This window comes from Pedobacter mendelii (assembly GCF_014635725.1).
Lineage (GTDB): Bacteria > Bacteroidota > Bacteroidia > Sphingobacteriales > Sphingobacteriaceae > Pedobacter > Pedobacter mendelii.
The window spans coordinates 1-115,343 of record NZ_BMDJ01000005.1; the positions used below are offsets into that span (position 1 = coordinate 1).

Consider the following 115,343-nt stretch of genomic DNA (forward strand, 5'->3'; position numbering starts at 1 on the left):
TCAAGGGGGTCAATTTGGATTGGCGCAAAGGGGTCTTTTTCCTTTGGCGAACCTTATCAAATTAACTCGGCTAAGGGGAACTTTTTAGATTGGCGAAGAGGGGTCAATTTGAAGCGGTTTATCCAATCTCTTTTAAATACTCGTTCATCTTTTGGTTGCTTGGGACGGGGAGGAGTAGCCCCTTGTTTAGACAGATTTTGTTAGTCGCGTATCTGTCGATGATCTTGGTGGCTGTTGTCAATAACGGAACCGATGACCTTGTTTTCGTTTTCTGCCTGTTGGTGAATAGCCAGCGATCGCCATCAATTCCCTTTCTGATATTCTCCTGTTTAAGTTTAAATACATCCACATAAGCCAGACCAGTAAAACAGCAGAATATAAATACATCCCTAACCTGTTTTAATCTTTCCGATAAGAATTCTTTGCCTATAATTTGAGTCAATTCCTCTTTGTTTAAATAAAAACGATCAACATTTTTTGTTTTGCCTTTGTAAGTGGTAAATGGCGATTTGTCAATCCATTCATTTTCCATACAGATGCGAAGGATTTTCCCAAGGTTTTTGATGTTCTTTACTACATAATTGTTTGCACAGTTCTTCTCAGACCTAAGATAATGGTCAAATCCGTTCAGAAAAGCTTGATCGATAGTCCTGATGTCCATATCGGTCACATTATATTTTAGATGAATAAAAACTTTGAGATGTGTTTCCAACACTTTATAACGGTTCAAAGTACCACGAACATAATCTTTGCCGACAAGCTGTTCCATTTTAACATTGTGATCTGCTACAGCCTCAAGAAGCGTATGAGAATTTGATAACGTTCCAAGATAACTTGATTTGATCAGTTCTGCGGTAATCGGCATCCCGAGATCGAAAATGGACTGGTGCGCAAAATACGCCGCATTCTGTAGCTAGTCTAAATGCGTATTCAGCATCTTGACTCCTTCTTTGGAGCCGATAGCCCTGCCACCCTTGGCATTCCATCGTTTGGGATCGCATTCCCGATTGGTGGCGATTTCTGCACGTTTTCCCTCTACGGTAATGCGCATATAGATCGGCACATTACCACTTACATAGTTCTTTTGTCTTTTCAGGTAGAAAAGTAGGCTAAAATTGGTTTTCATAATCTCTCGATTTTAGTTAAACAAATGTAGCTTTGCTTCTAAAAACATACAAGATGTACAGTTTATAACAACCTGTACATTAATTGATTATGTACGATTCGGTGAGTCAATTTTAACCTTTTTGCCTTACTCACCGAATCACTCACCAAAGTTTTGTGAATTCATGCGAATTTTGGCACTTCCCCAAAAGCAAAAACCCTGCTAATCGTGCGATTGCAGGGTTTTATACGTTTTGATAGTCTTTGGTGTGATCCCGCTGGGATTGGCTCAGCCCCGCAAAACCCCGAACTCGGCCTTAAGCCTTTTTCAAATCGAACCCAGGCCAATGCTTCTGTTCGAATCTCAGCGTGCTAAAACAAAAAAGCCTTTCATTTCCGAAAGGCTTTATGTGATCCCGCTGGGATTCGAACCCAGGACCACTACATTAAAAGTGTAATGCTCTACCAGCTGAGCTACGGAATCAACTTTTATTTAAAACGGTGTCGTTTTCTTTAAAGTGGTGCAAATATAGGGTTCTATTGCATTTAGTGCAAATAAATATTTAATTATTGTGTTACTTTATTGATTTATAGGTGAATAATTAATATGCTTCGCTTTTTTAAAGTATTTTGATAATTTTAAAAACTATATATTGTCTTCCATATGCCTAAATTGAATCTGTTTTTGCTGGTTTGTATTTTTACTAATACTGCGTTATATGCCCAGAAATCATCGGTAATTGTAAAATTTAATAAACCTGCATCATCTTTCGAAGAATCATTGCCTTTAGGAAATGGTCGTTTAGGTGCGTTAGTTTACGGAAATACTGCAAAAGAAAGAATTGCTTTAAATGAAATTACATTGTGGTCTGGTGGACCACAAGATGCAAATAAGGATAGTGCATATCTTTATTTAAAACCAATTCAAAATCTACTTTTAGAAGGGAAAAATAAGGAGGCGCAGGCACTTCTACAGAAAAACTTTGTTTCAAAAGATGATGGCTCTCATTATGGTAATGCCGCAAATGCAATGTATGGATGCTATCAAACTGTTGGTGATTTATTTATTCAGTGGAAAGATACATCAGGTATAATATCTAACTATAATCGTGTTCTTAACATAGAAAAGGCAGTTTCTGAAGTTCGCTTCGCTAGAAAAGGTGTAAGCTATTATGAAAAAGTTTATACCGATTTTAAGAATGATGTAACGCATTTAAAATTTTCAGCTAGTAAAAAGGGAGAACTTAACTTTAGGATATCTTTGTGGAGAAAGGAAAACGCTACTTTTTCTGTTGATGGAAACTATCTTATAATGAATGGTCAGCTATTAGCTGGAAATGCCAAAGCCATGAAGTTTGTAACCATGGTTAGGTCAAAACTGAAAGATGGCTCAATGAGAATTGAGGGGAATCAATTGATTGTAGAAAATGCTTCAGAATGTGATTTAATTTTAAATACAGAAACGAATTATAATCCTGCTACTGCCGGTTTGAGTTCTTCTGATATAATATCAATCTGCAAAACTAAAATTGATAAAGCTTTTATAGAAAGTGAATCGGATGCATTTGCCCATCATATTAATAAATACCAATCGTTTTTTAACCGTTGCAGATTAAACTTTGCAGAAAGTAATTCAGATGAAAATTTAACCACCAATGAACGATTAGAAAGATATCAAAGTGGTAAAAGCGATCCGGCTATACCTGCTTTATATTTTAATTTTGGTCGCTACTTATTAATATCATCTTCAAGGCCGGGTTCAATACCGGCTAATTTGCAAGGGCTTTGGGCAACCGAATATCAAACTCCCTGGAATGGCGATTACCATTTAAATATCAATTTGCAAATGAATTATTGGCCGGCAGAAGCCACTAATTTATCGGCATTGGCGCAACCTTTATTTCAATTTACAAAAAATTTAATTCCAAATGGTGAGAAAACTGCTCGTGCATATTATAAAGCAGATGGTTGGGTTGCACACGTTATCAGTAATCCATGGTTGTATACCTCGCCTGGTGAAGGTGCAGAATGGGGCTCGACTTTAACAGGCGGCGCATGGTTGGCTACGCATATTTGGGAGCATTACCTTTACACAAAAGACATTAATTTCCTTAGGCAGCATTATGCTGTAGTAAAGGGTTCGGCTTTATTTTTAAAATCAGTATTGATAAAAGAGCCAAAACATAATTGGCTAGTTGTTTCACCATCTAATTCTCCCGAAAATACCTATATAACAAATGATGGATTTAAAGGACAAACGGCAATGGGCCCAACTATGGATATGCAAATCTGCCGTTCTATATTTAATGCTACTGTCGAATCATCAAAAATTCTAAAAATTGATGAGGATTTTAGAAATGAGTTAACTGCTTTAATTCCTAAGTTGGCGCCAAATCAAATTGGTGCTAAAGGCGATATTAACGAATGGCTTGAAGATTGGGCAGATGCAGAGCCAAAACATCGCCATGTTTCGCATCTGTTTGGTTTATACCCTTACGATGAAATTACCCCTTGGGATACAAAAGAACTAGCCAAGGCTGCTGAAGTAACCTTAAATCAACGTGGTGATGAAAGTACAGGGTGGAGTAAAGCATGGAAAATTAATTTTTGGGCGAGGCTAGGTAATGGTAATCATGCATTTTTATTGCTTAAAGATTTATTAAAACCCGTTCGTTCTTCTGCGTTAAATATGAAAGGTGGTGGCGGTACTTATCCAAACTTATTTTGTGCACACCCACCATTTCAAATTGATGGTAATTTTGGCGGTACCGCCGGAATTGCAGAGATGCTTCTTCAAAGCCATGGTAAAGATAATGTTATTCGCTTTCTACCTGCCTTGCCAGATGATAAAGACTGGCAGAACGGAACTTTAAATGGGATAATTGCAAGAGGAGGTTTTGAAATTGATATGGAATGGCGAAATGGATTAATTCAAAAAGCTATCATTAAAAATAAAATAAACGATGCAGTTTGTTCTATTTATCTTCAAAAGGGATTAAAAATTTTAGATAATAAAAACAAAATATTGGTGTCTGGGTTAAAATCAGACAGAATTATAAGTTTCAAAGCGCTTTTAAATCAAGAATATACAATTAATAGATAATTTTATTTTCATTATTGTTATTTATCTACTTATGCTATTAATATTTGGTGATATTTAAATTATTAATTGGCTATGTGTTTAAAAAAAAATTAAAAAATAAAATTACACAAACGTTTGATGCTTAAAAACATAAATTATTTGTTTAGTTTGGTCTTTTAAATCAAACAAACCGTTATTTATGTCGAATGCTATAACCTCAGGTCAATCGAGGGTGCCTAAGCCACTCGTTATTATTTGTGCTCTATTTTTTATTTTTGGATTTGTAACCTGGGCGAATGGAACGCTAATTCCATTTTTTAAATTATCTTTTGGACTATCAGACATTCAGGCTTTTTTGGTAACATTTGCTTCTTACATGGCTTACTTTTTTCTGGCATTACCATCCTCCTGGATTTTAAAGAAAATAGGATTTAAAAATGGAATTATTTTAGGCTTAATTGTATTAGGAATTGGCTCACTATTGTTTATACCTGCAGCACAAACCAGAACTTTTGGTTTATTTTTAACTGGTATTTTTGTTCAAGGTGCTGCACTAGCTTTGCTTCAAACCGCTTCAAACCCGTACTTAACCATTATTGGTCCGATAGAAAGTGCGGCGAAACGAATTAGTATAGCTGGAATTTGCAATAAGTTCGCAGGTATTATTGTGCCATTTATTATGGGTACTTTATTTCTTAAAAATGCATCTGATATAGAGAAAAAAATTGAAGTTGCAACAGGAAGGGCAAAAGAGCAACTTTTGAATGATGTTTTAGGTCGCGTAAATATGCCCTACATCGTCCTTGCAATAGTTTTTTGTTTGTTTGCATTAGTAATAAAGTTTACCAACTTGCCTGAGGTTAATGTTGAAGAAGATGTTGTAGATGAGGATAATGGGGCGATTGTTAAGCATAAGAGTATTTTTCAATTTCCACATCTATTCCTTGGAGCATTCTGTATTTTTGTTTATGTAGCGGCAGAAGTAATGGCTGGAGATATTATTGGTGTTTATGGTAAGGCTTTAGGAATAAGTGCAGATATCAGTAAATATTTTACCTCATTAACCTTAGGTAGTATGTTGGTAGGCTATATTATTGGAATTATTGCAATACCGAAATATATTTCACAACAGTTTGCGTTAAGAATCTGTGCCATTCTGGGGTTGATTTTTACCATCATAGCTTATTTAACATCGGGTTATACCTCTGTAATTTTTATTGCATTATTAGGCTTGGCCAACTCCCTAATGTGGCCTGCAATTTTTCCTTTGGGTATTAGCCATTTGGGTAAGTTTACAAAAACAGGTTCTGCAATAATGATTATGGGAATTGCTGGTGGAGCGGTTTGGCCACTACTTTATGCTTTTGTTAAAGATCATCTACACCTCGATTTTCAATTATCCTATTTTATAACGGTTATGCCATGCTATCTTTTCATTCTATATTTTGCTGTAAGAGGACACAAAGTAGGTTTGAATTTAAAATAGGAGTAAGCCTCTTTTTGAACATTGGGTTTTCTAATACAGTTAATTTTCTTTTATTTTGGCAAATAACAGGATAAGCAACAATGCATATCCATCTTAAATTTATTTATGAATAAAGCTATTTTTCTTGATCGTGATGGAGTTTTAAATCACGAAATACATGATTACATCTGCCAGGTTGAAGATTTTAAAATATTAGATTATCAAATTCCGGTATTAAAAAAGCTTTATGATGAAGATTATTTGTTAATCGTTATTACAAATCAAGGAGGAATAGCGCTTAAAAGATATACAGAGCAAGAATTAGCGATAATGCACCAGATGCTAAGAAATGCGTTCGTAGCTAAAGGAGCAGATATTGCAGGTTTTTATTATTGTCCTCATCATCCAACCGTTGGTGGCGAATGTAAATGTCGTAAGCCTAAATCTGGTATGTTGCTAGATGCAATTGATATGTATGATATTGACCCTTCTTTATCTATAATGATCGGGGATAAACCTCGTGACGTAGAAGCAGCGAATGGAGCAGGGGTAAGGGGTATTTTAATCGAGCCTGATGAGCAGATTAATTATGATAAAATTAAAGAAGCCTTAGCCATTTAATAACAGATTAATTTTTGTTTTACTGCTTCATTTTGAGTAAGTTAGATTATCGTTTAAACCTAATCTAAATCTCTTATGAATCAGAAAAGAACAATTTTTTATTTATTGCTTTTAACGGTAACGGTAATTTCATGTAATCAGCCTGAAAAATCAGCGAGAACACCAAAACAATACTCCAGCGAAGAACTAAGAAATAACGTTGCCATTCAAGCTGCCGGAATAAGCACTAACGACTCAATTATTTTAGTAAGCAATAATGTTTCGGGAATTTTTAATGTTCAGGAAATAAATGTTAATGACACTTCAGCAAAGGTATTAACTAATTCTACTAAAGAATCCAATTTTGCTATCGATTACCTTCCGGATGGAAATCATTTTCTTTATACTTCGGATAAAGGTGGTGATGAGAACAGCCATCTTTTTGTAGCTTCCAAAACAGATACAATTGTTAAAGATATTACGCCATGGGCTGGAAGCAGTAATTCTTTTTTCGGTTGGACCGACGATAAAAAAGGCATTTACATTTTAAGCAACAATCGTGATAAGAAGTTTTTTGATTTATGGAAAATTAGTATTTCCGATTGGAAGCCAACACTTATTTATCAAAATAATACAGGAGATGAACCAGGAGCAATAAGTAAAGATGAGCGGTATATTGCCCTAACCAAACCAATTACAACTGATAAAAATGAACTCTATCTCTTAGATTTGGTAAGTAAGAAAAAGCTTCCAATCAGTAATGTTTCAGAAGCAACTTGGTCAGCACAAGGCTTTGAAAGGGATAATTCCTCCTTTTATTATTTAACTAACGATTCCAGTGATTATACTTATTTAGTTAAATATGATATGGCGAAGAATAGCAGAACCCGGCTGTATGAAACTAAATGGAATATTGATGGCTTTTATCTAAGTAAAAGTGGCAAATACCATACTTTGTTTATAAATGAAGATGGTAAAAATAAAGTTTTGCTCTTCGAACATGCAACAAACAAACTAATCGATTTTCCTAAAATAAAGGATGGCGATATATTAGGTTTAGTCTATTCTGATAGTGAAAAGAATATTTTATTAACTGTTGGTAGTAGTACCAGTCCATCAAACTTATATTTATACAATACGGAAAGTAAAAATTTAAAGCAGCTTACAAAAACACTTAACAGCACAATTGATGAAAAAGATTTAGTAAAAGCTGAAGTTATTCGTTTCAAATCTTTTGACGGGAAAGAAATTCCGGCAATTTACTATAAACCATTGCAAGCAGATAAAGAACATAAAGTACCTGCTTTAGTTTATGCACATGGTGGGCCTGGTGGACAAAGTAGGCTAGGCTTTAGTAACTCCATTCAGTTTCTGGTCAATCACGGCTATGCAGTAATAATGGTAAATAATCGTGGCAGTAGTGGTTATGGAAAAGCATTTTATAAGTTAGATAATAAAGATCATGGTAATGGCGATTTAAAAGATTTTATCTGGGGTAAAAAATGGTTGGCTGAACAAGATTATGTTGATAGTAACTCTATTGGAATCATCGGTGGAAGTTATGGTGGAAATATCGTTCTAAACGCATTAACCCTTCATCCTGATGAATTTAAAGTTGGCGTAGACATGTTCGGTGTTGCAAACTGGCTGCGCACCCTTAAAAGTATTCCGCCATACTGGGAGGCTTTTAGAAAGGCACTTTACGATGAATTAGGCGACCCAAACACTATTGATAGTGTTCGCTTGAAAACAATTTCACCTGTATATAATTATCAAAAAATTAAAAAACCCTTAATTGTTTTTCAAGGTGTTAATGATGTTCGTGTATTAAAAGCAGAAAGTGATGAAATAGTTGCAGGCGTAAAGAAAAATGGCGTTCCGGTAGAATATGTTTTATTTCCTGATGAGGGACATGGATTTGTTAAAAAGGAAAATTTGATAGCAACAGACAATAAAACCCTGGCATTTCTTCAGAAATATTTAAATCCAAAAAAATAAATAAAGCTGAATTTAAAACTAAAAAATCCCGAATCAAACGATTCGGGATTTTCTTATAAAGGTTTTTTAACCTATTTACCTGCTGCCTTAGCGTGATCAGCTAAAAATGTAGCTAAACCGCTATCAGTTAGTGGGTGTTTCAATAAGCCAATAATTGCTGCTAAAGGAGCAGTTATTACATCAGCACCCAATTTAGCACAGTTTACAATGTGTAATGGTCCACGGATAGAAGCTGCTAAAATTTGAGTTTCATAACCGTAGTTATCAAAAATTGTTCTAATATCTTCAATTAATACTAAACCATCACTTGAAATATCATCCAAACGACCTAAAAATGGAGAAACATAAGTTGCACCTGCCTTCGCAGCTAATAAAGCCTGACCTGCCGAGAAAATCAAGGTACAGTTTGTTTTAATTCCTTTTGATGAAAAATATTTAATGGCTTTAACACCATCTTTAATCATTGGGACTTTTACAACAATTTTAGGGTTTAATGCCGCTAAAGCTTCACCTTCTTTAATTATTTCATTAAATGTTGTTGCAATAACTTCTGCACTCACGTTGTTGTCAACGATATCGCAAATTGCTTTATAATGGTTAATTACATTTTGCTCTCCGGTAATACCTTCTTTTGCCATTAGGCTTGGATTGGTGGTTACGCCGTCTAAAATGCCTAAATCTTGTGCTTCCTTGATTTGTTCGAGGTTAGCTGTGTCAATAAAAAATTTCATGTTTATAAATTCTTAAATGAGTATTCGAGTTTTATTTTTTTTAAAACCCTGAAGAATTTAATTCCCCCTTCAGGGGATTAGGGAAAAGTAAAAAAAGGGCAAGCACCTTCTATCGCACCGCTACAACCTTCTACCCTTGCTTCGTTCCCGTCCTGGGGGAGTTCAAAGGGAGCTGGTCGTAAAAGACTTGCCCGGCACAAAGGTAGAAAAAGAAGTTGCTTTGCAAAATGCATTTTTCTATTTTTTTTATCATTAAAGCTATAAGGCTGATTAGTAATTTAATAAATTTAGCATTGTGTATATTTTTTTTAATTATATCTGCTATCTTATTAATTGTGCCAATCATTATTATTGAATTTAGTATTCTTTATTTAAGGATTTAATTAAATCGATTTATCTAAATTATAAGTTCAAAAACCTTAATTATTCCATATAATCTATATTATTAATTTTGTAATCTAATATAACTTTGTTTGATGATATTTTAAATTAACCCTTAAAAATTACTTAATAACTAAAATTTTTCTAAAAATTATAACAAGTCTGTAATCTAAAGGTCGTTTTTCGTATCTTAGTGTTTCCTATACACTAACAACTAACGAGCAAAGAATGGAACCAAACAGTGGATTGTACGATGCGCAATTTGAACACGATGCCTGCGGTATTGGGTTCGTTGCACATGTGAAAGGGCGAAAATCGCATCAAATCATCTCTGATGCACTTACTATTTTAGAAAATTTGGATCATAGGGGCGCATGTGGAGCAGAGCCAAATACAGGAGACGGCGCCGGAATTATGATTCAAATTCCCCATGAATTTTTTTACGATGAATGTTTAAAAGCAGGCTTTAGCCTTCCTGCTACTGATAATTATGGTGTTGGTATGCTTTTTTTACCAAAGGATATCAGATCGAGAGAGGAGTGTCGTGAGCTGATTTACCGTGCTGCAGAAAAACTTGGATTAGAAATTTTAGGTTTCAGAAAAGTTGATACTGATACGAATGATATTGGCAATATGGCTCTTTCTGTAGAGCCTGAAATTGAGCAAGTATTTATTGCCCGCCCTTATGCTATAGCACCAGGCGCTGATTTTGAGCGTAAACTTTATATTTTTAAGAATTATTTAATAAAGCTGATCGTTAACACTGTTCATGGAGGTAAAGACTTTTATATTGTTTCACTTTCAGCGCAAACCATTATTTATAAAGGACAGTTAACATCGCTTCAGGTTCGCACTTATTTTACTGATTTGAGCGATAAGCGGATGGTTTCTGCTTTAGGTTTAGTACACTCACGTTTTGCAACCAATACTTTTCCTTCCTGGAGATTAGCTCAGCCTTTCCGTTTCATTGCACACAATGGAGAAATTAATACACTTCAGGGAAATTTAAATTGGTTCAGGGCAGGTGTTAAATCTTTCGCTTCGGCTTATTTTACGCCAGAAGAGTTGGATATGTTGTTGCCAGTTATTGATGAAACTAATTCGGATTCAGGATGTTTAGATAATGTTATTGAACTATTACTTCATGCGGGTAGAACATTACCTCATGTTTTAATGATGTTGGTTCCAGAAGCTTGGGATGGTAATGAAGATATGGATCCCGTTAAAAAAGCTTTTTACGAATTCCATGCTACATTGATGGAACCCTGGGATGGACCTGCAGCAATTGCCTTTACAGATGGAAAATTAATTGGTGCAACTTTAGACCGTAACGGGCTTCGCCCTTCGCGTTATGCAATTACTTCTGATGATCGTGTAATTATGGCTTCTGAAGCAGGTGCCTTAGCAATTGATCAAAGTACAATTATTGAAAAAGGCCGCTTAACGCCCGGTAAAATGTTCGTTGTGGATATGGAGCAAGGCAGAATAATAAGCGATGAGGAAATTAAGCAACAGGTTTGTAGCAAAAGCCCTTATGCAGACTGGATAAATCAATACCAAATCCGCTTGGAAGAGCTGCCAGAACCACGTGTAATGTTTACCGGGCTTTCAGTAGAATCTGTTTTTAAATATCAACAGGTGTTTGGTTACAGCAGAGAAGATATTGAACTTTTACTTAAACCAATGGCTATCGAGGCTAAAGAACCAATCGGTTCGATGGGTACTGATACACCTTTAGCTATTTTATCTAAACGCCCCCAACATTTATCAAATTACTTTAAGCAGTTATTTGCTCAGGTTACCAACCCACCAATTGATCCGATTCGGGAGAAAGTAGTTATGAGTTTAGCTAGTTTTATGGGTAGCAATGGCAATTTATTGGAAGAAAATCCTTTGCAATCGCATTGTGTTGCTATAAAACATCCAATTTTAACCAATCAGGAGTTAGAGAAATTAAGAAGTATTGATACTGGTGTTTTTCAAGCCAAAACTTTACAAACATATTTCAGGGCCGATGGAAAGCCCGGAGCAATGGCAAAAGCTTTAGATCGTCTTTGCCGGTACGCAGTTGATGCTGTTGAAGATGGTTTTCAGGTTATTGTATTAACGGATAGGGCAATCGATTCTGAACATGCTGCAATGCCTTCTTTATTAGCTGTTTCAGCAGTACATCATCACTTAATCCGTAAAGGCTATCGTGGTGCTGTTGGTATTGTTGTTGAGGGTGGAGATGTTTGGGAAGTTCATCATTTCGCTACATTATTAGGCTTTGGTGTTACAGCAATTAATCCATACCTAGCTTTAGAAACTATAAATGGTTTTAAAAAAGAATCAGGTTTATCTACTGAAGAATTAACCAAAAACTATATCTACGCAGTAAATAGCGGTTTGTTAAAAATCTTTTCAAAAATGGGCATTTCAACCCTGCAATCTTATCAGGGTGCGCAAATTTTCGAAATTTTAGGTTTAAATAAGCAAGTTGTAAACACTTACTTCACAGGTGCGGTTTCACGCATTGGCGGATTAGGATTAGATGAAATTGCTTACGAAACGCTAATAAAACATCGTCGTAGTTTTGGGCCGATTACTCAAATTGAAAACCTATTGCCAGCAGGTGGAACTTATAAATTCCGTCGCAGGGGTGAAGCGCATTTATTCAATCCGCAAACCATTCACTTGTTGCAAAATGCAACACGTAAAAATGATTACAATATTTTTAAACAATATTCGAAACTGGTAAATGAGCAAACGCAGCAAGCTTATACCATTCGTGGATTGTTTGAATTTAATTATAGCCGTCCATCTGTGCCTTTAAATGAGGTAGAATCTACTAAAGCGATTTTAAAAAGATTTGCAACAGGTGCAATGTCGTTCGGTTCAATTTCTCATGAAGCTCATTCAACTTTAGCCATAGCAATGAATCGTATTGGTGGAAAAAGTAATACTGGAGAAGGAGGAGAAGATGAAATGCGTTATGAAAAATTGCCTAACGGTGATAGTATGCGTTCGGCAATTAAACAAGTTGCTTCAGCTCGTTTTGGTGTTACAAGTTATTATTTAACCAATGCTGATGAGTTGCAGATTAAAATGGCTCAAGGCGCAAAACCTGGAGAAGGCGGTCAATTACCAGGACATAAGGTAGACGATTGGATTGCAAAAGTTCGTCATTCTACTCCAGGAGTTGGTTTAATTTCTCCTCCACCTCACCATGATATTTACTCAATCGAAGATTTAGCACAGCTGATTTTTGATTTGAAAAATGCAAATCGGGCAGCCAGAATTAACGTTAAATTGGTTTCTAAAGCAGGGGTAGGAACTATTGCTGCTGGTGTAGCAAAAGCACATGCTGATGTTATTTTAGTTTCTGGATTTGATGGTGGAACTGGTGCATCGCCACTAACCTCTATCCAACATGCTGGTTTACCCTGGGAGTTAGGATTGGCTGAAGCTCATCAAACTTTAGTTAAAAATAAACTTCGTAACCGTATTGTTTTACAAACAGATGGTCAGTTAAAAACAGGTAGAGATATCGCGATTGCAGCTTTGCTTGGTGCTGAAGAATTTGGTGTTGCCACTGCAGCATTAGTTACCGCTGGTTGTATTATGATGCGTAAATGTCATCTAAATACTTGTCCTGTTGGTGTAGCAACTCAAGATCCTGAATTGAGAAAATTATTTACCGGAGATGCAGATCATGTAGTTAATTTGTTTCATTTCCTAGCGGAAGAATTACGTGAAATTATGGCTGAACTTGGCTTCAGAACTATTCATGAAATGGTAGGACAAGCAGATATTTTAAAAGTAAGAGAAATACCTGCTGAAGACTGGAAATTAAAACATCTTGATTTATCTGCAATTTTGTATAAGGCTGAAGATAACGGGCTGCCATATTTTAATACCGAAAGTCAAGACCATGGTTTAGAGCATGTATTAGATCATAAACTTATTGCAGCAGCACAACCTGCTATTTTAAATAATGAGCCTGTGTTTGCAAGTTTCGAAATTAAAAACACTGATAGAGCTTTGGGAACCATGTTATCTAACGAAATTTCTAAAGTACATTTAGGTGCTGGTTTACCGCCGGATACCATCAACTTTAAGTTTGTAGGTTCTGCCGGACAAAGTTTTGGTGCCTTCAATACAAGAGGTGTTACTTTATCGCTAGAAGGTGAAGCTAATGACTATGTGGGTAAGGGTTTATCGGGCGCTAGGTTAGCAATCTATCCTTTCTCAAATTCTACATTTATCCCTGAACAGAATATTATCATTGGCAATGTGGCACTTTATGGTGCAACTTCAGGAGAGTTATTTGCTCGTGGAAAAGCAGGTGAGCGATTTGCAGTTCGCAATTCTGGCGCTACTGCCGTTGTTGAAGGTGTGGGAGACCATGGTTGCGAATACATGACCGGTGGAGAAGTATTAATTTTGGGTGATACCGGAAGTAATTTTGCGGCCGGCATGAGTGGTGGTATTGCATGGATTTATGATGCAAACAACACTTTTGCCCGTAAATGCAATAAAGAAATGGTTGATTTGGATCCGCTTCAAGCTGAAGATGAAGAACGAATTGTAGCATTATTAAAAACACATATCCGTTTGACTGATAGTAAAGTAGCAGAGTTTATATTAAGTGATTGGAAAACTCAATTAAATCATTTTATAAAAGTATTCCCTAAAGAATACAAAGCAGTTTTAAGCAAAAAAGCATCACAAGTAAAAACACATTAGGCCATGGGAAAAGTAACAGGATTTCAAGAATACGATAGAGTTGCGCCCACCAGAGAGGAGGCTGCAACACGCGTAAAACATTATGGGGAATTTTTAAATGAATTACCTGCTCAAGAATTAAACAAACAGGCAGCACGTTGTATGGATTGTGGGGTTCCATTTTGCCAATCGGGTTGCCCTTTGGGTAACGTTATTCCAGAATTTAACGAAGCAGTTTATCAGGCTAAGTGGGAAATGGCCGCCAATATTTTACTAAGCACAAATAATTTCCCCGAATTTACAGGTAGAATTTGTCCTGCTCCTTGCGAGTCTGCATGTGTATTAGGCATAAATCGACCACCTGTTTCTATCGAGGAAATTGAAAAGCATATCATTGAAATCGCTTTCGAAAAAGGTTATATAAAAGCAAAAGCGCCATTAATTAGAACGGGTAAAAAAGTAGCTGTTATTGGTTCAGGTCCGGCAGGATTAGCAGCAGCAGCTCAATTAAATAAGGTTGGGCATGAAGTTACCATTTTCGAACGTGATGATGCACCTGGTGGTTTATTAAGGTATGGTATTCCTGATTTTAAACTTCAAAAAAACATAATCGATCGCCGTATCGATTTAATGAAGGAAGAAGGTATCATATTTAAGTGTAATGCTAATGTTGGCGATAACGTAGAGATAAGTACCTTACTAAGGGATTTTAATGCAATTGTTTTGGCGGGCGGTTCTACAATACCAAGAGATTTATCAATTCCCGGACGCGAAGCAAAAGGCGTTCACTTTGCAATGGATTTTCTTAAACAGCAAAATAAACGTGTTGCCGATAGAAAATTTGAGGTAGAAGATATTTTTGCAACGAATAAAAATGTAATCGTAATTGGTGGTGGGGATACAGGTTCTGATTGTATTGGAACATCTAATCGTCATGGTGCTAAATCTGTAACTCAATTTGAGATTATGCCAATGCCTCCTAAAACTCGTAATGAAAACATGCCTTGGCCAAATTACCCAATGTTGCTTAAAAACACTTCATCGCATGAAGAAGGTGCTCAAAGGGCATGGTCAGTAAATACTAAAAACTTTATTGCGGATGATAATGGCAATTTGAAAGCTTTAAAAGTTGTAGATGTAGAATGGGAAATTGATACAAACGGAAGACCATTAAAATTTAATGAAGTTGCCGGAACAGAAAGAGATTTACCATGCGAGCTGGTTTTATTGGCAATGGGTTTCTTACATCCACAAAAGGAAGGTTTAATTGAAAAGTTAGGCGTTGAGTTAGATAACAGAGGAAATGTTAAAGCTCCTGAACATACATACCAAACTAATATTGCGAAAATTTTTGCAGCTGGTGATGTACGCAGAGGACAATCATTAGTGGTTTGGGCAATATCAGAAGGTAGAGAAGCTGCCCGTAAAGTGGATGAATACTTAATGGGTACAACCAAACTTGCATCAAGAGATGCGATTGCTTATGCCTAATGTATTTTAGTTCTAATAATTTAAATCGGTCGCAGCTTAAAAGTTGCGACCTTTTTTATTTAAAAAAAGCTATTTGCTTAGTTCTTCCATAAACTAAATAAACTAAACATTTTTAATTATGAAATTCGGATTTAAACCATTGCGTTTAATTTTTGTTAAGTTGATATTATAATTTAGGATTAAATAATGCGAAAACTTTTACAAAAATTACTTGGTTCATGGGTTATTAGTATTTCGAATAAATTTAGTTCAAGGCCGGATAGTAAGAGGGTTTACGATTCGCTTACCAAACTTTATCAAAATATAATAACAAAACCAGGCAAAAGAGGAGAGATATTTGAAGTTAAGCCTGATGATAAATTTATTATCTTTTCTGATCAGCATAAAGGAGCTAGAGATTTTTCAGATGATTTTGCCCTAGCAGAAAAAAACTATTTGCAGGCATTAGCTTACTACAATAACGAAAATTATAAATATATAAATTTAGGAGACAGCGAAGAGCTTTGGGAAAACCTAATGGAATCGGTTATTAAGCACAATAAAAAAACCTTTGATGCTGAAAAATTATTCATTAATAGAAATGCTTTTACAAAAATATTTGGCAATCATGATTTATACTGGGATAACGACCCATTATCTCAATTTAATTTGAAAAGAATTTATGATAAGGTTATTCGTATTTACGAAGGCGCAATTCTTCGTTTCTATTTTAACAATAAACCATTTGATGTATTTCTAACCCACGGCCATCAGGGCGATTTGCAGAGTGACGGTAACTGGTTTAGCAAATGGTTTGTAAGTACAATTTGGGCACCTTTACAGGCTTATTTAAAAATTAACCCAAATACACCTGCATATGATAATCAACTAAAAACTGTACATAATTCGTTAATGTACAGTTGGGTATCTGAACAAAAGAACATGGCTTTAATTACTGGGCACACTCATCAACCTGTTTTTGCATCGCTAACGCATTTGGAAAGATTATATGTTAAAATTGAAAAAGCCGAAAAAGAAAATAATTTAACCGATGTCAATTCTTTAACAGCAGAATTAAATAAACTTGTGTCAAAAGGAGAGAAAGCTCCAGAATTTAAAAATTACAAATCGGCTTATTTTAACAGTGGTTGTTGTTGTTTTAACGACGGTGATATTACTGGTATTGAAATTGAAAGCGGATTAATTAGGTTAATAAAATGGTCAAGGCAAAAAAGTAAAATTCCTCAAAGATTTGTTTTAGAAGAGATGAAACTAGAACATTTGATAACAACTGAAGTTGCTTAGATTAATTTTAAAATTTATTTTCACAAAATGTATTGGTAAGTCTGCTAATGCCAAGGTTTTTTTACATGTTTTATTTTAATTGTAATAAAAATTTAGTAAATAGTTTCTGCTCTAAAACAATAATATTTAAACAATTAACTGCTAAATTTAGTTAATATTACTTTCTGATATTGTTAATATTAACAGTTGTAAAAATTACCAAAACAATTAAATAATGAGATTATACATAGAACGTAAACATGTAAAAGTATATCCTGATACTAAGCGTGTTATAGCCCGTTTCTTTTTTAACGGAGATGAAAGAGCTTTAGAGGTAATAAGAAAAGTACTTCAATTTTCTGATGATAGAGTATTCGCTTTAATCTCACCCATTTTACAAGAATATTCAAAGAGACATAGAAACATTACAAAAATTCTAAATAGACACTGTAAAAAATTAAAAAAGCAATTTACTGCTTTAGGAGTCGATTTTGATGAACTGGATCCTTACTTGAGGTTATTGATTGGTGCTTACTTTACACACGAATATTCTATAGAATCTGCTGCGTTTTTTAATCCGAGTATTATAGAAGATCCAGATCAAAGTGATTTAGTTGAAGGTGAAAAACGTGTAATAATTAGTTTTAGAGCAGTTGGAGAAGGGCATATTTCTTCTATTGTTTTTAGAAGAGCACTTATTGATTCAAAAAATAATATTCAGGTTTTACCAGTTGGAAATTATGTAGATGAGGCTGAAGTTGTAAAAAACGCTATTTACGTAAAAAAGATGTTTTTAAAGAAAGCTGCTTATGCGCAAATAAATGCATCTGTTTTAGAAGAAATGGAAGCAAAACTTGATGATAAGTTTGAATATACTAGCTTGAGTAACATAATTAAAGATTCTAAAACCCTACACAAAGAAAATCCACAGAGACAGGTTGAATACGATAAGGTACTTTGGCTGTCTGATACTTATCATACCATTAGCTTTTCTAAAGATACTGATATTTCAGACCGTGTTATTTTTCCTATTTCTGAATTTGAGCGTAAAGGTATCGAAGATGCAAGGTTTGTTAAATTTATAAAAGATGATGGTAAAGTTGTGTATTATGCAACTTATACAGCTTTTGATGGCTCTTTAATTATCCCTAAACTTGTACAAACTGAAGATTTTTATGAATTCAAAGTAATTCCGCTTTATGGTGATGGTGCACAGAATAAAAATCTTGCTTTATTTCCACGAAAAATAAAAGGAAAATACGTAATGATGAGTCGTATTGATGGTTGGAATAATTACCTGATGTATTCTGATAAAATTAATGTTTGGGAAAACCCAATTATGCTAAAGCAGCCCCGATTTGATTGGGATCTGGTACAAATAGGTAATTGCGGTTCGCCCATAGAAACCGATAAAGGTTGGTTGGTTATTACACACGGTGTTGGGCCAATGAGGAGATATTGTATTGGCGTTAGTTTATTAGATTTAGAAAATCCTGGTAAGGAAATTGGCCATTTAAAAGAGCCTTTAATTATACCTAATAATGATGAACGGGAAGGTTATGTACCCAATGTTGTATACTCTTGTGGTTCAATTATAAGTAATGGAGAACTAATCATTCCTTACGGATTATCTGATTACAGTTCATCTTTTGCAACAGTAAATTTAGAATTGTTATTGAATAGATTATTAGAAAATAACGAAGGTTAAAAAATCTTCGTTATAAAAAGAGGATGTTGTCTCATAAATCAATTTATCTTTGCACCTTGTTATATTTAGCTTGTCTAAACGCCCTAAAAGGCAGTTTTGCAAATCCTTCGGCAGGTTCAGGATGACATTTCATATTTATGAGACAGCATCCTTTTTGTAATACATATTAAAACTAAACGCACTTATCTATCTCAACCAAAGGAGAAGATAATGTTTGGAATTCTATTTCGGCTGCTTTTAAAACTGTTAAATGCGAAATGAAATAGGCCAGTGTACTTTCGGCACCCTGATTTCTGTTTACGCTATTAAACTGTAAACCATCTGCACAGCCATGAGTTTCAAAATCATATAAGGGAATATGTAAACTATTTCTGCCCAAAAACCATTCGTAACTTATTTGCATCAAATTTAAATACTTATCATCTTTCGTAATTTCGAATGTTTTGGAATATAATAATACCATCGCCATTGTCTCTAATGCTTGCTGATCGTAAATTGGATTTTTGCCATGTTTTTTCATCCAACCTTCATTTCCAACAGGATTTAGATAACCATTTTCGAAAGAAAAACCATTTAAAAATTCAATACTCTCCATCGCTATCGTATATGATTCTGCATTGCCTGTAGCCTCGTGATGACTAAGTAGTGCTAAAGGTAAAATTGCATTATCATAAGTTAAAATATCTTCATACCAATGCCAGTTTTCATCTTTATTTTTATGGTAAGAATCAATTAGTGTTTTTGATAAATTATTAATTTCTTTTACCAAAAGTTCATCACCAGGGTGGGCACACAGATAATATGAAATACCGATAATGGTGTCTGCAATAGCACGCAAATATTTCAAATTTTTAAAGTGTTTAACCGAGTTTGAAAATAATTCTCTTCCAAATTCACGATATGAATTGTTTGGTGCTATACAAACTAAATAACCTAAAGACCATATTGTACGACCAAAAGAATCTTCGGAACCAATTTCATCCAAGTAGTTTCTATTAAAGCTTAAGAAATTTCTAAAGTTGCCATCATCAGTTTGCATGTATTGGATAAAACTTAAATAAATAGGCATTAATTGTAATGCCTTTTGATTTTTATCCTGATCATAAGCTAAAAGCGAAAGTATAAGCGCTCTGGCATTATCATCAATACAATAACCTTCCTTTAAATTTGGGATACCAAATTTAGCATGTTGAATAATTCCTGTATCGTCAGTTAAAAGTGCTACGTGATTTAAGTTAAGCGCAGGCATATTATCAACATCAATTATTGGTGGCATGTTTCTTTTTGGCTTTTCACCATTAATAAGTGCTTCATTAAGCACTTTAAGATAGATATTTCCAATAGCAGGCCATCTTAACTTTAAGCCGTATTTGTAAGCATTACTTCTAAGCTCTGCATATTTCTTTTTATCACTTAAAAGTTCGTTTACAATTGAAGCTAATTGTATGTCGTTTTTAAAATCAAATAATCTACCTCTGTTATCAGCAAGTAATTCCTGTGCGTGCCAATATGGTGTTGAAACAACCGCTGCACCTGCGCCAACTGCGTAAGATAATGTTCCACTAGTAATTTGCGCTTCATTAAGATATGGTGTTATGTACAAATAACATGCAGTTAAATATTGGTGTAATTCTTCTTCTGAAACAAACTTATTTACGAATGCTATATTTTTTTCTACACCAAGTTCTTTTGCTAGTGACTTTAAGCTGTCGCGATATTCTTCGCCGTTATGCTTAACTACGCCAGGATGCGTATTGCCTAGTATCACATATAAAACATCCGGATGCTTAGAAACTATTGCAGGTAATGCTTTAATCATTGTTTCAAGACCCTTATTTCTACTTATAAGTCCGAATGTGAAAAGCACTTTTCTTCCTTTAAATAAATCGCTTAACGAAATTTCATTATTGAGAATAGGCTCTAAATCGGGTACTCCATGTTCGATTAATTTTATTTGTGATGATGGGATTTGATAAATACTATTTAAAAATAAAACTGCTTTTTTACTCATTACCACTATTTTAGAAGATTTGAAGGCAATCTCCTTTATGATGGTTTGTTGCATAAAGCTTGGATCTTTTAAAACCGTATGCAGAATTGTAACAAAAGGCTTTTTTAGTCTGTTAAGTAATGAAAGCAAAAAAACGCCACTATTGCCCCCATAAATTCCAAATTCATGCTCAATAATGCAGGTATCTATATCACTATTATTTATAAAATTTGCAGCTTCAATATAATCTTGCTGATTTTGTTGTCGAATTACAAATTTGACTTCTTTGGGATAATTGTGCTCTTCTAAATTATCTGATTCATTTAAAGCTACAATGAAACTTTTCCTTGCATTATAGGATGGATTTAAGCCTAAAGCATTAACTAAATTTTGATTAAATGTAGCTAAACCACATTCGCGTGGTGGGTAAGTAGAAATATAGGCGATTTTCATATGTATTTCGAAGGATTAGATACTTAAATAACATACAATTACCTAAATAGTTTGTAATTCCTTCAATTTACGCATTTTAAAAGGTAAAACAATATTATTTAAAGACTTGTTAATAAGTAAGTTTAATATAATATAATAATTATGCGATCAATATGGAAAGGTTCAATAGGTTTTGGTTTGGTAAACATCCCTATCAAATTATTTTCAGGTGTTCAAAACAGCAATTTGGATTTAGATATGCTTGATGAACGCGATCATGCAAAAATTAAATTTTTAAGGGTTAACGAAAACAGTCATAAGGAAGTACCTTATGAGAAAATTGTGCGTGGCTACTTTTTAAAAGATAAATACATCATTTTAGATAAGCATGATTTTGAAGAAGCTGCTCCAGAAAAAACTAAAATAATTGAACTTGAAAACTTTGTTGATATTAAGGATATTAATCCTGTTTTCTATGAAACATCTTATTATACAGAACCCGAAAAGCAGGGTAGAAAAGCATATGCCTTATTGCTAAAAGCTTTAGATAAATCGGGCAAAGCAGGCGTAGCCAGATTTGTGTTGAGAAATTCCGAAAATCTTTGCGTTATTCATCCTATGGATGGTGTAATTGTGGTAACTAAGATAAGATTTCAGCAGGAGATAAGAAGCCTATCCGAAATTACAAAAGTTGAAGATATTAATATAACAAAAAAGGAAATGGATGTTGGTTTGGCACTAATTAAGCAGTATAGTTCAAAGTTTGATTTGAGTGCTTTTAAAGATGAATATAGCAATGAACTGTTAAAAATAATTAAAGCCAAGTCAAAGGGTAAAAGAGCAACCGTTAAGAAAATGAAGCCTCAAAAGGCAACAAGCGATGATTTATACGACCAATTAATGCAAAGTTTAGGCTCAAAAAAAGGTGCTTAATTGGCTATTAATTTTAATGACTTAGTTACAATTTAATAATGAAGGGGAAATGCTTTGATATTTCCCCTTTTTTAATTTATTAATTTTCGTAATTATTTAAATGCTGCTTTTAACTGCTCTGATGCGTATGCTTGAGCAGCTTTGGCTTCAGGCACTATAATAGCCATTCCAAAAAATTCATGTGTTACACCTTCATAGTTTCTGCTACTTACTTTTACACCTGCATCAGAAAGCTTATTTGCAAGTATTACACCATCATTATGAAGTGGATCTATTTCAGCCGTAATTATAGTTGTTGGTGGTAAGCCTTTTAAATTTGCATCAACTAAAGATATTTTTGGATTTTGCGCTTCAATCATAGTGGTTAAATATTTTTCTGTAAACCAACTCATCATCGCTTTATTTAATGGTTTTGCATCAGCATACATTTTGTAAGATTCTGTATCCATATTTGCCTGAACTATTGGATAAACTAAAACCTGGTGAACTGGAACCATAATATTTTTATCTCTTGCCATAATAGAAACGTTTGCGGCTAAATTTCCACCAGCACTTTCCCCAACTACAGCAATTTTAGCTGGGTCTGCTTTTAAGCTTACTGCATTTTTAATTGCCCATTCGTAAGCTGCAAAAGCATCGTTATGAGCTGTAGGGAATTTGTTTTCAGGAGCTAAACGATAAGCAACTGAAACTATAACCGCACCAACTTGCTCTGCCAAGCCTTGAGCAGAAGCATTGTAAATATCAAGATTAGCGATGACAAATCCGCCGCCATGGTAATAAACAATTAATGGATATGAACCATTTCCCGATTTTGGAGTATAAATTCGTATATGGATTTTTCCTCCTGTTACGTCAATATCTTTACCCATAGTATCAACCTTTGATGCTGGAATAGTAATTTTATTCTCTTTAACTAAATCCATCACTGCATCAGTTGGGGTATGGTTTTTACGGGCATCTGCTGCACTTAACGTTTCAAGTGGCTTATCTCCGTAGCTTATTAATTTTTCTATAACTGCTTGCATCTCAGGCTTAATGGTTTTACCCCATTCTGGTGCAGGACCTGCAGGCTTTATCGAAGTTGTTGCAGAAGAGTCTATTGTTAAAGAATCCGAATTTGCTGACGACTTCGTATTGCTATTACATGCAGAGATGCTTATCGCTAACATGCATAATGCTGCAGAGAATTTTAATAAATTCGTTTTCATTGATTAATTTTTTAGGTGAACAATGGTACTATAACATTATCAATTAGATAGTGTTTTTAAACGTTCACAACTTTTTAGAAGTTACTTAATTTTCAAGCATCTTTTTCTAAATTCACATTAAAAAAATGGTTACAGAAATAATGGGGTTACCAGATAATATTTTTGATGTTAGGGCAGCAATATTTACAATAAATTGGCCGATTAGGTATTAATAAAAGGGTCGTCAATTGCATTTGGGTTTTTATTGTAGTTTTTTGGCCTATGGTTAATAAAACTTATCAGCAAATGGTTATAGAATGGCATGGATAGAAAAAATGTTAATCCACTATCAGGCACATTTCAAAATTTTGCAAATAGAGTATTAATTTTATTGCTTAAGCCATTTGCTGTTGGCGATGACATAATTGTCTCAAGGGTAGAAAAGAACAACAAGTTAATTTAATGATTTTTTTAATAAAGCGTAAATTTTGTCCATCAATTCATCGATATTAAATGGTTTAGCCATAAAATCATCAGCAGAAACATCATCTAGCATATAATTAGACGAATTATATCTTGCAGAAATCATTAACACAGGGATATGCTTTGTCGTGCTTTTTTCTTTAATTTCTTTAAGCAGGATACGGCCATCTATATCAGGCAGCATAATATCCATTATAATAACATCGGGTTGGAATTCTTGAACGTGATTAATAAAATCAGCACCTTTGTTTAATCCGGCTACGTCGAAAGCTTCGCTTTCCAAAATTAAAGTAATAACATCTAAAATTGCGTGGTTATCTTCAATAACCAAAATTTTTTTTATTGCCAACTGGATGAATTTAAAATTTTAAACAAATATATAATAAAAAATAAATCAGAATAAGGAATTAAATAAATTAGAACTTTTCTAAAAAGCTTTTAAAATCTGATATTTTTGCAATACTTAATTTACTTATGAATAAATTTTCCGTTGACCTAACAAATTGCGATAAAGAGCCAATACATATTCCCGGGAAAATACAATCTCATGGGCTTTTAATTGCTGTTAATAAGTCAGATTTAAATATTTCTTATATCAGCGATAATGCATCTTTATTTTTAAAAGCGCCTGCTAAAAATTTCTTAGAGAAGCCATTGACGTCATTAAATAGTTTTATTAAACAGCAAGAAGCTGAATTTAAAATTGAAGACCTTTTAAAACTAGGTGTAATTAAGAAAACATTTGATTCAATTACACCTTATCCGCTAGTGATAAATGAAAATCCATTTTACTTAATTATCTCACCATCAGAAAATGATTGGTTGCTCGAATTTGAACCTGTTACCTTACAATACGACATTCAAAGTTTAATAGGTAGGTCTGCTTCATCTATTCTTAAAGGTAAAAGTGTTTCCGATTTACTTAAAGGAGCAGTTGTAGAAGTAAAAAAACTTATCGGTTACGATAGGATTATGATTTACAAATTTTTGGATGATGGGCATGGGGAAGTTGTCGCTGAGGAAAAAGAATCTGATTTAGCATCTTTTTTTGGCTTACATTATCCCGCATCAGATATTCCAAAGCAAGCAAGAGAATTGTATAAATTAAATTTAACCCGGCTAATTGCTGACGTTAATACAGTAGACTCTCCAATTATAACTTTTAAAGAATACGCTCCATTAGATTTAACAAATGGAAGTTTGAGAGCTGTTTCCCCAATACATATACAGTATTTAAAAAACATGGGGGTCTATTCAAGTTTTAGTATTTCATTAATCGTGAATAATGAATTGTGGGGACTTATTGCCTGTCATAACTATAGTTCAAAATTTATTGATTATAAAGCTCGCGAGGGTTCTAAATTGATAGGTCAAATTCTTTCATCTGCGTTAGAATATCGCCAAGAAGAAGAAGATTCGGAAGTTGTTGAGCAATTTAAAGATACGGCCACAATAATAACTACTCATTTAAATCGTGATAAATATTTAGTTGAAGCACTAACCGGTCATAAGCGGACACTTTTAGATGTTACAAAAGGTACAGGGGTTGCTATAATTTTTGAGAATGTTTTAAAAACCATCGGTAATGTTCCTGTTGAGACAGATATTTTGGAACTTGTAGCGTGGCTTAAGATAAATAGTGATGAATCTATATACTACACACATAGATTATCAGAAATATTTCTTCCGGCTAAAAAGTACAAAAGCATAGCTTCGGGTATATTAGCTTGCTCTATAAGTAAGGATCCTGATGAAATTATTATATGGTTTAAGCCAGAACAACTTACAACCGTAAACTGGGCCGGAAATGCTGATAAATCTGTAATTTTTGATCAAGGATCGGCCAGTCTTTCTCCAAGAAAATCGTTCGAAATTTGGGCACAGATTATAAGTAATACTTCCGAAAAATGGTTTCCTGAAGAAATCACTTCTGTACTGCGCATTCGTGAAATTATCGTAACTTTTATAAATAAAAAAGCAAATGAGATTAGGCTGCTAAATGAAAAATTGCAAGCAGCATACGAAGAACTAGATACATTTAGTTATACAATTTCTCATGATTTAAAAACGCCACTTACATCTATTAAAACCTATGCCGAATTACTGCTTAAAAATAAAAGTATTGATGGCAATGGAAATAAGATGTTGGAAAGAATTATATCTAGTGCTAATAAAATGAATTTTCTGATTAGGGAGATTTTAAATTTGGCTAGAGTTGGTCGTTCTGAATTAACTTTTGAAACAGTTAATATGTCATCCTTATTAAAGGATATAAATGCAGAAATTTGGACGGCTTTTAAAGCAGACAATATCGAACTGATTTTAGGTCAGTTATTAAGCTTAAAAGGAGATAAAACTATGATTGCTCAAGTTTTTACTAACCTAATAAGTAATGCTGTTAAATATTCTTCTATGGAAGATAAACCCAAAATAGAGATTTCTTCGTATACCAACGGGGAAGAAACAATTTATGCTGTAAGTGATAATGGTATAGGAATTGATAATCGGTATTATGACAGAGTTTTTGAGCTATTTAAGCGCATGGATAATGTTAAAGACATTGATGGGACAGGAGTAGGTTTAGCAATTGTAAAACGAATTGTTGAAAGACATAATGGAAGGGTTTGGTTTGAAAGCAAATTGAATGCAGGTTCTATTTTTTACGTAGCTTTTAAAAACAGATAAAATGAAAACACCGGATATATTCTATGTTGAAGATGATGTAGATTATGCATTTTTTATGCAAACTGCCGTACAAGAGTTAAAGGATACTATTAACTTAACAATTGTTGAGGACGGAACTGAAGCTTTACATAGTTTGCAGAATTTTGCCGAAAGTAAAACTAAGCCAAAACTTATATTGTTAGATTTAAACCTTCCCGGTTTATCTGGTTTAGATTTATTAAAAATTATAAGAGATATTCCTTACTTGAAATCAGTTCCAGTAATTTTGTTTTCTACATCAGATGATCCTGAAGATGTACAGGCATCAATAGAGTTTGGGGCAAATGCTTATCTCACAAAACCAGATGGTTATGATAATCTTGTAAAATGCTTACATTCTGTACATGATTTTTGGTTTAACCAGCATTTAAGGTTAAACTAATTTTATATAATATAAAAGATTCGGGTCATTAAATCCGAATTTTTTGTTTTAATATCATTTCTAATTTTAAAATACCATAATAATGATTGCCAATATATTAAGAGCCGAAACTGCTGAAAGCCATAAAGAACTCGAGGCCCTAATGTTTGTTAATGAGATTATGAACAAATCTTTAAGCATTGAGAATTATAAAAAACTGCTATCCATCAATTATATAATGCACCAAAGGCTTGAGCATAAATTAGCTAATATGTTAGATGACGATATTGCAGAAAAATTAGAGTTGAAATCAAGATTTAAACTTTCAGCTTTAGATAAAGATTTGGCATATTGGAAAATCGACCCCTTAACTTTACCAGAATTAGATTTTAAACTATTTGTGCCAGAAAAAAGTAATGCAGCAGTTCTTGGTGCTTTATATGTGCTGGAAGGAGCCACATTGGGTGGAAACGTGATAAAAAAGCATATTCTTGCAAATCCTAATTTTAAAAATAACGATGATGGCTTAAACTATTATGGTGTTTATGCCGAAGAAATCATTTCTAAATGGAAAAGTTTTGTTCAAATCTTAAATCAGCAGGTTACAGAAGCTGATTTTGGTAATTGCGTTAGAAGTGCGAATTTGACTTTTGGTAACCTGATAAAATTGTCTAAACAGTTAAACTCATAACCCGTTATTTCATCTTTAAACTTTAAATAATACTTCTAAAAGACTTCCAGAGGCATGTTCATGCATTTAAAATGTGCAAAACTTCTTTCAAATAAATATTTGCTTTCTGTTGTTAATTCAGTGTAAATATGTATTATTGAAAAAATAAATTTTTTAAACCTTAAAAACATCAATTAGCGATGGAAAAATTCTCAAAAGTTAAAGCTGCTGTTGCTGCGATTGAAGCAGATGTAGAAAAATTTTATAATGCTGGCAATGCAGCTGCTGGTACTCGTGTGCGTAAAGCAATGCAAGATCTTAAAGTTTTAGCACAAGAAATCCGTGCAGAAGTAACTGACAAGAAAAACTCTGGCAAATAATATTTCGCGAGTAAGAACGAAAAGGTCCCGATTTTAATTGGGACCTTTTTGCGTTTAAGAATGTTCAATTATAGTTATACAATATTAATTGATATAATTACCTAAGCGAAACCAGATACAAAAGACAAGGCCCACCATCGCGGTAGGCCATTATCCAACTAACAAAACATAACTTTAAGAAGAATTGATTATGCTCCTTTTTTAATCAATTTATACTCAATAACTGGTTTACCACGTGTACCAGAATCACCAGCACCCATTGAAATAAATTTTAACTTATAATAATTTCCTGCACCATCTTTAATTACGTAAAAGGAATCCGTTTTAACTCCCGTTGCCGGAGATGTGCTTCTCCATGATGATCCAATAGCATCTCTGTTTGTTTTAAAAGTTACAGCACTTATATTTGCCTCTTTAAAATCAGCATAGCTTACTGTACTTGTTGCAACTACTCCTGCAGTTACACCATTTAATGAATTCAAGAAGACTAAATCTGAAAAATTGTAGGGAACTATTACACCATTAAATGTTGTTTGGTAAACAGAGTAGGTCCAGGTTATATCCCAATTTGAATTTTCTGGTTCCGCACTAACAATTGCTCCGTTGGTTAATGAAACAAATTTAAAGTTAAAGTTTCCATCTTTTGGAACATCTACGGTGGTGAAGTTAGTTGTTTCTTTTATTTTACCATATTGTAAAGTGTAACCACCAGAGGTATTTCTCGTTACTTTTAGTTTAATCCATGATTTTGCTGAAATACTGCCACCCGTGCCACGATTTAAAATAATAATTTTATTATCTGCTGCTGTTGCTGATACAGTTGGAATTACTGTATTTGATAAATTGCCACTTATTGCATCAAAATATGCAAAATCTGTATTAGCTGGAGAAGCCTGGCTAACGGCTAATGTTAAGCCTAAAGTATCGGCTTCGCCAACGGTGGCCAAGCTTGCGTTTGTTGTGGTAATAACTTTTGCACCTGCAGCTGTTGTGTTGTTTAAAATAACTCTGAAGTCAGAACCACCGTAAAAACCCAAATCCCAAGATGCTCTTGCTACTGATGTCTGTTTATCAGTACTAAAATCTACAAAAACACTGTTCCCTGCTGCGCTTCCTGCCTCAGCAGCAATTAAACCATTTAATGTTAATGTGCTTCCATCAGAAGGTGGTGCAACTACGATAGGTTCTTCATTGTCTTTTTTACAAGAAGTAAAAGTAATCGCTAGCAAAGCGATTGCAATAATTGAGTTAAATTTATTCATGTTTCAATTTTTAATGTTTATTATATTTCTGATTTAATTTTTGTTCCAGTTAAAGATTAATCCCAGTATATAAGACCTACCATAGCTGTTCGGCACCGAAGTACCATCAGTGCTATGTGCGCCTCCGCTTGCAGTAGATGTATTGGATAATTGTGTTACGTTTAAAAGATTTTTTATACCAGCATTTATGGTCAAATACTTATATATATTTTTGTTCAGCATTAAGTCTGCTAGGTTAAATCCACCAATTTTGACTAGTGTTGCTGTTTGAAAACCATTTAAAACAATTAGTTGGTAGCTTGGTCTGCTACCTGAGTATTTATAGAATAAGCTTATACTGCCATTTATTTTAGGGAAATTGTAAGTCAGGTTTGAAGAAACTTCTGCACTCCAAACAAACTCTGGAATTTCGAAAGATGCATTGGATTCCAATAATTCATTGTATCGGCCTATGTATGAGAAACCAACATTAGCCTGAAAATTTTTATAGAGTAATGTATTATCTAAAGTACCACCTGTTGTTTTAAACTTAGAAATATTTATTAATGTAGTAACTGTTGGATTTGTTGCATCAATACCGTAATCAATTCTATTTTTAAACAAATTATAAAACCCTGCCAATGTGGAGCGGAATTGAAAATCGTTTATCTGAACACCAGACCATCCAAATGAACCATTAAAGCTATTAGATTCTTCGGCTTTAAGATTTGGATTTCCCATTATCGAATGGCTCGCATCAAAAAAATCATAATATAATTCGCGTAGGGCAGGCGCACGGAAACCTCTCGCATAAGCTAATCTAAAATCAAGGGTTTTTGTTAAAGTAAATTTTGTATTTAATGATGGAATTACTGGGGGAGCATCATAAATAGAGTTTTTTATAAACCTAAATCCTGGTCGGATATTTATACCTTCTGTTGGTTTAAATTCACCTGAAATGAAAAATGCATAATCATTTATTGCGGGTGAACCATTAATTCTTGCACCACTTGCAGCATCACGATTAAATTCTAAACCTGGTTGCAAAGTAAGTAGGTCGTTTATTTTATATATTGCTGTAGCTCGGAAAATTGAAAAATTAAATTTAGCTACATCTTGTTCACCTGCGGCTGCAGTAAGTTCTTCACTTCCATTAGTAAAATCATGAATAACAGATTTGGTTGCTCTTTCGAGATTTGTAAACCCTGCAATAGCTGTAAGCTGAAGGTTTTGAAATAACTGCCATTCTGATTGTAATTGTTGGGTGTAACGATTTGTTGTATAAGTTTGAAATTTTGCTTTATAGTTATTAGGGTTCATACCACCACGGCTGTCTATCGTTTCATTCAAGCCATCTAACCGATACCAGATATTAAAATTCTCATTTCTATAACCAATTTTTGTATTTCCTAACCACTGCTCTTTAGGTTTCCAACGATTACTATCCGCATCAACTTCAGCACTTGTAGCTGTTTTTGAAGCTAAATTCCAACCACCAAATTCATTATGTGTAAATCCTGCTAATGCACTCCAGCCTTTATTTTGCCAGCTACCGCTTATGTTTTGGTTATGACTGCCACTTCCGCTGAAAGCATTGTATTCATTGCTTACAGTTTCCTCTTGTAATCTTACAGATATATTTAATAATGATTTTCCGCTGTTTTTCGTGATGATATTTATAACCCCAGCTAATGCATCTGTTCCGTAAACGACAGACATTGGGCCTTCTACAATTTCTATTCTATCAACTGTATTAATATCTATTTGATTTAAACTCTCTCTTGTATCCGATCTATCAACCATCGGAATACCATCTAACAGGATCTTGATATTTCTGCCCGTCATCCCCATTAATTGGACATCTGATGTTCCTAAAGTTAAATCATTGCTAAAGCGGAACCCCAGCTCGGTATTGAGTACTTGTTGAACGTTCGTTGCCGCCCTTAATTTTATCCTTTCGGCACTTATTGTTCTAATATTGTAAACGGAGTTTTTTAAAGTTTGAGGTCCAAACTGACCTGTAATTACAACCTCTTTTAAAACTTTAGCTGTATCGCTTTTTAATTGCTGGCTAAAAGCACAAAATCCATATAATAATAAAGCAAATAATAAATATATTTTCATTTATTTAGACTAATTATAAATAATTATGCAAATTTGTGCATAATCAAGCTAGGCAGATAACGTCAAACGGATAATATATAACGCCAAACGGATTATTAAGAAAGATTCTAAATAAAATAAATTTTGTTAAAATTCGATTCTGAAAAATTTCAACGCCATAAAATGAAAATTAAAATATCCGATTATTTAGAAGGAAAAGTGATCTTTTCGAAACGTTATCCTCTAAATTTTAAAACAAGAGCAGATTTTGATGAACACGAACAAGAAATTGAAAATAAGGGTTACAAAATTTTTTTAAAAGAGAGATGGTTTGAGGGCATACACATTAGTCATATTAAAATTAATACTAAAAAGCCAGAACAGATTCTTATACATTATTCCAGTATTACTGTTTCGTTTCTATATTGTTTAGAAGGCACTATTAACTGCGAAAATAGTTCAAAAATAGAAAGTATTGTTTTAAACAAAAATCAGCAAATTATTAAATTAAATGATTTTAAAAACCTAGTGATCAGTTTTAATAGTAAGATAGAATATATTCATATCCAATTAACGCAAGAACACTATAAAAAGCTTACAGGAGGAAATTTTGGTAATGATTTATCAGCCTTTGAATCTTCTGAAACTGATTCTGAAATAACCTTAATTTTGAATTCACTAATAACTCAAAAAAATCATAAACGAACAGCGAAAATTTCAATACAAGCTAAAGTCTACGCTTTATTAACTTTCTACATTAATAAAGTAAATTATAAACCTTTGCTTTCATTGAAGAAAGATGATATTGATAAAATATTATTTGCAAAAAAGCTTGTCGAAGATAATATTCAAATGCCTTATTCATTAATAAATCTATCTAGAAAAGCAGGAATAAACGATTACAAACTTAAAAAAGGTTTTAAAGAAATAACTGGTAACACAGTTTTTGGATATCTTTATAAAATAAGGATGGAGAAGGCACATTACTATCTATCAAGAGATAAGAAAACAGTAAATGAAGTTGCATTTTTAGTTGGTTATAAAAATGCGCAGCATTTTACTGCTGCATTTAAAAAAATATATAATATTTTGCCTCGTAGCTTAAATAAATAAGTTCGTCTATGTGTAGGCTTGATATTTAATCGACCATTTTGTTGTTAATTATCAAATCGGATTCTATCAAAGTATTGTAAAAGGCCTGGTTTTCTACATTTGGATTATTAATTAAATCTAAAAGAATATTGGCAGCCTTTTGGCCTTGAAGATATGGATACTGTTCTACCGACGCAATTGGTGAATAATCTAAATAATTCATTAAAGGAAGGTTGGCGTAACTTACAACATCAATTTCATCAGCAATTTTGAGTTTCTTTAAATATCTGATTAAAAATAAAGCAATATAATCGTTAAAAGCTACAATAGCAGTTGGTTTTCTCTTATGATTTATGAGTTGGTTTGCAGCATCGATTGATCCTTGTTCCGTTAAATTACAGTTTACAACCAAAGATGGATCAAATTTTAAGCGATTAAAATTGATGGCTTGCATATAACCTTCTTTTCTTTCACCACTTGCAAATAGCGTTGTGGGTCCATTTATCATGCCTATAGTTCTATGGCCTTTCTTTAGCAGAAAATTAACAGCTTTAATTGTTGCATTTTCAAGAGAACAAGCAACATAATGAACATTTTTAAATGGAGGAATTCTATCGAAAAATACAACAGGTATATTAAAAGCTTTTAGCTTTTCGAAATGATCGAAATTAGAAGTATCCTTACTGATTGATACTATTAATCCATCTACACGCTGATTTTTCATTTTATCAACCAACCTAACTTCTTTCTCAATATCATCATGAGATTGAGCGAAAATTACAGTGTAGTTTTTTTTCAACGCTTCATCCTCAATCGCTGAAATAGCAATAGAAAAAAAATGTTCAGATAATTTAGGAAGGATAACACCAATTGTGTAAGTTTTACCTTTTTGAAAAAGAATAGCAGCGTTATTTGGCTCGTAATTTAAAGATTTTGCAAGTTGCTTAATTTTTTCACGCGTAACTGCACCAATACTTGGGTGATCATGTAAACCCCTGGATACGCTTGAAGGCGAAAGGTTCAATATTTTGGCTATTTCCTTAATGGTTGTTGGCTTAGATTGCATTTAAGTTACTAAACTATATAAAATATGTTTGTGTTGTAATAATACAAAATTAATAAGACGTTAGCGTGGTTTTTTTTACCTCATTTCTTTTTATTCAGAACTTAAACATATAATGCATTCATATGAGGTAAATAAAAACTTAAAAAACTTTATTTGTATATCAAGTGTAATTAATAATCTATAATGGGTAATGAAACCATAATTTCTGTATTTACAGAAGAATAACAGACGGACAGAATGCTAATTTTTGTATTCAACGATGATGATTGATAAAATTTAGATTTATTAATCAAGTAATTTAATTAGTCAAATATTATTCGATTACATTAGATCAGTTCTTCCTATTTAAAATGAATTTCCTTGTTAAAAAATTTATCCTAATTAGTCAATTTAAAATTAATGATAGCTGTTTATACTTTAATCGTCCTAATTCTGATTTTCTTAATCGTAACTAATCTACCTGTATTTGGTCGATTACCAAAAGGAGAAAGGCTTAATTCAATCCATCATTTAAAAAATTATCGTAATGGAGCATTACAAAATATTTCTGTAACACCTATGCAGCCAGAAGGTGTAAGTTTATTTACAATTATTAAAAAATACTTTTTTGGCAAGCACCCTAATAAAATCCCTAAGAAGGCGTTAAACTTCATTAAAACTGATTTAAACAAAGCACCCGAAAGTAATTCGCCAGAAATTGTTTGGTTTGGGCATTCTTCTTATCTAATTACAATAAATAATAAAAGAATTTTAGTAGATCCGGTTTTTAGTGAAACACCATCCCCGTTTTCCTTTATTGGTAGCAAGGCATTTCCTGGTACTAATTTTGTAAAAGCTGAAGCTTTTTTAAATATAGATGTTTTGGTTGTAACTCATGATCATTATGATCATTTAGATTATAAAAGTATTCTAAAAATTGCGCCTCAAGTCAAAAATATTGTTACATCGATAGGAGTGGGTTCACATTTAGAAAGATGGGGTATCGATACTCATAAAATTAACGAACTATGCTGGGAACAATCAATTTCATTATCTGATGATTTAGAATTTACGGCTGTATGCGCCCGTCACTTTACCGGAAGAAAGTTTAAACGCAATCAAACACTTTGGTCGGCATTTGTTTTAAAAACACCAAATTACAAACTATTTTTAGGAGGCGATTCAGGTTATGATGTTCATTTTAAAAAAATAGGTGACGATTATGGACCTTTTGATATTGCGTTTTTGGAATGTGGTCAATATAACGAGCTTTGGCCGTTTATTCACATGTTCCCCGAGCAAACTGTACAAGCAGCAATTGAATTAAATGCAAAAATTTTAATGCCTGTGCATTGGGGTAAATTTAGTTTATCCATGCACCCATGGAATGAACCGGCAGAACGAGTAACCTTAGCAGCTGAAAAACAAAATTTAAAAATCATTATACCAAAACTTGGAGAAAGAGTGGTTTTAAACAAAGATTTTCCCTCAGAAAAATGGTGGCTAGATTAATAAAAAATAAACAAAAGTTAATCATAAATGTTAGTTAGTATTAAAAACACATATATGAAAACTGACCTTGTAGAAATTTTCCAAACCATAAGAGCAAGCTTACAACCTTATGCAGCAAGAGGTTATACTGTTAGTGAAAATTCTGAAACAAACTATGTTTTGGTAAGTGAAAAAAATGTAATAGAAAACGATGGTAAAACCACTGAACGTTTTTTCGTAGGAATTTTTATAAATGCTGAAGTTGTTGATATTCAATTGAATACAAGTGAATTTGATTCGGCACAAGATTTAGTCGAATTCGGAAATGTTAAGGAAGGTTTTTCCATTTCTGAGCTTGATGAAGATAAATTAAAAGAAGTTGAAATATTTATCGAAATTATATACACAAATTTTAAAGAAAGAGGCTGGGTATAGAATTTATTCTCCTTAAAAAGTTAAATTTGCCTTCAATAATCTAAATATTCAACAACCAGTTTATTGAACAATTCTAGTGTAAATTCTTTAATGATAACCTGTAAGTGGCGAAGTGAATTTTTATCTGCCTTACAGAATAATAGCATTATATACCATTCAATTGAGGGTAATCTTTTATCATTTCCTAAGCATAATTTTATAATTCATTTGGTAAATACCAAAAATAATTTTCTGCCCGAAGATTTAATTCATATCCAAGACCAGCATTCTATTAATAATATTAAACTGATTCATTTATGGGAAGATGTGTGGACATCGAAACCTGAACAAGTTTTATTTAGGTTAATGTCACTTTTAGGGCATAACAAAAGGATTCATGGTAGAAAAACAGAAGTTCGAAAAATTAATAAGCCTGAAGCAGATGAATTTTTAAATGCAAATCATCTTCAGGGTGCAGTCAGCAGTCGCTATAAGTTTGGGCTTTTCTATTTAAATGAACTTTTAGCAGTTGCAACTTTCTCTTCACTTCGTAAAATGAATCACACAGAAAATTATAAATCTTTAGAATTAATAAGGTTTGCAACTAAAGGAGGATATTCGATTACGGGCGGATTAAGCAAACTAATTAAGCACATAGAAAGGCTTGTAATGCCTAACGATATAATGACATATGCAGATAGAGATTGGTCTGCTGGCGAAAGTTATTTTAAAATTGACTTTAAAAACATTAGTATTTTACCTCCACAATATTTCAATTTAGATACCAATTTAAAGAGAAAACTACAAAAAGATAATATTGAATTCACATGTTCGAATGTATTTAATACAGGTAGCATTAAATTCATTTTAAGATTTTAGTATGTCGGAAAATACATTAATCATCATTTTGGGTGCAACAGCTTCTGGTAAAACAAAACTTGCTGTGCAGGTTGCAATAGAACTTAATGGCGAAATTATAAGTGCAGATAGCCGGCAGGTTTTTAAAAAGATGAATATTGGCACAGGAAAAGACTTGGCTGAATATTCAATTGGCGATAAAAGTATTCCACATCACCTTATTGATATACTGGAGCCAGGACAGCGATATAATGTTGATGCATTTAAAAATGATTTTTACAATGCATATCAATCTGTAATGGATAGAATTAAGCAACCAATACTATGCGGAGGAACAGGAATGTATATTCACAGTATTTTACAAAATCAACTGTATACAAATGTTCCTGTCGATGTTGATTTGCGTTTATTATTAGATAATTTTTCTAAAGAGGAACTGATAGATAAATTGTCTTTTTATCCTATTGAAAACACTAGTCATGCTGATAATTCATCAAAAAAGAGATTAATTCGGGCCATTGAGATAGCAGAATACCTTGAATATAATAAAATTGAAGAGGTTGAAAGACCTGAGATTAAACCTTTAATTTTTGGTTTGAAGAATGAAGTTGAGCAAACAAGGTTTAATATAATTAAAAGATTAGAATTAAGGTTAAATAATGGTTTGATTGAAGAAGTTAGAGATTTATTAGCGGCCGGAGTAAGTAGAGAAATGCTTATTCTCTATGGTTTAGAATATAAGTTTATCGTCAATTACTTAACTGGAGAATTGAGTTATAATGAACTAAAATTAAAATTAGGAATTGCTATATGTCAATTTGCGAAGCGTCAAAATACTTTTTTCAGAAAAATGGAGAAAGATGGGGTTTTGATAAATTGGCTTGATGCTTCATCGCCAATTAATCAATTAAAACAACAGGTTTTAGAAAAATGTTCTTTTTAATGAAAAATATTTTTGTGAATTAACAATGACTTAACTGTATACTGAAAATACTCAAAAAAGCTCTTTTTGGCACAGGGTTTGTAATCATCGAGTTAATATAGTTTAACTCAAAAATAATATAATTAAAAATGAAAACAATTACTAAAATCGTGGCTACTTCAGCAGCTGTAGTAGCATTATTTTTCTCTACAAATGTAAATGCACAATCTTCACAAAAATTAGGAATAGGATTAAACGTTGGTATCCCGACAACTGAAGGTTATAGCTTCGCAATAGGCGGTGATTTACGTTATCAATTTGACATTGATAAACAATTATCAATCCCAGTAACAGCTGGCTACACAAATTTTAAAGTTAAAGATTTTGATGCTAGTTTTGGTGTTATTCCGGTAAAAGCGGGTGTTAAATATTTCTTTAATGATTCAGGTGCAGGTGCTTATGGATTAGCAGAATTAGGTGCAGGTTTCGGTACAAATAAAGGTTCTGGAACTTCATTCGTTTATTCTCCTGCAATCGGTTATTCTTGGAGTAATGGTTTAGATTTAGCAGCTAAATACGAAGGTTATTCTAATAATGGAAGTATAGGTTATGCTGGTATCCGTTTGGCTTACGGTTTTAGCTTATAATAACAAGCAAAATATCATTTTAAAGAAAGCCCCCGAATTCGGGGGCTTTCTTTATTTTCAGAAATTTCAAAAAAAATAATATTTAAAAAATCTGTTTTACTAATATGATCGTATGTATAGCTAAACCCTTAATTAATAACTTAAAAATATCTTAAAATGAAAACAGTTACTAAACTTTTTGCAACGACATTAACAGCCCTTGCAATTTTAACCACATCTAATTTAAAGGCTCAAACAATGGGCACTACTGAACCGATGACTACAGGAAGCGGCATGGCTTTCAAGGTTGGCGTAGGTGTTCAAGGTGGACTTTTTCCTGATAAATCTGAAATGGATTACGGATATGGCGCAGATTTAAAATTACAATACGACTTAACTAAAGAGGTTGCTGTTTTTGCATCTGGAGGTTACACAAAACTTAAATGGAAAAGTAGCCCACTTAATTTCGAATTCATTCCTTTAATGGGTGGCGTAAAAGCTTTTGTTTTCGACAGAATGTATTTAACAGGTGGTGCTGGTACTGGTCTAGCTTTGAAAGAAGGTGCTGAAATGAACTTTATTTACACTGGTGGTTTAGGCTACGAGTGGACAAACGGTTTAGAAATTGGTGCAAAATATGAAGGTTATGTAAATAACAGTGCTTCTGATTTGTATTTTATGAAGACCGGACAATTTGCTTTGAGATTAGGATATAATTTCAAATTATAATTAAAACATCATTTAATAGGAGCCTCCGAAATTTTCGGGGGCTTTTTTTATTTAATTAATATTTAAATTGCTAATTTGAGCCGAAAACCAAGTACTATGAAAAGGATATTAGGCGTAACGATATTAGCTTCTTTAATGGCCTGCAATCAGTCAGAGAAAAAATCAACAGATTTAAAAGATACCGATGCAGTTTCTGTTGCAACAAAAACAAATAAAGTTGTAATTAAAGATGCTAAAAAGGAACAGATTTTTCTTCAATATGAAAACCTTAAAAATGCTTTGGTAAAATCTGATTCATCCGATGCTCAAAAAGCAGCTAAAGAATTACAAACTAGTCTTGCTAATTTTGAAGGTTGCGAAACCACTGCAAGCATCGCCAAAAATATAGCAAATACTAATGATTTAGTAGCGCAAAGAAAAGATTTTACCGCTTTAAGTATGGACTTGATTGCTTTCGTTAAAGCTGATGAGCTAGAGCAGGGAACTATTTATGTTCAGCATTGCCCAATGGCAAATAAAGGTGATGGTGGAGATTGGCTATCTACAGAAAAGGAAATTAGAAATCCTTACTATGGTAAAGAGATGCTGGAATGTGGTAGAGTTACCGAAGAGATTAAAGCAAAATAATCATAAAGCATAATTTTGTTAATCATGATTGTTACGTCATACTGACTAATATTTCATATTAAATTAACAGATTTGCTATGCATGTATATTAATTTTATATAATTTAGAAAGCTATAAACACAACACAATAATATGTCAGATATTGCAGAAATTAAAGTTGATGGTAATACAATTGAATTACCGGTAATTACAGGAACAGAAAACGAAAAGGCGATTGATATTTCAAAATTGAGAGATTTAACCGGTTTTGTTACTTTAGATACAGGTTTCAAAAATACTGGTTCTACAAAAAGTAAAATCACATTTTTGGATGGCGAAAAAGGTATTTTGAAATACAGAGGCTATTCGATTGAGGAACTTGCCGAAAAATCAAGCTTTTTAGAGGTTTCCTATCTTATAGTTTATGGTAATCTTCCAACGCAAGAACAGTTAGATGGCTTCCAGGCAGAAATTAGCAAACACACATTGATTCATGAGGATATGAAAAAATTCTTTGATGGTTATCCATCAAGGTCACATCCAATGGGGCAACTAGGTTCGTTAATATTCTCATTATCTACATTTTATCCTGAATGTTTAAAGCCAAATCAGACTGCAGAAGAGCAAGATTTAACCATTATTAAATTATTGGCTAAGCTACCAACAATAGTCTCCTTCATTTACAAAAAATCTTTAGGTCATCCGCTTATTTATCCGAAAAATAAATACGATTATGTTACCAATTTTCTTTGGATGACCTTCGGTCAGCGTACCGAGGATTATGACGTAAATCCGATAGTAGTTAGTGCAATGAATAAACTGCTTATTCTGCATGCAGATCATGAACAAAACTGTTCTGCATCTACGGTTCGTATCGTTGGCTCTTCAGACTGTAATTTATATGCATCTATTGCAGCTGGTATTGCAGCACTATGGGGTCCGCTACATGGCGGGGCTAATCAAGCTGTAATTGATATGCTTGAGTTAATTAAAGAAGATGGGGGCGATACTGAAAAATGGATAAACAAGGCAAAAGATAAAAATGATTCATTCCGCATGATGGGATTTGGTCATAGAGTTTACAAAAACTTTGATCCTCGCGCTAAAATCATTAAGAAAGCATGTGATGATATTTTAGAAAACCTGGGTATTGATGATCCGATTTTAGAAATTGCAAAGAAATTAGAAGAAGCAGCATTAACTGACCAATACTTTATCGATAGAAAATTATATCCAAACGTAGATTTTTATTCGGGTATTATTTATCGTGCTTTAGGCTTCCCTTCAGAAATGTTTACCGTTTTGTTTGCATTAGGTCGTTTACCAGGATGGATTGCACAATGGAAAGAAATGCATGAAAATAAGGAACCAATCGGTCGTCCCCGTCAGATTTACGTTGGTGAAACCGACAGAGACTTTGTTGCAATAAAAGATAGAAAGTAACATAACCCAACATATAAAAAAATCCCAGGCTTTTTAAAAACCTGGGATTTTTTTATGTTAAAATTTATATACTTTAGGTTGCTACGTAATATATAATGTTTAACATTACCGTTTCAGTAATTGCAAGAGCAATACCGTAGAGTATAAAAATAAATACCATCTTCCAAATTGTAGCTCCGCGTTTTCTTTGATAGAATACTTTTAAAGCATTATAAAAATACCAAACAATCCAGATAATCACGCCGAGTTCGATAATGTTTGCAAGTAAAGAATGTTCGCCGAAAATGTATTTTTTTAAAGGCTCTGTAAATATTGAAACAATAAAATATGCAGTCATTCCATGTATCGTGAAAATTAAATGGTTTAAATAGTAAATGTGATTTCTACGGAAATTCCACATAATAAATAAAGCCAGAAGCGGCATCATTAAAAAGTATTGTTTCGGCCGGTTGTGTTCTAATGTTTCTTTTATTACCTCCGATTTTTCGCCAATTGATATCGAACGTTTTGTCGCCATCCGTTCAAACCAATTATCCTGTTTTAGTAAGGGTAATTGTTTTTGTCGGGAAAGGTATGCGCTATACGTGCTGTCATTTCTATCATTATGAATGCTAGAAAGTTTAGATATTATTTTTTTTAGTGAATCAGATTTATTTGTAGTACCCTGGGTTTTTAATTTAGATAGGACGACAGCCTGCTCCTTAAAATTCAGTTCTTTAAAGTTTTCTACATCAACTTCTTCCTTAAATCCGGCTTTAACCTTATCTAAAACCTCGGCACTTTTGCCATTAACTATTCCAGCATCGGCTAATTCTTTACTTACACTATCAATGGCAGTAACTTTTTCTGTAGCAGTTTTACTCGATTTATATTCTTTATTTTTTTTAGAATGTTCTGGCGAGTATGCTACCAAAAAATATACAATCGATACAAATATATACATACTCACCGGGTTGATGTACCTGGCTCTTTTTCCTGCCAAATAATCTAAGGTTACTTGTCCGGGTTTGATTAATAGGGGAGTTAGCGTTTGAAAAAATTTATTATCAAAATGAAAATAATGAGCAATGCTATGGCTTATAAAGCCCCAGAAACTTTCTTTTAGTTCTAAATTTGGTTGTCCACAATTGCTGCAATAATGCGCTTCTACATGCGAACCACAGTTTAAGCAATTGTGTTCTTTTCTGTATTTACCGGTGGACATAAGGGATTAAGAGGTTATAAATGATTAATGGCTTCTACTTCTGCTCGGGTATGTTTGTGTTTAAATATTATAACAAAAACTATTGCAATTATGAGAACGTAAATTGTGAAAGACAGCCAGATGTTGTGCCAGTCTTTGACATCCAATGCCCTACTTAAATCTCCGTTTTGCAATACACTAATGCCTTTATTTTTCAAAAATTGAAGTAAATGCTTATTATCAGCTTCGCTGTTAACATATTTAGATAGTGAATCAATACTGTTGTAGTAAGTTGTGAAATATTTATTAATCATCCAGCCCGAAATGAGACTTCCAAATACGGCACCAAAGCCATTAGTCATCATCATAAACAAACCCTGAGCTGATGAACGCGTTTTAGCCGTTGTTGAAGTTTCTACAAATAATGAACCTGAGATATTGAAGAAATCGAAAGCCATGCCATATACAATACATGATGTTATTATCATCCATAAATTTGCAGATGGGTCGCCGAATGAAAATAAAGCAAAGCGAAGTACCCAGGCAAACATTGCGATGGCAATAACCCATTTAATTCCAAATCGTTTTAAAAAGAATGGAATAGCTAGGATAAATAGCGTTTCTGATATTTGAGAGATAGAAAGAATTATGGTAGAATATCGGATTACAAATGAATCTGCAAAAACTGGGAATAACTTAAATTCATCTAAAAAAACATCGCCGTAAGCGTTTGTTAGCTGAAGTGCAGCGCCTAAAAACATAGAGAAAATGAAAAACAAAGCCATTTTATAATCAGCAAAAAGCTTAAAAGACTCTAATCCCAGCTTTTGTACAAATGTTTTTTTCTCGCTTATTAAATTTTGCGGTTTACATGCAGGAAGTGTGAAAGAATATATTCCTAATAATAAAGCACTTACACCAGCAATATAAAATTGACTTGCACTTGCTTTATTGCCTGTTAAGTTCGTAATCCACATTGCAACAATAAAGCCCACAGTTCCCCAAACACGTATTGGTGGAAAATTTTTAACCACATCAAAATTACCGTTTTTTAAAGTGGTATAACTAATGGAATTGCTCAATGCAATTGTTGGCATATAAAAGCACATGGCTATCAGCATTACCCAAAAGAAACTATGAGGACTTTCTACTTGAGGTAAATAGAACATTGTGGCTGCGTAAAGAATATGTAGGATTGCGTAAAGCTTCTCTGCGTTTATCCATTTATCGGCTATTATGCCTGTTATTGTTGGCATAAATAGTGATGCAATACCCATTGTAGAAAAAATTATCCCAAAATCTGCACCGTCCCATTGCTTGGTTCCAAACCAGTAATTTGCAATCGTAATTAACCATGCGGCCCATACAAAAAATTGCATGAAACTCATTATAGTTAAGCGAAACTTAACATTCATATATTAATTGTTTGTTTGATTTGAAAGTAAAAGATGAATATAGAACTATTTTGAAACATAATTCAAAAATGAACCCAAATTATTTTAAACAATTTGGGTTATGTAAACTTTTAGTTTTATATATAAACTTTTTGAATTGAAATCTTACTTGAAATAAATTTTATTAAAATTATTGTTAAGTTTTCTTAAGATTTACCTCTTTTATTAAGTTCATCTCGAAGTCTTGCTGCTTTTTCATAAGCTTCTTCTGCAATTGCTTCCTGTAGTTTTTGTTTTAGCTCTTCTAAATTTAAATCTCCATAACCTTGTTTACTAGTAGAAGTTGGAATGGTATCTGCTTCTGGCTCTTTTGCAATGCTATCCATATTCTCAAGAAATAAGAAATCGTTTCCTTCAATTACAATTCCTGCTGATGCTAAAATGAATTCGTAAGTGTAAATCATAGCATTGAACCTTACTGCTAAAGCTATAGCATCAGATGTTCTTGCATCTATTTCATGTGTGTTTTTGCCATCGCTGCAAATCAATTTTGCATAGAAAACACCATCAACTAAGTTGTAGATAATTATTTCCTGAATATTAATATGGAAAGTTTCAGCCATTGATTTAAACAGGTCATGGGTTAACGGCCTGCTTGGTGTCATTTTTTCAATTTCTATTGCTATTGCCTGGGCTTCAAATGCACCAATGATAATCGGCAAACGTCTGCGACCGTTAACTTCGCCTAAAACCAAAGCATAAGCGCCTGATTGAGTTTGGCTATAAGATAAGCCTACGATATCTAATTTTACTTTCTTCATACTTTCAGATGTCATGTTGAGCTTGTCGAAACATTTAATTTAATCCTTCGACAGGCTCGGGATGACAAAATTACGCTTTATGTGCTTTTAGTGCTTCAATTAATTTTGGAATTACTTCGAATGCATCACCAACTATACCATAATCTGCCACTTTAAAAAATGGTGCTTCAGGATCTTTATTAATTACGACGATAACTTTCGAAGAACTAACACCAGCCAAATGCTGAATTGCTCCAGATATACCGATCGCAATATATAAGTTTGGGCTAATTGAGATTCCTGTTTGACCAACGTGTTCTGAGTGTGGTCTCCAGTCGGCATCGCTTACCGGTTTTGAGCATGCTGTAGCTGCACCTAATAAATTCGCTAGTTCTTCAATCATTCCCCAATTTTCAGGGCCTTTTAATCCACGACCAGCCGATACAACTAATTCTGCATCAGGTAATGAAATTTTATCTGTTGCACGAACAATATCTTTTATAACTGTACCCAAGTCGGATTGTTTAATATCTGCAGCGAAATTTTCAATAACTACATCAGTATGGTTTTCCTTTACACCAAAAGCATTTGGATTTAAAGCAATTATTTTATTGGCAGATGTTAGTTCTGTAATAGCAAATGCTTTACCTGAAAATGCAGTTTTCTTTACTTCAAACTTACTGCCATCAATTTTTGGTAATCCTACCGCACCATCTGCTAAACCAGCTTTGAGTTTTACAGCAATACGAGGTGCTAGGCCTTTGCCCGAAAACGAGTTTGAAAGCACAACTATATCTGCAGATTCTTTTTCGGCAGCAGAAGCAATAACACTAGCATAAGCCTGGTTAACGAAAGTTTTTAATTGATCGACACTTACATTTAAAATTTTAGATGCTCCGTATTTACCCAATTCTTTTAATTCTTCCTCGGCAACATTACCAATAGAAATTGCTGTTAAGTTTGTTGATTGCTGATCGGCAATAGCTTTGGCATAAGAAACAGCTTCGAAAACCGATTTCTTAAATTTACCTTCAGCTTGTTCTACATATACTAATACTGACATATATTTATTTCTAGATCCTAAAATGGATTTGTGTAATTATTTAGTTATTTGATTATAAGAGTTATTATTAAATCACTTTAGCTTCACTGTGTAATAAGCCAATTAATTGCTCCGTTTGATCAGCAGGTATCAATTTAACAGCACCGCGAGGCGCAGGAGTTTCAAATTTAATTACCTTGGTTACCTCTTCAATAGAAACAGCCTCTATTATATTCAGTGGTTTTGTTCTTGCAGACATAATTCCACGCATATTAGGGATTTTTGGTTCAGCGACACCCTCTGCACAACTTGCAATAAATTTACCTGTTACCGTTAAAACCTCTTTACCACCTTCAATTTCTCTTTCAACAGTTGATGATGTCCCGTCAGTTTCTAATTTTTTAATGATTGAAACAGATGGAATATCTAAAAATTCTCCAACCATTGCAGCAACCTGATTACCATTATAATCGATAGATTCACGCCCTGTTAAAATAATATCAAAATCTTTATCTTTTGCATACGCTGCAATTTGCTTAGCAACAAAATAAGCATCTCTTGGTAAAGCATTCACTCTTACAGCATCATCAGCACCAATTGCTAATGCTTTTCTAATTGTCGGGTCGTTGCTCGCTTCGCCAACATTAATAACAGTAACAGTTCCTTTTCCGCCTTCAGTTAACTCAATTGCTCTTGATAAAGCAATTTCATCGTAAGGATTAACAATATATTGTACTCCTGCAGTATTGAATTCTGTATTATCGTTGGTAAAGGTTATTTTTGTTGTCGTGTCTGGCACGTTGCTGATACAAACTAATATTTTCATATGTATTTTATTGGTTTTTAATTTTACGAAGGTATTATGAGTGATTTTACAACAGCATTTTTCTCATAATCGCTTCATGTTATTGTGTTTATATATAAGGTCTTTCTGCAAATTTAATTAAAAAAGCAAGGAAATAAAATGTCATCTACCCGTTTAAGCAAGTTATTAGAATTTTTTGAAAGTGATCCGAATGATCCTTTTATACTATATGCCTTAGCCACAGAGTATAACGCTCAAAATGATAAGGAAAAAGCCTATAATTTTTACCTTCAGTTAACTGATAAACATCCTGATTATGTTGGCACTTACTATCATTTAGGAAAGTTGTATGAAAAAGATGGTCAAAAAGAAAAAGCAATTGAAATTTACGAGAAAGGAATGGTTGTAACAAGAAACAAGAGAGATATGCATGCTTTTTCTGAATTACAGGGTGCTTATAATTCTGTAGCTGGTTTGGATTATGAAGATGATTAACGCAAACCTCTAAAATGGCTTCCAACTTATTACTTATCGTTAGCAATCAAGTATAAACAATTAAATAGTTTAAAATAGCAGATTAAACTATTTAGCAGTTAAAATTAATCAGTATAGTATAAATGCAGACAAAACCTCTAATTGTAAGAAAGCAATGGCTTTTTATTCGTAATGTAATCTTCTTTACTTTTACTTCTTTTGGTGGGGCTCAAGCACATTTAGCTTTACTTTTAAAATATTTTGTTCATAATACTAAGTTTATTTCAGAAGAAGAGCTTTTGGAGCTTAATGCGTTAGCGCAGGTTTTACCTGGACCTGCATCCACACAAACCCTGGTTGGTATAGCATGGAAGGTTGGGAAACTAAAACTTGCAATTATAACATTTCTAATCTGGATTTTACCAACTGCATGCATTATGACTTTCGCAGCGATTAGTTATGCAATGCTTGATCAAAAGCAAAAATTTATAGAAATTTTAGAATATATTAAGCCAATTGCTTTAGGAATAGTTGCTTATGGAGCATTTAAACTTGGTAAAAAGGTTTTGAATTCTCAAATTTCTATTTTTCTTGCGGTGGCATCCGTTGTTGCAACTTTTGTTTTAAGAAACGCCTATGTATTTCCAATTGCTATTTTAGTAGGCGGGATGATTTCTTCAGCAATTGAAACACCAGATGAAGAAACACACTTACGAGTTAAACTTTTCTCTAATGTCAATCCAAAGAAATTGATTTACTTTTTGGGTGCATTGCTCTTATTTGCTCTTATTGGAGCTATTATTAACAGAACTTCACCTTTTAGTTTGCCAATTCGTTTGTTAGAAAACTTCTATCGTAACGGTATTTTGGTTTTTGGAGGAGGCCAGGTTTTGGTGCCATTAATGTTTACCGAATTTGTAGAAATGAAGCATTATTTAAATGCTTCCGGATTTTTATCAGGCTTTGCGTTGCAGCAAGCATTACCTGGTCCAACTTTCTCTTTTACAAGCTATTTAGGTGCATTAAGTATGAGAAACTTTGGATATGGTATTTGGGGACAAGTGCTGGGCGGATTTATTGGTGTAATTGGTGTTAATCTACCAGGGCTTATCTTAGTGCTTTTTATTGTTCCTTTCTGGGATGATTTGAAAAAAATATCAAGAATTCGTCACAGTTTATCAGGGATTAATGCAGTAAGTGTTGGATTTATTATTGCTGCATTTATCTTATTACTAGTTCCAATGGGATTTAATTGGCTATTTCTTGGTATTATGATGTTAACTTTTCTTTTATTAAACTATACTAAGGTTAGTCCGCCGATTGTTGTTTTAGCAGGAATTTTGATTGGATACTTATTTTAAATATTCGGTGAAAAATATAATTGAAAGATTAATAATAATTGATATTTAATTCCATCTCAAATTAACAAAATTACATGCTAAATATTAAAAAGGCGGATCATCGTCATTGTAATCATCCATTTTCGATGGACGAATAATTACGTTACTCTGTTTTTCAAAATCCTTTGAAGGATACATGCCTGCAGAAGGATCAGCTGCGAAAGATGTTGGCGCTGAAAAATCCTCTTCTAAATCGGTAAATTTTACAAACTTACCAATAAAACGAAGTGGTACAATTCCTGTTTCACCATTACGGTGTTTAGCAATAATTACTTCGCCAATACCAGCCTGAGATCTGCCTTGTTCATCTTCCGTAATTCCATAATATTCGGGACGATAAAGGAATAATACCATGTCTGCATCCTGCTCAATCGAACCGGATTCACGTAAATCAGACAACATTGGTCTTTTTCCTTGTAAACCTGGTCTACTTTCAACAGCACGACTTAACTGTGATAAAGCTAAAACAGGCACATCAAGTTCTTTAGCTACAGACTTTAGAGCCCTTGAAATACTACCAATTTCCTGCTCACGGTTACCGCCACCTTTTCCATTTTCGCCTTTTCCATGCATTAATTGAAGATAATCAACAATTACCAATTGAATATCATATTGAGATTTCAATCTCCTACACTTTGCTCTAAATTCGAAAATATTTAGTGCGGGTGTATCATCTATAAGAAGAGGAGCCTCTGTTAAACGACCGATTTTGCTGTGTAACTGCTGCCATTCCCATTCTTGTAAATTCCCTTTTCTAATTTTTTCTTGCTCAATTTCAGCTTCGCCGGATATTAAACGATTAACCAATTGTACACTCGACATTTCCAAAGAAAATACAACTGTTGGTTTTTGAAAATCGACCGTCGCATTTCTAGCACAAGTAAGTACAAAAGCTGTTTTTCCCATCGCTGGTCGGGCAGCAATAATTACCAAATCTTGCTTTTGCCAGCCACCTGTAATCCTATCTAAGCCGGTAAACCCTGTTGGAACTCCTGTTAAACCATCCGTTTTAGTTCTTAATTCTTCAAGAGTAGCTAAAGATTGTTTAATGATATCATCCATTTTCTGGGTATCTCTGCGCAAGTTGTTTTGAGCAATATCGAACAAGCCTTTCTCCGCATGATCCAACAAATCGAAAATATCTGTTGTATCTTCATAAGCATTGGTAATAATATCAGTAGAAATACGAATTAATTCTCGTTGTATATATTTCTGTGAAATGATACGAGCATGGTATTCTATATTTGCCGCTGAGGCAACTCTGTTAGTTAAGTTTGTAATATAATAAGCGCCGCCAACCATTTCTAAAGTGCCCATTTGGCGTAACTCTGCAGTAACAGTCAAAATATCAACAGGTTTAGATTTTTCGAATAGCATGTGTATAGCAGCAAAGATCTTTTGATGCGATTCCTGATAAAAAATTTCAGGTTTTAAAATATCGATAACAGCAGATAAAGCATCTTTTTCAAGCATTAATGCACCTAAAACCGCTTCCTCTAAATCTAAAGCCTGAGGAGGCAGTTTACCCATTGAACTTACAGTACTTGTTAATCTTGCTTTCCGGGATAATATATTGCCTTTTCCACCTTGTTCATTTTCGATACTCATAGAACAAAAGTAGTTAAAAGTTATGCCGATTGTTTTAAGAAGTTCTTAGTTCTTTGTTAACAAATTGATCTAGAATTAAATTAAAATTTTAGGCTTTACAGAAATCTTAAAAATTTTTAAACATTTAAATGTTAATAAGGATAATATAGATTAGTGGCTAAGCAATTATTTGAATACTTTTGCCTAACAATTTTTAAACATGGATAATTTTAGAAGACCGCAACGCATAAAAGAGAATAATGAATTTGTTTTTGGTATCAGAGCTGTTATTGAAGCAATAAAAGCTGGAAGAGATATTGAAACTATTTATGTGCAAAGAGGTTTGGGCGGCGAATTATTTCTTGAGTTAAAAGCTTTATTATCTGGCACATTAATACCATTAAATTCTGTTCCTGTAGAAAAACTGAATAGAATGTCGCAAAAGAATCATCAGGGTGTTATTGCTGTAATTTCTCCAATAACCTATCAAAATATAGAAGACATTATTCCTACAGTTTTTGAGAAAGGAGAAGTACCTCTTATTTTGGTTTTAGATAGTGTTACAGATGTTCGAAACATGGGGGCGATTGCTCGTACTGCTGTTTGCGTCGGAGTTCATGCCATTGTTGTTCCTTTAAAAAATGCTGCCCAAATTAATGCTGATGCAATAAAAACATCGGCAGGTGCACTATTTAGTATTCCTATTTGCAGACATTCAAATCTCCATAAAACATGTCAGTTTCTTCAGGAAAGTGGTTTACAAATTGTAGCATGTACTGAAAAGACAAACGATTTTATTTATGCTCCAGACTATACTATGCCCACGGCAATTGTTATGGGTTCGGAGGATGAGGGTATTTCAAATGAACTTTTACGAGTTGCCGATCATTTAGCGAAAATTCCAATGTTGGGCAAAATTGAATCTTTAAACGTTTCTGTAGCGGCAGGAGTAATTTTATACGAAGCAGTAAGACAAAGACTACTGTAAATTAATTAGTTGGTTTTTAGATAGATATTATTTGTTAATTTTATGAACAGACAAATATTGTTATGCAACCAGCCAAAACCATTAATGAAGTAATTTCTCTTTTAGATGAAATTATTGATTCAAGTATTTTGAGAAAATCTCGTATTGGATATTTTGCCTGTTTATACAGAAAAATGACCATTGCCGTAAAGAAAGGTATTGATAACGGTGTCTTTTCGGATGCTATGAGGATGGAAAAATTAGATGTAATCTTTGCGAATCGCTATCTTGACGCATATTATTGTCAATCTCAAAAAACTCCTGTAACATTATCCTGGAAAGCTGCTTTTGATTTGACAACTCAGCCTTACACGGTTATTCAGCATTTACTTTTAGGAATGAATGCTCACATTAATTTAGATTTGGGTGTTGCAGCCGCTGGAGTGAGCAAAGGAACAAATATTCAGTTACTTAAAAAGGATTTTAACCTCATTAATGATGTTATTGCAAGTTTAATTAATATTGTTCAAAAAGATTTGGAGGAAATTTGTTTACCGATGAAACTACTGAAATATGTAGATAATAAAAGTAAAGAATCCGTTATTAATTTCAGTATTACTTCAGCAAGAAACGCCTCATGGATAAACGCAGTAGGGCTTTCATCAGTGTCAACAGAAATGTATAATCCTTACATTAAAACTTTAGATTCAAAAATAAAAATTGTAGCCGATAATATTATAAATCCTAACTTTTCACAAGGTTTAATCCTTCGAACAGTTAGGAATTTTGAGCCAAAAGATGTTGGCGAAATCATTAAATTTTTAAAAGATTAAATGTATTTAACGCCAAATCTTGATTTTACTTCGGCCACAAATTCTTTAACTCTTTGCTCTTCATCACGAGGACAAATTAAAAGCATGTTATTATTTTCTACAACAATAAAATCGTGTAACCCATTCAAAATAACTAATTTATCTTTAGGTACATTAACCATACAATTAGATGAATCGAACATGATAACTTGTTCAGATGGAATAACAGCATTACCGACATAATCTTTTTCCGTCATCTCATATATAGATGCCCATGTTCCTAAGTCGGACCATCCAAAATCAGCAGGTAAAACATAAACATTATCTGCCTTTTCCATGATCCCAAAATCAATGGAAATGTTAGTACATTGAAAGTATGCATTATTTATAAATGCTTTTTCTCGATTGGTGTTTAAATCATTTCTACCCGAATTAAAGATTTCGAACATGTCAGGTAAATGCTTTTCGAAAGCTTTTAATATTGACTTAGCTGACCAAATAAAAATTCCAGCATTCCATAAGAAATCGCCACTTTGAAGAAAAGATTTGGCTAATTCAAGATTTGGCTTCTCTGTAAATGTTTTAACCTTATGTAAGTCTTTATCTGTATTTAAAACGTGATCTGTATGTTGAATATATCCGTAACCAGTATCTGGTCTATTAGGTTTAATACCAAGCGTTACCAAACAATTATTTTCCGACGCAGCTTTTAAAGCCTGCTCAATTGATTTGTTAAAACCTTCTAAATCTGCAATAGTGTGATCTGATGGTGCAACAACAATTGTAGCGTTTGGATTTAATTCTGCAATTTTTAAACAACCATAAGCTATACAAGGCGCTGTATTTCTCAGTAGTGGCTCTCCTAATATTTGATTATCAGTAATATCAGGAATTTGACTTTTTATTAAATCAGAATAAATATCGTTGGTAACTATAAAAATGTTTTCAGGCGGACAAATAGATAAGAATCGTTCGTATGTACTCTGAATAAGTGTTTTTCCAACACCAAAAAAGTCAATAAATTGCTTGGGATGTTGGGTTCTGCTAACAGGCCAAAAACGGCTTCCAACACCACCAGCCATAATTAATGCGTAGAAATTTTTATTCATTTTTTTGTTTAAATTACATAATACCCTCATTTAAGAGATCGTGTAAGTGAATAATGCCAAAATAAGAATTTTGTTCTAAAACGAGCAATTGTGTGATATTGTTTGTTTTAATTAAATCAAGTGCTTCAACAGCAAGTGCATCATACTGAATACTTTTAGGGCTTTTACCCATTATGTCTTCAGCTTTTAAAGTTGCAATGTTAAGGTTATTTTCTAACATCCTCCTTATATCACCATCTGTAATTATTCCTAAAATTCTATTTTCATCATCAACAACAGCAACTGCACCTAAACGGTTTTTGCTAATTTCGATTAAAACTTCTTTAACAGATGCAGATGGTTTTATTGATGGTTTTTCGTTGGTTGAAGCTAAGTCTCTCGCTTTTAAATAAAGCTTCTTTCCTAAAGCCCCTCCAGGGTGATATTTAGCAAAATCTCTTTCATTAAATTCTCGGCATTCAAGTAAACATATTGCCAAAGCATCTCCTAAAGCTAATTGTGCAGTTGTACTTGTGGTTGGAGCAAGATTGTGTGGACAAGCTTCTTTTTCGATAGTTGCATTTAAAATTAAATCCGATTGCTGTGCTAAAAATGAATTTACCTCACCAACCATACCGATCAATTTATTACCTGCACTTTTGAGTAGTGGAGCAAGTACTTTAATTTCTGGCGTATTTCCACTCTTTGATAAACAAATAATCACATCGTTTATTTGAATCATTCCTAAATCACCATGAATAGCATCTGCTGCATGCATAAAGATAGCAGGTGTACCTGTAGAGTTAAAAGTTGCTACAATTTTTTGAGCAATAATTGCACTTTTCCCAATTCCAGTGACTATAACACGCCCTTTTGATTGTAAAATGGTGGATACCGCCTTTTCAAAATCATCGTTAATATTTTTAGCAACATTTAAAATTGCTGCTGCTTCAAGCTCTAATGTGCTTACAGCCGATTGAATAATTGATTTTTTACTTTTCAAAGAGAAAAAAATTGTTGGTTGATACTTGAATTTCTTGTAAAATTATGTTATTTTGGATACAAAAATAGCATCGCATATTTTATTACACAAAATGGACGTGAAAAAGTCGTTATTTGATAACCTGCAAAATTTCTTCGGGTTTGATAATTTCAAAGGTGATCAGGAGTCAATCATCACAAATATTTTAGAAGGCAAGGATACTTTTGTAATCATGCCAACGGGCGGAGGTAAGTCTATTTGCTATCAATTACCAGCTTTAATGAGTGAAGGAACAGCTATTGTTATCTCGCCTTTGATTGCATTAATGAAAAATCAAGTAGACCAGTTAAGGGCTTTTGGTGGAAACGATAGCATAGCTCATTTTCTAAACTCATCTCTAAACAAATCCGAAATTACTCAAGTTAAGTCTGACCTTTTAAGTGGTTATACTAAATTATTATATGTTGCACCAGAATCGTTGGCTAAACAAGAGAATATCGAGTTTTTAAATTTAATTAAAATTTCTTTCGTAGCTGTTGATGAAGCACACTGTATATCAGAATGGGGACACGATTTTAGACCAGAATACAGAAAAATTAAGCAAGTAATTGCTGGTTTGGGCGATAATATCCCAATCATTGCTTTAACTGCAACAGCTACACCTAAAGTTCAGCAAGATATTGTTAAAAATCTTGGAATGACTGATGCTACGCTATTCAAATCATCATTTAATCGTCCAAACTTATTTTATGAAATCCGCCCGAAAAGGGATATTACCAAGGAAATTATTAAGTATATTAAATCTAATCCCGGAAAATCTGGAATCATATATTGCCTTAGTCGTAAAAAAGTTGAAGAAGTTGCAGAAGCTTTAAACCTCAATGGAATTAGTGCTTTGCCATATCATGCAGGTTTAGATCCCAAAATTAGAGCAGAAACCCAGGATAGATTTTTGATGGAAGATGCAGAAGTAATTGTTGCTACAATTGCATTCGGTATGGGCATTGATAAACCTGATGTTCGTTTTGTAATTCATCATGATGTACCTAAAAGCATGGAAGGTTATTATCAGGAAACTGGTAGAGCTGGTCGTGATGGTGGTGAGGGTGTTTGTATCGCCTTCTACGCTCAAAAAGATGTTGATAAGCTAGCTAAATTTATGAAGGATAAACCAGTTTCAGAACGTGAAATTGGTACGCAAATATTAAAGGAAGTAATTGATTATGCAGAATCAGGCGTATGCCGACGAAAACAGATTCTACATTATTTTGGAGAAAACTTTAACGAAACAGGCTGTAATTGTATGTGTGATAATTGCAGAAAGCCTAAGAAGCAGTTTGATGCTGAACAACATTTATCAACCTTATTGAAGTTTATACAAACTACAGGCGAAAAATTTGATGATGTTCATTTATTAAATGTTTTTCTTGGATTAGAAACCGCTCAAACTATCGCTTATGAGCATAGCAAAGTTCCTGAATTCGGTATTGGTAAAGAAGAAGGAGAATTAATGTGGAAATCTATTGTTCGCCAGGCTGTAGTCAATAATTATTTATTTAAGGATATTGATAATTACGGATTATTAAAACTAACAAAACAGGGTAAAGATTTTATTATAAATCCATATAGCTTAAAATTCTTATTAAACGAACCCATTGAAAGCGGTGCAGATGATGATGAAGATGAAATAAAACATGGGTCTGGGACGCTAGATAATCAACTTTTACTACTACTTAAAGAACTCCGTAAAAAAATTGCTAAGCAAAAAAATGTTCCTCCATTTGTAGTTTTCCAAGATCCATCCTTGGAAGAAATGTGTACACATTATCCAATTACCATGGAAGAACTTCGCCAGATTTCTGGTGTTGGTTCGGGCAAAGCAATGAAATTCGGAACGCCTTTCATTGAGCTCATTAAAAAATATGTTGATGATAACGATATTGAACGTCCAATTGATTTAATTATTAAAACTCAGGCCAATAAATCTCAAATGAAAGTGTCTATTATTCAAAATATTGATAGACAAATTGGTTTGGAAGATATTGCGAATTCAAAGGGAATTACTTACGAGGAAATTTTAAAAGAAGTGGAGTCGATTGTAAACTCAGGAACGAAACTTAATCTTAACTATTTTATTGATGAAGTAATTGATGATGATAGACAGGATGAAGTTTTTGATTATTTCCGAGCGGCAGAGAGTGATTCAATCGATGAGGCACTTAATGAATTGGGCGAAACTGATTATACTCGTGAAGAAATCCAATTAATGAGAATAAAATTCATGTCAGAGCTAGGAAACTAGAGTTTGATATAGATGGTAAGTATAAGATGGGTTATGGAGTTTAACGACATATATTATCTGTCACCATTTACCATCATCTATTTTACATCACCCATTATCCATTTTAAAACATGCTTAACTACTTAGATAAAATAAAAAATACAGATTCGGGAAATTTCTTTTTAATGGCTGGTCCATGTGCAATTGAGGGTGAAGATATTGCCATGCGAATTGCTGAAAAAATAATTACCATAACCGATAAACTTAAAATCCCTTATATTTTTAAAGGTTCATATCGCAAAGCAAATAGGAGCAAAGGCAGTTCTTTTACTGGAATTGGCGATGAAAAAGCACTAAGAATTTTAGAAAGAATTGGTCGTGAGTTTGGTGTGCCAACCGTTACCGACATACACGAAAGTGGAGAAGCAGCAATGGCGGCCGCTTATGTGGATGTATTGCAAATTCCTGCTTTTTTGTGCCGACAAACAGATTTACTTATTGCTGCTGCAGAAACCGGGAAAGTGGTTAACGTTAAAAAAGGTCAGTTTCTTTCAGCAGGGTCTATGAAATTTGCAGTAGAAAAAGTGAAAGAGGCCGGGAACGATAAAGTGATTTTAACTGATAGAGGAAATACTTTCGGCTATCAAGATCTGATTGTTGATTACCGTGGTTTACCTGAAATGCAAAGTTTTGGGGTTCCTGTGGTGATGGATTGTACGCATTCTTTACAACAACCTAATCAAAGTAGTGGTGTAACTGGTGGAAAACCAGAATTGATTTTAACTATTGCGAAAGCGGCAATCGCTGTTGGTGCAGATGGTCTGTTTATAGAAACACATCCAGACCCGGCCAATGCAAAATCGGATGGAGCAAACATGTTGCATCTGGATTTGCTCGAAAATACACTAACAAAACTCATTCGTATTAGACAAGCAATTTTATAATGGCCTTAAACAAAGGAGTTTTTTTAACTGCCGAATGGCGAAAATTAGCTTTAGCGCAATATGCTGTAGATGCTGAGATTCTTAAAAAATATTTACCTCCACATACCGAATTAGATGATTGGCATGAAAAATATTATGTGAGTTTGGTTGGATTTATGTTTTTGGATGTGAAACTGAAAGGTTTTAATATTCCTTATCATACTAATTTTGAAGAAGTTAATTTACGGTTTTATGTTAAATATAACGAAAATGGAGAATGGAAACGTGGTGCTGTTTTTATAAGTGAAATTGTACCACTGCCTGCAATTAGTTTTGTAGCAAATACCATTTATAAAGAGCATTACCAAACCTTGCCCATGAAACATACTTGGATAGAGGAGGAGCATCAAATTCAGGTAGATTATCTTTGGAAAAACAAGATATGGAATAAATTTTCGATTACTGCTGCATCAAAAACTGAAGAGATTGCTGTTGGCAGTGAAGAAGAATTCATAACCGAACATTATTGGGGCTACACCAAAATCGGTCCGAACAGAACTTCTGAATACGGAGTTGAACACCCAAGATGGGAAGTTTATCCTACTAAAAGTTTTAACATCGATGTGGATTTTGCAGTTAATTATGGAAACGATTTTGCTTTTTTAAATAACACTCAACCAGATTCAGTAATCCTTGCCGAGGGTTCGGAAATAAGGGTTTTAAAAGGAAAGAAGTTTTAGGTACTTTTTCATTGAACAGAAAGAAATTCAGATTGTTAACCTGAAAGCTTATCGAATGCGAGAAGTTATGTGCTTCGGCAAGTTCAGTATGAATAACTCCAATTACATGATAACTATATTCTGTGGTAATCTCCTCGCCAGTTTTTAATCGATTTTTTAATATCATCAACAGATAGTTTTTCAGTAACTGCTCTATCAACCAAAGCTAAAAATTCTTCATCGCCTGCAAAACGTAGCGCCAAGATCTGTCCCAGTTTTAAATCAGTTGGTAAAGATTTTCCTGACAAGATGAAATAACGTAACTTTTCTTCTGCTCTTGCCGCTCTATCTTGGGCTTTTAGTGCAAACATTCTTGCCATTAATGCAACAATTGCAATTAAAAAGAATACCAATACAATTAAGCCTGTGATAATTGTTGGGATGGCGACATAAGCATAAATGGCTAAACCCAAACCTAAAACCGTTAATGGAATGGTGAAGAAATGGAAAAGTGGATAATACCTTTTGTGGTTTTGGTAGTTTTGCGACATATTAAATTTTTGTGATTAGGAATGACGTTCTTCGGTTGTTTTTTCTGCCAGTTTCTGTTTTATTATCAGCAATTGGTTTGCTTGCGCCAAAGCCTTTAAAGGTAAGCCTTTTTGCATCAATTTCATTCTTAACCAGATAATTATAAACTGCATTGGCTCGGTTAAACGAAAGTTTTTCATTTAGTTTATCATCACCAATGTTATCGGTATGACCTTGGATTTCGATATTTACCTTCTCATTTTGATGCAGAAAATCGATTAATAAATCTAACTCTCTAATGGATGCCGGCAGTAAATTGTATTTATTGGTATCGAAGAATATATTTTTTAAAGTAACGTTCCCACCTTGTTTAATCTTTTCGATGTAAACTTCGATTTGATAAGGTTTGTTAATGTCTCCGGCTTTGAGCTCAAAATTTTCTGAGTAAAATAAATAACCTTCAGCATTCACATTGAACAGATAATTGCTACCAATCGGCATTACTGCCAAAAATTGGCCTGTCTCAGGGTCGGTATAATCATCAAAAACTTTTTGGTTGGTTTTTAAATCGATAACCTGAACGTTAGTTTCAATCGTTTTTTTGCTGTCTTTATCTCTTACAATGCCTTTAACGTAGCTAACTTTCATCGGTTTTGCTGCTTCAGGTATGCCAAAACTATAAATATCTTGTCCTCCGAAACCATCTTTTAAATTGGAAGAAAATAGGCCGAAATTACCATCAGCGCTTACAATTAATCCACTTTCATTTTCAAACGAATTAATGGGATAACCTAAATTAATCGGCTTTTGAAATTTGCCTATATCGTCCATTCTGCTGTAATAAATATCTTTGTTTCCAAACCCCGGCCAGCCATCTGATGAAAAATATAACGTTTTTCCATCTACATGCAGAAATGGCGTATTTTCATCATAAGCAGTATTAATTTCCGGACCAAGATTAATAGCTGGTCCCCATTTAGCATCGTCGGTAATGGTGCTTTTCCAAATATCATATCCACCAGAACCACCCGGGCGATTGCTGATGAAATATAGGGTTCTACCATCAGGACTAATTGCAGGTTGCGATTCCCAATATTCGGAGTTAACCGGTTTGCCCACATTGTAAGGTTCACCCCAATCTTTGCCCTCCCGATGCGAAACGTAAATATCGCATCTACCTAAACCATCGGGGCGATTACAGCCTGTAAAAAACAAATATTTTCCATCTGGAGAAATGGTTTGCGCACCCTCATTAAATTTGGTGGTGTTTATTTTTGTTGAAAGCGGTGTGGCTAAGTTCCAGGAATTGTTTTTAAACTGAGCTGTCCAGAAATCTTCATTTCCATTAACCTGCCTGGTAAAAATTAAGGTTTCTCCATCTGCGGTAAGCGCCGGAAAATATTCGGCATCGGTTGTGTTCACACCCTGTCCAAGATTTACCGGACTAAATTTAACAGGTTTTTTGATGGCAATGGATGCAAAATCACAATCGGACAGACATTTTTTTGCTTTTTTAGCTCTTTCAGAGGAAGAATCTTTTATTAAAAACTCCCCGAAATGTTGCTTGGCCTTATCATATTCTTGTGTTGCAAATTCAGTTTCTGCCAAACCGTAGATTACAGTTGGAGCTACATTTTTATTTATCAAAATTGCTTTTTGATAAGCAGCCTTTGCCTCGTTATATTTTTTTTCAAAACTGTAAACACTAGCCAGTAAAATATATGCATTTTGAAATAGTGGGTCGGTCTCAACAGCGCTCTTTAAAACCTGTTCTGCCGATGCAAAATCCTGTTTTTCAATAAGTGGATTGGCTCTTTCGAAGAAATTTTGGGCTTTCTTATTGCTAGAGCTTTGTGCGAAAACACTAAAACTCAACAATATTAATAATAGGGAAAAACAGAACCTCATAAATACATTGGTTATTAAGCTAATGTATTGTTTTTAAGGAATATTTAAAAATTTGTGTGTTTGCAAAGAGATTTCCCATTTTGGATTTGCCATTACATATTCAATAATCATAGGCGTAATTTCTTTCGATTTTGACCACTCTGGTTGAAGATATAATTTACAAGTTGGAGATACCATTGCAGCATATTCTTCTGCCCATTTAAAATCACTTTTATTGAAAACAATAACTTTTAGTTCGTGTGCAAATGGTGTAATATCCAGTCGCGGTGCTTTGAATTTTTTAGGTGATAAACAAATCCAATCCCAATTTCCCGAAAGTGGATAAGCCCCAGAAGTTTCGATAAAAGTTAAAATACCGCGTTCTTTGAGCTTATTGGTTAGGTAATCAAGGTTATAAATTAAGGGTTCACCACCTGTTATTACCACAGCTTTGCCTGGAAATTTATCCGCATTTTCTACAATTACATCCGATAAGGTTAAAGGATGCATTTCTGCATCCCAACTTTCTTTAACATCGCACCAATGGCAACCTACATCGCAACCACCCAAGCGAATGAAATAAGCCGCTTTGCCAGTGTTAAATCCCTCGCCTTGTATTGTATAGAACTCTTCCATTAAAGGAAGTAATGTGCCGTCTTCTGGTATATCTTGTTTCATTTTTGAGGATGCAAATATCCTAAAAAAATATGGGCTAGGCGTTCATCTCCTAAAATTTAATCGAAAGATGAAATAACACTGATATTTAATCCCTATTTTAGTCTGATGAAGTGGTTAAAAGCGCTAAATAAGGTGCAGATTCCTACAAAGGGTAATATTAAAACGCTCGAAGTAGGTGGTAAACAGCTTTGCATTATTAATAACGAAGATAAAATTATAGCTACACAATCTTTTTGTCCGCATGCTGGTGGTCATTTTTCTGGTGGATGGTTTAAAAATGGACATTTAGTTTGCCCGGTTCATCGCTACGAGTACAATTTGAAAACCGGAAGAGGAGCAGAGGGACAAGGCGATTACATTCATATTTATCCAACCGAATTAAGGGAAGATGGTTTGTATATTGGATTTGAAGAAAGTTGGTGGAGTAAGCTTTGGGGGTAGATGAAGAATAATGATTAAGAAACAAAGAACAAAAGATTAGATAAAATCAATTAGACTATATTTTAAAATAATTCAATTCAACAAATACCTTTTAAAAAATTCTTGGCAGTTTAAAACCTCTATCTCAGCGAAGTAAAAATCCTCAATATCCTCAGTAATAATGCATTTGCAATCAACAGATTCTGCTGCATAATATTCCAATCCGTCTTCAAAATCGTGTATTGCTTTATTTGATAACGTATCAAAAATACCTTTGGCAGAATTTGGAGCAATTTTAATATGCTGACAAATCAAATCTATCTTTTGCTTAGCCAATACGGATTTGTGTTTCTTTTCTGCGAAGTAAAAAGCAATGGCTAGGCAAAGTGGTGATGTGTAAACTTCAAACTTAGGGTGCGATGCCAAGCTTAAAATTCTAGATGAATAAGTAAATAATGGATACTCTTTGTTTAAAACGGAAACGAGAACGTTCGCATCTAAAAATATTTTCACTGATTATTTTTTAGAAGAAAAGAATTCATCCATCGATGCTTTGCGAGCAGTTTTAGGTGTTTTTTTATACTCAACTTCGCCTTCAGCAACCATATTTACCCAATCAGAGATGGGATAATCTTCTAATGATTTATAGTTGTGTGCTGTAACCTGAATTAATAAATGCTCAATTAAACGAGATAAACTAATATTATTATCGGCGGCATATTTTTTAGCCTTTTTAACAACATCTTGATTAAAGCTTAAGGTAAGTTTCGAATCCATAACATCAAATCTATAAACAAATATAATTATTTTACGTATAATTAAAAATATTTACACGTAAAAGAAAGCAACTCAAATGGTTGAGTTGCTTTTGAATATTTTATGGGGATAGGTTTTTACCCTAAACCCTAAACCTTTCCTCCTTCTACCTTAATTATAGATTTCTTTCCTCGCTGATGCCAAAGTATTTTTAAGTAAGCCAACAATCGTCATTAAACCAACACCTCCAGGAACAGGCGTAATATAAGATGAAATCGGTGCTACGTTTTCGAAATCTACATCGCCATAGAGTTTAAAGCCAGATTTTGTTTCAGTAGAAGTTTCTCGGTTAATACCTACATCAATAACAATTGCACCAGCTTTAACCATATCGGCGGTGATAAAATTCTTCTTACCGATAGCGGCAATGATAATATCAGCTTGTAAAACTTGTTCTTTTAAATCCTTTGTGCGAGAGTGTGTTAGGGTTACCGTACAATTCCCCGGGTTGGCATTTCGAGCCATTAAAATGCTCATCGGGCTACCAACAATATTACTTCTACCAACCACAACGCAGTGCATTCCGGCGGTATTGATGTTGTATTCTTGCAACATCAATAAAATTCCATAAGGCGTAGCCGGAATAAAACAAGGTAAATTACGCATCATTCTACCCAAGTTTACTGGATGGAATCCATCAACATCTTTCTTATAATCAATTGTTTCGGTAACTTTTTCCGGGTCGATGTGTTTCGGTAATGGCAATTGAACAATCAATCCATCAACATCAGCATCTTGATTTATTTCTTCAATTTTCGCTAATAATTCTGCCTCACTAACCGAATTATCGTATCTGAAAAGCGAAGATTTAAAACCTACCTTTTCACAATTTTTCATTTTGCTGGCTACATAGGTTTCGCTACCGCCATCATTGCCAACTAAAATGGCAACCAAATGCGGCTTGCGACCGCTAGCATTCAAAAATTCTGCGGCTTCTTCAGCAATTTGAATTTTAACTTTTTCTGATACGTATTTACCGTCTAATAATTTCATTTTCAAAGTATCGAGTAGCAAGTATCGAGCTTGGCAAGCTAACTTGCTAGTTGATACTCATATCTTAATTCTATTTAATCTAATTTCAAAACTGCCATAAATGCACTTTGCGGAATTTCTACGTTTCCAACCTGGCGCATGCGTTTTTTACCCTTTTTCTGTTTCTCCAATAACTTACGTTTACGAGAAATATCACCACCATAACACTTCGCGGTTACATCTTTACGTAAAGCACTTAGCGTTTCGCGGGCAATAACTTTTGCACCGATAGAGGCCTGTATCTTAATTTCAAACTGCTGACGAGGGATTAATTCTCTCAGCTTTTCACAGATTTTCTTGCCGAAATCGTAAGCATTACTGCGGTGGATTAGCGATGATAAAGCATCAACAGGCTCCTCATTCAGTAATAAGTCTAAACGTACTAAATCTGATTTACGATAACCAATTTGATGGTAATCGAAAGATGCGTAACCTTTTGAAATCGTTTTTAATTTGTCATAAAAATCGAATACAATTTCGGCCATTGGCATTTCAAAAACTAGCTCAACTCTATCTGATGTTAAGTATGATTGATTAATAATTGTTCCTCTTTTTTGAATACAAAGCGACATTACCGGACCAACAAACTCAGCTTTAGTAATGATATTTGCTTTGATAAAAGGCTCTTCTACGGAATCCAATTTACTTGGGTCGGGCAAATCTGATGGATTATTTACAATAAATTCATCACCTTTTGTAGTATGTGCAATGTAAGAAACGTTGGGTACGGTTGTAATAACCGTCATGTCGAATTCACGTTCCAAACGCTCTTGCACAATTTCCATGTGCAACATGCCTAAAAACCCGCAACGGAAGCCAAAGCCCAAAGCTGCAGAACTTTCGGGTTCGAAAACAATAGACGCATCATTCAATTGCAACTTGTGCATTGCCTCACGCAATTCTTCATATTCATCGGTATCAACTGGGTAAATACCTGCAAAAACCATAGGCTTAACCTCTTCAAATCCTTGTATAGAATCCAATGATGGTTTTTCAACAGTTGTAATCGTATCACCAACTTTTACTTCACGTGCCTCTTTAATTCCTGAAATGATGTAGCCTACATCGCCAGTTTTAACAACGCTACGTGGCGACATATCTAGTTTTAAAATTCCAACTTCATCAGCTAAGTACTGTTTACCTGTGTTGATGAATTTAACTTTATCACCTTTTTTTATTTCTCCATTTACTACCTTATAATAAGCAATAATTCCTCTAAAAGAGTTAAAAACAGAGTCGAAAATCAATGCTTGTAAAGGTGCGGTTGGATCGCCAACCGGAGCCGGAACACGGTCTACAATGGCCTGAATAATATCAGGGATTCCCAACCCAGTTTTACCTGATGCAGGAATAATATCCTCACGTTTACAGCCAATTAAATCAATAATCTGGTCTTTTACTTCCTCTGGCATTGCCCCAGGTAAGTCCATTTTATTTAAAATCGGGATAATTTCCAGATCGTGCTCCAATGCCAAGTATAAGTTCGAAATCGTCTGTGCCTGAATTCCTTGCGATGCGTCAACAATAAGTAAAGCGCCTTCGCAAGCTGCAATAGAACGCGAAACTTCATAAGAAAAATCTACGTGTCCTGGTGTATCAATAAGATTGAAATTGTATTCAATATCACCAACTTTGTAGTTCATTTGTATGGCATGACTTTTAATTGTTATGCCTCTCTCACGCTCCAAATCCATATTATCGAGCAATTGCGCCTGCGCCTCACGCTTCGAAATCGTCTCGGTGTATTCTAATAACCTATCGGCCAGAGTACTCTTCCCATGGTCAATATGTGCAATAATGCAAAAATTACGTATATGCTTCATCTTTGCGCAAAGATATAGTTTTTAATGGAAAATTTAGGATGGAAAATGGAGTAGTAAAACAAGTTATTGAGCTTTATTTGGAAACTGAAATCACTGTTTCTTCGGTTTCTAAAGTCTTGCTTTCCACTTTATCTTTTTTGTGAACACTCATTCCTTAATGAATGTTATTGCAGCAAAAAAGGATATCGTTTCAATCAAGTTTATTTAACAAAGGTTGTGGTTCTTTTGGGACTTTTCCGGTTAAGTGTGTTAGAAACATAATCATTATCCCTCTGGCAAGTCACAACCGAACCAGTATTGATAAGATGATTTAATCAAGTTGTTATTATGCTATACTATTTAATAAGCAGGAAATTATTAAAGGTAGAAAATTAAACCATTGTTTTCTTCCATTTTCCTTTCTTAAACAAAATAAAAGCTGCAATAGTAATGCCAGCTTCAGCAGTTGGGATGGCAATAAATACACCTGTTGGACCCATTTCCAGATATTTTGCCAGGAAGTAAGCCAAAGGAATTTGGAATAGCCAGAAAGCAAAAATATTTATTTTGGTTGGTGTCCAGGTATCGCCAGCCCCATTAAAAGCACTATTAAAAACCATCGCTAAACCATATATAACAAAACCAATACTCAATATTTTTAGCGCACGACTTGCAATCTCAATTACTTTTACATCAGAAGTGAAGAATGATGCAAATAAGTGGCCGCAGGTTAAAAATAAAATGCTTACGATAGCCATAAAAATAATAATGTATTTTAGGGTTTGGTAAACGGATTGCTCAGCTCTTTCTATATGGCCTGCACCCAAATTTTGACCAACCAGCGTTGCTGCCGCATTACTCAAGCCCCAGGCGGGAAGTAGAAAAAACATCATCAATCTCAAAGCTGTTTGATAACCTGCAGAACCTTCATCGCCTCCCGTTGTAGCCACTAATTCAGCTAAGAATACCCAGCTGCAACTTGCAATTACAAATTGAAAAATGGCGGGCGCTGCAATTTTTACAATGGTTTTAATTTGCACAAAATCAGGAATGAATTGAATAATCCGAATTTTTAAAGTGTTTCTGCCGTTGAATAAATTATACACTTGATAAGTTACACCAATACCTCGGCCAATCGTTGTCGCAATCGCGGCACCTGTTAAACCAAATGCAGGAATAGGACCTAAGCCATTTATAAAAATAGGGCAGAGGATTATGTTCGCAATATTTGCAATCCATAAACTTCGCATTGCGATGGCAGCATTACCAGCACCCCTAAAAATACCATTAATTAAAAAAAGTAAAACGATAATAATACTTCCGCCCATCATAATCCTAACGAAAGTGGCTCCATGGTTTGCCGTTTCTGTGGATGCACCCATTAATAAGAGGATATCTCGGGCATAAATTAATCCAGCAATGCTGATTAAGATATTAATAGATACTGCAATTACAATAGTTTGCATCCCAGCTTTTGCGGCTGCCTCTGGGTTTTTCTCGCCAATTCTTCTAGATACTACAGCAGTTGCTGCCATACTTAATCCAATCGCTAAGGAATAAATAATGGTTAAAACCGATTCTGTTAAACCAACAGTTTGAATGGCGTGGCTGCTGTTTTCTAAATGACCAACAAAATATAAATCGACTAAAGCAAAAACTGATTCCATAGCCATTTCCAACATCATCGGAATGGCTAATAAAATAATCGCCCGTTTAATACTGATTGAAGTCAAATCGACTTCATTTCCTTTTAACGATTGTACAAGTACATCAAAAAAAGAAGATAGTTTGCCCTGTGTCTTTGTTGACTGCGACATATTTTAAATGATAAAATGAAATGTATAAACTACTTGATGTGCATTTAGATGCGCATACTTGAAGTAAAATGGGAGGGAATCCTCGATTAACTAAAACCTAAAACGGATTGCTGAAACTATCATCGTTCTGTTATTTTACGACAAAGATAAATAAATTATTGGATTGTCAAATTTTGATGACTGATTTTGTAGAAATTGATTAATTTATTTGCCTGAATCCTGACTAAATACTATACGCCTTAATCATTTCTTCGGTAACTTTTGTTCCGCGGGAAGTGTTCAAATCAATTAATACATAATCAAAAATCCCATCAGATGCTACTTTTCCGGTTTTCTGATTGATGATTTCAAACTGAACGGCACAACCTTTATCGTTCATGGTTAAAATACCAGTACGGATGATCATCAAATCATTCATCAATAAAGGGCGTTTGAAATTAATATCAACATGGCTAACTACCCAGCCTAAACCTTGCTGTGTAAAATGCTCCCACGGCATACCATAAAATTTTTCCATCTGCTCATAACGTGCCGCTAATACATAATCTAAATATTTGCTGTTATGCACATGGTTAAACATGTCTATATCATCAGGCCGAACACGTAATTCGCTTTCGAAAATGCTAAATTGATTCTTTATCAAAGGTTAAATATTTGTGCAAAAGTATTGAATAGACTCAAGATATATTGATATAAATATATTTTTATATCTCAAATTTTGTATTTTTGATAAGAATGGGAAAACTTACTTTATATGATATATCAATTCCTCGCGAAACAATCATCGAAGCGCGTGAAAATCTATATTTAAATCGTACTCCTGAACAACGTTTTTTTAACGTTTTGCAACTTAACCACATTTCTGTAATTATGAATGGGGGTAAGCCATTGAAATCTCCCCAAGGAAAAGGAATTGTTATTCGTAAACCAAGCCTTTAATTTTCCAATATGTCATTTGATAAAGAAAATCCAGAAATGCTTTTATTATTGGAAACATTTCAGCAATTTGATTTGCGATATCTTATTATTGGTGGCTTTGCAGTAAACCGTTACGGATATAATCGTACTACAGGAGATTTAGATATCTATTTGAAGGATACAAAAGAAAACAGGCAAAATTTAATTTTCGCTTTGGATAAAATGGGATATGGTAAATACGATATGCTTTTAAATGTTCCAATTATTGCTGGATATTGCGAAGTTTTGATGGATAATGGAATGTATGCCTATTTAATGACTGATATTCCTGGATTGGATAAGCAAAGATTTGATGAGTATTACCAGATGGCAACTGTTGATGAAATAAATGGTATTAAAGCTAGGTTTCTACATTATAATCATCTTATTGATAATAAACGTGCGACTAATAGACCAATTAGACGTTTTGGAATTAGAGCGCATCAATAATAAAAAATAAAGTTTCTTTAAACCCGACTTAGCGAAAATCCTTTTTGCAACATTTTCCGAATGAGATTGCTTCGTCGTTCCTCTTCGCAAAGACGACAAATGAAGTACGATAGGCAAAAAGATTGTAGCGAGGGTGGGTGTGTGGTAACCGATTACAACCGAAACTTGTTTTCCAAACCCATAAATGAGACTTATAACTATCTGGTAATTACACTTGCTTATCTTCAAAAATACCATTATCTTTGCGCCACAATTAATTAATTTTTAAACACTTTAATATTATTCAAGAATGTATTTAAGTCCAGAAAAGAAGGCCGAAATCTTTAAACAACACGGCGAAGTAGAAACCAATACTGGTTCTGCTGAAGGTCAAGTAGCATTATTTACATACCGTATTGCGCACTTAACAGAACACTTAAAGAAAAATCGTAAAGATTTTTCTACACAGTTATCACTTCAAAAATTGGTAGGTAAACGCCGCGGTATTTTGGCTTACTTATACAAAAAAGATATTGAGCGCTATCGTGCTATCATCAAAGCTTTATCGCTTCGTGATATCATTAAACAAAAATAAGCGTATTTTATCAATAAGAGCCATTCTTTAGAGAATGGCTTTTTATTTTTCAGTAGCTTTACAACAAGTTATTGATAACATGGCGAGTTTAGACTTGCTCGTTTGCAAAAACAAAAACATATATAAACAAGGTGTGGGCAAAGAGGAAAACACACCATAATTCTAATTAAATGAATGTAATAAAAAAGTCGCTTGATTTAGGTGACGGCAGAACAATCGAAATTGAAACTGGTAAATTGGCTAAACAAGCTGATGGTTCGGTTGTAGTAAAAATGGGCGATACGATGTTGTTGGCAACTGTTGTATCTACTGTAGGTGCTAAACCAGGAACTGATTTTTTACCATTATCGGTTGATTATCAAGAAAAATATGCGGCAACAGGCCGTATTCCAGGTGGATTTTTACGTCGTGAGGCTAGATTATCTGATTACGAGGTTTTAATTTCTCGTTTGGTAGATAGAGCTTTACGCCCAATGTTCCCATCAGATTATCACTCTGATACACAAGTGATGATTTCATTAATTTCTGCTGATAAAGATATCATGCCTGATTGTTTAGCTGGTTTAGCTGCATCGGCTGCATTAGCTGTATCAGATATTCCTTTTAACGGTCCGATTTCTGAAGTACGTGTTGCCAAAATTGATGGAAAATTGGTAATCAATCCATTAGCTAGCGAATTACAACGTGCAACTTTAGAATTTATGGTTGCTGGTTCGGCTAACGATATTGGTATGGTTGAGGGAGAATGCGATGAAATTCAGGAAGATGAAATGGTTGAAGCATTGAAATTTGCACACGATGCAATTAAAAAACAGTGTGCTTTACAATTAGAATTAACCGAAGCAACTGGTAAAACAGTTAAACGTGAATATAACCATGAAGACCACGATGCTGATTTAAGAGCTAAAGTTTTCGCTGATACTTATGATAAAGTTTACGCTGTAGCGAAATCTGGTTCTAATAAAGATGAACGTAAAGTTGGTTTCACCGCAATTATAAATGAGTTTTTCGAGGCAATGCCAGAAGATACTGCAGATTTAACTAAAGCAATGGCTAAACATTATTACCATGATGTGCAGTACGATGCGATTAGAAATTTGTTATTAGATGAAGGTATTCGTTTAGATGGACGTAAAACAACTGAAATTCGCCCAATATGGAGTGAAGTTGGTTATTTACCATCAGCACATGGTTCTGCTGTGTTTACACGTGGCGAAACTCAATCTTTAACATCAGTTACTTTAGGTAGTAAAGATGATGAGCAAATGATTGATGGAGCTTTCTTTAATGGTTACCAAAAATTCTTATTGCATTATAATTTCCCTGGTTTCTCAACCGGTGAGGTTAGACCAAACAGAGGTGCTGGTCGCCGCGAAATTGGTCACGGTGCTTTAGCACAACGTTCTTTGAAAAAAGTATTGCCACAAGGTGAGGCAAATCCTTATACAATTCGTATCGTTTCTGATATTTTAGAATCTAACGGTTCATCATCAATGGCAACTGTTTGTGCTGGTACATTAGCACTTATGGATGCAGGTATTAAAATCAAATCGCCAGTTTCTGGTATCGCAATGGGTTTAATTACTGATGAGAAAACTGGTAAATACGCAATCCTTTCTGATATTTTAGGTGATGAAGATCATTTAGGTGATATGGACTTTAAAGTAACTGGTACCAAACACGGTATTGTTGCTTGTCAAATGGACTTAAAAATTAATGGTTTATCATACGAAGTTTTAACAAAAGCTTTGTTGCAAGCTAAAGAAGGTCGTTTACATATTTTAGGTGAAATGGCGAAAACGATTGCTCAGCCTAATGAAGACATGAAGCCACATGCTCCACGTATTGTTTCTATCACTATTGAGAAAGAATTCATCGGTGCAATTATCGGCCCTGGAGGTAAAATTATTCAAGAAATGCAACGCGAAACTGGTGCATCTATCTCTATCGAAGAAGTTGATGGTAAAGGTATCGTAGAAGTTTTTGCTGATAATAAAGCAGCTATTGATGCAGCGGTTACCCGTATCCGTAACATTGTAGCTAAGCCAGAAATTGGTGAAGTTTACCAAGGTAAAGTAAAATCGATTATGCCGTTTGGCGCATTTGTTGAAGTAATGCCTGGTAAAGATGGTTTATTACACATCTCTGAAATTTCATGGGAACGTTTAGAAACTATGGACGGTGTATTGAAAGAAGGTGATAAAATCGAGGTTAAATTATTAGACATCGATAAACAAGGTAAAATGAAACTTTCTCGTAAAGTTTTATTGCCAAGACCAGAAAAACAAGGATAAAAACAGTCCGAGGTCGGAAGTCCGAAGTTGTAACATATTAATAATTAGCCCTTTCAGTGTAAAACTGGAAGGGTTTTTTTGTGAATGCTTGGTTTGATTTGCTTTATATTAAATCAGGTTTTAATAATGCTTAAGCTAACCACATCGTCATGCTGAGGGTTAATTATTTCATAAAAAATAATACGAGTGACGTTTATGGCGGTCGTCATTGCTGAGAAACTATCTTTCATAGTTTGGTGGTAAACTTATTGCTACTAATACATTGGAAAAGCACAAGGAGAGGATTGCCTCTCCCACGCATCGGGAATGAAGAATCGGAAAATATTCTCGCAAGGACGTAAAACATCAATGGTGTTTAATTCAGCATCTTTTTCGCTATTAAAACACTGAAACAAATTCAATTACGACCGTCTTAACCAAAAATTTAATTAAAAAAGTCGAGTAAATAATCCAATTTGGTAGTAACTATTTTATCTTAACATCATTTTTGTAAAACTCTTTGGTTACGATTTTACCTTTTTCATCTTTACAAATTCTCTCGCCCTCTCTTTTGCCGTTTACAAATGCCGAAGTGCATTTTACTTCTCCATTTGGATGATAAGAAACCGCATTACCATTATTTAAGCCGTCCTTAAACAGTCTTATTTGTGATGGTTTTCCATTTTCATAATATTCTTTGAATTCTCCTTGAAGTAAATCGTTTACATAAGTTGCTGATTCCTTAATATTTCCACTTACATAATAGGAGGTGAAATTCCCCTCAAGCTTACCATCTACGTAAGTATAATTTTCTTTTGGTTTACCGTTTTCATAAAATTTTTTAAAATTTCCCTCTTTAACTTCTGCAAAATCTTTATAAATAAATTTTTCTTCAGCTGATAGAGTTCCATTATTATAATAGTATTTCCAGAGGCCGTTTTTCTTATCCTTTGTGAAACTTCCAGTCGCCTGAAGTTGTCCATTTTCGAAATAATATTGCCCAATGCCCTCTTTTTTGCCTTTCTTCCAGTTCTCAATTAAATTAATTTTTCCATTTGAGTAGAACTGTTTGCAGGTTCCCTCTTGTAATCCATCTTTCATTCCGCAAGGTTTTTCCTTTTGAGAGAAAGCAAGATTAGAAATGAAAATTAGTAGGATGACCGTTAAATATTTTTTCATTGTTGTTGGTTTTTATCTAGAAATAGTTTAATTATGTAATAATATAAATACATTTTTAATAAACAAAGTCTATATCTATCTTATGAGAAAACAGAAATTTATTATTCTTTCCCTATTTATCACATCCATCTTTTTTAAGGCCAATGCCCAAAAGGCAGCATATTATCCACAGGTTCCTTTTGATTCCTTACAAGCGAAGAGCATGTTGGCATTGGGTACATCGAGTATCGAAGGTTTAGCTTTTACAAAAGTTAAGACATCGCTTGGCTATAAAGCCCCGCTAGCACCTAAAATTTTAGCGGCAAATGTAACCGTAACCTTATATCCAGTTACCACATATTTTGAAGAATGGTATCGTTTAAGGAAAAAGGAAGAAAACAAAAAGACAAGTGTTTATATGTCGCAAGAAGCTTTTCATTGGCGAATTACCGTTCAGACTGATGCTTATGGGAGATTCAAATTTACTAAGATGAAACCTGGAAAGTATTTCATACAATCTTTTGCAAGTTATTCGAGGTCGGGTTCTACACCAGTTTACCGCGGAACCGGTTACAATAATTACGGTGGACAGACTGATTATTATGAATATCAGAATTATACCAATAATTACACCGATAGGATTGAGGAATTTATAGAAGTAACCAGAGATGGACAAGCGCTCGAAATTAAATTGAGATAAAACTTAACCCTTTCAGTTTGTCTGAAAGGGTTTTTTATTGTAATATAATTTTGTTTGAAATGATTTTGTAACTTGCATTGTTAAGAATATTGTATAACCCAATTCGTCATTGCGAGGCACGAAGCAATCTCTTTTACTCATTACCAATGCATGAAGATTGGTTCGTGCCTCGCAATGACGACAAAATAAATTAAATGAAACACATCATCGCCCCATCCATACTTTCTGCCGATTTTGGCAATTTACAACGCGATATTGAAATGATTAATCAAAGTGAGGCCGATTGGTTTCATGTTGATGTGATGGATGGTGTTTTTGTGCCCAATATTTCTTTTGGCTTTCCGGTAATGACTGCTGTTAAAAAACATGCAACCAAACCTTTGGATGTTCATTTAATGATTGTTGAACCCGATAAATTTATTCCTGAATTTGCCAAGGTAGGAGCAGATAGAATTACGGTTCATTACGAAGCTTGTACGCATTTACATAGAACTATACAATTAATTAGGGCTTTAGGATGTAAAGCTGGGGTTGCCTTGAATCCACATACGCCTGTTATCTTGTTGCAAGATGTAATTGAAGACTTAGATTTGGTATTGATAATGTCTGTTAATCCGGGTTTCGGTGGACAACAATTTATTCACAATACTTATAAGAAGGTTCAAGATTTAAAACGATTGATTCAAGGAAGAAATGAAGAATTAATTATTCAGGTTGATGGTGGAGTAGGTTTACAAAATATCGGTAGTTTGGCTTCAGCAGGAGTTGATGCCTTCGTTGCTGGTAACGCGGTTTTCGCAACAGATAGTCCAACTGAAACCATTTCTCAAATGAAAAACCTAACTAGTAATAGTTTAATTGTTTAACTGTTGAATCGGTTAATTGTGGCGGGCGACAAATAGTCCAAAAGTCTTGATACCTGATACTTTTATCTTGATACTAAAAAATGCTCCAATTTCGACTAATCCTTTTCATGTTAATTGCAAGTTATGGTTTAGCCGTTTCTCAGCCTTTGGTTAGGGTTTCTGGAATAGTTTACAGCGAAGAAAAATTACCTTTATCACAAGTAACAATTATTGTTTTAGGTCAGGCGCAAACTACTGTAACTGATGAATTTGGTGTTTATACCATTTATTCAAAATCAAAAAGCTTTAATGTTAAATATTCTTTGCTGGGTTATCAACCACAAACCTTAAAATTTAATGAGCGTTCGGGCGCAAGAATTACGCAATTGGTAAATTTAATAGCCAATATTAATGAGCTTGAGCAGGTAAATATTACCAATAAGCAAAATCAGCTAAGCAATACCACCACCATAAATATATCGGATATTGCCTCCATGCCATTGGTTTCTGGGAATTTTGAAACCATGCTCAAAACCTTGCCTGGTGTATCTACAAACAATGAATTGAGTGCACAATACAGCGTTCGTGGTGGTAATTTCGATGAAAATTTAATTTACATTAATGATGTAGAAATCAATCGTCCAGTTTTAATCCGTAACGGACAGCAGGAGGGATTGAGTTTTATAAATTCAGAATTGGTTACAAAAGCCAAATTTTCGGCAGGAGGTTTCGAGGCTAAATATGGCGATAAACTTTCTTCTGTATTGGATATTCGATACGATAAACCTGACAGCAATCAAACCATTTTAAGTACTAGTTTTTTGAACACTTCATTAACTGCAAAGCGGGTTTTTAAGCATAGCTTTCTACTTGCTGGTTTACGCTACAAAAATAATTCAAGCGTGTTAATTAAGCAAGATGAAAAGGGTAGTTATAGTCCAAATTTCGGTGATGCGCAGTTGATGTATCAATATGATTTCTCTCCGAAATTTAATATTAGCGTTTTAGGAAACTTCAATTTGGGTCAATTCAAATTGGAACCAACAAATCGTGAAACACAATTTGGAACGCTGAGCACAACTTTACGCCTGAATGTTGATTATACTGGTCAGGAAATTGATGATTACCAGACTTTGGGCACAGCTGTTACAGCTGCTTACTCACCTAAGCCAAACTTGGTCATAAAATTTATAAACAGCTATTTTAATACCACCGAGCGCGAACGTTTTGATATTAATGGCAGTTATGTTTTTGATGAGGTTGATAATACTTTTTCGCCCGATAGTTTTGGTCCGGTAACTAAAAACAGAGGGATTGGAAGTTACTACAATTATGGCAGGAACAGTTTAAACACTCAAATTTTTGCCTCAGAAATAAAGGTTGACCAGAATTTTAATAATCATGTTTTTTCGTGGGGATTGAAATTTGATAAATCTAAATATGATGACCGATTAAATGAATACAATTACAGTGATTCTGCAGGATATATTTTACCTAATAACTCTAAAAATATTGTATTTAAAAATCTAATAGATGTAGAAAACAACATCGATATAAAAAATTACAGTGCTTATATTCAGGATAGTTACTCGCTTTCTAATTATGCAGAACTTCAATTAGGAGCTCGTGCAACTTACAGTTCTTTGAGCAAGCAATTGTTGATTAGTCCGAGGATGTTAATTGCTTACCGACCGAACTCAAACAATAAAATTTTAAGGTTTACGGCAGGCGTTTATAAGCAACCGCCATCGTACCGAACCATTCGCGATTTTACCGGAAATTTGAATATAAACCAAAAGGCACAGAGTTCTTACAATACATCTGTAGGTTACGATTATGCTTTTGATGCCTTTGGAACTCGATTAAAGTTTACTTCTGAGGCTTATTTTAAATATTCAGATAGATTGATTCCGTATAAGATTGATAATTTGAGGATTAAATATTTAGCTGATGAAGTTTCCAGAGGTTATGCTTATGGGGCAGATTTTAGCATTGGCGGCGAGTTCGTAAAAGATCTGGTTTCATATTTCCGTATGTCGGTTATGCATGCCAATGAAGATATCATTGGCGATAGTTTTGTTCAGAATGGCGATATAATTTATCCGGGTTATTTAAAACGCCCAACCGACCAGAGGGTAAATTTTTCTATTTTCTTTCAGGATAGATTGCTGAATAGTCCGACATATAAAGTGCACTTAAATGTACTTTACGGTTCTCGTTTGCCAATTGGTCCGGCACAAACTCCAAAGTATTTGGATAAGTTTTTTGTTCCATCTTATAAACGGGTTGATATTGGTTTCTCTAAAGATTTTTTGGATGATACTGCTTTACATAAACCTAAGTTTTTAGATAAAAATTTTAACTCTGTCATTCTGTTTTTCGAGGTTTTTAATATGTTAAATATTAATAATACAGTTTCATATTTGTGGCTAAAAGATGTTGATAATGTTCAATATGCAATTCCGAATTATTTAACTGGCAGACAATTTAACTTAAAATTAATTGTGAAGTTGAAGAATTAACCAGGATTAAATTAAGATTATAGGATTTCAATATTTTAGTGATGGAAATATAGGTCTCGCGATGTTACCCACGATTGAATCGTGGTTTATGCGGCTGAGAACATATTAATATTAGGTTAAGTATGATTGAAATCGTGGGTCACGCAAATTTAACTGATTATTATCAAATGCTTTTACATTTTGAAACATAGCCCATGATTTCAATCATGGGAACTCTAAATGGGTATAAATATACATATCCAAATTATACGTGTTGTTTGGAAAACCATTATAAGCATTACAGAACCTGACTCATTTAAGCCCGACAATAGCGGAAATACTTTTTGTTATAGCAATCTACAAGTTTAGTATAATAGTAATAAAAAGATTGCAGTGTGTGGTGGGACTGCTTGAACCCAAAGGTTATTGTTTTTGCTTTTCAAATCGCATTAAATTATCAACATTACATTAATTGTTTTAATTGCAAAAAGTGCAATAAAACGATTGATTTTGGCCGAATTTTTAACAAAATTTAATTTTTTATGATACTATTTTGTAGGTAGAACTGCTTTAAAAATTTTACATTTACACCCACAATCATTTACATATTAAGATGAAGCATAATTTTGGCGCAGGCCCTTGTATTTTACCTCAGGAAGTGTTTAAACAAGCTGCACAGGCAGTTTTAGATTTTAACGATGGATTATCGATTTTAGAAATTTCGCACAGAACAACCGAATTTGAGGCCGTTGTTACTGAAGCTGACAAGTTGGTGAAAGAGTTATTAAATGTACCATCGGGTTATTCCGTTTTATTTTTACAAGGTGGTGCAAGTTTGCAATTTGCAATGGTCCCTATGAATTTATTGGGAGATGATCAAATTGCAAGTTACTTAGATACAGGTGTTTGGGCAACTAAGGCTTTAAAGGAAGCTAAATTTATCGGCAATGTTAATGTTGTTGCGTCTTCGAAAGATGCAAACTACACATTTATTCCAAAGGATTTCGAAATCCCTGGAGATAGTGCTTATTTTCACTATACATCTAATAATACGATTTATGGAACTGAGCTTTTCGAAACACCTAAAACTAGTGTTCCGGTAGTTTGTGATATGTCATCAGACATTATGAGCCGTGTAATCGACGTTTCGAAATTCGATTTAATTTATGCTGGTGCTCAAAAAAATATTGGTCCGGCGGGTTTAACGATTGTGATTGTGAAAGATGAAATTTTAGGTAAAATTGATCGTAAAATTCCTTCAATGTTAAATTATCAATCTCATATCGACAATGGTTCGATGTATAATACACCACCAGTTTTTTCTATTTACGTGTCATTGTTAAATCTTCGTTGGTTAAAATCTAAAGGAGGCGTAGCTGAAATAGAGAAAGAAAACAAACAAAAAGCTGAAGCACTTTACAGAGAAATAGACCGTAATCCGTTATTTAAAGGTACTTGTGCTGTTGAAGACCGCTCTCGAATGAATGTTTGTTTTGTTATGGAAAATCCTGAATTGGAAAAACCATTTTTGAAATATGCTGAAGAAGAGGGGATTGTAGGTATTAAAGGACATAGAAGTGTGGGTGGCTTCCGTGCATCAATGTATAATGCATTGCCAATTACAAGCGTACATGCTTTAATCGATGCGATGCAATTATTTGAAGAGAAGCAGGCGAAAGCAAATTAATTTAAATTTTAACAGATAATTGATTGAACTTAATTTGTGTAATCAATTTAATCAGCGAAATCATATTATGATTAAGATATTAGCAAATGATGGGATAGACCCTATCGGAAAAGAATTATTAGAAAAAGCAGGTTTCCAGGTAGATACGGAGACAATACCTCAAGACCAATTAGCTGAAGCTTTAAAAAACTATGATGCTATTACGGTTCGTAGTGCAACAAAAGTTAGAAAAGATCTTATAGATGCCGTTCCGAATATTAAATTAATCGGTAGAGGTGGGGTTGGTATGGATAATATTGATGTTGAGTATGCTCGCAGTCAGGGTGTTGCTGTAGTAAATACACCGGCTGCATCTTCTTTATCAGTAGCAGAATTAGTTTTCTCTCACTTATTTACAGGCATTAGATTTTTGCAAGATGCAAACCGTAAGATGCCTAATGAGGGTGCAACTCAATTCAACAACCTAAAAAAGGCTTATGCAAAAGGAACCGAATTAAGTGGTAAAACTATTGGTATTATTGGTTTTGGTCGTATCGGTCGTGCAACGGCGAAAGTAGCTTTAGGATTAGGCATGAATGTTTTAGCTTATGATTTATATCCATCAGAAACTGAAATTACCCTGGATTTTCAAGGTGGACAATCGGTAAGTATTCCAATAAAAACAGTTTCTTTAGATGAAGTAATTGCTGGAAGTGATTTTTTAAGTTTACACACACCATTTGCGGATAAACCTATTTTAGGTGCAGAAGAATTTGCTAAAATGAAAAACGGTGTTGGTATTGTAAACTGTTCTCGTGGTGGTACAATTGATGAAGCTGCTTTGATTGAAGCTTTAAATTCTGGTAAGGTGGCTTTCGCTGGTTTAGATGTATTTGATAATGAACCTACACCTTTGGCGGCAATTTTATCTCATCCAAAAATTTCTTTAACACCACATATTGGTGCCTCAACTAACGAAGCTCAAGAACGTATTGGTACTGAATTAGCAAATTTGATTATTGAGCATTTTAAGAAATAACTTCTCCTTCAAACCTTATAGGTTTTTAAAACCTGTAAGGTTTATATATCTAATCCAAAGCCTTAGTTAATACCCAATAACGATAACCCAATATTGCCTTCTGAAAAGTGGTCAGCTTACTTGGGTCTTTCTTATATAAGCTTGGCAATATCAACTTATTAATCTTCGCCAAAGCTTTAAACAATCCTTTTTTCATAACTCTTTATTTTCTTCTTGAAAAAATAATATCCACCAGCCATTATCAAAAGTAAAAATGCAATAATGTATGTTGATAAACTCTGACTATTCTTTTTTGCTAAATCGCCTTTCAATTCTTCGTTTTGATCTTGCAATTTTTTAATGGTTTGCATATAGTTTTCAATTCTTTCTTGCGAATTATCTGCTACCGCAACTTTCTGTTGGTTTTGTAAGTCTTTGTAGTCCATCAATACTTTCAACTCTTTGAAAATATTATTATCAGTTAAAACCACCTGACGAAGTATTTCATTAGAGTTTTTGATGTCTTTTTTTGTTTGCCAGCCAAATATTCCCGTTCGTTGGTTTAAACTTTCATCATACTGTCCAAATCTTGAACTGCGTTCTGCAAGTAATGAATTTACCTTAACACGTTGCGTTGCAAATGCTGTAGTATCTTGCTGTGCAAAAGATTGAAAACACAGGAATATTATGGAGAGCAGATAAAAATATTTCTTCATGCCTTATAAACGTGAAAAGATTAGAAGTTGTTTGAAATCAGGTTCATTTGCCATTAGTTCATTGGTTTGCAAAGCGACTATACTGGTAAAATCATTAGTACAATCTCAATTTTATATTAGGCATCTTGCCAAATGAACAACTGAACTAATGAACCATTAAACAAGGTTAAGAATGAAACTCAATCCTAACAATATCGCCAAGGTGCAAACCTAATAAACCACTTGCTTTACCTTTATTAATTGCAATCTCCAGGTGGTTACTTATTCCGAACAAACAAAGTTTTTCGCCTTCTTGTACTTCATTATAATGCCAGCTTAACTGCGTAATGGTTTCACTTTTTCTAAAGTACAAAGTGAAGTCTCTGTTTTTTTGAATTTTTGTGAAAAGGTCTTTGGTGATATTGGTTATTACGTTGCAGAAAGTATCAATATAAACTACACTTCCACGAATTATATCTCGCTCAATTACAGGATGTAAAAGCATCTTTTGCTCAATCTCTGATACAGGTAAACCAATGTCTTTTAACCGTCCGCCTTTTGCTAAATGTGTAGCGGCTTTAACAAAAATATCGACCAGAGGAAAGTGAAGATATTTCAAGTCTTGCATAATATTTAGCTCTACAACATCTTCAGGAATATCATCAAAAAGCAGAGAGAAAATGCCATTGTCTGCACCAACAAAAAAATGATCGCGGTGTTTAATTGCAATATATTTCGTGTTTTCGCTGTACACAGAATCGATGCCAATTAGGTGAACTGTATTCTTCGGAAAGTATGGATAAGCATTTTTTAAAACGAAAGCAGCGTATGAAATATTAAATGAAGGAACTTCGTGAGTGATATCAACAATATTAACATTAGGCATAAGACTTAACAAACTACCTTTAAGGGCACTCTGGTAAAAATCTTTTGAACCTAAATCTGTTGTTAATGTAATTATCCCCATTAAAAATTCATTATTATTGCTTATTCTTGTGTACAGGCGTAAGCGTCTGCAAATATTCAAATTTTAATTAATATACCCCGATAACTTTTTAAAATACTACAGTTTGAACGAATTAAAATTAACTCTGGATACCGTAAATCCTGCTCACTTTTGGGGGGCAAATAACGAGAATTACGAAATGATTAAAGGTGCTTTCGCTAAGTTAAAAATTGTAGCTAGAGGTAGTGGAGTTACCGTTCTTGGTGATGAACAGGAACTTAAGGCATTTGAAGATAAATTTAACCAGTTGGTTGTTCACATGGAAAAATATAGCTCCATGAGCAATAATGATGTTGAATCTATTTTAGGTGCTAAAGCAATTAGTGTCGAAAAAAAATCTGCTGCTGATCCAACCGGAGGTGGTGGTGAGGTTATTGTTTTCGGTACAAATGGATTACTTGTTAAAGCCAGAACAGCAAACCAGCGTAAAATGGTAAGCAGTATTACCAAAAACGATATTTTATTTGCAATTGGTCCAGCTGGTACTGGTAAAACTTATACCGCTGTTGCTTTGGCCGTTCGTGCTTTAAAAAACAAGGAAATTAAGCGTATAATATTAACTCGTCCGGCGGTTGAGGCTGGTGAAAACCTTGGCTTCTTACCTGGAGATTTAAAAGAAAAAATCGACCCTTATTTACGCCCACTTTATGATGCTTTGGATGATATGATTCCGGCAGAAAAGCTAAAATTTTATATTGAAAACAGAACAATTGAAATTGCACCTTTGGCTTTTATGCGGGGCCGTACTTTAGATAACTGTTTTGTAATTTTAGATGAGGCACAAAATGCCACAGACATGCAGTTAAAAATGTTTTTAACTCGTATGGGTCCGACAGCTAAGTTTATTGTAACTGGTGATGTAACGCAAATAGATTTACCTAAAAAGCAAATGTCGGGCTTGTTTAATGGCTTGAGGATTTTGGAGGATATTAAAGGCATAGACATTATTTATTTGAGTGGAGAAGATGTTGTTCGTCATAAATTGGTTAAGGATATTTTGAAAGCTTATGGAGATATTCAATAAGTGGGAGGTCAAAAAGTCAGGTGTCCAAAGTCAAAATGCAGATTAGACTTTTGCTAAGACGGCCGTCACCCTAAATTCATTTCAGAAACTTAATAGCAGGAAAGATGCTGAAATAAATTCAGCATGATGATGAGGATAGGTTAGACGTTATCTATTATCTTCTAATAAAACTTCAGTTAGATTTAATTTTATGGAAACCATTAATCTTCAAAACGATTTAAACTTTTCTTTTGAAAAGTTGCCGGATACCATAAGGTTAATCATTTCAAAAAATAATGAAGAGTGGGCTTGCAGAAAGGAGAAACTGAAAAATTTGATTTCATTTTTGGAAGCTGATGAAATGCACATTTTCAAAGGACGATTGCAGTTGTTTAAATCTGGTAATAAAATTGATATTCAAGTAAAAAATAAAAAAATCAGCTCAATTTCAACAGAAACCTTTCAACAAGCTTTAGATAAACTGAAATAATTTAGACCTCATAGCCATTAAACTACGAGGTTTTTTATGAAACATTTTATCTTCGGACTTATATTTTTCAAATTTGGACTTTTAAAACATTTTATCTTCCGACTTCGGACTCCCGACTTTCCGACTTTTTTATTTATTTTTATCCCCTCATGAAAGCACTAAAAGAAACTCATTTTAATTTCCCAAATCAAAGCAATTTCTATAAGGGTAAAGTACGCGATGTGTACACTATAGCCGATAAATTTATGGTTATGGTCGTTTCAGACCGTATTTCTGCATTCGATGTGGTTTTGCCTGAAGCCATTCCTTTTAAGGGTCAGGTTTTAAACCAAATTGCTGCAAAATTTTTGTATGCCACCCAGGATATCGTACCTAACTGGGTTTTAGCTGTTCCAGATCCTATGGTTACTATCGGCCGTATTTGTGAGCCATTTAAAGTAGAAATGGTAATCAGAGGTTATTTGGCTGGCCATGCCTGGCGTGAATATAGTGCTGGCAAACGCTCGGTTTGTGGTGTTTCTTTGCCCGATGGTTTAAAAGAAAATGATAAATTACCAATGCCTATTATTACACCAACTACAAAAGCATCGGTTGGCCATGATGAAGATATTTCTAAAGAAGATCTTTTAGCGAAGGGAATTGTTTCTATAACCGATTACGAGGAATTAGAAAACTATACGCATGCTTTGTATCAAAGAGGAAGTGAAATTGCAGCTAAGTCTGATTTAATTCTGGTCGATACGAAATATGAATTTGGTAAGGCCGATGGAGTGATTTACCTAATTGATGAAATTCATACACCAGATTCTTCACGTTATTTTTACGCTGATGGATATCAGGAGCGTCAAAACAATGATGAACCCCAAAAGCAACTTTCGAAAGAATTTGTAAGAAAATGGTTAATAGAAAATGGTTTTCAGGGTAAAGAAGGACAAGTTATTCCAGATATGACTCCTGAAGTTGTTAGTTCAATATCAGAGCGTTATATAGAATTATACGAAAAAATAGTAGGAGAAAAATTTGTTAAATCAGATGCCAATGCAATTTCTAGCCGGATTGAAACTAATGTTATCAAAACAATCCAAACACTTTAATCTAAAGAATTTTTATACATTAGTACAATAAAGATTAGAAGAGATGAAATTTTCAGTAGATAAACATGAAAAATATGTAACCTTAAAGTTAAAAGAACCTAAGTTTACAAATGATAACGCACCAGGATTAAAGTCAGAATTATATCTGCTTAATGCAGAAGGATTCAAAAATATTATAGTCGATTTAAGTCACGTTAAAGAGTGTTCAGATGCACAAGATTTAAGCTGCTTACTGGTTGGCGACAGACTTTGTAAATCTGCAGGAGGTTTATTTATAGTAACAGGAATTAACGATCAGTTAGCACCAATAATTGAATTATCAAACATATTTCAATCTGTAACGTTTGTTAATACATTGGCAGAAGGAACCGATTTTATTTTCATGGATGAGTTAGAAAAGGAATTCAGAGGCGATAAATAATATAGAATAAATCGTAAATTAAAGCCTCGTAGTTTTTAAAATCTACGAGGCTTTTTATATCTTAAAATAATGAAATTTGAAGTTACAATTTTGGGAAGCAGCTCAGCTACACCTGTGTTTAACAGGAATCCATCGGCACAGCTTTTAAATTGTAACGAAAAATATTACTTAATTGATTGTGGTGAAGGTACACAACAACAATTAACTAAATACAATCTTAAAGCTGCACGAATCGATTATATTTTTATCAGTCACTTACACGGCGACCATTATTTTGGCCTTATAGGCTTACTCTCAAGTTTGCATTTAAACGGTAGGATTAAGCCTATACAAATTTTTGGACCTAAGGCTCTGCTTGAAATTTTAGAAATTCAGTTTAAATACTCTGATACTTTATTAAGATATCCTATCGAATTTTTTCCTATCGAAGCTGACGAATCGAGGCAAATTTTTGAGAATTCAGATGTGATTGTTAAAACAATAATTTTAAACCATAGGATACCAACAACAGGATTTATTTTTATCCAAAAACAAAGACAAAGAAAACTCATTAAAGATAAAGCCGATAAAATACCTATGGCATACTACACTGCATTAAAAAAAGGTATGGATGTAGAATTACCTGATGGAGAAATTTTAAGAAGTGAAGATTATACAATGCCTGCCGACTTACCAAAAAGTTATGCTTATTGTTCTGATACGATGTATGATGAAAGATATTTTCCAATTATAAAAAACTGTGATACACTTTATCATGAGACAACTTTTATGCATGATCTTTTAGATAGAGCGAATGAAACGCATCATACAACTGCATTACAAGCGGGAGAGGTTGCAAAAATTGTTGGTGCAAAGAAACTATTAATTGGACACTTTTCTTCGCGTTACAAAACCCTTCAAATGATATTAGAGGAAACTCAATCTGTTTTTGAAAATACAGAACTGGCGATAGAAGGCAGGACTTTTCAATTGTAACTCAACAGAATTTACTAAAATTTATTGTAGCGATATTCTTTCAACTTTTCCTGTTAATAGATTTAACGAAAAGAAGTGGCAAAATTTAATAATTGTACTGGAATTACTTTTCTAAATACTTTAGAGCGAAAAAAAGCGTCGCATTTTAATCAATGCAACGCTTTTCGAACTAAAATTAATTCTTATTACTTATCTTTTTTGTTTCCACCACCGAAAACTGAGAAGTGAACATAACGCTTAGGGTTTGCTTTCAGATCTATCATCAATTCATCAAGATTTTTGGAAGCGCTATTTAAGTTATTATACATTTTATCATCATTCAGCAACAACCCTAAACTGCCCTTTCCATCTTTAATGCCTGATATTACAGTTTGCAAATCAGCTATCGCATTATTTGCTTTATCCAAAGTTTCTTTGAAATTTGCTGCTGCAAATTTATCGGTTACTGTATTTATGTTTGTTAATATATCGCTGATTTTTTTATTGTTATTATTTAGATTGGCTGTAATGCCTTCAACATTTCTGAAGATAGCTTCGATACGAGCACTTTCAGAACCAACTAAACCATCAACTTTTTTAGATGTTGTTTCTAACGATGCTAAAGTTCCTGCAATACTGCTAAAACTCTTATCAACATTTTTTTGAAAGTTAGGATTCAAAATTGAATTTACACTGCTCAGGATAGAATCCATTTTACCAATAATCAATTCGGCCTTTTTCTGTACTGGCTCAACCTGCTCCATCAATCCTTTTTCAACATTAGCATTTAAAGTAAAGCCATCTTCAGCCATTTTTTTTGAATTACCTAAAGACATTATAATTGCTTTGCTACCTAAAAGGTCTGTACCTTCGAGTTTCGCAATGCTGTTTTCAGGAATTTCATATTTACTATTAATGCTTAAAGTTGCAAGAATGGTACCTGCTGGTTCTAGCTGTAATGCGGCAACACGGCCAATTTGGTAGCCATTAATTAAAATTGGTTTTGAAACGGTTAAACCGTCAACTCTTGTATATCTTGCAAATAATTTCGTTTCACTTGAAAAGATTGAGTTTCCTTTCAAAAAGTTATATCCTATAATTAATAAAGCAATAGCAAATGCAGCTAAAATACCTACTTTGGTTTCGTTCTTAATCTTCATGAGTGTTTTTATTTAATGGCTACAAGTGCTAAAATTAATAATTAATACTTGTGTGAGCGCTATTGTTTGTTTTTTGATGCTTAAAATGTAATTACATAATGTTTACATCGTTGGTTTTGTTTGGTTTATAATTATTATTTTCTTCAGTTGATCAAACTATCATTTATAATGCCAATTTATTCTACTTCAATATTTTTTTTGTAGGTTTTAATTGCCGCTAATATTGATGAAGCAATTTCATTTTGTCCAGCCACAGAATTTATATATTTTTCTTCCTCTTTATTTGAGATAAAACCTACTTCAGTTAATACTGCAGGCATTCCACATCGTTGTAAAACTAAAACTCCTTGTTCCTTTACTCCTCGGCTTAATCTTTCATCTCTATTTACATAGCTGTTTTGAATTAATTTTGCAAATTTAATGCTTTTATCCCGAAAGGCATTTTTTAATAATGATAAAAGTATAAACGTTGCCGGATTATTTGGATCATATCCATCATATTTGCTCTTGTAGTTCTTTTCTAATTTAATATCCGCATTTTCACGAATAGCTGCATCTTGTTCTTTTAATCGGTGCGAACCTGCAACTAAGGTTTCTACACCTTTAATATGTTTATTACCTGGCGGCATTGAGTTGCAGTGAACGGAAATAAATAAATCGGCATTTGCCTCATTTGCAATTTCTGCTCTACGATACAAATCAACATCTACATCTTTAGTTCTGGTATATAGAATTTTAATTTCAGGCATCGCTTCTTTTAATTTAGCACCTAATTTTAATGCTACTTTTAATGAAATATCTTTTTCTGTCGAAAAACTTCCTGATGCTCCTGGTTTTCTTCCTCCGTGTCCGGCATCAATCACAATAGTTTTAATCTTATACCCTTGTGCAAATATACTTTGATTGGAAGAGAATAAAGTAAGAAAAAGGAGTATTATTACAGGATGTATGAATTTCATTAGGGTAGTTTAAAACGATGTTTCTGCTAAACGTTTATAATTTTTTATCGCCTTAATAATTCCACTTACAATTTCATTCTGCCCTTCTGGAGAATTCATATAATCTTCTTCTTCAGCATTACTTACAAAGCCTATTTCTGTTAAAACGGCTGGCATTGAAGCTCTGGCTAAAACAGCAAGACTTTTTTCCTGAACGCCACGGTTAATTCTGCCCGCACTTATGTATTCTTGCTGAAGCATAGATGCAAATTTTAAGCTTCTATCCCTGTTGGTTTGCTTCATTATGGAAAGCATAATATCATTCTCGGGCGTATTAGCGATAAAACCCTCGTAATTTTTTTGATAATTGTCTTCTAAAAACATAGAAGCATTTTCACGCTTTATAACTTCATCCTGCTCACCTAATCTACCTGTACCTGAAACAAATGTTTCTGTACCTCTTGTAGATGTGCTTTTTGAAGTTATTGTTCTGTAAACAGGAACTCTTCTGCCTTTAACTTTTTTATAATAATCAACAACTCTTGATACCCGAACAGGCATGTCGTTTAGGTGGATAGAAATAAAAAGATCTGCTTTGGCATTATTAGCAATATTTATACGCTCGTACAAGGGAATAAAAACATCCGTTTCGCGGGTATAAATAATTTTAATGTCTTTAATACTGTCTTGTAAAGCTTTTCCTAAGTTTAATGCAGTTTTCAAAGCAACGTCTTTTTCCTTTGAGTAAACTCCATGTGTGGCACCATCCTTACCTCCATGACCAGCATCAATAACAATTGTTTTAATTTTATATTCTTGCGCAATTGCCTGATTATCAATTGTATTGAAGAGTGCTAAACAAATAATAAGTGTTAAAAGGTTTTTAAGATACATCAATGGTATATTTTTCACTAATTTTGAACGTTTTTGATTAAACATTTGTGCAAAAATAACATTCAAATACGAATTTGAAACTTCTTAACAACTCTATTTTACTATTTTCTGTCATTTTATTAACATTCAATGTTAGTAAAGCTAACGCAATTTCTTCTTTTTCATTGCAGCAACTTGTTCAACAAGATACTTCAAAAAAGGATACAGCTAAAATTAAGCTAAAAAATAATAGCGATCTTGATAAAAAAATAGAATACAAAGCCAATGATTCTGTTAGGTTTAGCAAAGATAGAAGCATCATTTACATGTATGGAAATGCTAGGGTGATTTATGGCGATTTTGAGTTAGATGCTGATTACATTCGTTACGACCAAAAAAACAATGTTATTTTCGCAAGTGGAAAAATCGATCCGAAAACGAAAAGATATGTAGGCAGACCTATTTTTAAATCTGGTTCAGAAGGTTCTGCTGTAGCAGATTCATTGTACTATAATTCAGCAACAACTAGGGCAAAAGTTTTTGGTGTATATTCTGAACAGGAAGGCGGTTTTTTCTCTGGTGGTCAAAGTAAAAAACAAGTAGATAACGAGTTGCACATCAGAAATATGATGTACAGCACCTGTAATTTGCCACATCCTCATTTCGGCTTGATGATTAGCAAAGGTATAGCAACGGAAAAACAGATTATTACAGGGCCGGTTTACATGCAAATTGAAGATGTTCCAACACCTTTTGTTTTACCTTTTGCCTTTTTTCCGAAAACAAATAAAAGGACTTCTGGTATTATATTGCCAACGCCCGGAGAGGATGCATCTCGTGGTTTTTTCCTTCAAAATGCAGGTTATTATTTAGGATTAAATGATTATTGGGATGCTAAATTAATGGGTTCAATTTATACAAATGGCTCTTACGAAGCGACATTAACCAGTAATTATATAAAAAGATATAAGTTTAATGGTAATATTAATCTCAATTACGCCAATACTAAAAACGGAATTCAAGGGCAGGAAAATATAGGTAAAAACTTTCGAGTTGGCTGGACACATAGTCAAAACCCTAACGCAAGCCCTGGTTCTACATTTACGGCAAGTGTAAATGTAAGTTCGAGTACATATTATACGGCTACGGCAGCCAATACAACTTATGATCAAAGTGCTATCGCAACAAATACATCAACAAGTAGTATTGCTTACTCTAAGGTATTAGCGGGTGGACTATTCAATTTTAGTACGGCTTTAAGTGCACAGCAAACTTTCAGCACTAGGCAGATATTTTTGCAATTGCCGCAGTTTAACTTAAACATGTCTACCATTAGTCCTTTCGATTCTAAGAACAGAAGTGGGGAACAAAAGTGGTATCAAAAAATTACGGTCGGCTATAGTTTGCAGGGTAACAACACCATTAGTACAGCCGACAGTGTTTTATTTAAGCCTGAAGGATTAAGAAAACTTCAAACAGGTTTTAGCCACAACATTCCAATTGGTATGAATTTCACTTTACTTAAGTATTTAACCTTTAGTTTGGGCGGCACTTATAATGAGGTTTGGAATTTTCAATCAATTAATAAAAGATACACAACATTTACTGATGGTTCTTACACTTCCAGAATTGATACGTTAAGTGGTTTTAAGCGTGGTGGAAGTTATAATTTATCAACCAGTATGTCAACGAAAGTATATGGAAAAACCAAAGAATTTAAAAACCTGGGCAATATTCAGCAACTTCGCCATGTAATGACACCTTCTGTAAGCTTTAGCTATTCACCTGATTTTACCGATCCGAGCAAAGGTATTTTTAAAGAAGCAATAGATCAGAATGGTAGGTTTTTAATAAACCCAAGCACAGGCAGACCAGTAACTTATTCTAGTTTAGAAGGGATGGCATTTCCCGGTTCTTTTTCAACAGAACAAGCTTCGATAGGGTTTACTTTGGATAATACGACAGAATTGAAAGTGCGTTCACCGAAAGATACAACAGGAACAGGCTCTAGAAAAATTCCAATTATACAGGGTTTAAGTTTTAGCGGCTCATACAATTTATTGGCAACATCAAAAAAACTAACTCCAATTAGCTTTAGCGGTCGTTCGCAGTTTACCGATAAGTTGGGTATAAATTATAATGGAACTTTAAATCCTTACGTGCTTCGCGATTCAACAAATAATGGTGTTTTTGTTCAAAACGTAGAAATAGACAGATACTTTTGGCAGGATGGAAAATACTTTCCACGATTAACTAATTTTGGTTTCTCTTTCGATTATGGATTTAATGCTGATGCTGTTAAAAAGAAGAATGAAAATTATGATAAGTTAAAGGGACAAGTTGAAAAACAAGGGATTACGCCTTTACAATCTGAACAACTTAATGCCATTAATCGAGATCCGAATGCATTTGTAGATTTTAATATTCCATGGAACTTTGCCTTTCAATATCGTTTTGATTATACCAATAATTTAGGCGTATCTACAATTACAAATACTTTAAACTTTAATGGTGATTTTAATTTAACACCAAAATGGAAATTTACTTTTAATTCTGGTTACGATTTTAAAAATAAGGGTTTAACTCCAATGAACATTGCCATTTATCGTGATTTACATTGTTGGGATATGAGTGTAAACTGGATTCCTTATGGTGCATATAAGAGTTATTCTGTAACGATAAAAGTTAAATCATCGATACTTCAAGATTTAAAATTAAGCAAAAGACAAGGTTTCTATAATACATACCAATAAAACATGTTAGCCGAAATTATAACCATTGGCGATGAAATTCTCATCGGCCAGATTGTAGATACAAATTCAGCCTGGATGGCTAAACAGTTAAACTCTATTGGCGTTTCCGTGAAGCAAATCACTTCAGTTTCTGATGATGAAAATCATATTTTGCAAGCTTTGGCTGATGCTGAAAAGAGAGCCGAAGTTATTCTTATTACAGGAGGTTTAGGTCCAACTAAAGATGATATTACAAAGAAAACTTTAGCAAATTATTTCAACATGGGTTTTCGGAGAGACGAAGGTGCTCTGGAAATGGTTCGCCAGATTTTTGAGAAATATAAACGTCCGCTTATTGATATTAACATGCAACAGGCAGATGTTCCGGATGGTTGCGAAGTAATTGTAAATAAAAACGGTACCGCACCTTGCATGTGGTTTGAGCAAAATGATAAAATTTTTGTTTCTATGCCAGGAGTTCCTTATGAAATGATGTACTTAATGGATGATGAAATTTTGCCAAGAATTAGTAGCCGATTTAAGCTGCCATCAATTATTCATAAAACAATTCTTACTGCAAACATTGGCGAATCATTTTTAGCCAAAGAAATAGAAGAAATAGAAGATAATTTACCTAAACATATCAAACTGGCTTATTTGCCAAAACTTGGTCAGGTGCGATTGCGTTTATCTGCCATTGGTGAGTATGAAGCGACTTTAAAAACTGAAGTTGAGTTTTTTGCTAAGCAAATTATTTCAAAAGTTCAAAAATTTGTTGTTATAGATGAAGATATTCCTTTGGAAAAAGCCATTTTGAATATTATGAAAGAGAATGGCTTAACTTTATCTACGGCAGAAAGTTGTACTGGTGGTTATATTGCTCACCTGATTACACAACATGCCGGTTGTTCATCAGTATATTGGGGTGGCGCAGTAGCTTATGCATACGAGCTTAAAGAATCAATACTCGGAGTTAAAGAAAGTACACTAACTAAATTTGGAGCCGTAAGTGAAGAAACGGTTACCGAAATGGCAGAGGGTGCGATTAAACACTTCAAAACTGATTATTCTATTGCTGTTAGTGGTATTGCCGGCCCTGATGGCGGAACAGAAGATAAACCTGTAGGAACCGTTTGGATTGCAATTTCATCGAAAAATAAAACTATAGCTAAAGTGTTTAATTTCAGCAACAAACGCATTCAAAACATTGAACGTTCTGCTGCATCGGCATTGATGATGCTATTAAATCTACTTAGAGAAGACGCTTAGAAAGAATAAAAACTGTATTTTTGTCACAATACCAATATATAATACTGTAATTTAATATGGCTCAATACGAACTATTGTTACCAAAAATGGGTGAAAGTGTTGCAGAAGCAACCGTAATTAAATGGGTAAAACAAATTGGCGATTCTATTGATTTAGATGATACCATTTTGGAGATTGCTACCGATAAAGTAGATTCGGAAGTGCCATCGCCAGTGGCTGGAAAATTGGTGAAGCAATTATTTAAAGAAGATGAGGTTGCGCAAGTTGGTGATGTTATTGCTATTATTGAAACTGAAGATAGTAGTAGTATTAAGTCTGAAGAACCAGCTGTAGCTGCTCCAATGGTTGAAGAAAAACCCGAAACTATTCCTGGTACTGAGCAATTGCCAACTGAAAGGCCTGTCTTACAAAATAATTTTACCTCGTCTGAGCGTTTTTATTCGCCCTTGGTAAAAAGTATTGCTGCTCAAGAAAATATTTCCACTGATGAACTTGATTCAATCAAGGGTTCTGGTGCTGATGGTCGTTTGAATAAAGATGATTTATTAAACTATCTTTCTAGCAAAGGAGGTGGACAGCCAACTATAACTAAAACTGTAGAATTGGAATTACCAGTGCCTACTATTATTGAAAAAGATATTCCCACTAAGCCCATAATTAATAAAACATCAGCACCTAGTATTAATGGTGGTGATGAAATTATTGAAATGGATAGAATGCGTAAACTTATTGCAGACCACATGGTAATGAGCGTGAATACTTCTCCACATGTAACTTCTTTTGTTGAAGCTGATGTAACCAATATGGTTTTGTGGCGCAACAAAGTCAAAAACAGTTTCGAAAAACGTGAAAATGAAAAAATTACTTTTACGCCAATTTTTGTAGAAGCTGTAGCAAAAGCAATTAAAGATTTTCCGATGGTTAATGTTTCAGTAAACGGAACACAAATCATTAAAAAACGAGATATAAATATCGGTATGGCCGCTGCCTTACCAAACGGTAACTTAATCGTTCCGGTGATCAAAAATGCAGACCAGCTTAATCTTGTCGGTTTAACTAAAGCTGTAAATGATTTAGCGGGCAGGGCAAGAATTTCTAAACTTAAACCTGATGAAACTCAAGGTGGTACTTTCACTTTAACCAATGTTGGTACTTTTGGTAACGTGATGGGAACGCCAATTATCAATCAACCGCAAGTTGCTATTTTGGCAGTTGGTGCAATTAAAAAGAAACCAGCCGTTTTAGAAACTGAACATGGTGATGTTATTGCAATCCGACACATGATGTTTTTATCACTGTCGTATGATCACCGAGTTGTAGATGGATCATTAGGAGGAATGTTCGTTCGTCGTGTAGCAGATTACTTAGAGAATTGGGATTTAAATAGAGAAATTTAATCAGTTCTCAATCGCCAGTTAGTAGTTTCCAGTTCGAGTGGATAACAATTAAGCAATTTAATAAGTTCTCCGTTTTCAATTGGCAGTTTTGAATAGGAGCAAACGTCAACAATGGAATAGTTTAACAATGAAACAATTTATAATGTTAGATTCAATTTTAAAATCGATAGTTGATGATAATGTATTGCATGCCAAATGGTTAAATACTTTGTCTTACATGGAAAATGCAGGTGCAAAAAAGATTTCTGCATCTGAGCATAAAGAACATGTAAATCTGATTATTCTTAAACATGCTGCAGAAGAACATCGTCATGCTTACTATTTAAAAAAGCAAATTTCTAAATTGGATGAAGCACTTTGTAAAACTTACACCAATGCCGAATTGCTTTCTCCAAATCATACGAAATACTATTTACATGCTTTAGACATTTCAGTTTGCCGCTATTTAAAATCTGAATTTAATCTTTCGGGATACGATTTAAAATTCGCCGCATACTTATTTGTTACTTATGCAATTGAAGTTCGTGCTGATGAACTCTATCCAGTTTATCAAGCTATTTTGGTTGAAGCTAAGAGTAAGGTAAACGTTAAATCAATTATCTTAGAAGAAGAAGGACATTTAGAGGAAATGATTAATCAGTTAGTTGGTTTCTCTGATGATTGGGAAAATCATGCTGCTGAAGTTATCAAAATTGAAAAAGCATTGTTTGACAATTGGGTTGAGGCATTAAATGCGGAGTTATTAATTAGTGCCTAGCAGTAGAATTGTTGGAAAGAGCTGCTTTAGTTCGTTATCAAAAAACTAACGCTCACCTCATTTGCTGCTAAATTAAATTATAATATCATGGCTAAATTTTCAGAATTAATTAATGGTGACAAGCCTGTTTTAGTAGATTTTTTTGCCGAATGGTGTGGTCCTTGCAAAATGATGAAACCCATTTTACAGCAATTAAAATCTCAGGTTGGAGATTCGGTTTCAATTATTAAGATTGATATCGATAAAAACCAAGCTGCTGCTGCATCTTACGGTATACAAAGTGTACCAACACTTATGCTATTCAAAAATGGAAAACAGGTTTGGAGGCAAAGCGGTGTTTTACAAACCGCACAATTAAAACAAGTAATCGATTCTCATTCCTAAACCTCAACAACATTATTTGGCGTTACTGCAAATATTTGTTCATTGCTTTTTGGATAAATATTATACAATCCTGTAAACGTACTGAAAGCCGGTAAAACAGCGTAATCTCTTCCAAAATAAAAGCAAGGAAACTTTAATCGTTGTTTTGCTTTGCCTTTAATGGTTACGCCTGGATGAATATGACCACTAATGGGGTACAATTCTTCTTCCGTACATTTTGGGGCATCGTGAATAAAACAAAAAGGGCCAAGGCAAAAACTTGGCTCATGAATATTGATACTCATTGATGCATAATCAGCATTGGCTAATCTATCGTGATTCCCTTTAACCAGCAAGAAATTTAAATCATTATATTGCTTTCTCCAATTCGCAAACTCATCAATATCAGTGTTTAAACCATGGTGAAACATATCTCCATTAATCAATAAAGTTTCAGGTTTATATTTTTCGATAAGTAAACTTAACCGATGTAAATCGTTTTGAGCAATGGTAGCTGGCACCTGAACACCTGCCGAACGAAAATGTGCCGACTTACCTAAATGCAAATCGCTTATAGCTAAAAGTTGATGTTCTGGTAAATATAAAGCCCTTTCTTTATCTAAAATCAGTTCTTCGCCGTGGCTCGTAATGGTCATTAATTTTCTGCTATGTCATCTTAAGCCTGTCGAAGGACTTTTAAGGTGTTTCGACAGGCTCAACATGACAGTTGATTTTATGTTATCTTATCTTCTCCAATTCCGCTTTCATTCTTGCAATTCGTTGCTCCAACTCTTCCGAACTCATATTTTCCCTCAAACTATCAACCTTAATCGGAAACGACAGCGGCGTAAAAGTTTTCGGATTGGTAATAATCACCGTTCCATTCTGAATTCTTTCTAAAGCAGCAGCCAATCTAGGCTCTTCCAATTGCTGATAAAATACTTCATCATAAGCTTGGCGCAAAAGTAAATTATGTTTATCGTAATCGCTAAAAACATTAAAAAATAAACCTGCCGATGACTGGAGATGTTTGTTCGCAACATATTTCCCGGGGTAACCTTGAAAAACCAAACCAGAAATACAAGCGATGTCTCTAAATTTTCTTCGAGCCATTTCGGTAGAATTAATGCTCAAAGTTATATCCTCAGTTAGGTTTTTAGGTGAAAAAACTTCGTAAGCAATAGATTCATCCATCGGTATTTCAGTTTCACTTAAAAGCTCAAAACCATAATCATTCATCGCAATAGAAAAACTGATTGGTAAGAGTTTACTTAAGCGATAAGCAACTAACGCCGCTAAAACTTCATGTACCAAGCGCCCCTCGAAAGGATAAGCAAAAAGATGAAATCCCTCTTTATTATTAATGAGCTCAATTAATAATTCATCATTTCTGGGCACATGAGACCGTTTTTCTTGTAAAAGGAACAATGGATAAACGGAATCTAACTCTTCATCCTGATGTGTTTTATCTAAAGTCTCATTATATTTTTTTCGTAAAACAGAACCAAGATTTGAAGATAAAGGTAACCTACCACCATTCCAACTTGGTGAAATCGCATTTTTTTGCTTGCTCACGCGAACAATCACGGTCATGTCTTTAACATGCAAAAATTCCAAAACCCGACCAGCTAATCTAAAATTATCACCAGCTTTTAGGCGAGTAACAAAGTATTCTTCAACCATACCAATATAACCGCCAGAAAGAAATTTTACTTTCAGCATCGCATCGCTTACAATAGTTCCTATATGTAGCCGATGTCTCATGGCAAGCTGTCTGCTTTTTACTTTCCAAAGTCCATCATCATTATCCTTCGTTACCTTTTTAAATTCAGTATATGCACTTAAACTATCTCCACCCGATGTAATAAATTGCATTACCCAAGCCCATTCTTCTGGTAAAATCAATTTAAAAGCATGGGTGTTTTTGATTTCTTCGTAAATAACTCTATCATCAAAACCATCGCCAATGGCTAGCGTAACTAAGTATTGAATTAAAGTGTCGAAAACCATAATAAATGGCTCTCTACTTTCTATATTATTGGTTTTTGCAGCCTCTTTAATCGCAGCAGCTTCTACCAATTCTAAAGCATGAGTAGGGAGAAAATAAATTTTCGAAGTTTCATGTGGCGAGTGACCAGAGCGACCAGCACGCTGCAAAAACCTCGCAACACCTTTCGGCGAACCAACTTGAACAACAGTATCAACAGGTTTAAAATCAACACCTAAATCTAAAGATGAAGTAGCAATAACCGCTTTCAACTGACCTGTATGCAAAGCATCTTCAATCCAGTTACGTAATTCAAAATCTATTGAGCCGTGATGGATTGCAATTCTTCCTGCCAGTTCGGGCTCTATATTTAATAAATGTTGATACCACATTTCTGCTTGTCCGCGAGTGTTAATGAAGATTAAGGTAGTTTTACTTTTCTCAATAATCGGCAAAAGTTTATAAGCTAATTTTAATCCCAAATGGCCAGCCCAAGGCAAGGTCTCAATATCATCAGGCAAAATAGACTTTATAATGATTTTCTTTTCTAAATCTGCTTTAATGATGATTCTTTTTGCTTCTAAATCAGGTTCCAAAACATCTAAAGCCTCTTCAATATTTCCTATAGTTGCAGAAATTCCCCAAACTCTTAAAAACTGATTTTTTTCCAATTTCTGTAAACCTTTGATTCTGGAAACGGCAAGCTCGACCAACACACCACGTTTGCTGCCTAATAACTCATGCCATTCATCAGCAACAATACATTTCAGGTTTTTAAATAAAGTTGATGAACCTTTTTGCGCCAGTAAAAGATGTAAGCTTTCTGGTGTGATCAATAAAATCTCAGGCATTGATTTTTTCTGTTGAACTTTTTCAGCTTGTGAAGTATCGCCATTCCGAACGCCAACATGCCAATCCAATTCAATTTCCAATAATGTTTCTCGCATGGCTCTTGCAATATCTTTTGCCAGGGAGCGGAGCGGCGTAATCCAGATGAGTTGTAATCGGTCTTTAGCTTTTTTGTTGCTCGCCTCTGATGCATTTAAAGCCTCAATTGCCACAGCCAAAAATAAAGAGAATGTTTTTCCGAAACCTGTTGGTGCGTTTACCAATCCGCTGTAGCCATTTAAGTAGTTTTGCCAAGCATCTTCCTGAAATTTAAATGGCTTGCGACCATTGGCTTTAAGCCATTGCTTAATTTTTTTATAGCCTTTGGTTTTCGTTTGATCCATGTATAATTGTAATTTCTATATTTTAAATTTGAAAAGGAATTTCAGTAATTCTTTGGTTATAGCAGGCCCGCCATTCGTTACAATTCCCGATGAACATAGAAACCTGCTTTTCTAATCATTTAAAAATGTTGAAGAAAGCAACTGCCTTAAATCTTCCAAAGTATTAATTTCAGCGGCTTTTTTGTCTTTTCGCCAACGTAAAATACGTGGGAAACGGAGTGCTAAACCTGCTTTATGTCGCTTACTTTCTGCAATTCCCTCAAATGCAATTTCGAAAACTAATTCGGGTTTTACGGTACGCACAGGTCCGAATTTCTCAATTGCATTCTTGGTTACAAAAGAGTTCACTTCTTTAATTTCCTTATCGGTTAAGCCTGAATATGCCTTTGCAATGGTAACCAGATTCTCGCCATCGCGAACGGCAAAAGTATAATCCGTGAAGAAATTTGCTCGGCGACCGCTACCTTTTTGGGCATAAATCATAACCGCATCTACAGTGTAAGGATTGATTTTCCATTTCCACCAATCGCCGCGTTTACGGCCACTGTGGTAATGAGAGTTCAGTTTTTTGAGCATAATCCCTTCACTATTAATTGAGCGTGAAGTTTGCCTCAATTCTGCCAATTCTACCCAAGTTTTACAGTTAATAACTGGCGATAAAATCACAGCACTTTCATCTAAACCACCAATTAATTGCTCTAAAATTTTTCTTCTTTCGCTAAGCGGCTGCTCACGAAAATCTTTGGTTTCAAATTCTAAAATATCGTAAACGAAGAAACCAATTGGTGCATCTTCAAGCTGTTTTTTACTTATAGTTTTACGATTTAAACGTTGTTGCAAAGTGCTGAATGATAAAACCCGTTTATTTTGAACGGCTAGTATTTCACCATCTAAAACTACGCCATCGGGTAAGATATTAACTAAAAAATGAAGTTCAGGAAACTGTTCGGTTACCAATTCTTCACCTCGAGACCAGATAAATAATTCGCCATTTCGTTTTACAATTTGCCCGCGAATGCCATCCCACTTCCATTCTGCCTGCCATTCTGAAATATTGCCTAATTTTTCTGGCTCTTGCTCCAGTGCATAAGCTAAACAAAATGGATAAGGCCAAGAATTATCGGTATTTACATGAACGCCGTTAATCAGTTCAGTAAAAGTGATTTCGTAAGGATTCCACTTACCCATAATGCTGTGCATAATCTGTGCGCTATCCAAACTACTTTGCTTAGCCAAAGCATTCACAAGCATTTTATTTGAAACGCCTATTCTAAAATTTCCTGAAATGAGTTTATTGAAGATGAAACGTTCTTGGGTTTCGAGCATGTTCCAAGCGTTTAAAATGAAAATCTTTTTGGTTTCATCATCTTTACCCTCTAAATCGTGTAAATCTTCAATCCATTTATGCAATTGGAAATCAGAGGTGTTTTTTGTAGGTGGGAGGAGCAAGGCAATAGTCTCACTTAAATCACCAACGTTTGAATAACTTTCGGAGAACAACCATTCGGGTGTTTGCGTAATTTCTATGGCCCAATATTTTAGTAAGGCTGATTTTATTGGGCGCTTAGGTTTTTTGCCTGTAAATAATGCAATTACCCAAATTTTATCTTTATCATCGGCATAATTGAAATAATCTACCAATGCTGTGATTTTATCGTTGGTTTTATTGCTAAGTTCGAGTTGTTGGATGAGTTTTGCGAAACGTTTCATGCTGATTTTTGATTTTCGTTTTCAGCATCGGCCAAATCGACTTTATTTTCTTCGTCATCTTCCTGCCCGAACTTTGTCATTACTTCTTCTGATTCGATGCCATTATCATTTAAAAACCGACTAAATACCGCTGTAAAACCATGTGTAACATAAACTTTTTCTGCACCGGTTGCGGTAATGGCATCCATTAGGCCAGTCCAATCGGCATGGTCGCTTAATGCAAAACCGGCATCTGCACTTTGCCAACGGCGATGTGCCCGAACTTGCATCCAGCCAGAACAAATGCCTGTAACGGGATGTGATAAGTTTTTAATCCAGCGACTATCCCGCATCGCTGGTGGCACAATTACAATTCCTTTTTGTAATTCATCTTTAGTAGTTTCTGGAGTAATTCTTATGGTTTCAGGCAGGTTTACACCAGCATTTATAATTACTTCATTCAGGTTTGCAATACTATTGTGAACATAAATTGGAACATCGCCAGCTAAGTTTTTAATCAAGCGTTGCGCCTTGCCTAAACTGTAGGCAATTAATACACTGGTTTTTTGTTGAGTAATGTTATCGCTTACCCAACTTTTGATTTTATCGAAAACGATATCTTGCTTTTGCCATTTATAAACAGGCAGACCAAAAGTGCTTTCTGAAACAAATGAATTGCATTTTATAGGTTCAAATACATCGCTAATGCCATCATCTTCCGTTTTGTAATCGCCAGAAATTACACAAATTTCGCCTTTATATTCTAACCGAACCTGTGCAGAACCAATGATATGACCCGCAGGATATAACGAAATATTCACACCATTTCGAACAATACTTTCACCATAATTAAGTGTTTCTACATTCAAATCTTCGCTGATTCGGCGCCTAATTATTGGTTTTGTTAGCGTATGGCAGAGGTAATTTTTATTGCCAAAGCGTACGTGGTCGCTGTGTCCGTGCGTAGTTACAGCGTAGTCTACAGGCCACCATGGGTCTACATAAAAATCGCCCTGCTTACAGTAAATGCCTCTTTTGGTAAATTCGATTAATGCCATTACCATTAAACAATAAATTTAGGTATAAGTTTTAATTAAATATCGGGTAATTAGCCGATAAAGTGAAATATCGGGTAATTAGCCGATAAAGTGAAATATCTGGTAATTAGCCGATAAAGTGAAATATCGGGTAATTAGCCGATAATTTATTTGAAATATGATTAATTAATTCGATATTGTACTATGGTTTGTATTATAACAGGTGATATTGTAGGTTCAAGAAAGATTAAAGATAGCTGGCTGTTAAGTTTAAAAACGGCATTAAAAGTAGTTTCTGGGCAGAATAGTAAGTGGGAGATATACCGAGGTGATAGTTTTCAGGTGGAAGTTGAGCCAGAGAATGCAATTAGAACTACTGCTTATTTAAAGGCATGTATAAGAATAAATAAGCCAGCAGATGTAAGAATGGGAATTGGTATTGGTGAAGTGAAAAGTAAACGTAAAAAGCTTTCAGAATCGAGCGGGGATGCTTTTGTGAACTCAGGAGTTGCTTTTGATAGTTTAAAACAAGCCAAAGTTAACTTAGCTATTAAAACTGAATCATCTAGTTTTGATGAGGAAATAAATGTTTTAATTAAGCTATCTTTAATTGCGATGGATAGCTGGGGAATAGTTGCAGCAGAAATGGTAAAGTTGGCTTTGGAAAATGAAAACATATTGCAAAGCGAATTAGCGATTCTTTCAGGCAGAACTCAATCTTTAGTAAGTGAGGCTTTAAAAAGAGCCCATTACTCAGAGCTAATGGAGATGGATAAACTATACCGTAAAAAATTGAATCAAATGCTTTTTAAATGATGGAAATATTTTTAATCAAGCTCATTATTGCTCATTTAATTGGCGATTTCTTTTTTCAACCAACTTCTTGGGTAAAAGATAAGGAAAGAAAGAAATTAAAATCAGGAAAGTTATACCTACATGTTTTGGTGCATATTGTTTTGATATTTATAGTTTTCTTAAGTTTTAATGTTTGGAAAGTTGCATTGTCGATTGGTGTGTTGCATTTAATAATTGACGCTTTAAAGTCGTTATTTCAAACTAAAAAGAATGCCAGAATATTATTCTTTATCGATCAAGTTTTACATTTCAGCTCGATTGTATTGGTTTGGCATATTTTCTATAATGGTTATTTAGATATCAGTTTTATTAATAATACAAGAAACTGGATTTTAATTTCGGGAGCGTTGTTTTTAACGATGCCAACATCCATTATTATGAAAGTAATTATTGCCAAGTGGTTGCCTGAGAGTGATGATGAAAGTCCGAAATCGCTGCAGAATGCTGGAAAATATATTGGAATTTTAGAACGTGCATTAATTTTTGTTTTTATACTCACCAATCATTTTGAAGCTGTCGGGTTTTTACTCGCTGCTAAATCTATTTTTCGCTTTGGCGATTTAAAAGAAGCACACGATTTGAAATTAACGGAATACGTGTTGATTGGTACTTTGCTAAGTTTTGGGATTGCAATAGTAGTTTCGTTGATAATTATGGGTTTGGTTGCGTAAAATATCTGGCTGTTTCTCTTGGGCATTATGCTAAGTAGACATTAAAAGCAGTACAGCATCAGCACATTAAGCCCGATTAAAACGGAAATACTTTTATATTTTAAAAGTTACTAATGCTAATTGGCAAAATGCCTGTTGAGCGATGGAACTTTATATAAAAAGATTGAAATGAAATGAGTGGGGCTATCGAAACCGATTCCCCACTATAATTGCTTTGCAAATATTTAAAAATTTATCTTGCTCCAGGAGGACAGTTATCTTTCAAAAATTTGGTGTAGGTAAGTGATAAATGTTCGCTTGTTCCATCGCCCTCAGATATGCTATGGGTACGATTTGGGTAGCTCATTAATTGAAAAACCTTCTTGTTCTTAACTAATTCATTGATTAACATTTCAGCATTTTGGTAGTGAACATTATCATCTCCAGTACCATGAATGTAGAGCAAGTTACCTTTTAAGTTTTTCGCATACGTTACTGGAGAACCTTTTACATAAGCCTCTTTGCTTGGGAAAGGCGTACCCATATAACGTTCCTGATAAATATTATCATAGGTTAATTGGTTACCTACGGCTGCAATTGCGATGCCCGTTTTATAAATTTCAGGATATTGAAACATTAAATTAAGCGTAGATGAACCACCGCCACTCCAGCCCCAAACTGCAACTCGGTCTTTATCCATAAATGAATTTGTTGCCAATAATTTTTTAGTAGCCATAGCTTGGTCACGGATGTTAATTACGCCAATGTTTTTATAAATGCTTTTGCGCCAGGCAGCACCTTTAGGAACTGGTGCACCACGATTATCCATTGATATATAGATGTATTCATCTTTCGCCATATCACCAGCATATAACCTATTTCTACCTGCACCATAGGTATCGGCGGCTGTTTGCGAAGCTGGTTCACCATAAACATAAAATACTACAGGGTATTTTTTATTAGGATTGAAGTTATCTGGTTTTTTCATCCATCCATCCATTTCAACACCATCCTCAGTTGTAACCTTGAAAAATTCTACCTTATTTTTAGGTGCTTGTTGTTTGGATAACTGCGTGGTTATACTACCATCCATAGTGAAAGGATTTCCAGTAGTAAAATTCATCCATTCGGTGATGGGGCTTACTGCTGAACTATTATAAGTGTGACGGGCAAAGGCTGCATTAGGTGAAATATCATAGCTATGAGTTCCTGATAAAATTGATGGTGTAACCATTTCTAATTTACCTTTTCCATCTAACTTTGTTTTATATAGATATTTTTGGGTAGCGTTAGTTGGCGATGCCATAAAGTAAACGTAATTGTTTTTCTCATCAATTAAGTTTACACTAATTACATCATAGTTTCCTTTTGTAATCAAGGTTTGTTTTTTGCCATCTCGGCTGATTCTGTAAAAATGATCCCAACCATCTTTATCTGATATAACGGTAAATTCCTTATTATCATTTAACCAGGTCCAATCGTTTTGTGGGTCAATCCAAGCTTTATCTTTTTCAGTATAAACCGCTTTAGCTGTACCAGATATAGCATCACAAATGAATACTATACTTTCATTTTGCTCGCGATTTAATTGTTGCAAAATGATTTCGTTGCTGTTTGGAACCCATTGCATACGAGGTATATAGTGTTGAATGTTATCACCAGGCACATTTAACCAATTGGTTTTTGCAGTTTCTATATCAACCACGCCAACTTTACAAGCTGATGGATTTTCACCAACTTTAGGATACTCAACCGGAATGGTATAAGGATAAATGGAATCGGTATTATTAATCATCAAGAAGTTTTTAATCTTAGTAGCATCAATTTGCCAATAAGCAATGTTTTTGCTATCGGGACTCCATCTAAAACCATCGCGACAATTAAATTCTTCTTCGTAAACCCAATCGAAAGTTCCATTAATCATTCGGTCGGTTCCATCAGTTGTTAGGGCTTTAGAATCTGTTCCATCAGTGTTTTCTACATATAAATTGTGTTTGCTTACGTAGGCTACTTTGTTTCCATCAGGAGATAATTTAGCAAACATTAAAGATGATGCTGGTTTATCTTTTCCAATTTGAGCGATTTTATTTGTTGTTAAATCTACCAACCAATAATCGCCCCGTGTATCGTAACGCCAAACTTTTTTACTGTTTGTGTAGATTAATGCTTTTTTACCATCGGCAGAAAGTTGAAAACTTCGAACGGCTAATGGGCCATCTTTACCTGAGGGCGTAAGTAGTGTTCGGGAAACAACGGTTTTTCTTTCACTTTTTGGAAGCGTAATACTTACAATTTCTCCGCTTGCTATTTGGTAGTAAGAATTTCCATCTTTTGCCCAGTTAACACCTTGAGCCTGCGCACCAAACACTGCAAATAAAGCTATGCATGTGATTGATAGTTTAAATAATAAGTTTTTTATCATAAAAAATTGGTCATAAAAAAGGCTTTTTAACTTTTGGGCTAATTTAAATAAAAAGCCGGCAGTTAAAAAGCCTTTAATTATCAGATATTGTTTAATTATTCACCACCACCTTGTTGTTGTAATGCTTTCATTTCGGCATAGGTAATTTCATCGTATCCTGCAGGAACTTTAGTTACAGAAAGTTCTCCCACTTTACCTTCAGTAACAGATTTTAAAGTTACAGTTGCCATTGTTGTTTCAACTAATACTATAAATCCTTTAACTTCTTTGAAATCTGCTGTGGCTATATTAGTAGGGATTTCTACATCTGTAGTTGCCCAAAGTTCGCCTGTACCGCCTTTATCATCTTTAAAAGTATATTTCTCTGCGTTGTAACCAGCAACAGTTTTCTTTTCACCAGTCGCTTTAAAATCAGAGTATTTTGGTTTTGCAGCATTAGATTCTTCCATGTCGGCTTTAGTCATTTTCGAGGCTAATTGCTTTTGAGCAACAGGAATATCAACTAATAACAAACCAGTTCCTGATTTACTATCCATAAAAACACCTACGGAAGCAGGACCTAAATCTAATTCTAACTTAGAGATATCTCCGTTAAACTTAACCTTTTGTTCTTCAGGTGCACCCGGAGCATCAACTTTGTACTTCATTCCATAAACTAAAGTACCTTCAGTTATCTTTTTTTGTGCATGGGCAATAATGGCTGTGCTTACTAATATTAAAGCTACAACGCTTGTTTTGATTGATTTTAACATGTTTTTATTTTTAGTTAATGTTGTTTACCAGTTAATTTTTTCTTTGTTTAAAAATGATGCAATACCTTTTTTAAAATCTTTACTTTCTCTAACACGAGCATTTATCTGTACTGCAAATTCTAAGCTTTTTTCCAGCAAGGGATTCGTGGTTTGATTTATCAGTTGTTTTGTAATCATTAACGAATTACCCGAACTTTCTTTACACAAACTTAAAGCAAATTTTTTAACAGTTTGATGAATTTCGGATGAATTTGTTACATAGTTTATTAAATTATATTGAAGCGCTTTATCTGCAGAAAATGTTTGGCCTGTTAATAATATTTCCTTTGCGATGGTTTCATTTACTTTTTGTTTTAAAAAACAGGAAACAATTGCAGGAACAAAACCTATTTTAACTTCTGTATAACCAAAGTTGCTTTCTGGTGTTGCGAAAATAATATCGCAGATTGTTGCTAAACCACACCCACCGGCAATTGCATGTCCCTCTATCTGTGCAATTACTACTTTTGGTAAATAATAAATAGTGGTGAAAAGCTTTTTTAAGTTATTTGAATCGACAACGTTTTCTTCGAAAGTGTTGTTTTGCAGCTGTTGAAGGTATTCTAAATCTGCACCTGCACTAAAGGTACCTCCGTTAGCTTTTAAAACTACAATTTTTACTCCATTATCTTCAGATGCACGGATAAAAGTTTCAGTCAACTCTGAAATTAGTTGTGGGTTTAAAGCATTTCGCTTTTCAGGTCTGTTAATGGTTATTGTGGCAATTCTATTTTCCACATTATATAAAACCAAGTTATCCATATTATTGGGTTAGGTAAACCAAATATGCAGGATTTTTCTTTAAAACATGCGATTGGACTTTATTATTCTGTGCAAAATTTTTAAAAACAGCTATTTTATAATCTTTGTTGGTTGCATCAATAATCACATTTTTGAATTCCATTTTCTTTGAGAGATTTTCAATTTTAAACTTATTATTTCCTGTTAACCAAATACTTGAAAATTTTCCGCTTACAGATAATTTCTTATAGTTCATATGCTCATCAATCAGGAGAATATTGTATTTATCTAATACGATTTGATTATCTTTTTTTACGAAGTGTGGTAAAATTGTCTCTTGTTTTAAACTTATAAAATCAATTTTATCAATTTGAGATTGATCCAACGCTGGTTTTACAAAAAAATTATAGTTTTTATCGTCATAAGATAAATCAGTTACCAGTACGCTTACTCTACCATTTATAAAAGCAGCCGCATAATTTTTCCTTAAAGTAAAAAAGATAATTTTCTTTTGGTGGAAAGCTATCCAGTCATCATAAACTATCATTGAGATGTAAAAAATATAAACCACAAGCGATACAAACAGCAATTTCTTGTTGTACTTTGACAAAGCATAAACACCTAATCCTAATGCTAAACTCAAAAGAATCAATTCTGGAAGATTAATCCAAACAGAAGAAAAAGTAGAGTAGGGCAAATCAGCAATCCATTTTAAAACGGTGTTTGTACAAACAATAATCCATTCGAAAATCGGAGAAAGTTTATCTACAAGCGGAACTAAAACGCCTATTCCTAAAATCATAATAAGTATTAATGGAATAGAGATAAAGAGATTTCCAAATAAAAAATAAACAGGAAATTGATGGAAATAGTAAATACAAAGCGGAAACGTAACCAGTTGAGCTGCCAAAGAAAGTGCTATCAATTCCCAAACTTTATTTAGCCATTTGTTTTTTAAATATATCCAATTATAAATCTTAGGCTGAATGTAAATCAATCCGAATACCGAAATGTATGAGAGTTGAAAACCAACATCCCATATCAAAAATGGATTATAAATCAATTGGCAAAATGCGGCAAAAGCTAGCGTATTGTAGCCATTTTTGTTCCTGGCAAATGTTTTAGCAGTAATAAAAATTGTTATCATAATCGCTGCACGAACTACGGATGGAGATAAACCAGTGATTAGCGAATAGCACCAAATTAAGCTACAGATTAATATGAATTTAAATATTCGAAAAAATCTTTTTTTATTTAAGAAAGCCAAACAAAAATCCATCACAAAGAAAATAATAGCAACATGACTTCCTGAAACTGAAAGTGCATGGATGGTTCCTGTTTTTGAGTAAGCCGCTAAAGTTTCTTTACTTAAATCAGCTCGATACCCTAAAATTAAGGTAGAAGCTACAGCAAAAGCCTCATCATTTTTAATTATTTTTCGATACTTGGCAACCTGCTTTTCTCTTAAATCTAAAGCAAATTTGAGGATAGGATTTCCAGTGTTTTGATTGATTTTAAGCAAATAATTTTGATTGATAAATGTTTGTTTGTAAACATTCTGGCTTGCCAACCAACCTTTAAAATCAAATTCAGCAGGATTATAAGGTGGTTCAACTTCCAGATATTTTGCCGAGATAATCAATTCATCTCCATATTTTAAATGAATAGGATGGATACTATCAACTTTTAAGGCAAGTAATAATTGTCCGCTAAGTTTAATTTGTTTTAGATTTCCGTAACCTGAAACTACTCTGGCTTTAAATCTTAAAATATTGTTAGTTTGTTCAGGTTCGTCGTTTATCCAAATTTTTAAATAGGTATAATTCTTCTTAGCAAAGTAATCGGATTTGAGTTTTTCGTTGTTTAGTAAACAAATCAATCCGCCAATTGAAAAGAAAAAAAATAATATTAAAATTCCTGTAAAGCCCTTAAATTTATAAGCATTGAATTTTTTGTAAGTGATATTGATAATTAAAATAAAAAGGAAAATCGTAACTGAAGCAATTGCCAGAATCAAAATATTTTTTTCAGTTGGGAAGAAAAAAAACACACCAATCCCAATTAAGAATGGAAGTAAAATCCTGGCGAAAATATATTCTGCTTTAAACATATTAAAATTGATACCTCAACTGAATTTTAACTTCTGATTTTTTATTTCCTTGTATTTCATCGAGATATGAACCAACGGTTTCTACATCTTTATAAATAAACATCGCATATCTAGCCCAAACGTTAAGTTTTCTGGCTAAATTATATTTCAAGTTTAGATAGGTTCTGAAACCTTTTCCACTGTACATTCCGAAGGCAAAACTGTACAAAACATCATCTTCATAAGCATAAATTCTGCTGTTGTAACTTGGTGTATTGAAGTAGGCAATTCTTATATTTCCTGTGATTTTCGAAAACATTGGTGAGTAATCTACATCCTGATAAATTAAATAACCAAATTCGCGATTTGCATTGCCTTTTTTATATTGAGAAACTTCAACTCGGTTTTGAAAACTCCATTTTTTATTCAGTTGCCAACTCACTTCAACGCGATAACCCTCTTTTTTTACATCATCTAAAAAGTTTATTGGAACCTCTAAATCTGTATTTTGCTCTTTATTTTCAGTTTTAAATCTTAACAGAACCTTTAATATTTTGCTTGGTGTGTAAACCGCCTGACTTAAAATTTCATATCCTTTGGATGGAGCATCAACACGATATTTTAACCACGGGAACTGAAAATAATCACCATAAACAGAAAATGCCCATCGCTTATTTGGCATGATGTTTAAGCCAAAATATAGTCCATTTTCGTTTATCGCCTCACTCGCCTCAGACAAAGCCTGATTAAAAAAATTATGGTAATTTTTTGCATAGTTTCGATAAGTTATAGCGGCCGAAACTGTTGTTGATAAACTGATTAGTGCACCATTTACATAAGCAATACCACTATTTAAGCTTTTGCCTACTTCACCAAAAAAATAAATGTTTTTGTAAGTGTAGTTATAATAAGCACCAATATTTGTCAACGAATTTCCTGTAAAACTGAACCTGTCGTAAACAGCAGTTTGAGTGATAAAACTGTTTCCGTATTTACTTTGATAGGCGATTACCCCAATCCCCAATTCGTTATTGGTGTATTGAACAGCTGCTCCAAAAATTTGCTGACTTAAAGAATTTTTGTTCTCAATTTCTGTTGACGTTCTGTGGTAACCGCTCTGATTTATAGTTGCTTGAACCATATTCCCATCAAAATCTACATCCTGACTAGCATCGAGATTTCTAAAAGAAACAAAAGGTGTAATGTCTATATTTTTATAAAGGTTAATGGTTGCTGATGCGCCTCTTAAAAATGAATACTCATTCGCCGAAGTGTAAGGTCGTAAGCCTAAATCTTTCTTTGCAACACTAGTAACCTCTGGACCTTTGCCAAAAGCAAAACCCGACCACAGAGTTACACCTTGACCAAATTGTAAAGTATAATCACCAACAACTAACTTCTTAATCCGTCCTAATTTAAAAAGCGCAATATTTCCAGAGTAGAAATCGAATGGTTTTCCTAAGAATTTTTCGCCTGCATCTTTGTCTAGTGTTATTGCTGCTGAAACAATAGTTCCATAATGATAACGATAACGGGTTTGAAATCTTTCAGGCGAACCTAAATATCGGTTTCCGGGTAAATCAGTAAAACCTTTCTGCGTTTGTAAAGTTTGAGCAAAGCGCATTACTAAATCGCTTTCTCCTAAATTGAGGATATTTTTAAATGTAAATTTATCGTATTCAGTAGTTGTATTTAAAGTAATAAAAGGCAATAAGCTTTGAACTGTTCTCACATCAAAACCATCAATACTTTGCAATTCCAAGGCATTAACAAAATTTCCGTTATCTTTAATATAAGTAAAGAAATTACTGATTTGTAATGGAGACAAGAAAACCAAAGTCTTTAATTCCTCTGGCGAAGTTTTGTTAAGATTAATCGGATGTTTGCGATACCTGGTCAGCACATCGATCAATTCTGTCATGTCGTAATCATCAGGAAGATTTTCAGCAACACTTTCCAGAATATCACGAACATCGACCTCTTGTTCAGCAATTTGAGCATTTGCCGTGAAACCCATCACCACAAATACAACTATTATTAATCTAAAATGCATAACCTACTGCGATTTGAGGTGCATAACCCAAATTGGAATCATAAACAGTTGCCATATCCAATAAGAACTTTTTATAGATTAAGCCGAAGCCAGCGTATTGTTTAAATGGTTTAGCGCTTAATCCAAAACGGAAACTCAACAAATCGATAATTTTATATTCGATACCCAAGCTTACATCGATTGATTGATTAAGTATTTTACTGACTGATGTGGCAATTAAGACTTTATCGGATGCAAAATAACTTGCGCCAACATTAAAAGAAGTTGGAATTTCAATTAATACTTCTGCGGAAGAGAACTTTTGTTTAGATGGATTACTTACAAATGCACCGAACGTAAATTCTTCGCTAAAATGATATAATGCACCAACATCTGCAGAAAAACCTGTTGATGAACCATAATTGGCAATTTTGAGCTGATGATAATTTCCGTTTAAAGCTATAGATAATTTATCACCGAATTTCTTAGCATAAGCAAAACCAATTTTGCTTACGTTGTATTCTGAAAAGCCATATCGATAAAAGCTTGCGCCAACAAAATTATTTTTAAACGGAATAACAAAAGCTAAAGCCTGAGTGCTAACTTCATTGCTGAATAAATGCTTTATATAACTTAATGAAACGCTGGGTTTATTTAGCGAGGTAATTCCTGATGGATTTGCTTGTATAGCCCAAACATCGGAAACAGCTGCACCATTGTTGCCCATGGCTGTTAACCGTGGACCCAAATTGTTTTGAGCAAATAAATAAAAAGGTGTGAGGGAGATTAATAATACATTCCATATCTTCATTTTAGGGCGTTAAACCAGTAAATAAAAAATAGGGAGGATTGTTGTTGGTTGTTCTAAAGTAGATAAATTATTTGAAAAAGTTTAAATAGAATTCAAAATATTTATTTGATAGATACATAAATTTAAGATGACATATAAAATTTACAATTCCTGCGCTAAATTCACTAAAAATCCTTTAAGTTTTTCTAATGAATCGATAATCTTTTGATTTTCTTTAACACCCGACTTATTATTTTTTAAATGCTCTTTGGCACCTTTTAATGTAAAGCCTTTTTCATCAACTAGGTTGAAAATAATTTTCAAATTCTCAATGTCTTCAGGAGTAAATAAACGATTGCCTTTCTTGTTTTTCTTGGGTTGAAGTATGTCGAATTCCTTCTCGTAAAAACGGATTTGTGATGCGTTTGCATTAAACATTTCAGTCACTTCACCCATGGTATAATACATTTTATTAATGTCTCTTTCTTTATAAGGCATAACTTATGCTTGATTATTAGGGTTTTACAAAGGTTAATTAAAGTATTCAAATGTAGCTCGATTTTTCCTGATTAACGCAATAAAGTTTTAATTTTGTTGCTCCAATAATATACTAATGACAGCACAAGAGATAAGACAAGCATTCCTGAATTTTTTTAAAGAGAAACAACATCATATCGTTCCATCAGCACCGATTGTGGTTAAAAACGACCCAACTTTAATGTTTACTAATGCGGGAATGAACCAGTTTAAAGATTTGTTTTTAGGAGAATCACCGATAAAATATCCTCGTGTTGTTGATACTCAACGTTGTTTGCGTGTATCAGGAAAGCACAACGATTTAGAGGAAGTAGGTATAGATACTTATCACCATACTATGTTTGAAATGTTGGGCAACTGGAGTTTTGGTGATTATTTCAAAAAAGATGCAATCGATTGGAGCTGGGAATTGCTGACCGAAGTTTATAAAATTCCGAAAGAAAAAATCTACGTTACCTATTTTGAGGGCGATGAAAAAGAAGGCTTAGAAAAAGATCAGGAAGCTTACGATTTTTGGAAACAATATGTGGATGAAAGCCATATTTTACCTGGAAATAAGAAAGATAATTTTTGGGAAATGGGGGATACGGGTCCTTGTGGCCCTTGTTCTGAAATCCATGTAGATTGCCGTACCAACAAAGAAAAAGCTTTGGTTGACGGGGCTACTTTGGTAAATGCCGACCATCCACAAGTTATCGAAATATGGAATAATGTATTTATGCAGTTTAACCGTTTAAAAGACGGTTCGTTGCAAAGTTTACCAGCTAAGCATGTAGATACCGGAATGGGTTTCGAACGTTTGGTGCGTGTTTTACAAGAAAAAACCTCTAACTACGATACCGATATTTTTCAGCCGATGATTCAGTTTATTTCTGAAAAATCTGGAATTAAATATGGTGCTGATGAAAAAACTGACATCGCTATGCGTGTAATGGCCGACCATATTCGTGCTATCTCTTTTGTAATTGCCGATGGTCAATTGCCATCAAATAATAAAGCGGGTTACGTAATCCGCAGAATTTTACGTCGTGCAGTACGCTACGCTTATACTTTCTTAAACTTTAAAGAGCCATTTTTAAATCAGTTGGTGCCTTTATTGGCTGAACAATTTAAAGGTGTATTTGATGAATTGCTTTCTCAAAAGGATTTTGTTCAGAAAGTAGTTTTGGAAGAAGAGGTTTCATTTTTGAGGACTTTAGAAAAAGGAATAAAGATTTTTGAAGAATACGTATCGAATGCAAAAGCAATGATGCATCCTGAAATTTTTACAGAAGTGAATTCGCAAGTAGCCTTCGAGTTGTCAGATACATTTGGTTTTCCTATAGATTTAACTGAATTGATGGCTAAAGAAAAAGGTTTAAAAGTTGATTTAATTGGCTATGAACAAGCTTTAAAAGGACAAAAAGATAAAAGTCGTGCTGCTACCGCAATTGATACTGGCGATTGGGTTATCGTTAACTCAGATGAGCAAAGCGAATTTGTAGGTTACGATGATTTAGAAATTGAAACAGAAATTTTAAAATACCGCAAGGTAAAAGCTAAAGGCAAGGAGCAATATCAAATTGTTTTACGCCAAACACCTTTTTATGCAGAAAGTGGTGGTCAGGTAGGAGATACTGGGCGTTTAGAAGACCACAGTCGCCAGTTTTGGGTTGACATTACTGATACTAAAAAAGAGAATGGCTTAACGGTTCATTTCGCAGATATACTTCCTGATAGTTTAGAGGGTAAATTTTGGGCTGTTGTTGATGAAGATAAACGTGTTTTAACTGAAGATAATCACTCGGCTACACACTTATTGCATGCAGCTTTAAAGCAAGTTTTAGGCAAACACGTAAACCAAAAAGGCTCGTTGGTTAATGATGACTATTTACGCTTCGACTTTTCTCACTTCGCAAAAGTAACCGATGAAGAATTGGCCCAAATAGAGGTAATTGTAAATCAAAAAATCAGACAAAATATTAAACTGAAAGAACAAAGAAATGTTCCTTACCAAGATGCGATTGAAAGTGGAGTTACGGCGCTATTCGGCGAAAAATATGGAGATTTTGTTCGAATGATTACTTTTGATGACCATTTCTCGAAAGAACTTTGTGGTGGTACACACGTTAAAGCGACTGGACAAATTGGTTCTTTCAAAATTATTTCAGAAAGCGCTGTTGCGGCTGGTGTTCGAAGAATTGAGGCGATTACAGCTGATAAAGCAGAGCAATATTTCTTGGACCAACGCACAGAACTTGGCCATTTAAAAGCTTTATTAAACGGTTCAAAAGATTTGTTAGCATCAGTTCAAGCTTTATTAGATGAAAATACAAAACTGAAAAAACAGATTGAAAAATCTACTTTAGAACGTGTGAACATATTAAAACATGAAATTGTTCATCACGTTCGTGGAATAAATGGGGTAAACTTAATAGCGAATCATATTGACTTACAAAGTGCTGATGCAGTTAAAAACCTTGCTTTCTCACTGAAAGATATGGTTGATAATTTATTCCTTGTTTTTACTACTGAAATTGATGGAAAACCCGGAATTACGGTAATGCTGTCTGATGATTTAGTTAAAAAAGGTATGAATGCATCGAACATTGTTCGCGAATTAGGAAAAGAAATTCAAGGCGGTGGAGGTGGTCAGCCGTTTTATGCAACTGCCGGTGGTAAAAATCCTGCTGGTTTAAAAACTGCTTTAGAAAAGGCTGAGGGTTTTATTCCGCATCAATAATTTTTTAGAGGTGCGTGGAGACATCCACCTTGGCTATTTGCAATAAGACAAGTTTTGTAAGTATAATCGATCGTCATTTCGACCTCAGCGGAGAAATCTTTTAAAGTTGTGATAAACTGCTTTTAAAGAATTTTTCCACTTTTTGTTGATTATCATTATAAACATAGTTGTTTATATTAATCGAATATTCTGTTTTTCCCTAACATATCATTAATGTTTACTGCGTGTTGTGTTTGGTTTTCAATACTTCCTCCATTTGCAGCAGCTTCTTGCAATACACCAATTATTTCATTTTTGTTTTTATATTCATAATTTTGAAATTAGAAATGCAAAATGAATACCATATAATTCTTAGATAAGATATTTTTTTAGTAGAGTTTTAGTTATCAATATATTTATGTGTTTTTTATCACACAATTTTTGTTTCACAACAAAAAAAACCGCTAATAAAAATTAGCGGTTTTTTTTAGACTGAATCGACATTTAATGTCTTCCTCTTCCATGACCTCTATCATAGTGCTCGCCACCATGTCCACGAAAATCGTGACCCCTTTTTTCAATTCTTTGTGGTCTATAATTATTTCTTGGAGCACTATATCTCACTCTATTTCCACCACCATAAGACGACCTGTAAACATTGGTATGTGTTGCATATCTAACTCGGTGTGTATTGTAACTACGGTATGGGCTATTTCCATAAACTACAACTTTTCTGCCGTGGTTCAAATTATAACCTCTATATCTTGCAGGCAAATACCTCGACCTAGTCCAGCGGTTACCATTTAGATAAACGAATTGTCTAGTTGGCACCGAATAATAGGATTGAACTTCTGGAAGATAGTAATAATTAACATTTTGATACCCTGCCGGAACCCATCTTGGTTGCGTACCAATGTTTACGTTTAAACTTACCTGAGCATTAGATTGATTAGATGTTAAAGCCACGATACCTACAATCGCGGAGATGATTAATAACTTTTTCATAATCGTTTATATTTTGTGTGTATAATTATAAATTCAAACGCTGTGCCAAAATTTGCATTGTAACAGAGATATAAAAGAAAGGAGTTCCTTTCGAAACTCCCTGTAGATGCTAAACTATTTATTAGTGTTTCCCTTTACCATTTCCGTGGCCTTTTCCGTTATTTCCGTTTCCACTGTTTCCTTTGCCATATATTTTTTTAGCCTGGCCAGGAGGCATTCCATGTGGATGACCTTTCACAACATAGTATTTACTATCACGGCTATCTCTAATAATCAACTGACCTTTATTACCTTTAAATTTTCCGTATTTTACTTTGTCATTTTTAAAGTTCAAATAAGGCTTTGGAGAATTAATTACAACTTTATACCCATTGTATAAATCATAATTTCCATATCTGGATGGTAAATTATTTGCAAAAACCCAATCGTTTCCATTCAAGTATACAAATTGCTTTTTGGGAACATAGTAATAGCTTTCTACATCAGGAAGATAATAATAATCTACATGGTCGTAACCTGTAGGACCCCATAATGGTTGTGAACCAATATTGACATTCACATTTAATTGAGCCTTAGCTGGCATGCTGAGGAATGAAACCATCATTACTGCAGCCATTAAAAATAATCTTTTCATAATCGATTTAATTTGTATGTTGATTTATATAAGTCCAAATCTCATGCCAGAAAATTAAAATAAAAAAGGGAGTCTCTCTCGAAACTCCCTTTACCACAACTAATTATATTGTTAATGACGGCCATTACTTTTTTCTCCACCTCTTTCAGGACGATTATTTTCACCTTTACTATTATTTTCACCTCTGTTATCGTTTCTATGTCCATTGTCTTGTGCCGGCCTTGAATTTTGGTTAACCCTTACAACAGTTTTTTGTGTGCGGTTTGGGCGATTATTATTGTTGTTTACAACCACGGTTTTGTTTCCGTTATAGTTTGGATGTCCTTTTACTACATAATATTTAGTATCACGACTATCTCTGATTACCGCCTGACGGCCATTATAGTTTTTGAATTTACTATACTTGGTAACGTAAACACTATTTCTTAAGTAAGGTCTTGGTTCGTTTACAACAACTTTGTAAGTGTTGTATACATTGAAGTTGCCAAATTGTGCTGGTAAACTATTTACCCAAACCCAACGACCTCCATTCGAATAAATATATTGTCCAGATGGAACATAATAATAAGCATCGATATCTGGGAAATAATAATAATCTACGTGGTCATATCCAGTAGGACCCCAAACTGGTTGTTGACCAATATTGATGTTTAAATTAACTTGTGCTTTTGCATTATTTATGCTGAATAATGAAACCATCAAAACTGCAGCAAATAAAACTAACTTTTTCATAACGTTTTTAAATTAAAGGTTTCGTGTGTGTATTAATTAGAGAAATAGACGTAACCATCATAAAGTAGTTTAATAGAGGCAAATCATTTTAACATTCTTTAACTATATTTGCCTTCGAAATAGATTTAAAGTCATTATCATCATATGAGTTTAGGTACAAACCAAAACAATTACGAACTCGTTTCAGGATTAGAGATACATGTTCAGTTAAATACCAATACCAAAATATTTTCTGCTGATAGTGCGTCTTTCGGTGCTTTGCCTAATCAAAATATATCTACAGTATCACTGGCTTTGCCTGGTGCTTTGCCAAAATTGAATAAAGAAGTTGTAGCAAAAGCAATTCGAATAGGATTGGCTTTAAACTGCACCATCAACCAAATCAATCACTTTGATAGGAAAAATTATTTCTATGCCGATTT

Annotated in this window: 101 protein-coding genes, 1 tRNA gene and 1 other RNA gene (1 of these 103 running past the window's edge); 54 read left to right on the plus strand and 49 right to left on the minus strand. The window is 34.0% G+C overall.

Going from position 1 to position 115,343, the window contains the following annotated elements:
• Nucleotides 1–118 precede the first annotated feature (118 nt).
• From IEV50_RS10010 to IEV50_RS10020, 3 genes are all read right to left on the minus strand, one after another.
• Nucleotides 119–865, minus strand: coding sequence for a site-specific integrase (locus IEV50_RS10010; protein WP_188413713.1), 747 nt, complete (start codon nucleotides 863–865; stop codon nucleotides 119–121).
• A 48-nt stretch (nucleotides 866–913) separates the two neighbouring features.
• Nucleotides 914–1,126, minus strand: coding sequence for an Arm DNA-binding domain-containing protein (locus IEV50_RS10015; protein WP_188413715.1), 213 nt, complete (start codon nucleotides 1,124–1,126; stop codon nucleotides 914–916).
• A gap of 389 nt (nucleotides 1,127–1,515) precedes the next feature.
• Nucleotides 1,516–1,588 (minus strand) — tRNA-Lys (locus IEV50_RS10020).
• A gap of 180 nt (nucleotides 1,589–1,768) precedes the next feature.
• Here IEV50_RS10020 and IEV50_RS10025 point away from each other — a divergent pair.
• The 4 genes from IEV50_RS10025 (at nucleotide 1,769) to IEV50_RS10040 (ending at nucleotide 8,249) form a co-directional block, all read left to right on the plus strand.
• On the plus strand, nucleotides 1,769–4,207 hold the full coding sequence (locus IEV50_RS10025) for a glycoside hydrolase family 95 protein (protein WP_188413717.1): 2,439 nt from the start codon (nucleotides 1,769–1,771) through the stop codon (nucleotides 4,205–4,207).
• A 178-nt stretch (nucleotides 4,208–4,385) separates the two neighbouring features.
• The gene (locus IEV50_RS10030) at nucleotides 4,386–5,672 is read left to right on the plus strand and encodes a sugar MFS transporter (protein ID WP_188413719.1); all 1,287 of its coding nucleotides are present in this window, start codon (nucleotides 4,386–4,388) and stop codon (nucleotides 5,670–5,672) included.
• Nucleotides 5,673–5,777: 105 nt separating this feature from the next.
• On the plus strand, nucleotides 5,778–6,272 hold the full coding sequence (locus IEV50_RS10035; protein WP_188413721.1) for a D-glycero-alpha-D-manno-heptose-1,7-bisphosphate 7-phosphatase: 495 nt from the start codon (nucleotides 5,778–5,780) through the stop codon (nucleotides 6,270–6,272).
• Nucleotides 6,273–6,347: 75 nt separating this feature from the next.
• On the plus strand, nucleotides 6,348–8,249 hold the full coding sequence (locus IEV50_RS10040) for a S9 family peptidase (protein ID WP_188413723.1): 1,902 nt from the start codon (nucleotides 6,348–6,350) through the stop codon (nucleotides 8,247–8,249).
• A gap of 71 nt (nucleotides 8,250–8,320) precedes the next feature.
• Here IEV50_RS10040 and fsa read toward each other — a convergent pair whose 3' ends face one another.
• Nucleotides 8,321–8,980 (minus strand): fructose-6-phosphate aldolase, encoded by a 660-nt coding sequence (fsa, locus tag IEV50_RS10045; protein ID WP_188413725.1) that lies wholly within the window; start codon nucleotides 8,978–8,980, stop codon nucleotides 8,321–8,323.
• A 93-nt stretch (nucleotides 8,981–9,073) separates the two neighbouring features.
• Nucleotides 9,074–9,173: signal recognition particle sRNA small type (ffs, locus tag IEV50_RS10050), an RNA gene on the minus strand.
• A gap of 416 nt (nucleotides 9,174–9,589) precedes the next feature.
• Here ffs and gltB point away from each other — a divergent pair.
• The 4 genes from gltB to IEV50_RS10070 all read left to right on the plus strand — a co-directional run bounded on the left by gltB (nucleotide 9,590) and on the right by IEV50_RS10070 (nucleotide 18,530).
• A complete protein-coding gene (gene gltB / locus IEV50_RS10055) occupies nucleotides 9,590–14,089 on the plus strand; it encodes a glutamate synthase large subunit (protein ID WP_188413727.1) in 4,500 nt (1,499 codons plus the stop codon).
• Between the two features lie 3 nt (nucleotides 14,090–14,092).
• Nucleotides 14,093–15,559: a glutamate synthase subunit beta gene (locus IEV50_RS10060; protein WP_188413729.1), complete on the plus strand. Its 1,467-nt coding sequence runs from the start codon at nucleotides 14,093–14,095 to the stop codon at nucleotides 15,557–15,559.
• Between the two features lie 186 nt (nucleotides 15,560–15,745).
• On the plus strand, nucleotides 15,746–16,843 hold the full coding sequence (locus tag IEV50_RS10065; protein WP_188413731.1) for a metallophosphoesterase: 1,098 nt from the start codon (nucleotides 15,746–15,748) through the stop codon (nucleotides 16,841–16,843).
• 214 nt (nucleotides 16,844–17,057) lie between these two features.
• Nucleotides 17,058–18,530 (plus strand): glycoside hydrolase family 130 protein, encoded by a 1,473-nt coding sequence (locus IEV50_RS10070; protein WP_188413733.1) that lies wholly within the window; start codon nucleotides 17,058–17,060, stop codon nucleotides 18,528–18,530.
• Between the two features lie 172 nt (nucleotides 18,531–18,702).
• Here IEV50_RS10070 and IEV50_RS10075 read toward each other — a convergent pair whose 3' ends face one another.
• A complete protein-coding gene (locus IEV50_RS10075; protein WP_188413735.1) occupies nucleotides 18,703–20,973 on the minus strand; it encodes a glycosyltransferase family 4 protein in 2,271 nt (756 codons plus the stop codon).
• A 141-nt stretch (nucleotides 20,974–21,114) separates the two neighbouring features.
• Here IEV50_RS10075 and ku point away from each other — a divergent pair, with 141 nt between their 5' ends.
• Nucleotides 21,115–21,885 carry a non-homologous end joining protein Ku gene (gene ku / locus IEV50_RS10080; RefSeq protein WP_188413737.1) on the plus strand — a complete coding sequence of 257 codons (771 nt, stop codon included), beginning with the start codon at nucleotides 21,115–21,117 and terminating at the stop codon, nucleotides 21,883–21,885.
• 92 nt (nucleotides 21,886–21,977) lie between these two features.
• Here ku and IEV50_RS10085 read toward each other — a convergent pair whose 3' ends face one another.
• Together IEV50_RS10085 and IEV50_RS10090 are read right to left on the minus strand one after the other, a co-directional pair.
• Nucleotides 21,978–23,096 carry an alpha/beta hydrolase gene (locus IEV50_RS10085; RefSeq protein WP_188413739.1) on the minus strand — a complete coding sequence of 373 codons (1,119 nt, stop codon included), beginning with the start codon at nucleotides 23,094–23,096 and terminating at the stop codon, nucleotides 21,978–21,980.
• Nucleotides 23,097–23,529: 433 nt separating this feature from the next.
• Nucleotides 23,530–23,907 carry a response regulator transcription factor gene (locus tag IEV50_RS10090; RefSeq protein ID WP_188413741.1) on the minus strand — a complete coding sequence of 126 codons (378 nt, stop codon included), beginning with the start codon at nucleotides 23,905–23,907 and terminating at the stop codon, nucleotides 23,530–23,532.
• 125 nt (nucleotides 23,908–24,032) lie between these two features.
• On the opposite strand from IEV50_RS10090, the gene IEV50_RS10095 reads away from it, so the two are divergent.
• The 4 genes from IEV50_RS10095 to IEV50_RS10110 all read left to right on the plus strand — a co-directional run bounded on the left by IEV50_RS10095 (nucleotide 24,033) and on the right by IEV50_RS10110 (nucleotide 27,693).
• A complete protein-coding gene (locus IEV50_RS10095; RefSeq protein ID WP_188413748.1) occupies nucleotides 24,033–26,243 on the plus strand; it encodes an ATP-binding protein in 2,211 nt (736 codons plus the stop codon).
• A gap of 1 nt (nucleotide 26,244) precedes the next feature.
• Entirely contained in the window at nucleotides 26,245–26,664 is a 420-nt protein-coding gene (locus IEV50_RS10100; RefSeq protein WP_188413750.1) for a response regulator, read from the plus strand.
• A gap of 82 nt (nucleotides 26,665–26,746) precedes the next feature.
• Entirely contained in the window at nucleotides 26,747–27,334 is a 588-nt protein-coding gene (locus IEV50_RS10105; RefSeq protein ID WP_188413752.1) for a biliverdin-producing heme oxygenase, read from the plus strand.
• A 179-nt stretch (nucleotides 27,335–27,513) separates the two neighbouring features.
• Nucleotides 27,514–27,693 carry a BF3379 family histone-like protein gene (locus IEV50_RS10110; RefSeq protein ID WP_010602585.1) on the plus strand — a complete coding sequence of 60 codons (180 nt, stop codon included), beginning with the start codon at nucleotides 27,514–27,516 and terminating at the stop codon, nucleotides 27,691–27,693.
• Between the two features lie 188 nt (nucleotides 27,694–27,881).
• Here the strand turns inward: IEV50_RS10110 and IEV50_RS10115 are convergent, their stop codons facing one another.
• Nucleotides 27,882–28,955: an HmuY family protein gene (locus IEV50_RS10115; protein ID WP_188413755.1), complete on the minus strand. Its 1,074-nt coding sequence runs from the start codon at nucleotides 28,953–28,955 to the stop codon at nucleotides 27,882–27,884.
• A gap of 33 nt (nucleotides 28,956–28,988) precedes the next feature.
• Nucleotides 28,989–31,058 carry a TonB-dependent receptor plug domain-containing protein gene (locus IEV50_RS10120; RefSeq protein WP_188413757.1) on the minus strand — a complete coding sequence of 690 codons (2,070 nt, stop codon included), beginning with the start codon at nucleotides 31,056–31,058 and terminating at the stop codon, nucleotides 28,989–28,991.
• Nucleotides 31,059–31,220: 162 nt separating this feature from the next.
• Here IEV50_RS10120 and IEV50_RS10125 point away from each other — a divergent pair, with 162 nt between their 5' ends.
• Nucleotides 31,221–32,150, plus strand: a complete 930-nt coding sequence (locus tag IEV50_RS10125; RefSeq protein WP_188413759.1) for a helix-turn-helix transcriptional regulator — start codon at nucleotides 31,221–31,223, stop codon at nucleotides 32,148–32,150.
• A 25-nt stretch (nucleotides 32,151–32,175) separates the two neighbouring features.
• Here IEV50_RS10125 and IEV50_RS10130 read toward each other — a convergent pair whose 3' ends face one another.
• The gene (locus IEV50_RS10130; RefSeq protein WP_188413761.1) at nucleotides 32,176–33,195 is read right to left on the minus strand and encodes a LacI family DNA-binding transcriptional regulator; all 1,020 of its coding nucleotides are present in this window, start codon (nucleotides 33,193–33,195) and stop codon (nucleotides 32,176–32,178) included.
• Nucleotides 33,196–33,594: 399 nt separating this feature from the next.
• Here IEV50_RS10130 and IEV50_RS10135 point away from each other — a divergent pair, with 399 nt between their 5' ends.
• From IEV50_RS10135 to IEV50_RS10170, 8 genes are all read left to right on the plus strand, one after another.
• Nucleotides 33,595–34,686, plus strand: a complete 1,092-nt coding sequence (locus IEV50_RS10135) for an MBL fold metallo-hydrolase (protein WP_188413763.1) — start codon at nucleotides 33,595–33,597, stop codon at nucleotides 34,684–34,686.
• A 54-nt stretch (nucleotides 34,687–34,740) separates the two neighbouring features.
• Nucleotides 34,741–35,100 carry a hypothetical protein gene (locus IEV50_RS10140; RefSeq protein WP_188413766.1) on the plus strand — a complete coding sequence of 120 codons (360 nt, stop codon included), beginning with the start codon at nucleotides 34,741–34,743 and terminating at the stop codon, nucleotides 35,098–35,100.
• Between the two features lie 90 nt (nucleotides 35,101–35,190).
• Nucleotides 35,191–35,958, plus strand: a complete 768-nt coding sequence (locus tag IEV50_RS10145) for a hypothetical protein (protein WP_188413768.1) — start codon at nucleotides 35,191–35,193, stop codon at nucleotides 35,956–35,958.
• Nucleotide 35,959: 1 nt separating this feature from the next.
• Nucleotides 35,960–36,880 carry a tRNA (adenosine(37)-N6)-dimethylallyltransferase MiaA gene (gene miaA / locus IEV50_RS10150; protein ID WP_188413772.1) on the plus strand — a complete coding sequence of 307 codons (921 nt, stop codon included), beginning with the start codon at nucleotides 35,960–35,962 and terminating at the stop codon, nucleotides 36,878–36,880.
• A 128-nt stretch (nucleotides 36,881–37,008) separates the two neighbouring features.
• Nucleotides 37,009–37,506, plus strand: a complete 498-nt coding sequence (locus IEV50_RS10155; protein ID WP_188413774.1) for an outer membrane beta-barrel protein — start codon at nucleotides 37,009–37,011, stop codon at nucleotides 37,504–37,506.
• A 156-nt stretch (nucleotides 37,507–37,662) separates the two neighbouring features.
• Nucleotides 37,663–38,214 (plus strand): hypothetical protein, encoded by a 552-nt coding sequence (locus IEV50_RS10160; RefSeq protein WP_188413776.1) that lies wholly within the window; start codon nucleotides 37,663–37,665, stop codon nucleotides 38,212–38,214.
• A 96-nt stretch (nucleotides 38,215–38,310) separates the two neighbouring features.
• Complete coding sequence (locus IEV50_RS10165) at nucleotides 38,311–38,841, plus strand: DUF3347 domain-containing protein (RefSeq protein ID WP_188413778.1); 531 nt, start codon at nucleotides 38,311–38,313, stop codon at nucleotides 38,839–38,841.
• Between the two features lie 132 nt (nucleotides 38,842–38,973).
• A complete protein-coding gene (locus tag IEV50_RS10170) occupies nucleotides 38,974–40,263 on the plus strand; it encodes a citrate synthase (protein WP_188413785.1) in 1,290 nt (429 codons plus the stop codon).
• A 73-nt stretch (nucleotides 40,264–40,336) separates the two neighbouring features.
• Here the strand turns inward: IEV50_RS10170 and IEV50_RS10175 are convergent, their stop codons facing one another.
• From IEV50_RS10175 to IEV50_RS10195, 5 genes are all read right to left on the minus strand, one after another.
• Nucleotides 40,337–41,467, minus strand: a complete 1,131-nt coding sequence (locus IEV50_RS10175) for a DUF3667 domain-containing protein (RefSeq protein ID WP_188413787.1) — start codon at nucleotides 41,465–41,467, stop codon at nucleotides 40,337–40,339.
• 14 nt (nucleotides 41,468–41,481) lie between these two features.
• On the minus strand, nucleotides 41,482–42,861 hold the full coding sequence (locus IEV50_RS10180) for a nucleoside permease (RefSeq protein ID WP_188413789.1): 1,380 nt from the start codon (nucleotides 42,859–42,861) through the stop codon (nucleotides 41,482–41,484).
• Nucleotides 42,862–43,046: 185 nt separating this feature from the next.
• Nucleotides 43,047–43,661: a bifunctional nuclease family protein gene (locus IEV50_RS10185; protein WP_188413791.1), complete on the minus strand. Its 615-nt coding sequence runs from the start codon at nucleotides 43,659–43,661 to the stop codon at nucleotides 43,047–43,049.
• A 70-nt stretch (nucleotides 43,662–43,731) separates the two neighbouring features.
• Nucleotides 43,732–44,703, minus strand: coding sequence for an electron transfer flavoprotein subunit alpha/FixB family protein (locus IEV50_RS10190; protein ID WP_188413793.1), 972 nt, complete (start codon nucleotides 44,701–44,703; stop codon nucleotides 43,732–43,734).
• A gap of 67 nt (nucleotides 44,704–44,770) precedes the next feature.
• Nucleotides 44,771–45,508, minus strand: a complete 738-nt coding sequence (locus tag IEV50_RS10195; RefSeq protein ID WP_188413795.1) for an electron transfer flavoprotein subunit beta/FixA family protein — start codon at nucleotides 45,506–45,508, stop codon at nucleotides 44,771–44,773.
• A 138-nt stretch (nucleotides 45,509–45,646) separates the two neighbouring features.
• Here IEV50_RS10195 and IEV50_RS10200 point away from each other — a divergent pair, with 138 nt between their 5' ends.
• Nucleotides 45,647–45,982 carry a tetratricopeptide repeat protein gene (locus IEV50_RS10200; RefSeq protein ID WP_188413797.1) on the plus strand — a complete coding sequence of 112 codons (336 nt, stop codon included), beginning with the start codon at nucleotides 45,647–45,649 and terminating at the stop codon, nucleotides 45,980–45,982.
• 122 nt (nucleotides 45,983–46,104) lie between these two features.
• Nucleotides 46,105–47,322: a chromate efflux transporter gene (gene chrA / locus IEV50_RS10205; RefSeq protein ID WP_188413799.1), complete on the plus strand. Its 1,218-nt coding sequence runs from the start codon at nucleotides 46,105–46,107 to the stop codon at nucleotides 47,320–47,322.
• 84 nt (nucleotides 47,323–47,406) lie between these two features.
• Here the strand turns inward: chrA and dnaB are convergent, their stop codons facing one another.
• Nucleotides 47,407–48,969, minus strand: a complete 1,563-nt coding sequence (gene dnaB / locus IEV50_RS10210) for a replicative DNA helicase (protein ID WP_188413801.1) — start codon at nucleotides 48,967–48,969, stop codon at nucleotides 47,407–47,409.
• Nucleotides 48,970–49,168: 199 nt separating this feature from the next.
• On the opposite strand from dnaB, the gene rlmB reads away from it, so the two are divergent.
• Together rlmB and IEV50_RS10220 are read left to right on the plus strand one after the other, a co-directional pair.
• On the plus strand, nucleotides 49,169–49,936 hold the full coding sequence (gene rlmB / locus IEV50_RS10215) for a 23S rRNA (guanosine(2251)-2'-O)-methyltransferase RlmB (protein WP_188413803.1): 768 nt from the start codon (nucleotides 49,169–49,171) through the stop codon (nucleotides 49,934–49,936).
• 62 nt (nucleotides 49,937–49,998) lie between these two features.
• Nucleotides 49,999–50,748, plus strand: coding sequence for a DUF5995 family protein (locus tag IEV50_RS10220; RefSeq protein ID WP_188413805.1), 750 nt, complete (start codon nucleotides 49,999–50,001; stop codon nucleotides 50,746–50,748).
• Here the strand turns inward: IEV50_RS10220 and IEV50_RS10225 are convergent.
• Both IEV50_RS10225 and IEV50_RS10230 read right to left on the minus strand, forming a co-directional pair.
• Entirely contained in the window at nucleotides 50,745–51,836 is a 1,092-nt protein-coding gene (locus tag IEV50_RS10225) for a mannose-1-phosphate guanylyltransferase (RefSeq protein ID WP_188413807.1), read from the minus strand. The genes IEV50_RS10220 and IEV50_RS10225 overlap by 4 nt on opposite strands.
• A gap of 13 nt (nucleotides 51,837–51,849) precedes the next feature.
• A complete protein-coding gene (locus IEV50_RS10230; RefSeq protein ID WP_188413809.1) occupies nucleotides 51,850–52,818 on the minus strand; it encodes a KpsF/GutQ family sugar-phosphate isomerase in 969 nt (322 codons plus the stop codon).
• 91 nt (nucleotides 52,819–52,909) lie between these two features.
• On the opposite strand from IEV50_RS10230, the gene recQ reads away from it, so the two are divergent.
• From recQ to IEV50_RS10245, 3 genes are all read left to right on the plus strand, one after another.
• On the plus strand, nucleotides 52,910–55,099 hold the full coding sequence (recQ, locus tag IEV50_RS10235) for a DNA helicase RecQ (protein ID WP_188414400.1): 2,190 nt from the start codon (nucleotides 52,910–52,912) through the stop codon (nucleotides 55,097–55,099).
• 110 nt (nucleotides 55,100–55,209) lie between these two features.
• Nucleotides 55,210–56,022, plus strand: a complete 813-nt coding sequence (kdsA, locus tag IEV50_RS10240; RefSeq protein ID WP_188413811.1) for a 3-deoxy-8-phosphooctulonate synthase — start codon at nucleotides 55,210–55,212, stop codon at nucleotides 56,020–56,022.
• Nucleotides 56,022–56,741: a YqjF family protein gene (locus IEV50_RS10245; protein ID WP_188413813.1), complete on the plus strand. Its 720-nt coding sequence runs from the start codon at nucleotides 56,022–56,024 to the stop codon at nucleotides 56,739–56,741. Before kdsA ends, IEV50_RS10245 begins: the two co-directional genes overlap by 1 nt.
• Nucleotides 56,742–56,854: 113 nt before the next feature.
• Here IEV50_RS10245 and IEV50_RS10250 read toward each other — a convergent pair whose 3' ends face one another.
• From IEV50_RS10250 to IEV50_RS10260, 3 genes are all read right to left on the minus strand, one after another.
• A complete protein-coding gene (locus tag IEV50_RS10250; RefSeq protein ID WP_188413815.1) occupies nucleotides 56,855–57,271 on the minus strand; it encodes a DUF6526 family protein in 417 nt (138 codons plus the stop codon).
• Nucleotide 57,272: 1 nt separating this feature from the next.
• Nucleotides 57,273–59,126, minus strand: a complete 1,854-nt coding sequence (locus tag IEV50_RS10255) for an OmpA family protein (RefSeq protein WP_229746698.1) — start codon at nucleotides 59,124–59,126, stop codon at nucleotides 57,273–57,275.
• A gap of 66 nt (nucleotides 59,127–59,192) precedes the next feature.
• Nucleotides 59,193–59,816 carry a 7-carboxy-7-deazaguanine synthase QueE gene (locus tag IEV50_RS10260; RefSeq protein WP_188413819.1) on the minus strand — a complete coding sequence of 208 codons (624 nt, stop codon included), beginning with the start codon at nucleotides 59,814–59,816 and terminating at the stop codon, nucleotides 59,193–59,195.
• Nucleotides 59,817–59,921: 105 nt separating this feature from the next.
• Here IEV50_RS10260 and IEV50_RS10265 point away from each other — a divergent pair, with 105 nt between their 5' ends.
• Nucleotides 59,922–60,257: a Rieske (2Fe-2S) protein gene (locus tag IEV50_RS10265; RefSeq protein WP_188413821.1), complete on the plus strand. Its 336-nt coding sequence runs from the start codon at nucleotides 59,922–59,924 to the stop codon at nucleotides 60,255–60,257.
• Between the two features lie 72 nt (nucleotides 60,258–60,329).
• Here the strand turns inward: IEV50_RS10265 and IEV50_RS10270 are convergent, their stop codons facing one another.
• The 6 genes from IEV50_RS10270 to IEV50_RS10295 form a co-directional block, all read right to left on the minus strand.
• Nucleotides 60,330–60,749 (minus strand): PIN domain-containing protein, encoded by a 420-nt coding sequence (locus tag IEV50_RS10270; RefSeq protein WP_188413823.1) that lies wholly within the window; start codon nucleotides 60,747–60,749, stop codon nucleotides 60,330–60,332.
• Between the two features lie 3 nt (nucleotides 60,750–60,752).
• Nucleotides 60,753–61,013: a DUF6364 family protein gene (locus IEV50_RS10275; RefSeq protein ID WP_188413825.1), complete on the minus strand. Its 261-nt coding sequence runs from the start codon at nucleotides 61,011–61,013 to the stop codon at nucleotides 60,753–60,755.
• A gap of 150 nt (nucleotides 61,014–61,163) precedes the next feature.
• Nucleotides 61,164–62,045, minus strand: a complete 882-nt coding sequence (locus tag IEV50_RS10280; protein WP_188413827.1) for a bifunctional 5,10-methylenetetrahydrofolate dehydrogenase/5,10-methenyltetrahydrofolate cyclohydrolase — start codon at nucleotides 62,043–62,045, stop codon at nucleotides 61,164–61,166.
• A 74-nt stretch (nucleotides 62,046–62,119) separates the two neighbouring features.
• Nucleotides 62,120–63,907: a translation elongation factor 4 gene (gene lepA / locus IEV50_RS10285; protein ID WP_188413829.1), complete on the minus strand. Its 1,788-nt coding sequence runs from the start codon at nucleotides 63,905–63,907 to the stop codon at nucleotides 62,120–62,122.
• A gap of 371 nt (nucleotides 63,908–64,278) precedes the next feature.
• Entirely contained in the window at nucleotides 64,279–65,703 is a 1,425-nt protein-coding gene (locus tag IEV50_RS10290) for an MATE family efflux transporter (RefSeq protein WP_188413831.1), read from the minus strand.
• A 223-nt stretch (nucleotides 65,704–65,926) separates the two neighbouring features.
• Nucleotides 65,927–66,346: an acyl-CoA thioesterase gene (locus tag IEV50_RS10295; RefSeq protein WP_188413833.1), complete on the minus strand. Its 420-nt coding sequence runs from the start codon at nucleotides 66,344–66,346 to the stop codon at nucleotides 65,927–65,929.
• A gap of 92 nt (nucleotides 66,347–66,438) precedes the next feature.
• On the opposite strand from IEV50_RS10295, the gene IEV50_RS10300 reads away from it, so the two are divergent.
• The 5 genes from IEV50_RS10300 (at nucleotide 66,439) to pnp (ending at nucleotide 69,978) form a co-directional block, all read left to right on the plus strand.
• Entirely contained in the window at nucleotides 66,439–66,642 is a 204-nt protein-coding gene (locus IEV50_RS10300) for a hypothetical protein (RefSeq protein WP_188413835.1), read from the plus strand.
• Between the two features lie 9 nt (nucleotides 66,643–66,651).
• Complete coding sequence (locus tag IEV50_RS10305) at nucleotides 66,652–67,110, plus strand: hypothetical protein (protein WP_188413836.1); 459 nt, start codon at nucleotides 66,652–66,654, stop codon at nucleotides 67,108–67,110.
• A gap of 99 nt (nucleotides 67,111–67,209) precedes the next feature.
• Entirely contained in the window at nucleotides 67,210–67,371 is a 162-nt protein-coding gene (locus IEV50_RS10310; protein WP_188413838.1) for a hypothetical protein, read from the plus strand.
• A gap of 28 nt (nucleotides 67,372–67,399) precedes the next feature.
• Nucleotides 67,400–67,684, plus strand: coding sequence for a 30S ribosomal protein S15 (rpsO, locus tag IEV50_RS10315; RefSeq protein WP_025146265.1), 285 nt, complete (start codon nucleotides 67,400–67,402; stop codon nucleotides 67,682–67,684).
• Between the two features lie 170 nt (nucleotides 67,685–67,854).
• The gene (gene pnp, locus IEV50_RS10320) at nucleotides 67,855–69,978 is read left to right on the plus strand and encodes a polyribonucleotide nucleotidyltransferase (protein WP_188413840.1); all 2,124 of its coding nucleotides are present in this window, start codon (nucleotides 67,855–67,857) and stop codon (nucleotides 69,976–69,978) included.
• A gap of 465 nt (nucleotides 69,979–70,443) precedes the next feature.
• On the opposite strand, the gene IEV50_RS10325 is transcribed toward pnp, so the two are convergent.
• On the minus strand, nucleotides 70,444–71,136 hold the full coding sequence (locus IEV50_RS10325) for a toxin-antitoxin system YwqK family antitoxin (protein ID WP_188413842.1): 693 nt from the start codon (nucleotides 71,134–71,136) through the stop codon (nucleotides 70,444–70,446).
• Between the two features lie 82 nt (nucleotides 71,137–71,218).
• Between IEV50_RS10325 and IEV50_RS10330 the strand changes: the two genes are divergently transcribed.
• The 5 genes from IEV50_RS10330 to IEV50_RS10350 all read left to right on the plus strand — a co-directional run bounded on the left by IEV50_RS10330 (nucleotide 71,219) and on the right by IEV50_RS10350 (nucleotide 77,866).
• Nucleotides 71,219–71,815: a hypothetical protein gene (locus IEV50_RS10330; RefSeq protein ID WP_188413844.1), complete on the plus strand. Its 597-nt coding sequence runs from the start codon at nucleotides 71,219–71,221 to the stop codon at nucleotides 71,813–71,815.
• A gap of 194 nt (nucleotides 71,816–72,009) precedes the next feature.
• On the plus strand, nucleotides 72,010–72,681 hold the full coding sequence (rpe, locus tag IEV50_RS10335; RefSeq protein ID WP_188413846.1) for a ribulose-phosphate 3-epimerase: 672 nt from the start codon (nucleotides 72,010–72,012) through the stop codon (nucleotides 72,679–72,681).
• 80 nt (nucleotides 72,682–72,761) lie between these two features.
• Nucleotides 72,762–75,182: a TonB-dependent receptor gene (locus IEV50_RS10340; RefSeq protein ID WP_188413848.1), complete on the plus strand. Its 2,421-nt coding sequence runs from the start codon at nucleotides 72,762–72,764 to the stop codon at nucleotides 75,180–75,182.
• Nucleotides 75,183–75,774: 592 nt separating this feature from the next.
• Nucleotides 75,775–76,848: a 3-phosphoserine/phosphohydroxythreonine transaminase gene (gene serC / locus IEV50_RS10345; RefSeq protein WP_188413850.1), complete on the plus strand. Its 1,074-nt coding sequence runs from the start codon at nucleotides 75,775–75,777 to the stop codon at nucleotides 76,846–76,848.
• Nucleotides 76,849–76,915: 67 nt separating this feature from the next.
• A complete protein-coding gene (locus tag IEV50_RS10350; protein ID WP_188413852.1) occupies nucleotides 76,916–77,866 on the plus strand; it encodes a D-2-hydroxyacid dehydrogenase in 951 nt (316 codons plus the stop codon).
• 49 nt (nucleotides 77,867–77,915) lie between these two features.
• Here the strand turns inward: IEV50_RS10350 and IEV50_RS10355 are convergent, their stop codons facing one another.
• The 3 genes from IEV50_RS10355 to IEV50_RS10365 form a co-directional block, all read right to left on the minus strand.
• Nucleotides 77,916–78,062, minus strand: a complete 147-nt coding sequence (locus tag IEV50_RS10355; RefSeq protein ID WP_188413854.1) for a hypothetical protein — start codon at nucleotides 78,060–78,062, stop codon at nucleotides 77,916–77,918.
• On the minus strand, nucleotides 78,043–78,561 hold the full coding sequence (locus tag IEV50_RS10360; protein ID WP_188413856.1) for a hypothetical protein: 519 nt from the start codon (nucleotides 78,559–78,561) through the stop codon (nucleotides 78,043–78,045). The genes IEV50_RS10355 and IEV50_RS10360 overlap by 20 nt, the downstream gene beginning before the upstream one ends.
• 166 nt (nucleotides 78,562–78,727) lie before the next feature.
• Nucleotides 78,728–79,507, minus strand: a complete 780-nt coding sequence (locus IEV50_RS10365; RefSeq protein ID WP_188413858.1) for an SAM hydrolase/SAM-dependent halogenase family protein — start codon at nucleotides 79,505–79,507, stop codon at nucleotides 78,728–78,730.
• Nucleotides 79,508–79,610: 103 nt separating this feature from the next.
• Between IEV50_RS10365 and IEV50_RS10370 the strand changes: the two genes are divergently transcribed.
• The 5 genes from IEV50_RS10370 (at nucleotide 79,611) to IEV50_RS10390 (ending at nucleotide 83,529) form a co-directional block, all read left to right on the plus strand.
• The gene (locus IEV50_RS10370) at nucleotides 79,611–80,570 is read left to right on the plus strand and encodes a PhoH family protein (RefSeq protein WP_188413860.1); all 960 of its coding nucleotides are present in this window, start codon (nucleotides 79,611–79,613) and stop codon (nucleotides 80,568–80,570) included.
• Between the two features lie 190 nt (nucleotides 80,571–80,760).
• On the plus strand, nucleotides 80,761–81,039 hold the full coding sequence (locus IEV50_RS10375; RefSeq protein ID WP_188413862.1) for a hypothetical protein: 279 nt from the start codon (nucleotides 80,761–80,763) through the stop codon (nucleotides 81,037–81,039).
• Between the two features lie 149 nt (nucleotides 81,040–81,188).
• Nucleotides 81,189–82,133 carry a phosphoribosylaminoimidazolesuccinocarboxamide synthase gene (locus tag IEV50_RS10380; protein WP_188413864.1) on the plus strand — a complete coding sequence of 315 codons (945 nt, stop codon included), beginning with the start codon at nucleotides 81,189–81,191 and terminating at the stop codon, nucleotides 82,131–82,133.
• A 43-nt stretch (nucleotides 82,134–82,176) separates the two neighbouring features.
• Nucleotides 82,177–82,554, plus strand: a complete 378-nt coding sequence (locus tag IEV50_RS10385) for an STAS domain-containing protein (RefSeq protein WP_188413866.1) — start codon at nucleotides 82,177–82,179, stop codon at nucleotides 82,552–82,554.
• Nucleotides 82,555–82,623: 69 nt separating this feature from the next.
• Nucleotides 82,624–83,529, plus strand: coding sequence for a ribonuclease Z (locus tag IEV50_RS10390; RefSeq protein WP_188413868.1), 906 nt, complete (start codon nucleotides 82,624–82,626; stop codon nucleotides 83,527–83,529).
• Nucleotides 83,530–83,714: 185 nt separating this feature from the next.
• Here the strand turns inward: IEV50_RS10390 and IEV50_RS10395 are convergent, their stop codons facing one another.
• From IEV50_RS10395 to IEV50_RS10405, 3 genes are all read right to left on the minus strand, one after another.
• A complete protein-coding gene (locus IEV50_RS10395; RefSeq protein ID WP_188413870.1) occupies nucleotides 83,715–84,668 on the minus strand; it encodes an MlaD family protein in 954 nt (317 codons plus the stop codon).
• Between the two features lie 176 nt (nucleotides 84,669–84,844).
• The gene (locus tag IEV50_RS10400; RefSeq protein WP_188413872.1) at nucleotides 84,845–85,627 is read right to left on the minus strand and encodes an N-acetylmuramoyl-L-alanine amidase family protein; all 783 of its coding nucleotides are present in this window, start codon (nucleotides 85,625–85,627) and stop codon (nucleotides 84,845–84,847) included.
• Between the two features lie 9 nt (nucleotides 85,628–85,636).
• Nucleotides 85,637–86,545: an N-acetylmuramoyl-L-alanine amidase family protein gene (locus IEV50_RS10405; RefSeq protein ID WP_229746699.1), complete on the minus strand. Its 909-nt coding sequence runs from the start codon at nucleotides 86,543–86,545 to the stop codon at nucleotides 85,637–85,639.
• Between the two features lie 29 nt (nucleotides 86,546–86,574).
• Between IEV50_RS10405 and IEV50_RS10410 the strand changes: the two genes are divergently transcribed.
• The 5 genes from IEV50_RS10410 (at nucleotide 86,575) to trxA (ending at nucleotide 93,018) form a co-directional block, all read left to right on the plus strand.
• Entirely contained in the window at nucleotides 86,575–89,232 is a 2,658-nt protein-coding gene (locus IEV50_RS10410; protein ID WP_188413874.1) for a putative LPS assembly protein LptD, read from the plus strand.
• Between the two features lie 3 nt (nucleotides 89,233–89,235).
• Nucleotides 89,236–90,480, plus strand: coding sequence for a competence/damage-inducible protein A (locus IEV50_RS10415; RefSeq protein ID WP_188413876.1), 1,245 nt, complete (start codon nucleotides 89,236–89,238; stop codon nucleotides 90,478–90,480).
• Between the two features lie 56 nt (nucleotides 90,481–90,536).
• Nucleotides 90,537–91,877 carry a dihydrolipoamide acetyltransferase family protein gene (locus IEV50_RS10420; RefSeq protein WP_188413877.1) on the plus strand — a complete coding sequence of 447 codons (1,341 nt, stop codon included), beginning with the start codon at nucleotides 90,537–90,539 and terminating at the stop codon, nucleotides 91,875–91,877.
• A 127-nt stretch (nucleotides 91,878–92,004) separates the two neighbouring features.
• The gene (locus IEV50_RS10425; RefSeq protein WP_188413880.1) at nucleotides 92,005–92,634 is read left to right on the plus strand and encodes a hypothetical protein; all 630 of its coding nucleotides are present in this window, start codon (nucleotides 92,005–92,007) and stop codon (nucleotides 92,632–92,634) included.
• 87 nt (nucleotides 92,635–92,721) lie between these two features.
• Nucleotides 92,722–93,018, plus strand: a complete 297-nt coding sequence (trxA, locus tag IEV50_RS10430) for a thioredoxin (protein WP_188413882.1) — start codon at nucleotides 92,722–92,724, stop codon at nucleotides 93,016–93,018.
• Here the strand turns inward: trxA and pdeM are convergent.
• The 4 genes from pdeM to IEV50_RS10450 form a co-directional block, all read right to left on the minus strand.
• Nucleotides 93,015–93,653, minus strand: a complete 639-nt coding sequence (gene pdeM / locus IEV50_RS10435; protein WP_188413884.1) for a ligase-associated DNA damage response endonuclease PdeM — start codon at nucleotides 93,651–93,653, stop codon at nucleotides 93,015–93,017. The two genes, trxA and pdeM, sit on opposite strands and share 4 nt — an antisense overlap.
• An 82-nt stretch (nucleotides 93,654–93,735) precedes the next feature.
• On the minus strand, nucleotides 93,736–96,216 hold the full coding sequence (locus IEV50_RS10440) for a ligase-associated DNA damage response DEXH box helicase (protein ID WP_188413887.1): 2,481 nt from the start codon (nucleotides 96,214–96,216) through the stop codon (nucleotides 93,736–93,738).
• Nucleotides 96,217–96,327: 111 nt separating this feature from the next.
• Nucleotides 96,328–97,926 carry an ATP-dependent DNA ligase gene (locus tag IEV50_RS10445; RefSeq protein WP_188413889.1) on the minus strand — a complete coding sequence of 533 codons (1,599 nt, stop codon included), beginning with the start codon at nucleotides 97,924–97,926 and terminating at the stop codon, nucleotides 96,328–96,330.
• The gene (locus IEV50_RS10450) at nucleotides 97,923–98,963 is read right to left on the minus strand and encodes a ligase-associated DNA damage response exonuclease (RefSeq protein WP_188413891.1); all 1,041 of its coding nucleotides are present in this window, start codon (nucleotides 98,961–98,963) and stop codon (nucleotides 97,923–97,925) included. Before IEV50_RS10450 ends, IEV50_RS10445 begins: the two co-directional genes overlap by 4 nt.
• Before the next feature lie 183 nt (nucleotides 98,964–99,146).
• Between IEV50_RS10450 and IEV50_RS10455 the strand changes: the two genes are divergently transcribed.
• Both IEV50_RS10455 and IEV50_RS10460 read left to right on the plus strand, forming a co-directional pair.
• Nucleotides 99,147–99,758: a SatD family protein gene (locus IEV50_RS10455; protein WP_188413893.1), complete on the plus strand. Its 612-nt coding sequence runs from the start codon at nucleotides 99,147–99,149 to the stop codon at nucleotides 99,756–99,758.
• Entirely contained in the window at nucleotides 99,755–100,468 is a 714-nt protein-coding gene (locus IEV50_RS10460) for a DUF3307 domain-containing protein (RefSeq protein ID WP_229746700.1), read from the plus strand. Before IEV50_RS10455 ends, IEV50_RS10460 begins: the two co-directional genes overlap by 4 nt.
• A gap of 232 nt (nucleotides 100,469–100,700) precedes the next feature.
• On the opposite strand, the gene IEV50_RS10465 is transcribed toward IEV50_RS10460, so the two are convergent.
• The 7 genes from IEV50_RS10465 to IEV50_RS10495 form a co-directional block, all read right to left on the minus strand.
• Nucleotides 100,701–102,869: a S9 family peptidase gene (locus IEV50_RS10465; RefSeq protein ID WP_188413895.1), complete on the minus strand. Its 2,169-nt coding sequence runs from the start codon at nucleotides 102,867–102,869 to the stop codon at nucleotides 100,701–100,703.
• 95 nt (nucleotides 102,870–102,964) lie between these two features.
• A complete protein-coding gene (locus tag IEV50_RS10470; RefSeq protein WP_188413897.1) occupies nucleotides 102,965–103,621 on the minus strand; it encodes a DUF4412 domain-containing protein in 657 nt (218 codons plus the stop codon).
• A 24-nt stretch (nucleotides 103,622–103,645) separates the two neighbouring features.
• Nucleotides 103,646–104,422, minus strand: coding sequence for an enoyl-CoA hydratase/isomerase family protein (locus IEV50_RS10475; protein WP_188413899.1), 777 nt, complete (start codon nucleotides 104,420–104,422; stop codon nucleotides 103,646–103,648).
• Between the two features lies 1 nt (nucleotide 104,423).
• Entirely contained in the window at nucleotides 104,424–106,511 is a 2,088-nt protein-coding gene (locus IEV50_RS10480) for a ComEC/Rec2 family competence protein (protein ID WP_188413901.1), read from the minus strand.
• A gap of 1 nt (nucleotide 106,512) precedes the next feature.
• The gene (locus IEV50_RS10485) at nucleotides 106,513–108,543 is read right to left on the minus strand and encodes a helix-hairpin-helix domain-containing protein (RefSeq protein ID WP_188413909.1); all 2,031 of its coding nucleotides are present in this window, start codon (nucleotides 108,541–108,543) and stop codon (nucleotides 106,513–106,515) included.
• Nucleotides 108,533–109,333, minus strand: coding sequence for a PorV/PorQ family protein (locus IEV50_RS10490; RefSeq protein ID WP_188413911.1), 801 nt, complete (start codon nucleotides 109,331–109,333; stop codon nucleotides 108,533–108,535). Before IEV50_RS10490 ends, IEV50_RS10485 begins: the two co-directional genes overlap by 11 nt.
• A 141-nt stretch (nucleotides 109,334–109,474) precedes the next feature.
• Nucleotides 109,475–109,810: a MerR family transcriptional regulator gene (locus IEV50_RS10495; protein ID WP_188413913.1), complete on the minus strand. Its 336-nt coding sequence runs from the start codon at nucleotides 109,808–109,810 to the stop codon at nucleotides 109,475–109,477.
• Nucleotides 109,811–109,925: 115 nt separating this feature from the next.
• Here IEV50_RS10495 and alaS point away from each other — a divergent pair, with 115 nt between their 5' ends.
• Entirely contained in the window at nucleotides 109,926–112,571 is a 2,646-nt protein-coding gene (gene alaS / locus IEV50_RS10500; RefSeq protein ID WP_188413915.1) for an alanine--tRNA ligase, read from the plus strand.
• A 483-nt stretch (nucleotides 112,572–113,054) separates the two neighbouring features.
• Here the strand turns inward: alaS and IEV50_RS10505 are convergent, their stop codons facing one another.
• From IEV50_RS10505 to IEV50_RS10515, 3 genes are all read right to left on the minus strand, one after another.
• Nucleotides 113,055–113,555, minus strand: a complete 501-nt coding sequence (locus IEV50_RS10505; protein ID WP_188413917.1) for a hypothetical protein — start codon at nucleotides 113,553–113,555, stop codon at nucleotides 113,055–113,057.
• A 121-nt stretch (nucleotides 113,556–113,676) separates the two neighbouring features.
• Nucleotides 113,677–114,189, minus strand: a complete 513-nt coding sequence (locus tag IEV50_RS10510) for a hypothetical protein (RefSeq protein WP_188413919.1) — start codon at nucleotides 114,187–114,189, stop codon at nucleotides 113,677–113,679.
• Nucleotides 114,190–114,300: 111 nt separating this feature from the next.
• Nucleotides 114,301–114,921 (minus strand): hypothetical protein, encoded by a 621-nt coding sequence (locus IEV50_RS10515; RefSeq protein WP_188413921.1) that lies wholly within the window; start codon nucleotides 114,919–114,921, stop codon nucleotides 114,301–114,303.
• A gap of 144 nt (nucleotides 114,922–115,065) precedes the next feature.
• Here IEV50_RS10515 and gatB point away from each other — a divergent pair, with 144 nt between their 5' ends.
• Nucleotides 115,066–115,343 carry the 5' portion of an Asp-tRNA(Asn)/Glu-tRNA(Gln) amidotransferase subunit GatB gene (gene gatB, locus IEV50_RS10520; RefSeq protein ID WP_188413926.1) on the plus strand. 1,180 nt of this gene lie beyond the right edge of the window, so the window shows 278 of its 1,458 coding nt (coding positions 1–278); the start codon lies at nucleotides 115,066–115,068; the stop codon falls past the right edge of the window.

Excerpts from the sequence above, each read along its gene's own strand:
- IEV50_RS10010 (WP_188413713.1), bottom strand. The coding sequence starts at position 865 with ATGCCGATTACCGCAGAACTGATCAAATCAAGTTATCTTGGAACGTTA.
- IEV50_RS10015 (WP_188413715.1), bottom strand. The coding sequence starts at position 1,126 with ATGAAAACCAATTTTAGCCTACTTTTCTACCTGAAAAGACAAAAGAAC.
- IEV50_RS10025 (WP_188413717.1), top strand. The coding sequence starts at position 1,769 with ATGCCTAAATTGAATCTGTTTTTGCTGGTTTGTATTTTTACTAATACT.
- IEV50_RS10030 (WP_188413719.1), top strand. The coding sequence starts at position 4,386 with ATGTCGAATGCTATAACCTCAGGTCAATCGAGGGTGCCTAAGCCACTC.
- IEV50_RS10035 (WP_188413721.1), top strand. The coding sequence starts at position 5,778 with ATGAATAAAGCTATTTTTCTTGATCGTGATGGAGTTTTAAATCACGAA.
- IEV50_RS10040 (WP_188413723.1), top strand. The coding sequence starts at position 6,348 with ATGAATCAGAAAAGAACAATTTTTTATTTATTGCTTTTAACGGTAACG.
- fsa (WP_188413725.1), bottom strand. The coding sequence starts at position 8,980 with ATGAAATTTTTTATTGACACAGCTAACCTCGAACAAATCAAGGAAGCA.
- gltB (WP_188413727.1), top strand. The coding sequence starts at position 9,590 with ATGGAACCAAACAGTGGATTGTACGATGCGCAATTTGAACACGATGCC.
- IEV50_RS10060 (WP_188413729.1), top strand. The coding sequence starts at position 14,093 with ATGGGAAAAGTAACAGGATTTCAAGAATACGATAGAGTTGCGCCCACC.
- IEV50_RS10065 (WP_188413731.1), top strand. The coding sequence starts at position 15,746 with ATGCGAAAACTTTTACAAAAATTACTTGGTTCATGGGTTATTAGTATT.
- IEV50_RS10070 (WP_188413733.1), top strand. The coding sequence starts at position 17,058 with ATGAGATTATACATAGAACGTAAACATGTAAAAGTATATCCTGATACT.
- IEV50_RS10075 (WP_188413735.1), bottom strand. The coding sequence starts at position 20,973 with ATGAAAATCGCCTATATTTCTACTTACCCACCACGCGAATGTGGTTTA.
- ku (WP_188413737.1), top strand. The coding sequence starts at position 21,115 with ATGCGATCAATATGGAAAGGTTCAATAGGTTTTGGTTTGGTAAACATC.
- IEV50_RS10085 (WP_188413739.1), bottom strand. The coding sequence starts at position 23,096 with ATGAAAACGAATTTATTAAAATTCTCTGCAGCATTATGCATGTTAGCG.
- IEV50_RS10095 (WP_188413748.1), top strand. The coding sequence starts at position 24,033 with ATGAATAAATTTTCCGTTGACCTAACAAATTGCGATAAAGAGCCAATA.
- IEV50_RS10100 (WP_188413750.1), top strand. The coding sequence starts at position 26,245 with ATGAAAACACCGGATATATTCTATGTTGAAGATGATGTAGATTATGCA.
- IEV50_RS10105 (WP_188413752.1), top strand. The coding sequence starts at position 26,747 with ATGATTGCCAATATATTAAGAGCCGAAACTGCTGAAAGCCATAAAGAA.
- IEV50_RS10110 (WP_010602585.1), top strand. The coding sequence starts at position 27,514 with ATGGAAAAATTCTCAAAAGTTAAAGCTGCTGTTGCTGCGATTGAAGCA.
- IEV50_RS10115 (WP_188413755.1), bottom strand. The coding sequence starts at position 28,955 with ATGAATAAATTTAACTCAATTATTGCAATCGCTTTGCTAGCGATTACT.
- IEV50_RS10120 (WP_188413757.1), bottom strand. The coding sequence starts at position 31,058 with ATGAAAATATATTTATTATTTGCTTTATTATTATATGGATTTTGTGCT.
- IEV50_RS10125 (WP_188413759.1), top strand. The coding sequence starts at position 31,221 with ATGAAAATTAAAATATCCGATTATTTAGAAGGAAAAGTGATCTTTTCG.
- IEV50_RS10130 (WP_188413761.1), bottom strand. The coding sequence starts at position 33,195 with ATGCAATCTAAGCCAACAACCATTAAGGAAATAGCCAAAATATTGAAC.
- IEV50_RS10135 (WP_188413763.1), top strand. The coding sequence starts at position 33,595 with ATGATAGCTGTTTATACTTTAATCGTCCTAATTCTGATTTTCTTAATC.
- IEV50_RS10140 (WP_188413766.1), top strand. The coding sequence starts at position 34,741 with ATGAAAACTGACCTTGTAGAAATTTTCCAAACCATAAGAGCAAGCTTA.
- IEV50_RS10145 (WP_188413768.1), top strand. The coding sequence starts at position 35,191 with ATGATAACCTGTAAGTGGCGAAGTGAATTTTTATCTGCCTTACAGAAT.
- miaA (WP_188413772.1), top strand. The coding sequence starts at position 35,960 with ATGTCGGAAAATACATTAATCATCATTTTGGGTGCAACAGCTTCTGGT.
- IEV50_RS10155 (WP_188413774.1), top strand. The coding sequence starts at position 37,009 with ATGAAAACAATTACTAAAATCGTGGCTACTTCAGCAGCTGTAGTAGCA.
- IEV50_RS10160 (WP_188413776.1), top strand. The coding sequence starts at position 37,663 with ATGAAAACAGTTACTAAACTTTTTGCAACGACATTAACAGCCCTTGCA.
- IEV50_RS10165 (WP_188413778.1), top strand. The coding sequence starts at position 38,311 with ATGAAAAGGATATTAGGCGTAACGATATTAGCTTCTTTAATGGCCTGC.
- IEV50_RS10170 (WP_188413785.1), top strand. The coding sequence starts at position 38,974 with ATGTCAGATATTGCAGAAATTAAAGTTGATGGTAATACAATTGAATTA.
- IEV50_RS10175 (WP_188413787.1), bottom strand. The coding sequence starts at position 41,467 with ATGTCCACCGGTAAATACAGAAAAGAACACAATTGCTTAAACTGTGGT.
- IEV50_RS10180 (WP_188413789.1), bottom strand. The coding sequence starts at position 42,861 with ATGAATGTTAAGTTTCGCTTAACTATAATGAGTTTCATGCAATTTTTT.
- IEV50_RS10185 (WP_188413791.1), bottom strand. The coding sequence starts at position 43,661 with ATGAAGAAAGTAAAATTAGATATCGTAGGCTTATCTTATAGCCAAACT.
- IEV50_RS10190 (WP_188413793.1), bottom strand. The coding sequence starts at position 44,703 with ATGTCAGTATTAGTATATGTAGAACAAGCTGAAGGTAAATTTAAGAAA.
- IEV50_RS10195 (WP_188413795.1), bottom strand. The coding sequence starts at position 45,508 with ATGAAAATATTAGTTTGTATCAGCAACGTGCCAGACACGACAACAAAA.
- IEV50_RS10200 (WP_188413797.1), top strand. The coding sequence starts at position 45,647 with ATGTCATCTACCCGTTTAAGCAAGTTATTAGAATTTTTTGAAAGTGAT.
- chrA (WP_188413799.1), top strand. The coding sequence starts at position 46,105 with ATGCAGACAAAACCTCTAATTGTAAGAAAGCAATGGCTTTTTATTCGT.
- dnaB (WP_188413801.1), bottom strand. The coding sequence starts at position 48,969 with ATGAGTATCGAAAATGAACAAGGTGGAAAAGGCAATATATTATCCCGG.
- rlmB (WP_188413803.1), top strand. The coding sequence starts at position 49,169 with ATGGATAATTTTAGAAGACCGCAACGCATAAAAGAGAATAATGAATTT.
- IEV50_RS10220 (WP_188413805.1), top strand. The coding sequence starts at position 49,999 with ATGCAACCAGCCAAAACCATTAATGAAGTAATTTCTCTTTTAGATGAA.
- IEV50_RS10225 (WP_188413807.1), bottom strand. The coding sequence starts at position 51,836 with ATGAATAAAAATTTCTACGCATTAATTATGGCTGGTGGTGTTGGAAGC.
- recQ (WP_188414400.1), top strand. The coding sequence starts at position 52,910 with ATGGACGTGAAAAAGTCGTTATTTGATAACCTGCAAAATTTCTTCGGG.
- kdsA (WP_188413811.1), top strand. The coding sequence starts at position 55,210 with ATGCTTAACTACTTAGATAAAATAAAAAATACAGATTCGGGAAATTTC.
- IEV50_RS10245 (WP_188413813.1), top strand. The coding sequence starts at position 56,022 with ATGGCCTTAAACAAAGGAGTTTTTTTAACTGCCGAATGGCGAAAATTA.
- IEV50_RS10250 (WP_188413815.1), bottom strand. The coding sequence starts at position 57,271 with ATGTCGCAAAACTACCAAAACCACAAAAGGTATTATCCACTTTTCCAT.
- IEV50_RS10260 (WP_188413819.1), bottom strand. The coding sequence starts at position 59,816 with ATGAAACAAGATATACCAGAAGACGGCACATTACTTCCTTTAATGGAA.
- IEV50_RS10265 (WP_188413821.1), top strand. The coding sequence starts at position 59,922 with ATGAAGTGGTTAAAAGCGCTAAATAAGGTGCAGATTCCTACAAAGGGT.
- IEV50_RS10275 (WP_188413825.1), bottom strand. The coding sequence starts at position 61,013 with ATGGATTCGAAACTTACCTTAAGCTTTAATCAAGATGTTGTTAAAAAG.
- IEV50_RS10280 (WP_188413827.1), bottom strand. The coding sequence starts at position 62,045 with ATGAAATTATTAGACGGTAAATACGTATCAGAAAAAGTTAAAATTCAA.
- lepA (WP_188413829.1), bottom strand. The coding sequence starts at position 63,907 with ATGAAGCATATACGTAATTTTTGCATTATTGCACATATTGACCATGGG.
- IEV50_RS10290 (WP_188413831.1), bottom strand. The coding sequence starts at position 65,703 with ATGTCGCAGTCAACAAAGACACAGGGCAAACTATCTTCTTTTTTTGAT.
- IEV50_RS10300 (WP_188413835.1), top strand. The coding sequence starts at position 66,439 with ATGGGAAAACTTACTTTATATGATATATCAATTCCTCGCGAAACAATC.
- IEV50_RS10305 (WP_188413836.1), top strand. The coding sequence starts at position 66,652 with ATGTCATTTGATAAAGAAAATCCAGAAATGCTTTTATTATTGGAAACA.
- IEV50_RS10310 (WP_188413838.1), top strand. The coding sequence starts at position 67,210 with ATGAAGTACGATAGGCAAAAAGATTGTAGCGAGGGTGGGTGTGTGGTA.
- rpsO (WP_025146265.1), top strand. The coding sequence starts at position 67,400 with ATGTATTTAAGTCCAGAAAAGAAGGCCGAAATCTTTAAACAACACGGC.
- pnp (WP_188413840.1), top strand. The coding sequence starts at position 67,855 with ATGAATGTAATAAAAAAGTCGCTTGATTTAGGTGACGGCAGAACAATC.
- IEV50_RS10325 (WP_188413842.1), bottom strand. The coding sequence starts at position 71,136 with ATGAAAAAATATTTAACGGTCATCCTACTAATTTTCATTTCTAATCTT.
- IEV50_RS10330 (WP_188413844.1), top strand. The coding sequence starts at position 71,219 with ATGAGAAAACAGAAATTTATTATTCTTTCCCTATTTATCACATCCATC.
- rpe (WP_188413846.1), top strand. The coding sequence starts at position 72,010 with ATGAAACACATCATCGCCCCATCCATACTTTCTGCCGATTTTGGCAAT.
- IEV50_RS10340 (WP_188413848.1), top strand. The coding sequence starts at position 72,762 with ATGCTCCAATTTCGACTAATCCTTTTCATGTTAATTGCAAGTTATGGT.
- serC (WP_188413850.1), top strand. The coding sequence starts at position 75,775 with ATGAAGCATAATTTTGGCGCAGGCCCTTGTATTTTACCTCAGGAAGTG.
- IEV50_RS10350 (WP_188413852.1), top strand. The coding sequence starts at position 76,916 with ATGATTAAGATATTAGCAAATGATGGGATAGACCCTATCGGAAAAGAA.
- IEV50_RS10355 (WP_188413854.1), bottom strand. The coding sequence starts at position 78,062 with ATGAAAAAAGGATTGTTTAAAGCTTTGGCGAAGATTAATAAGTTGATA.
- IEV50_RS10360 (WP_188413856.1), bottom strand. The coding sequence starts at position 78,561 with ATGAAGAAATATTTTTATCTGCTCTCCATAATATTCCTGTGTTTTCAA.
- IEV50_RS10365 (WP_188413858.1), bottom strand. The coding sequence starts at position 79,507 with ATGGGGATAATTACATTAACAACAGATTTAGGTTCAAAAGATTTTTAC.
- IEV50_RS10375 (WP_188413862.1), top strand. The coding sequence starts at position 80,761 with ATGGAAACCATTAATCTTCAAAACGATTTAAACTTTTCTTTTGAAAAG.
- IEV50_RS10380 (WP_188413864.1), top strand. The coding sequence starts at position 81,189 with ATGAAAGCACTAAAAGAAACTCATTTTAATTTCCCAAATCAAAGCAAT.
- IEV50_RS10385 (WP_188413866.1), top strand. The coding sequence starts at position 82,177 with ATGAAATTTTCAGTAGATAAACATGAAAAATATGTAACCTTAAAGTTA.
- IEV50_RS10390 (WP_188413868.1), top strand. The coding sequence starts at position 82,624 with ATGAAATTTGAAGTTACAATTTTGGGAAGCAGCTCAGCTACACCTGTG.
- IEV50_RS10395 (WP_188413870.1), bottom strand. The coding sequence starts at position 84,668 with ATGAAGATTAAGAACGAAACCAAAGTAGGTATTTTAGCTGCATTTGCT.
- IEV50_RS10400 (WP_188413872.1), bottom strand. The coding sequence starts at position 85,627 with ATGAAATTCATACATCCTGTAATAATACTCCTTTTTCTTACTTTATTC.
- IEV50_RS10405 (WP_229746699.1), bottom strand. The coding sequence starts at position 86,545 with ATGTTTAATCAAAAACGTTCAAAATTAGTGAAAAATATACCATTGATG.
- IEV50_RS10415 (WP_188413876.1), top strand. The coding sequence starts at position 89,236 with ATGTTAGCCGAAATTATAACCATTGGCGATGAAATTCTCATCGGCCAG.
- IEV50_RS10420 (WP_188413877.1), top strand. The coding sequence starts at position 90,537 with ATGGCTCAATACGAACTATTGTTACCAAAAATGGGTGAAAGTGTTGCA.
- IEV50_RS10425 (WP_188413880.1), top strand. The coding sequence starts at position 92,005 with ATGAAACAATTTATAATGTTAGATTCAATTTTAAAATCGATAGTTGAT.
- trxA (WP_188413882.1), top strand. The coding sequence starts at position 92,722 with ATGGCTAAATTTTCAGAATTAATTAATGGTGACAAGCCTGTTTTAGTA.
- pdeM (WP_188413884.1), bottom strand. The coding sequence starts at position 93,653 with ATGACCATTACGAGCCACGGCGAAGAACTGATTTTAGATAAAGAAAGG.
- IEV50_RS10440 (WP_188413887.1), bottom strand. The coding sequence starts at position 96,216 with ATGGATCAAACGAAAACCAAAGGCTATAAAAAAATTAAGCAATGGCTT.
- IEV50_RS10445 (WP_188413889.1), bottom strand. The coding sequence starts at position 97,926 with ATGAAACGTTTCGCAAAACTCATCCAACAACTCGAACTTAGCAATAAA.
- IEV50_RS10450 (WP_188413891.1), bottom strand. The coding sequence starts at position 98,963 with ATGGCATTAATCGAATTTACCAAAAGAGGCATTTACTGTAAGCAGGGC.
- IEV50_RS10455 (WP_188413893.1), top strand. The coding sequence starts at position 99,147 with ATGGTTTGTATTATAACAGGTGATATTGTAGGTTCAAGAAAGATTAAA.
- IEV50_RS10460 (WP_229746700.1), top strand. The coding sequence starts at position 99,755 with ATGATGGAAATATTTTTAATCAAGCTCATTATTGCTCATTTAATTGGC.
- IEV50_RS10465 (WP_188413895.1), bottom strand. The coding sequence starts at position 102,869 with ATGATAAAAAACTTATTATTTAAACTATCAATCACATGCATAGCTTTA.
- IEV50_RS10470 (WP_188413897.1), bottom strand. The coding sequence starts at position 103,621 with ATGTTAAAATCAATCAAAACAAGCGTTGTAGCTTTAATATTAGTAAGC.
- IEV50_RS10475 (WP_188413899.1), bottom strand. The coding sequence starts at position 104,422 with ATGGATAACTTGGTTTTATATAATGTGGAAAATAGAATTGCCACAATA.
- IEV50_RS10480 (WP_188413901.1), bottom strand. The coding sequence starts at position 106,511 with ATGTTTAAAGCAGAATATATTTTCGCCAGGATTTTACTTCCATTCTTA.
- IEV50_RS10485 (WP_188413909.1), bottom strand. The coding sequence starts at position 108,543 with ATGCATTTTAGATTAATAATAGTTGTATTTGTGGTGATGGGTTTCACG.
- IEV50_RS10490 (WP_188413911.1), bottom strand. The coding sequence starts at position 109,333 with ATGAAGATATGGAATGTATTATTAATCTCCCTCACACCTTTTTATTTA.
- IEV50_RS10495 (WP_188413913.1), bottom strand. The coding sequence starts at position 109,810 with ATGCCTTATAAAGAAAGAGACATTAATAAAATGTATTATACCATGGGT.
- alaS (WP_188413915.1), top strand. The coding sequence starts at position 109,926 with ATGACAGCACAAGAGATAAGACAAGCATTCCTGAATTTTTTTAAAGAG.
- IEV50_RS10505 (WP_188413917.1), bottom strand. The coding sequence starts at position 113,555 with ATGAAAAAGTTATTAATCATCTCCGCGATTGTAGGTATCGTGGCTTTA.
- IEV50_RS10510 (WP_188413919.1), bottom strand. The coding sequence starts at position 114,189 with ATGAAAAGATTATTTTTAATGGCTGCAGTAATGATGGTTTCATTCCTC.
- IEV50_RS10515 (WP_188413921.1), bottom strand. The coding sequence starts at position 114,921 with ATGAAAAAGTTAGTTTTATTTGCTGCAGTTTTGATGGTTTCATTATTC.